Raw genomic sequence first — 115,343 nt, forward strand, 5'->3', positions numbered from 1 at the left:
GTGAATGGCTTCAATAATACGTTTGGTAGTTGATCTGCAAAGGTACCAGCCTTAACAGCGGTTGGTAGTGCGGCACCTGTTAAATAATCTCTGCCATTAATAGAGTTTGCCAAGCTATAATATACCTGGTTAGCATAAGTAGGTGCACTGTTACTTGTTTGCGCGTAAGAAGCACGGATTTTACCGAAATCTAACCCATCTATGTGAACAAGATCAGAGAAGATAAAGCTAGCTGATACTGACGGGGTAAAAATACCAGGTCCTACAGCTTTTGATATAGAGCTATAGTAATCATAACGACCGTTTGTGCTTAACACCAAGAAGTCTTTGATTGCGAAATCAGCGGTATAGTAGGCAGAATTAACTTGCAGGGATGATACACCGCCGTCTATATTACCACTATCCCTCGTATTTCCATTTGATAAATCATAAAAATAAGGGATGATCAGGTTATTCGCGTTAATATAAGTACCTAATGAGTTATTTTTACGAATGTTACCACCCACAGATAAATCAAGATTTAAAAAGTTCTTTACGATATCATGCTTTGCACCTAACAAAACGTCAGCGTTAAATTCAGTGATACTGCTGATTTGGGTTTGCATCGAACCATTAGAATTGCTTAGGTAAGCAGTACCGGTAGGGGTAATGGTTAAACGGTTGTCGTTTATTTTATCGTAACCAACACGGCCTTGGGCATATGCCCATGGAGTAATAGCATATCTTGCAGATATAGACGAGATTAAACGCTCTCTTTTTGTGTTAGTAACAAAATTGTATGCTGCAAAGTAAGGATTGGTAACATAAGGGTCATCTGTCCAACCCAACTCGTTGCCACTTGCGTTAGTGCCAGGAGCCAAAATGCTTTGTGCAATGTTTGGAGCCAAAAACTGTACGTTGTTTGGATTACCAGGGCCATCACTTAAGCCAGAGCGGTTTTTAGAGTTATCTAAGATGTAATTTGCAATTAGGTTAATGTCCAGGTTTTTAATTACAGTTTGCGAACCGTTGAAGTTGAATGTTTTACGATCTAAACCGCTATTTGGAGTAATAGCATGGTTGTTCAAATCAGACATTGATAAACGGAAAGCTCCGGTTTCATTGCCGCCGGTTAAGGCTACAGTATTAGTAAATGTGTTACCGGTTCTGTAAAATTTAGTATAATCGTCGCTTGTTTTTGAATAAGCATACTGTTTGCCATCAAATTGAATAGCTTGTGAGCCATCTAATTTACCACCCCAGGCAAAACGGGTTGAATTCAATGCATCATTGGCGTTAGCTGGTTTTACACCGCCTAAACCCTGGCCATATTGAGTCTGATAGTCTGTGTTATCATAAACTTTATCCATTTGGTAGTTGGTATTGTATTCAACACCGAACCCCGAATTCTTTTTACCAGATTTAGTTGTGATTAAAATAACACCATTTACGGCACGTGTACCGTACAAAGCAGATGCCGACTGACCCTTAAGTACCGTCATAGTTTCAATGTCGTCAGGGTTGATGTTTGAAATACCATCCCCAAAGTCAGCACCGCCCCATTCGCCAGATTGGCCTCTTTGGGTGTTGTCCATTGGTACACCATTGATGACAAATAATGGAGAACCTGCGCTTGCGCTAGTTACACCACGTAGTAAGATACGGGCAGAAGAACCAGGACCGCCATTTGTTCCACTGATACTTAAACCGGCAACACGGCCTTCCAGTGAATAAGCAACGTTAGTTTCTTTTGCCTTATCCAATGAAGCGCCGCCAACTGTAGTTACAGAATAACCTAATTTTTTCTGGTCTTTTTTGATACCCAAAGCTGTTACTACAACTTCGTTCAGGCTTTTAGCAGAAACGGTTAGTTTTACAGATAGCTCTGTTTTGCCGCCAACTGGCACTTCCTGGTTTTCATAACCTAAAAAAGAGAAAATAAGTACAGCGTTGGCTGGGGCATTGATAGAGAAGTTACCATTGGCATCTGTTATAGTGCCTGTGGTTGTTCCTTTAATCCTTACCGAAACGCCAGGTGCCGGTGTACCGTTTTCGTCAACTACTTTACCTTTTACAACCGCAGCATTTACAACTTCATTTTTTTGAGAGATAACGATCAGGTTGTTTTCAAGTTGGGTGTAGGTAAAGTCGGAGTTTGCCAAAAGCTTATTCAAAACCGACGTAACCTCTTCGTTTTGTACATTAAGCGTTATCTTTTTGGTTGATGGGATTTTACGCTCGCTGAAAACGAAGTGGTAGTTAGTCTGCTTTTGAATAGCAGAGATAACCTTACTAAAATCTGCCGATTTTATGTTAAACGTGACTTTTTGTTGCGAGTAGACATTTGCAATGGATTGCAGACTAAAGGCTACTACTAAAATAAATGTCAATTTCATTATTAATATGGACTTAAATAGCCAATAGTTATCTCTTACACCCTTTGGGTGTTTAAAATATTTCATACTTTTACTTAATTAAAGGTGACTTGATTAAATGGCAATGTTCTGTTCGAGAGAACATTGCATGATTAACTAACAGATCTTCATCTTCGCGGGAGTTACCTCTGGTAATTCCCGTTTTTTTTGTGGTATGTAAAGCTTTCTTTATGTCATAGGCTTATTTATTGTCTGTATTAGGTTAATAAATGTATACGGTTTCATTTTTGTACTTGTATGAAAATGGTTCGATCATTTGCAGTGCCTTTAAGGCTTGCAAAATGTTTTCTTTTTCAAAAACACCGGTAAAATGATAGTCTTTAGCATCTGTGTTTTTAAAGTTTATTTTGATGCCATACCAGCGCTCCATTTTGTTGGCAATTTCGGAAAAGTCCTCGTCCTTAAAAATCAGTCGGTTATTTACCCACGAGGTTTCAACCACAGTAGTGTCATTTGATTTTAAGTAAGTAAGGTTGGTAAGCGCGTAGCTTGTTTTTGCAGTATCGGGAGTTTGCGCCACCAAATTACGGTTAATGGTATGCCTTTTAAACGTAGTGCTTTTTAAAATAAGCTTTTCATTTGGTTTAAGGATAATCCTATCCGATGGCCTGTCGGCCAGGGTAACTTCAATGGAACCTCTGATAAGGGTGGTTTCGCTCGCAATATCGTTTTTATACGATTTCACGTTGAAGGCAGTACCAACAACCCTGATGCTCATTTTGCCCGCGTGTACTATAAAAGGATGCTGATGATCTTTGGCTACATCAAAAAAAGCTTCACCATTAAGGTAAACCTCTCGCGTAGGCCCTGTAAATGATGATGGATATTTTAAAGTAGTTTCGGAATTTAATGTTACTACAGTTCCGTCGCTTAAGTAAATTTTTGATTTTACGCGGCTTGAGGTCTTTTTCTGCTGAAAATCGGCTAACGCAAAGCTTTTTTGATTGTAAGCCTTTAAATAATAAGTAGCAGATAAACCAATCCCGATTATTAACAACGCTGCCAGGCTCCGTAAAAATATAATCATGCGGCGGGTTTTAAAACGCTCGCCGGTCGCCTCACTATCCTGTTGTTGTATTTCTGTTGCAGGTACCTCAATTTTAGATACGATGCGCTGAAACATCAGGTTGGTATTTGAATACAGTTCCTCGTTTTTTATCCAGTAGGTTTTAAAAAAAGTGTTTTGCTGCCTGCAAGCCTCATCGTTTGCAAGCAAAAAATTGAATTCCTCCAATTCTGCTGCATTCATCTCATCCGAGAGCTTTTTTGTTAACAGTTCAATAAACCTTTCGTTCACCATTTTTTCGCCTAAAGCGGGCTTGTTTTTAGATAGGACAATAGTTTTTTTAAAATTGCCTACAAGCTTTGAAAAAAAATTTAAAAAGAATTCCTATAACAACGAAAGCCCCATGATGTCATGGTCAGAAGATGCCCTCTCTGATGATTTAGATGCAAGTTGATGCGCCGAAAGAATGATGCTTAATTTCTTCATCGCCCTAAAAAGCTGAGTTTGTACCGTACGGGGCGATATGTTTAAAATTTCGGCCACTTCCTTATATTTCATGCCATCCTCTTTAATTAATTTAAAAATGATGCATGCCTGTTGAGGGAGAGATGCGATAGCCTTATCTAATAAAAAATGAAGTTCTTTGCGTTCTAATTCCTTTTCGGGATCAAAAGTATTTACAAATTCAACTTCGTCTGAAGCTTCTATCTGTACAAGGTGGATATTGGAGAATTTTTTTAGATAATTGAACGATTGATTTTTAACCGCTACAAATAAATAGGTTTCGGGATTGGCAACTTCGGTGAGGCTTTTACGTGATTCCCAACATTTGATAAATACATCAGATACGATGTCTTCTGCGGCTTCTTTCTGGCGTATGTAAAAAATACAAAACTTAATAAGCCGGGTGTTTAAATTATGAAACAATAATTCAAATGCTTTAATGTCATCATTAAAACAAACCTGATTCCATAAACCCGAAGTATCTGTTTTAGAAATTTTCAATAGTTTAATAGTTAAGTGTTGCACAAAACAATTATCGCGATGCAATGTAACAATTTGATAACAAAAACAAGCATTTATTTTAATTTCGACAACTTTTTAATCAGAAATTCATCTAACTCAAAATTTATTTACTTAGTGTGTAGGCAAATTGGCTCATAAAGTTGTCAATAAGGTGTTTAAAGGCCATTTTTAGAGTGTTTTAAAATGTTAAATTGACATTTTAACTCCATATCTGAAGTTAAATAAGATGATATGATAAGATATTAATACTTTTTTAACATTTTTGACCCTGAGTTCGCTATTGTATCTAATACACTAAGTAGGGCTATTGTTAATTTATTACTCATAAAAATACACTTAAAATATCCGGATTTTACCCGGTTTTTATTGGATATTATCAGAATTGTTTTTTTGGGCGTTTAAATCGGTTATTTTATAAAGAAACAAAAAATACATATATAAATGAAAAAACTGTTGGTTTTTATCTCTTTCCTTTTGCCCCTGGGCAATATCATGGCGCAGCAACATAATATGTCAAAAGATTATGTAGTGCCCGATGACTCGCTGGTGCAAAAAAATCTTCATAAATGGCAGGGGCTTAAGTTTGGACTTTTTATGCACTGGGGTACCTATAGTCAGTGGGGCGTGGTTGAAAGCTGGAGTATCTGTCCCGAAGATGAGGGGTGGACGCAGCGCCGCGGACCGTATGGCGCCGATTATAACGGATATAAAAAAGCCTATGAAAATTTACAAACAACCTTCAACCCAACTAAATTCAATCCCGAAAAATGGGTGGCAGCGGCCAAGTATGCCGGGATGAAATATGTAGTATTTACTACTAAACACCATGATGGCTTTAGCATGTTTGATACAAAACAAACAGATTATAAAGTAACCAGTACAAAAACACCTTTTTCAACTAACCCACGCAGTAATGTGGTCAAAGAAGTTTTTAGTGCTTTTAGCAAAGAAAATTTTATGATCGGGGCTTATTTTTCAAAGCCCGATTGGAATACGGAGTATTACTGGTGGCCTTATTTTCCGCCTAAAGACAGGAATGTGAACTACGACCCGGCTAAATACCCGGATCGCTGGCAAAAGTTTAAAGATTTTACCTTTAACCAAATCCAGGAATTAATGACCGATTATGGCAAAGTTGACATTTTATGGCTGGATGGCGGCTGGGTGCGGCCAAAAAACACAATTGATGCCGCTGTTGACTGGCAACGTACCATTCCGTATGATCAGGATATTGATATGGCGAAAATTGCCAAAGCTGCCAGGATTAAACAACCAGGCCTGATAGTTGTTGACCGTACCGTGGCGGGTCAATATGAAAATTATACCACGCCCGAGCAGCAGGTACCGGATGTACCCCTTGATCATCCCTGGGAAAGCTGTATTACCATGGGCAATTCCTGGAGCTATGTGCCGGGCGATCATTATAAATCGGCTAATGAGATTGTAACCCTATTGGTGAAAATTGTTTCACGTGGCGGCAACTTACTTATGAATATTGGCCCCGGCCCCGATGGCGACTGGGACCCAGCGGCTTACAGTCGCCTTAAACAAATTGGCGACTGGATGAAGATTAACGGTGAAGGTATTTATAGTTCGATGGCTATAGCGCCATACTCTGAGGGAAATACCTACTATACTAAAGCGGGTAATAGCGTTTACGCTTTTATACTGGCACCAAAAGACCAGGATGAAGTGGTACTGCCTGCAAAAATTGCTTTGCACCTGACAGGTAAAAGCAAAGTGAAAAAAATAAGCTTGTTGGGTGTTAACGCAAAAGTTAAATACACCCTGAATGAGGGTGTGGCAAATATAACTATACCTTCGTCTTTGCAAACGCAATCAGGATTAAAACAAGCAGCGGTATTTAAAATTCAATATTAACATTTACTACATCATATACTAAACTATAAAAAATGCCCTCAACTTTAATTTACAGGCCGGCAAAGCTAAAATTGTTTGTTACGCTGGCTCTGATCTTACCCTTTGTTAATATATACGCCCAAAGTAGCTACGAACTGAATTCCGGCTGGAAGTGTGCGCCTGTAAGCAGCGTAAAAGAAAGCGGAACAGTATTGTCTACTCCGGTATTTAGCACCACAGCCTGGATGCCGGCTACGGTACCGGGAACAGTATTGACCACGTTATTAAACAATCAAAAAGTGCCCGATCCATTTTGGGGCATGAACAACGAGCATATAGCCGATATTTATAAAACCGGTGCCGATTACTATACCTATTGGTTCACCAAAGATTTTAAAGAAACGCCGGCAACGGGCAGTAACCAGGTTTATCTTAATTTTAGGGGAATAAATTATAGTTGCGATATTTATTTGAACGGACATAAGCTGAACAGAACAATTCAGAAAGGGATGTTTTTGCGGTTTGACTACAATATAACGCCTTACCTCGCAAAAAACGGAGATAACCGCCTGGCGGTATTGGTGCACCCGCCCGATGTTGTTGGTAACCCAAATGGTGGCCAGGGCGGCGACGGTACAATTGCGCGTAACGTTGGTTTACAATACACTGCCGGATGGGATTGGATACAGCCGATGCGCGACAGGAATACCGGTATATGGGACAAGGTAACCATCCAAAAAACAGGAGCGGTACGTATTAATGACGAACACATTGTTACCCTGGTGCCAGGTGTAAGGCTTCCCGAAGGTGCGCAACAGCCTGCGGTTATTAAAGTAGCGGCCGAACTAAGCAACCCAACGCCGGCAGCGGTAAATGGCTCCTTAAGTTTTGAACTGGATGGTAAAGTCATCTCAAAAGCAGTTAGTTTGAAGCCAAACTCCACTACGAACGTGAGTTTTGTCGATTATAGCCTTCCAAATCCTAAACTCTGGTGGCCTAATGGTTACGGCGACCAGCATCTTTATAGTTTTAAGTTAAAGTTTACCGCGGCGGGTAAGGCTGTTTCAGATCAGCATCAACTTAATATAGGAGTACGGCAACTGACGAGTGAATATAACGAACATACCGGCAGCCGCCAGATTATGGTTAACGGCCAGAAAATTTTTATCAAGGGTGGTAACTGGGTAATATCTGACGCCATGCTGCGCCTTTCGGATACGCGTTATGATGCCGAAGTGCGTTTTCATCGTGATATGAACCTGAACCTGATAAGGGTATGGGGTGGTGCCATGATTGAGCGCCCTGAATTTTTTGAGGCCTGTGATAAATATGGTATCCTGGTTTTCCAGGACCTCTGGGGATCTGGCGATTGCAACGGCCGCTGGCAGGATCCCCAAAAGCTGGACGACCAATGGACGCGCCGCAAATATCCTGATGATCATGGCTTGTTCCTTCGTTCGGCAATTGACCAGATAAAAATGGTACGTAATTATGCCTCGTTGGCCATTTGGTGCGGCGGCAATGAGATAACACCACCCGAAGATATCCTGACTGCTTTGCGCGATACCATTTTACCAAAATTGGATAATACCCGCTGGTTTGTTGATTACTCCAACTCTGATAGCATGTCGCACAATGTATTGGGTGGTAACGGCGATGGGCCATACGGTATTCAGCCGCTGTCGGTATTTTGGGAGTTTAAAACATTTCCATTCAATTCCGAAGTTGGCTCGGTTGGCGTTGGCGATTATGAATCATTAAAACGTTTTATACCCTCGGCCAATATGGTTCCGCCGGTATACGACGAGGAGACCCACAAAACAAAAACAGACAGCGTTTGGGATTATCATAAATATATTGGCTATGATACCGCCATTAATAAATATGGCAAAGCCAAAAATGCTGCCGATTTTGCCATGAAAGCCCAACTGGTAAACTACGATCAGTATCGCGGCCTAGCTGAGGGCTTTACATCGCATATGTGGGATTGGTATACAGGTTTCATCATATGGAAAACCCAGAACCCATGGACAGCCATGCGCGGCCAGATGTATGACTATTACCTTGACCCCAATGCCTGCTTATATGGCTTGCATAACGGCAGCGCCCCATTCCACATCATGTACAATCCAATTAACGGAATGGTAATGGTGGCCAATAATACATTTAAAGCACGCCGTAGCATGATGATGGTAGTAAAAACCTATGATATGGAGGGTAAAGAAAATTTGCTTACCCAGGTTTTTGCTGATATAAATGCCACTACTGTTAAAAAGTATTTCTCTATAAAAGGCACGGTTGATAAGCTGGCCGCAAAGGAGGGCGTTTTTCTGTCGTTACAACTGCTGGATGAAAGCAAAAAAGTAATTACCGATAATACTTACTGGATTCCGGATAGCAAAGGAGGGTTTTCAGGTCTGCAAAAAATGAAAGCTGAAGAATTATCGGTTAAAGCAAAATATATAAAACCAGGCAGGGTAGAAGTTACGTTAGTTAACAAAGAGAACAGTGTGCTTGCTTTTTTTAACAGGATAGCGTTGGTAGATGCGGACAGCAAAACAAGGGTATTGCCGGCATTTTACAGTGATAATTATGTTACAGTGTTGCCTGGAGAGGAAAAAAAGTTAGTTATTGATTATAATGTACCTGCATTTAAGAAAAAGCTTGAGGTGAGCATTAACGGCTGGAATGCCTCAAATGTTCCGCAAACGATAAGTATAGACGAATAGAGACAAATATAAAAATCAGGCCGGCCGTCGTAACAACACTTTTCCTGCTAACAGGGATGACCGGTCTGACTTGACTGTTTTGTCTTTGAAAAAAAGCCGGCATCAAACCCCAAAAAGCCGGCCTCTGTTTAAAGAGAGCCGGCCTTACTATATATTAATTTAATAGGGAAGTTTTTAATGAACAGCGAAGGCTTTTACAAAGGTGCCCGTAGCATCAAATACAACTACATACTTGGTACTGTTGGAGGTGATTTCTACATCATATCCTTTAATGACACCGCTTACACTATGTGAAAAAGCTTTATCAAAAACATAACCGGGATAAGTGGTTGTTAAATAGGTTGTGATGGCAGCTGGCAGGTTTGCTGCGGTAACTGCAACGTGAGCGCCAACGTGTTTATCAATTTGTATGCGTTTTATTAACGTTCCTGTTGCCTTAATAATTGTTATAAAGAGGCCATTGTTTTTGCTTACTAATGCGTATGCGCTATCTGGCGTAATAGATGCATGCAATAAAGTATCTGTTGGATAAGTGGTTTTAAAGTAGCTGGTTACTGCAGCTGGTAAGGCAGTTAGTGCTATGGTATCACGGTGTTTGCCATCCCGGTTATCAAACGGCCCGCCACGGTGCCATCCCTGGCCCTTTAAATCATTACCGTCGCGTTGCTCAAGTGTACTTACAAATACACCGGCGGCAGTAAATTTAAGGCCAACCAGCGCACTGTTATATTTAATCACAACAATGTAGTTGATAACAGTTTTGGCACTATCGGTAATAGCATACGCCTTTTTAAACGTGTAGCCGCTGTAATTTGCTGTAAGGTAAATGCCTATGGCTGTTGGTAATGTGCTAAATGCTATTGAGTCTTTTTTGTCATGATGGCCAAAGCAGCCAACCATATAAACCGAGTCGGTTGTACCCGATGCCAGGCTAATGGCAATAGCGCCTGTTGATGCAATGGTAGAAGAAGTTGTAGTCGTGGTAGTAGTTGTTTTAGTGCCGCTTTCTTTTTGGCAAGAAGCCAAACCGAAGATAACGGCCAGCACCAACACCCATGAATAAGTAATTTTCGTTTTCATCTGGATTGATTTTGATTAATAAATGGTACCCGATATAGTTATCGGGATTGTTATTTAAAATTACCAGTGATGGATTTGACAGGCAACGATGTGTCGATAAAACGCAGTTATTTATCGACGAATGAATTTTGCTGTTAATTATTCTTTAACCCAATAATGCGACTTGCGTAATTTGTCAGATACTCGTTTTTTATAAAAAAGTCGAGGCTGAAAATGGTGCGGTAATCTTGTGTAGTATTAGGGTTTGCTACTTGCGTAAGATTACCCGTGCTTGATGTAACGTAGGTATAAGTAAAACCCTGGTTGGTTTTTAAAGTAACTGTTGTATTGGTTGGCAAAGAAACAGCGGCGACCGCAAGCTTGTCTTCGATAGTGCTCACCGACGGCGTACCTGTATCAAATAAAAATATAGCATCGATGGTTTTATTGTTATAAGTTAACGTTCCTTCGATGTATGGATTGTAACTATATTTTGGCAATAATGGGTGCATAATAAACCCGGCCGACGATAAGTCAGCACTGGTTAATCCAATAGTAAGCAAGTTGGAAACATACGTAGGCGTGCCCAGGAACGAGGTGCTGCTTAATGTTGCCAGTTTAAAACCGCTGGTTAAGCCGGTACCGTAAGAATAGGATTTTAACGGGCTCGATATATTGGTATTTGTGCTGCTTGTTCCTGTTCCTACCCCAAAAACGTCTGCCGAATGCGCGGGATATATGTTACCCTTGCTGTCTTTTATTTTGTAATATAAAAAAAATGGCACCCGTTTTAATTCCAGGCTTCCTAATGAATTACCAACGGTAACGTTGGCATAAGCTAAATTTCCGTATTCTATTGTGGTACCTGTTGCATCCCCAAAACTGATGGTCGATGTTTTTGAAGTTACGGTGATACCGCTTACCACAGTTGAGTCGCCTGTTACTGTGATACCCGCAGATGTTATCATCGATGCCGGCAAAATACCGTTAGCATCCAAAGTCATTCCCGGTGACCCGGTATCAAATATGGTTCCGTAGTTTACAGTTTGCGTGCCTATTTTTGTAATGGGAACTAATAACCTCTTATCAACGCCGCTGGCATATTCGTATAACCCAATTGTTACCGGCGTCGCGTTTACAACGGCATTTGTTTTATCTTTTTTGCAGGAACTAAAAGTTATAATTATTAAAAGACAGCCAATAAGCTGCATTTTTAAAAGTAAATATTTTATTTTCATTTATAATTTATATACGGTAATAGTGCGTTAACGGTTGGCTAATGATTTATACAACGAGATTACAAAACGCTTCAAAATCAATCAAAAGTATAATGCCGGCCCGACAAAAATTATAGTGAATCGATAAACGACCATATTGTACCGATTAATTACAACGGTTTAAACCATCGATGCTTGAAGCATCGGCAGGCTTAATAACCAGCGCGCGTTCAAAAAATGGCTTAGCCTCGGTTTTTTTTCCGGCCATCAACGTGCTCCAGCCCAGCATGTGGTTGCCATCATAATCAAAAGGGTAAAGGGTTACAACTACCCGAAAACACCTTACAGCGGAATCATATTGTTTACGGTTATAATAAATTACCCCTGCCCAATAGTTAGCTTGCGTGTTTTGCGGGTCTATTTTTAAAATAGCCAGGTATTGTTCAAGTACCTTATCCCAGCTTTGTAAAAACGACAGGGGTTTTACAAAGCCAAACTTAGGTTCAATAGCATCAGGTTTTATGCTGATGGCTTTTTGATAGTAAGCTTGCGAAGCTGTATAGTTTTTGTTTAGATAATGCAGCCAGCCTAAGCGGATATTTACCTCGTAACTATTGTCGCTCAGATAAGGGTAAATATCGTTTATAGCAGCCGTATAATTCTTATTCTGTTCATCTACATAGCTATTACGAAATGCTTTTTGCAGCACGGCGTTGGTTTGGGCCTGTAGCTGTACTGCAAATAATATTAAAAATACTGCTATAAACGTTTTTTTTAAAATTTCCATATTATACCTAACGTAACAGAATTCTGGTTATAGTTTACAGAGCGGTAAATATCCGTCTTCTTTTCATAAATATAGTTTAAATTCAACAGGGCGTGGGTGTTTAACTGGTAAAAAACGGTTTCCCCACATTTAAATTTTGTTGGGTCGATAGAATTATATACGTAAAGGCCATCAGCATCCAAATAATCGTCCTGGTTGCCAAAAGTTACCGATGTTTCAAGCCAGGTTTTGTTAAATGCTTTAAAGCCCAATGCCTGGTTGTATATAAAACTGTTGGTTCCGCTTAAGTTTAATACCGATGCCCTGCTTGTTGTATATAAATTAAGATTGCCCAACGGATAAAAATTTAGCCTGGTATTATATTGTTTTAATGTTTTGTTTATCAATCGGCCAAAATTAACATCTGCCTGTAAGTCAACAAAACGGCCGTTGTATTTTATTCCCAATAAACCTAAATTACTATTGTTTATGCTGCCCCGGTAAGTAGTGTAAATGTAATGATACGATCCAATAACGTTTACGTGCGGGCTAATACCAAATTGTGCCCTAACAAAATATTCTGTTTGCCTGTCTGTTTTGCCCGATAGATATTTGTCGGCATCCTTGTCGTCAAATAATGATCTGAATATGTTTTGACTGAAAAACATGAACGACTGGTCTAACTGCAAACGCCACGACAGGCGGTTACTTAACCCAACACGTTCAAAAAAGCCATTATCGCGCTGGCTATTGTTGGGCAGTTTTATGCCGCTTTCCAGTTCTGCATCTATCAATCCAAATGGAGAAAGTTTGAGCGCGCGCCTGGTTGCCGTATCCAGTTTACCGGCATTATACGATGCCCCAAGGTCGTTGTTTAAATAAGTATTGCAGTAATAAGCATACAGGCGCGCGGTAAAAATGGCCGAATCATTACTTAATACCTGGTCAAAGTGTTCGATAGCTGCCTTATAGTTTCCGGTTATCATGTAAGCATATCCAAGTTTAAAACGCAGGCCTGGGAAATCAACGCTATCCGCAATAGTTTTGTTGCCAAATACGATCATTTGTTTCCAATCGCCGGCATTGTACAGTTGTTCAGCAGTACTATCTGCCACGGCAAATCTATTATCCTGCGCTTTAGCGGCCAACGCAACAAATAAAGTAAAAATCAGTATTAGTTTTTTGTACCCCATTTTGCTGTAATGTTTTTACCATTTGAATTGATGCTGAAAGAAATCAGATTGCCATGATCTACATAAACGCTTAACTCAGCTTCCTCGTTTTTTTTACCTGCTATTTCAGTATGAATTTTAGACGTGATGCTTACTCCATTTTTATTAACCAGATTGTAGTTATTGTAATTAATATTAATAAACCCGTAAAATGGTGCAATAACGTCTTGCAGCCAAAGTGAAAACTTATTGACTGTTTCGCTAAGCGGTAATTTGTCGGTTATTGGCATCCCTTCGTTATTGCTAAAAACAACTTTGTATGCCGCCAGGTAAAAGTTATAAAGCAGCGATTTCTTACTACCGTAAAAACTGGTAAAATAAAACATAACGCCGTTGTTAATAAAATAAGCAACGGCACCTGTTGTTTTGCTATAAATGTATGATTGGCCCAACGCATCCTTAAAAACCTCCCAATCTTCGGCAATACCATTTTCCGATACAAGGCTTGCAATATATCCTGGTTGAAAATCAAATGCCTTTTTAATTGGGGTGTCAATTTCAGGATTGCCAACAAGCTCGCCTTCTGCAGGTATCGTATGGCTTATTAATCTGTTTTTATTTTCAGCCCGGCTAATATAGTGGGATATGGGATAACTCAACGTCCTCGACCCGATGTATGGCGTAGCTTGCACCTGAAAATGCAGATGTGGCTCGGGCGACCGCCCCGAATTGCCGCACAAACCAAGTAAATCGCCGGTTTTTACAACATCACCGGGCTTAACTTTTACTGAATTTTTTTTGAGGTGCGATACTTTGGAATAGAAGTCTGCTGCATGACGGATCACCACGGTGTTTCCCCAGTTTTCTTTAAGGTTTTCTTTGCCTATGGCGTTATCTTCTATATTGTTTACAACCTGTTCAACAACGCCGGGGCCGCAAGCCAAAACAGGTTTGTTAAAGCAATAAAAATGTTCGGGCAAGGTACCCGGATACTGAAATGTTTTATGCTCATCATCGCTGATCACAAAATCCAGCGCCTGGCCCCAGTCTCCTTTGTGTGTTATGTTGCCATTGTATCCCTGCGACACCGTCCAATACCCCATAAACGGCAGGTTCAGCTTGTAATATTTAAGATCGTTTAGCCGCTCCTCCTGGTTTAAAAACTGGTAAAGGTTCCTTTCCGGCGAATAGTGCTGGAAAACAACCAATTGTAATTTGCCGCTGGTATGTCGCAGCTTTAAAAAATATAAGAGGCTGATATTTACGATGCAAAATGGAAGCGAAAATACCGGCAAGGCGTGTACCGACATAAAACCTGTTAAGCCATTAATGATAAGAAAACTCATTGGAATGCTCAAAATTGCCAGCAAATAGGAGCGGAGGGAGGGGATTGTAAAAAAACTTCCAGTGGCTACTGCCGCCATCATGAAATTGGCTCCTAAATGATAATAGCTAATTCCCTCGGGGTAAGTATGCGTGAGCCCGTTGATGCCAATTGCGCATACAAAGCTGATGATGAGTAAGCTAAAAGCAATACGCGAATGAACAAGCATCCCTACACTGATAAGCATCCCCGCGATGATATTATGCTGAAATAGCACGGCACTTAATGAGCGGAAGAAAAGACTTACAAATTGCGGCAATTCCGTAGCCAGGTAACCCTCAATGCCTGCCATATGGTTGCCCGGGCCGGCATAAATCTCTTCTAACAGGTAGCTGTCTTTTTGTTGCAGGCCCATAGCGAAAATACTATTAGACGCCAGCAGCACCAGCCAAAACACAAGCACAAATGGCAGCGATAACATGGGCAACCCCTGCGTACCTAACCGCGTGGAGATAATGATTGTGGCAACGATTACAGCACAGCACGCAACAAAAAGCCATAGCAAAAACATAACATTTACATTGTAAAATGCGCCGAAGGCAATGCCTAACAAAAGGCAATTAAAACTATAAATACCCAGTTGCAGATTGTCTCCATCAAACTTTAGCAACCTGCATACTATTAACGAAAAAACAACACAGCCCAACCCCGCAAAGCCGGATACAGGATTGAAAAAAGAAACAAACAGCAAGATGATCCCTAATATCTGGTTCTGCGAAAAAAACAGTACCGAATAGGAACTAACTACCGATTTTATAAATGCTGTAATTTGCTTCACTTGCTGGCTTTTAAATGTTCGGGCATAAGCTCGGGCCCTTCTGTGTATTCAAGTGTTTCGTTGCTTCGGATAAGGTGTGTACGCTGTTGTTCATCTATTAAAACCACAGCAGGCCTAAGCGTAATAAACTGCATCCACTGCGTCATGTTGTAGGCGCCAACCTTGTGTACTACCACGTTATCTCCCGGGTTAAGCAAGGGCAGGTTAATGCTTTCCCTTATTATATCAATATTCATGCATAGCGGCCCGTAAACCACCATATTTTCTGTATGCGGCGCAAAGTCCTGGGCCGGGCTTATCTGGTGTTCATACCAAAACGAGGTGAATAAAATATTTACGCCAAAATTCATAATGGCAGCCCTTTTACCATTACTTAAGCGTTTATTGGCTATTACCGTGCCCAGCAGGTAACCGGCGTCGTCTATCAATAACCTGCCGCTTTCCAGTATAAGTAAAGGTAAATCGTCATTTGCAAAGCCGAAATTGAGCATTACCGATGTAATAGCCTCGGCAAAATCGTCAACGGAAGGCACCGTATCATTTCCGGGTAAATAGGCGCCTTTTAAAGTATTGGTTGATGGGAAACCACCACCCATATCAATATATTCTATTTTATGACCCAGTTGCGTTTGGCAGCGCATAGCCAAATCACATAATTTAGTTGCCGCAATGCCGTAGGCTGCTGTTGTAAGCATATAGGTGCCTATGTGGCAATGTAACCCGGCCAGCTGTAGCTTGCCCGAATCAATTACCTTTGATAAGGCTGTCCACGCTTCGCCGTTTTCATAATTAAAACCAAAACGGTCCCAAAGCGGGTATACGCCGGTATCCATATTTACGCGGATGGCAACGCGTGGCTTGTTGGCCAGGTTGTTGCTTAATGCGAGTAACTGGTTAAGCTCTTCAAAATGATCTATATGGATAAGCGAGTCGTTTTCAATAGCCAGTTGTAATTCGTCATTTGATTTGCCAGGCCCGTTAAAAATAATCTTGCTGCCCGGCACGCCGTTACCTAATGCTTTTTGATATTCAAAACCGGATACAACTTCGGCCCAGCTGCCTTCCTGGTGAAATACCTGGCAAACGGCATTCAGGTAATTGGTTTTATAACTCCATGCAAATTGCACCTTCGGGTAACGGGTACTAAAAGCGCGATAGGCCGAACGATAATTTTTACGGATCTGTTTTTCTGATAATACAAAAACCGGCGAACCGTATTGCTCAACCAAACTTTTAACAGAAACACCCTCGATGCTTTTAACAGGCTGTATGCCGGTGCGCGTGCCAAATTTGTTCATCACGCCGGCGTGCAGTTTTTTAATATATGGCTTTTCGTATTTCAGCTTTTCCATTGTAATCAAATTATAATTCGCCAAATACCGAGATGTGCTGAAAATCGCTGATATCGGCAATATGGTCCCATGAATACCGCACAAACAACTTACCGGCCTGGTAATCGGTGTATGGTAAAACATCATCGCCCAAAGCCATTTTTACCATAGCTTCGGGCTGGTTTTGGCCGGCACCGGCTGTTAAATAAATCCATGCCGGAAACCGCGGGTTAATTTCTAATATATATAAATGCCCCTCGGCATTGCTCATGATCTCCATTTCGTAACCACCTTTCCAGTTGGTTGCTTTAGCAAAATTGCCGGCCAGTTCAATCAGCTTATCTTCCTTGATGGTAACTCCGGCCCATGCTTTACCTTTATCGGTAATATATAGTTTCCGCATGGCCACTACGCTGGTATTGTTGCCTTTACCATCGCCCAGCGCAGCTATATTTATTTCGGTGCCGGTTATGTATTGCTGTGCTATTACCGGTACTCCCCACGTGGCATTAAGCTGATGAAAGGCTTTAAGGGCCTGGTCCATAGTATATACCACATAGGCATCATAAAATTTACCTTTTATTACCATCGGGAAGTTAAACTCATCAGCTGTTTTTTTCAGGTCGTCGGCATGATATATTTTATGATCGTCAGGAACGTAAAAACCGTTTTTTGTTCCAAAATCCTTTAAGTTCACCTTATCGCGCAGGGCCAGTTGTTGTTGCGATGGCAGTAAAGTAGCAATGCCCATTTGCTGTAACTGCGGCGCTACCTTTATAAAATTAAACAGCTCCGAATCAAAATTAGGAATAATAACATCCAGGTTTTCCTGCTGATGGATATACCCCAATCTTTCTAATAACGCACTGGTACCTTCTGTTGGGTAAGGTATTTGATAGGTTTTATTTACATGTTCCCGCAAATAAATCCCAGGCTCCAATGACTCATAGGATAGGCCGATAACTCTTAATCCTGCCCCAAAAGCTTCCCTTAATGAACGGATAACAGCCATCCCTGGCCCCGGGTTGTCATTAGCGTTAAGGCCGGTAACTGCAATGCATAAGTTACTGTACTTGTTTGGCATTATCGTTCAGTTTCAAGCAGGTTTGCTTCCTTTAGCTGTACCATCCAGTCTTCCCAGTCCAGATCCAGCTGGCGCTCACTTACGTTATATCTGTCCAGGATATCTTGCTTTATCTCACTTTCTGTTTTGCCACTTTTCATAGCCAATAACAGCAGTGCAGCGGTGGTATTTCCCGAAAAAGAATCGCCGGTTGCAGGGTTAAAAATAAACCCGTTTTCGCTGGTAGCTATGTTACTTTTAATTTTCATTTATAATTGCAGGTACGGTAAATAATAAAGGCTAAACTTAACAGGTTTAAGTGGGTTTTACAAAACTGATGTTTTTGGTTGATTGGGTTGGATTGAGTTGATTAGGTTTTAATACCTTAACTGATCTAATTCAGTCCAACCTAACAACTTATTCCAACTCACTTAACTCAATCAACTTACTCCAACTTATCCTAACTCAATCAACCAAACTACGACGCCATTAAATACTCCATTCTCGATGCCAGTAATTCCATATCCAATGGTTTTACAAATAAAGCATCGCATTTGTATGATTCCAGCTCGGCCTTTTTGCTTTTGAAAGCTGTAACCACAATTATGGGCACCTGCCTCAATTGCTCATCGTCCTTAAAATCCTGGCAAACTAACGCGCAATCCATATCCAGTAATAGATAATCTAAAATGATCAGATCTGGATGTATCACCTTCGCTTTATCATAAATGGCATTAGGATCATAAGTAAGGTGTACATCAAAATCGCCATAATACATAATATCATCAATTACAGATAACATTCTGCTGTTTTTATCTAAAATCAGGATCTTCTTTTTGCTGCCTGTAGTTTTCATCTGTTAGGGGATTAAATAAGTTTATAGTATAAAAATCGCCTTAATGCCGCTGTTTAAAAACAATGTGTCGGTTAATACCCCCAATGTGCCGATGAACCGGTTAAAAGGCAATCATTTAGACCAGTCTTTGATGAAATCGGCGTAATTAGTGCCTACCGGAAGTTCGATATTGCGCAATTTTACCTTGCGGTTGTATATCGACCTGATTTGAGCCTTTGCCACCACAAAACTTCGGTGGATGCGGATGAACTGGGTAGCCGGTATTTTTTCGATCATGCTTTTTAACGACATTAAGGTGAGTATAGGCTTTTCGGCACTGAGCAGGTGGATTTTAATATAATCCTGCATACTCTCTATGTATTCAATATCCCTTATGCCGATTTTTATCACCCGGTATTCCGAATGTACATAAATGTGTTCATCCTCGGCGGTATGGTCGGTATGCTTAAATTGGTAATAATCAATGGCTTTATGCACGGCTGCGCCAAAGCGGTTGCTGTTGATGGGTTTCAGCAAGTAATCCAACGCCTCCAATTCAAAACCTTCAAACGCAAATTTTTTATAGGCTGTGGTAAATATAATCATCGGCTTCTCGTCCAGTGAACGTACCAGGTCAACCCCGGTAATATCGGGCATATTAATATCCACAAACAGCACATCTACCGGGTTCCTTTTTAGGTACTCGGCACCCGAAATGGCGTCTTCAAAAGTATTTACCATCTTCAGGGATGGATAATTTGATACATATTTTTTGATGATCTCCAGCGCCAGCGGCTCATCATCAATGGCTACACATTTTAACTGCATAATGATATTTATTTAAAGCTAAAAGCTGAATGCATAAGGCAAAAAGCTTTTAGTGTCTTGTCAATGTAAAATGAGTGTTAGTCTTAAGCTCTAAGTTCTGAAAAGACAGATTTCGACTTGTGGCTTCCGACTATGTACTTATGACTTAAGCGTCAATTTCCAGCTCAACCCTAAACATTGCGGCTTCCTGGCTAATGTTTAGCCTGTGCCTGCCCGGGTAAATATGTTGTAACCGCTGCCTTGTATTGGTAATGCCGATGCCCTTGCGGCTGCTCGCAGGGCGGTTATCAAATATGGTATTCTCGCAGGTGAACAATATTTTATCCTCGGTTACTTTTATATTTATGCTGATTACCGAAGGTTCGTGTTTGCTTACGCCATATTTAAACACGTTTTCAATAAAGGTCATCAGTACTAACGGGGGTACTTTCTTTTGCGCCATATCGCCATTAAAGTTAAAATCCAACTTGGTTTTTTTTCCTAAGCGCAGCTTTTGCAAATCAATGTAATCGTTAATACAATCTATCTCGCTTTGCAGCAATACAAAGTCTTCGGTCACCTCATCTGTTACATAGCGCATTATGTTGGATAGTTTCATGATGCTTTCTGAGGTATGTTCACTATCCGTTACCGATAAGGCATAGATATTATTGAGCGTATTGAACAAAAAATGGGGATTGATTTGCGCCTTGAGGAAAGATAGCTCGGCATGGGTTTTCTCGGCTTCGGCCCTGATCACCATCTGTTCTGTAAGCTGCCATTTTTGCACCGTACTCATAGCTATGCCCAAGCCTATTACAATGATAAAAATGAACAGGCCTACCATATCTATATTGCCCGATTGATGGATTAAAATAATTTGGTTGGATGGTTTTTTCAGGCTTGGGTCTTGCATCCGTAAATCCTCATGAGGCAGTGGCCCGAACGGCAGATTTTTTGGGTTGGCGGTACCGCTGTCGGCGCCCGGTATCAGTTGTGGTCCGATAGGGGCCGCAGTGCTTTGTTTTTCTTTAACTAAGTTATGTAAAAGCAGGTTATCAAACGGTTGCAAAAAGTATACGCAGCCCGATAGTAGTAAAACGATAAGCCCGTAAACCACATATTTTTTATGGAAGACAAACCGTGGCACCAGGTACCAGGCATTGAAGTAAAACATAAAAATATAGGTAAGACAAAACAACCAATAATACGGTGATAGAATAACATTATATGTGCTGCTGCTGCTTTGCTGCGTACGGTTCATGAATAACAACGGGAAGCCAAAGAATACCAGCCAACCGGCTGCATGAATGAATATATTAGTGGCTTTTTTAGAAACGATCATCTGGTTAAAAAATTTATTAAATATAGCAGCCGTTGCAATGCCAATTACCGATCATGTTAAAATAGTTAAACTCAGTTGATCATTTGTTTTTCATCTGGGTGGTTCTGCAGGGTTAAATAAGCGCCCCGGAATTAACCACGGGGCGCTTGCAACCTTATGAAAAAAAACAGAACACAATAGCCGGGAGATGTCCCGATATCCCGGTTACTGGTTCAAAGGTGATAAATGGCAGGGCAAGGGGCAACCGTTTATCGGTGAACCGTGCTTTTGTATAGATGAATGATTAAAAAGGCGCTGACGAAATAGATAAGGCTTATATAAACACAAGCGGGGGAAGAAGCTCTTAAAGAAATATATTACTCTTTAAGCGCACTATCCCAATGCTCGGCTATTTTGCCGTTTTCTATACGCAGCATATCAAACCAGGTGGTAGTATATTTTTTGCCTTTTGCTTTCGGATCTGGGCGCTCATCTTTGAAACTAAGCACCACGATCCCGCGCCGACAACGCAGGATGTGAAAAACCAAACGGATGCCTTCACTGATATAGCCAATACGATAATACATTAAAATTCCGGTATTTACAGTTAGCCTTTTGTGTAGCCTGTTTACATATGCATATAAATTGCAAACTTTTTAACTATCTTTGTACTCTTAACTGCAATACTGCACACCGGCAAATTGCGAACTCAAAAATGGGGTCGACCGGAATTGACAGGATGGAGATAAGTAGGTAAGCATGCAGCGCGTTGGGTGAATTAGCGCTTTAATCTGAACGCTCAAACTTACAAATGGCGAAAATAACTACGCCTTAGCTGCCTAATTTAGAATTAGCATAGCTTTTGTCCCGCCGGTTCTGCGTTTCATTGGATCGGCATCAGGGGCATCGACAAATGAAACTGGCCTGCTTAGGGTGTGATAAGCAAGCGAGATAAAGCACCTACGGAACACGGTACAGGTAAGCGACTGACCTTCCTGTTCCCGACAATTAAACAGAAGCTAAGCATGTAGAAAGCTTACCTTATACCATGTTTGGACGAGGGTTCGAATCCCTCCGGCTCCACCAGCTAAAACGCCTGCCCCTGATAAGGGGTGGGCGTTTTACGTTAATACTAAATGATCATCCGGTACCGGGCTCAACCTGCTCCCGGCGGGTATGTCATGGCACTGTGCTCAGCAGCGTAAAAAAGACCAGGAGTGACCATTACAGGGTTAACATAACTTAACACATTTTAGGTTTAAGTTAACTTAATTTATTGATTATCAATAAGTTGAATTTTTGCATGGTTAACACATTTTAATTGCTAAAAATATTAGTAATTGTCAATTATTTTTGCTAACTTGCTATAAATTAAAAACATCATGACAAACACAAAAACAAGGCGCTCGGTAGCCCTAAGGGATACTGACGACAAAATTAACAGGCTCCTGGCTAAAGAAAAAATTACCGCGACAGATGTAATGTCCCTTAACGAGCAGGAACAACGACTTTTACAGAACAAGCTTTCCGAAATCCTGCAACAAGCACATGGCGCGGAACGGGACAGCTTCCTGGAAAAAATAGACCCCATCATGAGTGGAAATACAAAAAACGACATTTGGGAACGCAACCACATGCAGATAAGTAACGCCATTGCCAGTCATATGCGCGAGTATGGCGTTATGCCCACAAAAAACGATTTAGCACAGGAAACCGGCATCAGCCGCCAAACCGTTGCCAAGCATATTAAAGAATATAAAGAACACCCGGAATTTGCCGCCCAAATGGAGCAATTTAAATTTATGAGCCACAAGATATTGGCTAACGTATTTAAGCACGCCAGCGATGGCGATATGAAGGCGGCCAAGCTCTTTTTTGACATGGTAGGCGTCGCTAATAAACAGCCTGCCGCCAACGTTGTTACCGCTCAAAACAACTATATCCAGATAAACAATACCATCCTGAGCCAGGAAAATTTGAAAAGCCTGACCGCGGCACAATTACAGCAGATAGAGAATATCGTTACCAATAAACCGGTAGAACTGCCTGCGCTGGGCGTATAAATTTTTAAGGTATCCCTTTCTTCATTGCAGGTTTCCCTTATCCGGGCGCCTGGCCTTCCTTTTATTTGAAATTTAAGGATTCAGGCTGAAAAATTCTGTATTAATTGTATTGATCGAATAGTTTTTATGGATTATTGTGGTAAATGATACCCAATTTTGGCGTGGTGTTGTGTGGTGCTATGGCTGATTTGTGCTTACAATGTGATATTTTACAGGAGTCACAAGTGCGCCAACCCGCGGGCAACCGCGCAACACCTTGCGCCAAAAAAAGGGACAGAAGATGTGCCGGCAATGAAATTATCTTCCGGGTTTCACACAAGTAATTCAACCGCAGGCAGCCTCACAACACTTGCGCGAAGGCGGGGCTGGTGCGCTCAATCTTTAAAAATATCCTTAGCAATTACGGCTGTTTTTGAATCTTCTATGCGGACCGTCAGCGGTATTACTGATTTCATCATATTTTCCAGCTTGCGGATATTCCTTTTAATATTAACTTCTTTAGAAAACCAAACGCAAAAAAATATAAAGTTTTTGAAGTCGATGAAAGCGGCTACTTCAATTGCCGGGTAGTTTTCAACATTTGCAATTCTTATGACAGTTTTAGCATCATTCCGCTGAATTGAATCTTGATAGTTGATATAATTTACTTTTCGTCCGTCGCGAATACCATCTTCCTGCAATTTGAGTAAATTATCTAAAGTATCTGAACCCGACTTCTTATCCCAAAAGTTAATATATGCAAGCTCCCTTGCTTCTCCGGCTTCGTCAAATGTTAAGCCACGTTGGTATAGATAGCATATTGCGCCCGGGGTGCGCCTTGCGTCAACGATCCATCCGAAAGGTGCGACTATAATTGCACCGTTTTCGCCAGCCATTGGAATAGCCAGTTCACCATGAAATCGGTCTTTGAAATCTTCTAAGCTGTAAATATCGAGTTCAAGGTGTTGCGGGTTATTATAAGCCCGTTGCAATGCAGATTCAGTATAGCCTTTTTCAGAAATCATCAATCCTTTATCGGCTCCAATGTCATCTAACATACCTATGAACGATTCCACCTTTTTTATGTCAGCTTTCTTATTGTAATATTTGCAATCAACTGCAATTTTAATTTCTTTTCCACCGACAGTCTCTGTGATCATAATGTCAATTTGCCTGCTTCTTTTTGAATGCCGGCCTCGGATTTTTACGTCTTTAACTACTTGTGCATTAGGAAATGATAATTTACAAGCCCCAAATACTTCTTCTTCGTACTTACCCCAATCCATTTTTTTTCCTTTATCAATAACTCAAAGATGGATAATTTTTTGCTCGTCATATACGACAATTAATTCAGTGTCTGTTCAGCTTATAATTTGATATTTCTTTTGTAATTCATTTCAAATATTTATATCATAAGATTTGCAATTAATCTGTATTTGAAAGGTGGTGATTAAATCGGTGAGTAAGAATTTATATCCATGTAAAATATTGAATATCAAGCCGTAGTATGGGAGATTTAAATCCCTCCGGTTCCAGATCAAAGATCTGTTTTCTTACTGAAAATAGGCTTTTTTGTTTTTAAGCATTTTTTTTAGATAGTCAAACAACTGTCAAGAGCGAACTGGTTTTGGTCAGGTTTTACATAAATTTTTGTTAAATTATCGTAAAAAGATTACAACAGGTTACCCGCGGGCATCAAATAATAGGTATCGCCCACATATCAGTAATTTATCAACGATTATGATTGAATATATTAATAATAATCATAACTTTATCATGCTAAACCTCAACGCATGTCAACCAGCAAAACTCCACAGCAATCAGGACCTGTAACCGTCAGCAACATTACGGGTTCCTCGGTTATCCTTGGTAATAATAACAAGGTAATCGCAAATATCCATTTTATGCAATTCAAGGATAACATGGAAACGGCTGATCCCAAACTATGGGAAGAAGTAATCGCAAAAATGGATGAAATGCTGAAGGTAGTAAAAGGGATAGGAGATGAACACGAGGAGTTGCGTGACATCGATCTTATCCCGGCGGTCGGCAGCGCGAAGAAAGAAGCGGCGGCGATTGCGGCTGACCCGAGAAAGCCCAAGTCTTCCTTTATAGACAAGTTCAAGAATATTTGCGATCTGTCTGGCAAGGCGGTGGAGGTCGGTACTAAACTGGCACCATTCATTATGACCGTTGGGAAATTATTGGGTATCGCTTAAACTGTTTGCCTTATGATGCCATTTCCAGGATTGAATGATGTAAGGGTGCAGTGGTTGGCCATTCAGCGGGGCAACTATAAGATATATGGATTTCTCATCTATACGGGCTCCGATTACGCTATTGTCGAATTTCTCAAAGAAGGGATTATTGATTTGGACGTGCTTTCCGGAGAGGAATGTGCGATCTTTCTCATTGAGCCACCTTCCAAACGCTGGATCGACTATGTCAATAAACATAACCATCCCTGGAAACAATACTTAGACCAGTTGATCGTACTTCAATCCACAACGCTGGCTACTGAAGATGACAATGATGCCGAGGAACGCGGATCGGTTCCCGATAACGTCCAAATGCGCAATATCTTCAACTCTGTCGTCATTGTCGGCAATGGGAACGAAGTGAACGTCGAACAGCTCATGACACCCAACTATGAGGCGCTGTTCGACCGAAGCGAAGCTTACGAAGTGGCAGATCATTTCCGAATCCCCAGGAGCCAGTTGCCTTGCTTGGTCTTTTTCAAAAGCCTGGATGACCGGAATGTTTGGCCATTATCCTTGCGCATCTACCGTCAGCCATGGGAACTGACCGATTTTTTCAGAGACTTTTTCGAATCACCTGCTTTTAAAGCTTTACTTGCATGATATGGATTTTGAGCAACTGACCCCTGTCCTGATCGAAGGAAACGTTGGCGAAACGCTGGATCTTTCCGCATTGTCAATGCTGCCTGAAGCATTGCGCAATGATCAATTGGTGAGATGGCTCGTTAATTTCACACGGGAGAATACCGATAATTTTGGACGCCGCGACAATGAAAGACCGGAAGATTTTTTCGTTAAAGACCTGCTGAAGGACCTCGTCGCCGAAAATGTTAAATTCTATTATGCAGTCCTTTTTCATATCGGCCGGCGTTTAAAAGTCGCCGCGCTGGCTGATGAGACCATTATGTCTGCACTTGAGACCGGACAGCTCCGAGACACCGTAGCCAATAATCCGATGCTGTCTGGATATAATCCCCAGGTGGCGGCCGGGGTGCTGCGGGAAATGTTGCTGGATGCTAAAAAAGAACATGCCCGCGTAGCAGATCAGAACTACGGCCTTTGGTTGATCTGGCGAGAAGAGGTAGCTGATTTCGAATCGGCAGTCTTTGAGACGTCCAGACGCTACAATGAGCAGGAATACGACCGCTATGACCGAGACCCCAGATATGGGCGCGTACTGCAGGTGTTCGCTTTACCGGGCATGCTGTTAAAAGCCTCCTTCCGGAATAAGCAGTTGAATCAGCGGATGAGCGAGCTCGGTTTCAATGTCCAAGTCAGTGAGCCAAGCACAGACCTGATGCCTATGGCGCTGCTGCAACTCGCTGCCATGCCGGACAAGGAGCGGTACGGTATGATGGATTTGCTCCGCGAATACAATATCAGTAAAGGCCTGGATGTCGAAAGCCTGCGCAGGCAACGCGAACAACAGCTTTCGGCAAGTATGGAACATCTGCTCGTGCGTGAATTTGGAGATAAAGATCCATTTGAGGCATATACTGCGTTGGGCAAAACCGCGGATGAACATTTAGCGGCGCTTTACGCAAAATGCGAGTTACCTGGCGGCAACAGGTTCTTTTATGCCGAACGCTGGCTGAAAGGGCTTGTGAAAGATTTCTACTATTATTACGAAAACCAGAGTCCTAAATACAAACCAGCTTTTGATCAGGTCGACTTCGTCGCTTTTGCGCGTAGCGCTGATTCCAGTATCAAAAGAAGTTGGGTGCAGACCTATCTTCAGCCGAGTATCAGCACCAAAGCGACATTGCAAACCATTTTTGAATTGAACTGGATCGAACCCATGGTGATTGCGATACAATACCAAAACCAGCAGCAACTTAGCGGTTGGAATTTAGCCAGCGTGACCCAGGTTATTGAAATGACCGTGAAGCTTTTGAATGAACTTGGCTATGGGTTGTATACGCCTGCGGAGGAGCGGCTTGCCGCGTTATGGAAAGCCGCAGAGAAAGAAACCTATCGGATCAAGTGGTAGGCCCATTCAGCTTCTGGTCGGTGTTATCAGGCTGACCGAGAATTGCTTTAGATAGTAAAGTTTGATCCAATTTTTGGAGATTTTGTTGAAAATTGTCAAACTGTTTCACTTACAAACTGAAATCCCCCTTAGCGCAACTCTTGTGCAGCAGCCTGCGGGTTGATGACTTGTGACTTGTTTTACAAAACGTATCGCGAAGCAAAGGTCACCTATAGCTCAAAGCCCCATAGATAAGACCTGCGCCAAAATGAGATAACACCGACAACAGGCTAATAGCACCTCTATCGAGCTGTAAGCAAGGCGCAAAAAGCAAATATTTTTAGTATTACTCAGCTTTTGGTCGACGTTATCACCGCACCAGCCAAAGCATGTATTTTACATATGCTTTAGTTGCAAATCTGTATAATGCCGGGCTTCCGTAAGGCCAACCGGAATTGGTGCAGTGATAATACCGACCGCAGGCTAAAATGGGCTTTGCTACCGCTCTTCCATCCAGGAAAGGAACGCGGTCGATTTTTCTTTGTTGATCAGCAGCTTTTCCGGCGTTTCAACCATCAACCGGACATACAGCTTGCGCAGAAAATAATGCTCCACCTCTTTTATCGCTTTAAAGTTAACCAGGTATTGCCGGTTAATTCTAAAGAACTGCTTGGAGGAGACGGTATTGGTAATTTGATCAAGCGACTGGCTGATAGCATATTCCTGCCTGTCGAAACACATGATAGAGGTTGCATCATTCCGAATATAGAAAAAGGCAATATTGTCGGTATGCACAGTTGTATACTTCTGATTTTTGAAAACCAGGAAGCTGGTTTTGCCGGCCGGCGACCCTAATTTAGATAGTAGGTCGCTTAGGTCGGGCATTGCTTTTTGTTGAAAGAAGTTTTTAAGTGCATCTACTTTTCTGAAAGCTTCTGCTATATCATCCTTTGAAAAAGGTTTAAGCACATAATCAACCCCGTTGCGTTTAAATGCCTCTAATGAATATTCATCAAAAGCCGTGCAAAACACCACCGGGCACGTGATGTGGACGGACTTAAAGATTTCAAAAGATAAACCGTCGGCTAACTGGATATCCATAAAGATCAAATCGGGCTGCGGATTATTTGCCAGTGCTTCTATAGATCTTTCCACGCTTTGATACTGGCCGGTGATCCGGGCATCGGCGCGCAGGCCCAGTATAATATTCTCTAATGATTTAGCTGTTCTCAGCTCGTCTTCAATGATGATGATGTTCATAAATAAGTGGTAGTTTGACCTGGAAAAGTTTCCCGTCATTAACGATTGCTACTTGTTTTTCCAGCAGGTGATGGTAACGCTGCTGGACATTCCTTAAGCCTACGCCCGTCGAATTGTGATCGCCTGTTTTTAAACGTACCGGGTTTTCGATGATGATTTGATCGGCCTCCGCATATAGGCGGATATGCAGCGGTTTATCTGTCGATACAACATTGTGTTTGATGCAATTTTCTACCAAGAGTTGCAGGGTGAATGGTGGAATAAGCGTTTCTGATACCTGCTCATCTAATTCAATTTTAAAGGTAAAACCGCCCTCAAACCGGGCGCTCTGTAGAAATATGTAGGCTTTGACGATCTCCATTTCATCGGCAACTTTGATTAAATCGAGTTTTCGGCTTTCCAATGTGTAGCGGTAAAAATTAGAAAGCTTGAGTATAAAATCCACCGATTCACTATCACCGGCTTCCACCATCGCTTTCAGCGTGTTTAAGCTATTGAACAAAAAGTGCGGATTGACCTGTTGCTTTAACAATTCATATTGCGCCCCCAGGTTGTCGTTTTTCATGCGTTCCAGTTCCATATTGACATACTGGTTTTCATAGTTTTGCTGCAACAACTGCAGGAACATGTAGAAAACGAGGTTAATCAGGATACCGCGAACTTCTATCATTAGCATCACCGGCCCGAAGTTGATATGCGACAGGATAAGTTGTTGTATCCATGCCAACCCGAACATTACCCCAATACCGATCAACAAACTATTGACAAGCCTTGGATATGATATCTGCCGTTTGGGCGACCTTTCGGACTGATAAGAAAATATATAGATGTTCACGTACCACATTAACAGTGCAAAAGCCGAAGTAATACCTGCATTTACAGCCGCCTCTGTCAAATTAAAATGTTGCTGGGCGATCTGCGGTACAGATGATAACAGTCCGATGGTAATAGAACTGATCCAGATGACTGCTGCCGTTATTTTCAATTTTTGACTTTTCATGATAAGCGATGACCAAAGCTATGCAAAAAGCAGGAACACTTTGTTCAAATGCCTCCTGCTTTTCTTAACCAATGAATCGGTGTTAAACAGCCACATTAATTGTTACATTGATATTGCCCCGGGTGGCTTTGGAATAAGGGCAGGTATCATGAGCGGCTGTTACTACTGCTTTTGCTTGCCCGGCCGACAACCCGGGTAGGTTAACGTTTAAACGCGCCTGCAGCAAAAAGCCATTTTCATTAGTACCCAGGTCCACCTCGGCATCAACAGACGCGTCTTCGGGCAATATAAATTGTTGTTTTGCCGCATTGTGGCGCATAGCGCCTATGAAACAGGCAGACCAGCCGGCGGCAAACAATTGTTCCGGGTTGGTGCCAACGCCCTTGGTGCCAGGGGAACTCAGGTTAATATCCAGCCTGCCGTCTGTGCTTTTTGCAATTCCGTCTCTGCCACCTGATACGTGTACTTTCCCGGTATATAAAACTTTTTCAACTGTAATTACAGCGTTTTCTACAACTTGATGATTTTCCATTTTGATGATATTTATTTGAATTTGATATTAAAAAGTTTGTTTATTTAGCCAGGCCATCAGCTTCCACAATCGCGTCGGCAAAGGCCTGGGGAGCTTCCTGCGGCAGGTTGTGGCCAATACCACCCGCTAAAGTATGATGCGCATATTTTCCTGAAAATTTTGCGGCATATTGGGCCGGGGCTGGGTGCGCTGCGCCATTGGCATCACCTTCAAGCGTAACGGTAGGTACCGAAATTATTGGTGCTGTGGCTAATTTCGTTTCCAGGGCATCATATTTGGCTTCGCCTTTTTCCAGCCCCAAACGCCAGCGATAGTTAGAGATCACGATAGCCACATGATCCGGGTTGTTAAAAGCCGTAGCTGATCGTGCATAAGTGCTATCATTAAAGTGCCATTGCGGTGAGGCGGTTTGCCAGATTAAACGGTTGAATTCGTTTGTATTGGCTGTATAACCGGCACGGCCACGCTCGGTAGCAAAATAATATTGATACCACCAGGTTAACTCTGCTTTAGGTGCAAGCGGCGCTATGTTTGCCTGTTGGCTGCCTATCAGGTAACCACTTACAGATACCAGGGCTTTACACCTTTCAGGATATAAAGCGGCTATGATATCTGCGGTGCGGGCACCCCAGTCAAAGCCGCCTATAATTGCTTTAGGAATTTTTAAAGCATCCATGAATGCTACAATATCCTGCGCTAAGGCTGCTTGTTGTCCGTTCCTTGGTGTTTTTGCGGAAAGGAAACGGGTTAACCCATATCCTCTTAAGTAGGGAACAATAACGTGATATCCTTTTGCAGTTAGTATGGCTGATACCCCTGAATAACTGTTAATGTCATAAGGCCAGCCATGTAATAATATTACGGGGGTTCCGTTTGCTGGCCCGGCCTCGGCGTAACCTACGTTTAATACGCCAGCATTGATCTGTTTTATTTCGGTAAAGCAGGTGGGTAAAGTATTAGGGGTTGCTTGTTGCGCATCCGCAGTTGGTGTTACCACAAACAGGGTAACGATCAGGATTAATGCGGTAAACCCTGGAAATAAATAACGGCGGTTGTTAAGTTGATTTTTCATAATGCTCAGTTTTATTGTTTTCAAGCGATTTATTTGCTTTTCTTGAGAACAAAATTAGCTGAGCAGCGCCCCCCGGCGTGAGCAGTTCTGAGGCTAACCGGACGTTTTAGTACCCGAACCGGACAACGGTGCACTTAAAGGTTTCGATGGTCTTTCAGCTTCTGGTTGGTGTTATCACCGCACCAGCCAAAGCATGTATTTTACATATGCTTTAGTTGCAAATCTGTATAATATAGGCTTCCGTAAGGCCGACCGGAAGTGGTATGGTGATAATACCGACCACAGGCTAAAGCCTGGATGTTTTATTTGAGTAATAACCTAAGCTAAAATTGATTCTTAATCACTACCTGCCTAATCAAAGGTTTCATTATATTTGCTATCCAGGGTATCAGATAAAACGCCGCTCCCTAAAAAACACAAGCTTATATTTATGTCACAATCATTTACTGCAAAGGGTAAGGTATCTTCTTTTTTCTCGGTTTTAAAACAGGCAATAAAGGGTCAGGAAGTTGATTTGACCTCCATCAGCATAAAAAGGGCAATTGTTTTATTAGCTATCCCCATGATGCTGGAAATGGCCATGGAATCTGTTTTTGCACTGGTCGACCTTTATTTTGTAGGCCATTTAAAAAACAGCAGTCACGCTATTCAAACAGTGGGTTTAACCGAATCTGTTTTAACCGTAATATATTCGCTGGCCATAGGTTTAAGTATGGCTGCAACGGCAGTTGTTGCCCGCCGTATTGGCGAAAAAAATCCTGAAGCCGCATCAAAAGCCGGAATGCAAACCATCATTATAGCGGTACTTATTAATCTGGGCATAAGTATTTTTGGCTTTTTACATGCCCGGGGGCTGCTTTTGATTATGGGCGCTTCTGCAGAAACGGCAGATCATGGAACTCCATTCGTTCGCATTATGATGGGGGGTAGCATCATCATTGTATTGTTGTTTTTGATTAACGGGATTTTCAGAGGTGCCGGTAATGCCGCTATAGCCATGCGCAGCTTGTGGATTGCCAATATGGCAAACATTATTTTATGTCCTATTTTTATCAGGGGGCTTGGGCCAATTCCTGCTTTTGGATTAACAGGAGCAGCCATAGCCACCAGCATTGGCCGTGGTTTAGGCGTTACTTACCAGGTTTACAATTTATTTAATGGCAAAAATGCCTTAAAAATCCGCATAAGCTATTTTATACCCGATTGGCAACAGATTAAGGCGATTATAAAAATTGCTGCGCCGGGTATTTTACAATTTGTAATAGCCAGTTGCAGCTGGATATTTTTGGCACAATTGGTTGCCACAACAGGGGGAGACCATGGCTCTGCCGGTTATCAAACATCGCTCCGGCTGATGATGTTTTTCCTGCTGCCCGCCTGGGGTTTGAGCAATGCGGCCGCAACATTGGTTGGGCAAAATTTGGGGGCCGGGCATCTGGAGAGGGCAGAACAATCGGTATTTCAAACTATAAAATATACGGTTGTGTTTTTAGGCATCGTGAGCATCCTGTTTTTAACCTGCGGACATTTGTTTGCCTCATTTTTTACAGACGATGAAGAGGTTAAGAAGATAGCCACCCGCTCTTTGCAAATTTTAAGCGGGGGCTTTATTATTTATGGTGTTGGTATGGTTTTAACCAGCGCGTTTAATGGTGCCGGCGATACCTGGACACCAACAAAAATTAACGTTTTTACATTTTGGTTATTCCAAATTCCTTTCGCTTATTTAATGGCTAAGTATTTTGAAATGGGTCCAACGGGCGTTTTTGTAACCATCCCCATTTCTGAAATAGGATTGACCATAGCCGCTTACATATTATTTAAGCGTGGGAAATGGAAGAAAACGATGGTTTAGCATTTAACCTTTTAAATTTGAATAAGCGGTTTTTCTAAAAGGCGTGTTGCGCTTCATTAACTTAGGCTAAATCAGGTCTCTGCGTAATTCAATCGGCTTCATTGTAATAGTAATATGTTTATTTTAAAAATAAATAATTTATATTAGCCTTGAACATTAATCATTGTCACAATTATATATGCCTGAATTAGTCGAAGTTCTTGAGTTTTTAGATAACTCGGGAAGTGTAATGGTAAAGCGGGTTCCGGATAACGGACCTACAGAAATCAAATGGGGCGCGCAACTGACTGTACGCGAAACACAGGAAGCAATTTTTTTTAGGGATGGCCAGGTAGTAGACGTTTTTGCGGCGGGGCGTTATATGCTGGAAACGCGTAATTTTCCGGTGATTACAAAATGGGTTACGAGTTTTGCTTATGGCCCTAATTCACCGTTCCGCGCCGAGGTTTATTTCACCAATAAAAAACTATTTACCAATCTGAAATGGGGCACGCAAGAACCAATTTTGTTTGCTGACCGAGATCTGAAAATGGTACGCTTACGTGCTTTTGGTAATTACACCATCCAGATATCAGATTCCCGCGTGTTTGTAAATCAAATAGTAGGCACAATGGGCATGTACCAGGATGCTGATATTGCCGATTACTTAAAAAATATTATTGTATCTAAACTAACCGGGATACTTGGAAAACAAGCACAATCGGTTATGGATTTGCCCTCGGCTTATGATACCATTAACGAAAATGTAAAAGCAGCGCTAGAGCCCGACTTTCAGAATCTGGGTTTATCACTGCACAATTTTTACGTTGGCTCAATTTCCGTGCCCGAAGAAGTTCAGGAGATGATCGATCAACGATCGGGCATGTCGGCCCTGGGTAATATGGATGAGTTTATGAAATACAAAATGGCCATGTCGATTCAGGATGCTGCAAATAACGTCAACGGAATTGCAGGACAAACCGTAGGCGGTGGGGTTGGGCTGGGGATGGGTTTTATGATGCCGCAAATGGTTCAGCAGGCTATGGCGCCAACTATACAGCCAGGTACTTCGATGCCCGAACAGAAATCGCCTATCGAAAAACTCAAGGATCTTAAAAGCCTTTTGGATTTGGGGATTATTACCCAAGCTGAGTTTGATCAAAAGAAAGCACAATTGTTAAGTCTTATATAACCTTATCCACTTATGACGAATAGTCATCCATATGAATTGTTTGCTGCAGCCAGCCAACTGGTTCAGCAACAATTACTATTTGACGCCATGCGGCAATTCATGGACATTACCCGGCTTTATCCAGATCATGAACTGGCGGATGATGCCTTGTATAATGCCGGACTTTGTCATTTTCACATGAACTCCTTTAAGTCCGCCATTCTTATCTTTCGCGAACTCATTCAGAACTATCCGGATGCCACAATTTATCAGGATGATAATACCAGGGAATTCGGCCGTACGGCCGCTAAAGCTCATTATTCCATCATCAACTGCTACCTGGGATTGAACGAGGTCGAGGAAGCAAAAGCGGAATTGGCCATGCTCAGTAATTTTGAAGATGCATATGTTTTCTCTGCAATGAACGAAACTATCAGCTACAAAAACCTGGGCCTGATTGCGATACAAACATTTGAACAGCTTAAATAAATGGAACCGGCTACCACACAACCCGTCAGCGGCAGCAATGCCTGTAGTAATTGCGGCGCAAACCTCGAATACGATTTCACAACAAATACTAATAAATGCCCCTATTGCGGAAGCGCTTTTAAGACGAATAAATCAACTGAGCATTCAATAACCGGGCCGGCACCTGATGCGGGCTGCATTCGTTTCAGGAATGACCTTTCAAAATTCAGAGATGCGGTAATTAAGTTTCTCAGCAGCGGCGATAAAACGCCCGTCAACCTGTTATTCGAAGCGGAGTTCCTGCCCGTCGAGCAGATATATGTTCCGTTTTACCAGTTTAGTGGTACTTATACTGGTTATTATAACACGATTGATAATAACGGAAAAGTACTTAGTCAGAACACTCCGCTTAGTGGCAATTTTTCAGTTTCGGTTTACGGCGGTGAAAGTAAGGCGGAGGGAGAAAACATGGCGGTCTTTGTCAATCGTGTCGACAAAAAGCTAATAATTCCAGTTAATGCTATCCAAACAGACGGTATTAAATTAACTGATAGCCAACCGGAACAAAAAGCCTGGGATAATTTGGGCCAGTTACAAGCGGCTAACCAGGTTTATAGCGAACTTACTAGTACCGATCCGGCGCATAAACATCAACACTATTTAAAATATGACACTAAATCGGCCAGTAAATTTTATTACCCCGGCTGGCGGGCAGTATATTATTACCATGGGAATGACTACGCCATTTACATGGACGATGTGACCGGGGAACTAAACGGCAGGAGACCGGCTGATGCCAGTTTCGAACCTCCTCAACAATCGACTGTTTATAAAAAATATCTGTTAATCGGCTTAGGGCTTTGGTTTGGTGTCCTGGTTTTACGCGCTGCATTGACAGCATTTGCCGGAGATTATTTTGACTTCAAGAATCACTCTTTAAATAACATCATTTTTAGTGAGCCTGTAGGGTTTTATTGGTTGTTACGCGGTGCGTTTTTTCTGGGCTTGCTCCCGCTATTGATGGTAAAAGTACTGTATAAAAAGACTGTTGCAGACTATTATGCCGCGCTTGCCCGGGTACGGAGCGGTAACGTAGACCTTTTAGCATCAGGGAGGAAATCTATCAAATTTCGCCAAATACGTTAAAGTTCATGGATCCCCGGAAATTAAGTAAATGTAGTAATTGCGGTGCCGAACTGGAATCAGCAGCTAATACAACTATCAAATGTGCTTACTGCGGCAGCATATTTGAAACTGCGATAAGCGAGGTGTCGCCCTCCGCCACGCCGTTAAGCGAGGATGAAGAAGCCTTTCAGCCTGTTGAAACTTCACGGGCGAATCCTGGCGTTAGTCAAGAAAAAAATAGCAGTTCTGGAGCAATCATCATCACCATCTGCGTGTTGGTGTTAATAGGGCTGATAACCACAATCCATAATTACGCCATTGAAAATACCACTAACAATACAGCCGATTCGGTTGCTATTGACAGCGTTGCGTCGATCAATAAGGCAAAAAAAGACAGCGCCGGTGTAATAATTAGTAATGAGGCAAAGCAAGGTGCATCGTCGAAATCTGCAGTCAAAGAATTGTCTTCAATTGTAGTGGATGCCGCAACGTTCAGAAAACTTTATCGCAATGCGCGCAAAAAACATGATCGGTTTTCGGGCAATACATTTATCTATGATCAAAGCTCCCCACGTTATGTGAATATCAATGGCATATTCGCCTATATTAGTACGGAGGACAGTAGTTACACACTCCGGTTTACCACTCAATACACCTCAAAGGATTGGTTATTCATTAAAAATATGACTTTCAATGCCGGTGGCGAAAATTTTGATTACGCGCCTGATTTTAAAAGAGATAATGGCGACGGTGCAACATGGGAATGGAGCGACGAAGAAGTCCCTGAGGCAAACCTTTCCATGCTGGTAAGGATAGCCATTTCCAAAAAAGCAAAAGTTAGATACGATGGCGATAAATACTATGATGTTGTAAGGGTAACCCGCACGCAACAGGCAGCGCTAGAAAGGCAGCTTCAAATTTATAAAGGGCTACTTTTAGGCTACGATAGGCCGACCAAAAAATAAAACATAGCCATCGGCATCTGTTACTTCAAAACCGCGCAGCCCGTCGCTGTTGTTGTGGATAGGTTGCCGGAAGCTTATGCCGGCCAGGCTGAATTCTTCAAATAAAATATCAGGATCTTCGGTAGAAATGTATGCATCCCAGGCGGCCCATTCGTGTCGGGTAGGATTGGGGATGGGTTTTATGTCGGCTGTAATTGCCTTTAGCATTATGGAAACGGGGCCACGGCCCACCATGGCAAAAAACGGATCACCCTCGGGCCCCATGTACCGAACTTCAAACCCAAGTTTAGTTACATAGAAATCAATCGAATCGGTTACATCGGAAACAATAAAAAAAGGCGAAATAAAATTAAGCTTTGACATTATTTTACATTTCTACAATATGACAAACTGCCTCATCAGGACAGTTTATAACTCATCTGCGCTACAAAAACTTACTTACAGCCCCGTTATAATTACAACTTGCTTAAGGCCTCATTGATTAACGCTAACCCATTTTCCGAATAAGGCAATTTTAATGCGAACTGATGCCCGTGTCCGTCCATTTTTAATAATGATTTCCGAAGGATATTAATTATTTTCTCCGGTTCCTGCTCGTATTTTTTTCTGAATTCTTCATATTGTAATTGCAGGAATACCAGGCAAAGCGCATTTTCCATGGTCTGCACATCAGCATCAACCTTAATTCGTTTCTTCAGGATGATTTGTTTAACACGATCCGATGTTTCGTCGTCATAACCAGCATCTTTCATTAAACGGTCTGCAATGGCGGCATGGTGCAGGGCCAGGTCTTTACGCCATTTCAGGTATGGCTCACGTCCCTCCGGGTAATCTTCACGCGGAATTTCCCAACGCCCAATGTGCTGACTTCTGGATGCCAATAATAATTCTTCACCAGCGTCCGGAGCTAATTTTAAAACCCATTCATATAATTTAACAGCAAAAAAGTATTCTTGCGGCTCAGTTACACCTTCCCATGTAAAACTGCGTGGATCCTGCTTATTATAAGCATCAAAAAGCTCAAATGCCTTACTTAGTTTACTCATAGGTTGAAAATAAGTTAAATATTTATAATGCCATCATAGTTTTTTTAATTGGCACAAATTCCGGCAGCTTACTAATCCAAATTTAACTACTGAACCTAAATAGTCTTGCTTGAAATCACAAATATCCAATAGATTTGTTTGTTATCCATCTAACCAATAATCTTATGAGTACATCTACAGCAAATTTATTTGAAGCCAGGGCCAATGAGTTTAAAATGCTGCATCAAAGGGCTGGTATTTTTGTAGTTCCTAATCCCTGGGATGCGGGGTCGGCAATGATTTTGGAATCGTTGGGGTTCAAGGCGCTTGCTACAACAAGCGCCGGGCTTGCCTTCTCTTTGGGTAAGCCTGATGGGCATGCTTCCATTACACGGGAGGAGACGTTGCAGAATGTGAAAAATATCATTGCGGCAACCAGTTTGCCGGTATCTGCCGACCTGGAAAATGGCTATGGTGACGACCCTATGGTTTGTGCTGAAACGATTAACCTTGCTGCAAATATCGGTTTAGCAGGAGGCTCTATTGAAGATGCCACCGGGAATCCGGCCGATCCCATTTACCCGTTTGAATTGGCTGTTGAACGGGTGAAGGCTGCCGTACAAGCTGCCGGTGATAGCCCGTATCCGTTTACATTAACTGCCAGGGCCGAAAATTTGATATATGGCAGGCCCGATTTAAAAGATACCATTAAACGGCTTGTGGCCTTTGCCGATGCCGGAGCCGATGTGTTATTTGCACCCGGCCTTAAAACGCGCCAGGAAATTGAGGCAGTGGTTAAGGCTGTAGCGCCGCGCCCGGTTAATGTAGTTATGGGCCTTTCGGGCAGCGATTTTTCGTTGAATATGCTCGAAGATATTGGCGTGAAGCGTGTAAGTATTGGCTCATCGCTCATCCGGGCAGCTTACGGGGCGGTTTTTAGGGCGGCAGAAGAGATACTTCAAAACGGTACTTTTAGCTATGCAGACCATGCGAAGCCGTATGGTAATTTGAATAAGTTATTCGGAGGGCATTAAAAAATTCTAGTTTTACAACAAAACCCGGCTTACCGCCGGGTTTTGTTGTAAAACATTATCAAATAAATACTTACTGAAAATCACTAATTTTTAACGGCAAGCTGCTCCGTCGCCACTACTTTTCCGGGATACACCTTCAAAGCCTCCTCCAAACAAATCATGGCGCTTTTTAAGTCGTCGTTGTTAAGTACATAGGCCATGCGTACTTCATTTATCCCGGCGCCTGGGGTGCTGTAGAAACCCGTTGCGGGCGCCATCATTACAGTTTGATTGTTGTAACTGAAGGTCTCCAGCATCCATTGGCAAAACTTATCGGCATTGTCAATAGGGAGCTGTGCCACTACATAAAAAGCGCCTCCGGGATTGGGGCAATAAACCCCATCTATGTTATTTAATGCGGTTACCAGGGTGTTTCGCCTGCTGGTATACTCTTTATTTACAGCTTCAAAATATTCATCGGGCGTATCAACGGCTGCCTCGCCGGCAATTTGTTCAACCATGCCTGCACTCAAACGGGCCTGGGCAAATTTTAACGCCGCTGTGCGTAATGCTACGTTTTTAGTGATCAGGCAGCCTAAACGGGCGCCGCATGCGCTGTAACGTTTGCTTACGGTATCCATAACCACCACGTTATCATCCAACCCTTCTAAATGCATGGGCGAAATAAATTTACGGCCATCGTAGCAAAACTCGCGGTAAGCCTCGTCTGAAAACAAGTACAGATCGTATTTTAAACACAATGCCCTTAAAGCCTCCAATTCTTCCTGCGAATACAGGTACCCTGTTGGATTGTTAGGATTGCAAATGATAATAGCCTTGGTTTTATCAGTAATCAGCTTTTCAAATTCGCTGATAGGGGGCAGGGCAAATCCGTTATCAATGTATGATAAGATAGGTTTTACAACAATATCACTCTGGCTGGCAAAACCATTGTAATTGGCATAAAAAGGTTCAGGAATTATTACTTCATCACCTGAATCTAAACAGGCCATCATAGCTATGGTAATGGCTTCAGACCCGCCGGTGGTTACAATGATGTTATCCGGCGTAATATTGTAGCCTAATTTGTTATAGTACTGTGTAAGCTTTTTACGATAGCTCAAAGTACCCTCGGATGGGGTATAGGCCCAAACTTTAAAATCAATGTTTTTAATGGCATTTAACATGCCTTCAGGCGTTTGAATATCCGGTTGCCCAATATTTAAATGGTACACTTTTTTGCCGTCCAGCTTAGCCTGGTCAGCATAAGGTGTTAATTTACGAATAGGAGATGCGGGCATTCGCTGCCCTTTCTGAGATATTTTTGGCATGTGCAAAATTACAAAAAAATTATCCGGCTCTGAAAACAGTTGCCCTGGTTAAAATCCGGATTCATTATAATGATTGTCAAATGAATTTCAAAAAAAAACACCGCGTCGCGGTGTTCAATATTTTATTTAAGCCTCCCTTCCGGGGAGGGTTTGGCTGGAGTTTATTTACTTGAGGCCGGTTTGGCAATAACTTCACCTATAATATTTAAATATTTTTCGGGTGTAACCGCGTTTGATTTAACCACGATAGTTTTGTTAAAAGGGGCAGCCACTGCAGCGTTATAAGTGATTTTAATTAAACCTTTATCACCGCTTTTTACAGGGGTTTTGGTATAATCTGCAATAGTGCAACCGCAGGTTGGCCTTACTTCGGTAAGTATAAGTGGCTCTTTACCAATGTTTGTAAATTCAAAAACGGTAGTAACAGGTGTACCCTGGGGTACTTTCCCAAAGTCATGCTTCTCTTCGTTGAATTTAAACTCGGCCTTTTGGTTATCTTGTGCCGATGCAGTGAAGGCAAAACCCAAAACCACTGCGCAGATCATTAATATCTTTTTCATATACTATATTTGATTAATACAAATATAAAAGGTTTAACGTAATAACAAAACTATTAGCAATACTTCATGTTTTAAGTGTTACTATACCAAATACAAAATAGAATTTTATAATTTTACCGTCTAAACGAAATTTTATATGCCTGGAACTGCAATTCGTGCCACCAGTAAATTTGATACCGCAGAGCTTAGTTTTGATGATTTTAAAAAGATCGTTATTGAAGATTATCGTATTGGTTATGAGAGCAGACAAGCCAGTATTATAGGCCGCAAAGAGGTATTAACGGGCAAGGCCAAGTTTGGTATTTTTGGCGATGGCAAAGAGGTTGCACAACTGGCTATGGCCAAAGCCTTCCGCGCCGGCGATTGGCGCGCAGGCTATTACCGCGACCAAACTTTTATGTTTGCCACGGGCATGAGCAACCTGAGGGAATTTTTTGCCCAGCTTTATGCCCATCCTGATGTAGAAAAAGATCCTGCTTCGGCTGGCCGGCAAATGAATTGCCACTATGCCACCCGTTTTATCAATGCCGATGGCAGTTGGATAAACCAGGCCGATACGATGAATTGCTCATCGGATATATCAACCACAGGCGGTCATATGCCACGTTTGCTGGGTTTGGCTTATGCTTCAAAACTATACCGGCAAAATAAAGAATTAGAATATCTTAAACAGTTTTCGGTTAATGGCAACGAGGTTGCCTTTGGGAGTATTGGTAATGGTGCCACATCCGAAGGCGTTTTTTTTGAATGCTTCAACGCAGCGGGCGTGCTACAGGTGCCGATGGCCATATCCATCTGGGACGATGCCTATGCTATTTCGGTGCCGGCTAAGCTCCAAACTACCAAAGAAGATATTTCTGAAATATTAAAAGGTTTTCAGCGCGAAAATGGCTCAAATGGTTTCGAGATTTTTAAAGTAAAAGGTTGGGATTATATAGCACTTTGCGAAACCTACGCCCGTGCCATTACTTTATGCCGCGAAGAACATGTTCCGGTACTGATCCACGTTACCGAGATGACACAGCCACAAGGCCATTCAACGTCGGGTTCACACGAACGATATAAATCAAAAGATCGCCTGACCTGGGAGGATGAGCACGATTGTTTGCTAAAAATGCGCCAATGGATGATAGCTTCGGCCATCTCAACCGAACAAGAGCTGGATGAATTAGAAGCAGAGGCCAAAAAATATGTACGCGACTGCCAGCGCGAAGCAGCAGGGGAGTTAGTAACCCTGATAAATGCCGAACTGGAAGAAGCGGCCAAAATGATTGAACAATTTGCCGAAGGTGTTTCTGTTAAACAACAATTGACAGAAATAGTAGCCGAATTGCATAAAAGTTATGACGCCGGCCGCAAAGAAATTGTCTCTGCTGTAAGGAAAACTTTGAGGGCTACCGCTAAGGAGGACTCGGCTGAAAGGCAAATACTCGTAAACTGGTTAAATACTGAAAAGGAAAAAAATAACGAAAGATACAACACAAAGTTATTTTCAAATACACCACAATCACCTCTTTATGTGCCCGTTGTTCCTGCAACCTACAGTGATGATGCGCGCTCAATTGATGGCCGTGAAGTTTTAAACGCTTGTTTCGACGCCAATTTTGCAAGGGATAAAACCATTGTCGCATTCGGTGAAGACGTAGGCGCCATAGGAGATGTAAACCAGGGATTTGCCGGCCTGCAAAGCAAGTATGGCGATTTGCGGATAACTGATACCGGTATCCGTGAAACCTCCATTATTGGGCAGGGTATGGGGTTGGCTATGCGTGGCTTAAAGCCGATTGCCGAAATTCAATATCTTGATTACCTGATATATGCTATGACGGTTATCTGCGATGATATTGGTAGCCTGAGTTACCGTACTTTCGGCGGGCAAAAAGCGCCGTTAATTATACGCACCCGCGGGCACCGCCTGGAAGGTATCTGGCATTCGGGCTCACCATTAGGGATGATATTAGGCTCCATGCGCGGGTTTCATATCTGCGTGCCACGTAACATGACCCAGGCCGCAGGTATGTACAACACTTTGCTGCGCGGTGATGAACCAGCATTGGTTATCGAAAGCCTTAACGGCTATCGCCTGAAAGAAAAACTCCCTGCAAACGTTGGCGAGTTTACCGTTCCGCTGGGTAAGGCCGAGATTATGCGGGAGGGGGCCGATGTTACCGTGGTGTCATACGGCTCAACGTTGCGTATCGTTTTAGAGGCTGCCGAAGAGTTGGAAAAAATGGGTATTAACATTGAAGTTATCGACCCGCAAACTTTATATCCTTTTGATAAAGAGAACCTTTGTGGTGTTTCGTTGAAGAAAACAAATAAGCTGCTGGTTGTTGACGAGGATGTTCCGGGCGCAGCATCGGCCTATATTATTCAACAAATCGTTGAAGTCCAAAAAGGTTATTACTCGTTGGATAGCCAGCCGCGTACATTAACTGCGAAAGAGCACCGCCCGCCGTATGGTTCAGATGGCGATTACTTTAGCAAGCCATCTCTTGATGATATTGTTGAGGCTGTTTATGCCATTGTAAGTGAAGCAAACCCAGGCAAATTTCCGCCGATCTTTTAAGTATCAAGTAGTTAGTATCAAGTATCAAGATTTTTTAAAAGACGCTATGATATTTACTTGATACTAACTACCTGATACTATGTACTAAATTTAAAACCATGGATTCTAATTCTTTTGCTGCCGTTGCCAGCGTTATAAAAACTCGTCGTTCGGTTAAGCCAAATATGATGAACGGGCACAAGGCCCCAAATGGTCATGTTGCTGCCCTGCTTGAACTTGCTGATTGGGCGCCAACACACGGTTTTACCGAGCCGTGGCGCTTTATTGTATATGAAGATCCTACTAAGTTTTGCCAAATTCATGCTGACGTTTATAAGCAAGGAGTAAACGCCGAAGAATATAACGAAACAGTTTACAATAACCTGCAACATCAGGGCGATAAAGCTTCCCATGTTATTATCGCTATTATGGAGAGGGGTAACCTGCTAAAAATACCAGCTTTTGAGGAGGTGGCTGCAGTTTCCAGCGCTATTCAAAACATCCTGCTTGGCGCTACAGCCTTAAGTATGGCTTCATTCTGGAGTACAGGTGGTGCAATATTAAAACCGGGTTTTAAAGAATTTTTACAGTTGCGTGAAGAGGATCAGGTAATGGGCGTATTGTACCTCGGTTATGCCGATCAAAATCCCGAAGGAAAAAGAACCGTTCCCCTCGAAAATAAAGTTAAATGGATTAAATAAATAATCCTAACCTTTCCATTATTTCCACCGTATAAACTTGTATTAAAGTTTCTTTTATTGAAATAAAATTTCACAATAACTAAAAATATGTTAAAAATGATTTTTTAATTAGATTGAAATTTATACATTTGTAATTGTCCGGTTCCTAATACCGGTCAATTTATCAATTCTAAGCCTTCACTAATTTAACTTATTGATTAAAAATTAAACTCAACACAAGTATGAGGAAATGTTTTTGGGGCTTAATATTGGCGATTTTTTTATTTTCTGCAACGGTTATTAGCTGGAGATCGCCAAATGCTAACAAATCAAACGGAGGGGTAAATTCTGGTCTTGCTGCCAAGGAGTTATTTAATCAGTACGTCAATAGCCTTTATGTGGCTACAGGGTTGCAAGGATCGGGGTTGGCTTTTGATGTATTTGAAAAAGCCTTTACCGGTTATACCAATCTGAAATTATCACATAAAATACCAGAAAATAGCGCGGTGTTAACCATAGTCGATTTCAGTAAATCAAGTCGCGAAAAACGCATGTGGATTGTCAATTTATTTAGTAAACAACTGTTGTTAAATACCTGGGTAGCCCATGGGTCTGGAAGCGGAATGGAAATGGCCGAGCACTTTTCTGATCGTAACGATTCGCACCAAAGCAGTTTAGGTTTTTATCTTACCGATAATGTTTACATAGGCAAACATGGCCGGTCGTTGCATTTGGATGGATTGGATTCTGGTTTTAATGCCAGTGCCCGTTTTCGTGATATTGTTGTTCATGCAGCAAAATACGTAGGCCAAAGTGCTATTGACCAGCAGGGACGTTTAGGCCGTAGTTTCGGCTGCCCGGCTGTAGCACCCAACGTCGTTAATTTTGTGATCGACAACATCCAGGGTAAATCAGTGCTTTTTATCAATGGTAATGATGATACCTACACTTCAAAATATCTTGATGAAACAGCACTTTTAAACCAGGTAGCGGCCGATTCTACATCTTTTGATATAGCAAAGCTATAAAATATAGCCTATCCAATTATAAATCTGAATGCCCGGCCTAACCAAGCCGGGCATTTTTTTTATTTGCTCAGAAATTTTTTCAGGTGAGCATATAGCACAATGTCCAGTCCATATACATCTTGCCTAAATTGTAATGTGCCAGTTTCGTCAGCCCAACAGGTAACGTACGTGATATAAATAGGTGTTTTTTTAGGCAGCGCTATGCTGGTAGGGTCTGGATTGTCAGAAGCCATGTCTTTTGCAATGGTATCAAATTCTTCGCCCTCTCCAAAAAGGTTTTTTGCCAGCGCCTGTGGATCTCCAAGGCGCACACAACCATGGCTCACGGCCCGCATGGCTTTTCCGAATGCAGATTTTGCCGGGGTATCATGCAGGTAAACACTGCTTTTGTTTTTAAACAGGAATTTTATCTTTCCTAAAGAGTTATCCTCCCCGGGCCGCTGTTTAAAATCATAGTCCAGGTTGTCTTTGGTAACAGTACTCCAGTCAACATCTTCGGGGTTATCAATCAGGTTTCCGTCTTTGTAAACATCAATATTTTTGTTGGATAGGTAATACCTGTCTTTGGCGGCCTCTATTATAATTTCTTTGGTGGCTATGCTTCGTGGTATGTTCCATACGGGGTTTACATCAACGCTATGAATTAAGCTGCTCAACTGCGGCGTTTCACGCGCGAATGGTTTATCAATTGCACAAGTATCATCATATTTAATCAGGCTGTTTTGCGCACTCATATTTCGGCCCTGGCCAACACAAACTTTCATATTTAATACAGATTTGCCATTTTCAAAAACATCAAGCCTGTAATCCGGGATATTTACATATACATATTTGGGCTCATAAGGCTTGTTTCGCCAGCGCAAACGTTCCATATTAACCAACAGATACCGTTGGGCTTCTTCTTTTGATAAGCCATCAAACGTATCACCGTGCAGGTATGCATTTTGCAAGGCAATATACTGTGGGTCTTTAGGTTGGATGCTATCCAGGTACGCCCTTGTATCTGTGGCCATAAGCACAGCTTTCATCGATGTACTGTCTGGCCGTTTGGTTACGGTAAAATACCTCGAATAGATTTTTTTGGGATTAAGTAAGCCAAACTGCATGGCACTGGCATATTTTGTTAATGAACTGGTTGCCAGTAATTCCAATTTTGCCAGATCAGCATAAGCTTCATCTGTAGTTTTGATGCTGTTTACATCATGAAACTTAGCAATCATAGCTTTTAGTTTCGTGGTGCTAAATAGTTTTGGATCGATGCCATGGTCGGTTGCTTTGTCGTAAAAATCAGGTATGGCATCCAGGTCGCCGTTGGCAAGGTGGTCCATTACAAATACCGGCAGGTAATTATTTGCTTTGTAAAAGGCTTCAACCACAGGTTCGTTGGATAGTTTTAATTTTTCATTCTCCAGCTCTTTTTTAAACGCAACGACATATGCATCGTCATCAAAATCTTTGAAGACTTTGTTTTTAGTTATTTTGAAAAGATTATTGGCTATTTTGTCATGCTTTTCTTTGCAGCTTTGAAAAGTTAATAATAAAGCAAATGACGAAATAAGGATAAGGGAAATCGAAAGTTTATTTTTCGTGACGGGAGGCATATCTATAAAAATCTGTTAAATATAGCTTATTAATAGCAATAGCCATACCACAAAGGCTGCAAGTTTTTAATTAAATTTGAAATCAGACAATTTATCAGGAATATTTGACTAATCGCCTCAATAGGCCGCTTAATGAAAAGACAGTTATTAATTATAGCAGCAACTCTTCTGCCATTTGTGGCCGCTGCCCAGGGTTTTAAGCCGGTGAACAAAAATGCATCGCCCGAAGTGGTTAAATTACTATCCTTTTTATATCAAATAAAGGGCAGGCATGTCCTGTCTGGTCAGCAGAATTACAATAGCGATTTGAATACGTTTTCGGATAGTGCTTACGCCATTACCGGAAAATATCCTGCATTATGGGGTTCTGATTTTATGTTGTGGGGCGATAAAGACCTCGGGCAGAAGCTTGTATACGAAGCTCAAAAGAAATGGCATGATGGTTACCTGGTTACCATTATGTGGCACCAGGGCCGGCCAACCGATGATGCGCCATATGATTGGAAAACAAGTATACAGGGCAAACTTACCGATGCCGAATGGACAGAGCTAACTACACCAAATACGCCCTTGAATAAAAGATGGCTTGCCGATATAGATAAAAAAGCGGTTTATCTAAAACAGTTACGAGATTCGCATGTGCCGGTTTTGTGGCGACCTTACCACGAAATGAATGGCGTATGGTTTTGGTGGGGCGATAAAAAAGGTAAAAACGGGATCCAAAAACTTTGGAAAATGATGTACGACAGGTACACCAATTATCATAAGCTAAATAACCTGATTTGGGTATGGGGCGCAAACGGCTTGCGGGATATACCAAAAGATGAAGCGTACGATTATAAACTATATTACCCTGGTGCTGATTATGTTGATATCCTGGGTGCGGACGTTTATCACTTTGACTATGAGCAAAAGGATTACAACGAACTGCTAAGCCTGGCCAACGGTAAAATTATAGTGCTTGGCGAAACCGGCGAACTGCCCAGACCAGAGGTATTGGCAGCCCAACCCGAATGGGCCTGGTTTATGGTATGGACAAGCTGGCTATGGACGGATAATACCCATGAGCGGGTAAAGGAAATTTATAACCTGCCACAAACCCTTAACCACGATGAAGTTAAAGATATGCTACAAAAATAATGATTGATAAAATTAAACTACCTGAAGTTTGGCTACGCGGTCCATTAAATGGTATCCCGGCGTTGCTGCAGCCCGTGGCACATGCTTTATTACAGGCCAGGGAAGAATTGAACGAGCTAATGGCCGATTTTCCAGATCCATTGTTGTGGGATAAAGTTGCTGGCATGGCGTCGCCTGGTTTTCATTTACAGCACTTGGCAGGTGTGCTCGACAGGCTTTTTACCTATGCAAAAGGAGAGAGGCTCTCCGCAGATCAATTGACCTATTTAGCCGCGGAAGGTAAACCTCATGAAAACCTTTTTACTGCAGTATTAGTTGAGCGATTTGATTTACAGGTTGATGCAGCTTTGAAGCAATTGGCCGAAACCGACCAACTGATATTAACCGAAGTTAGGGGAGTGGGGCGCACACAAGTTCCATCAACCGTTATTGGCCTTTATATGCATGCTGCCGAACATACGATGCGCCATTTAGGGCAATTGCTGGTTACCGTTAAGATTTTGAAACAAAACTTATAAAACCCGCAATTCCCCGATCTACATAAATGTGGCCACTGCATCCTTAAGGCTTTTTGATGAATGGGTTACAACAGCACCTGTGTGCCTGTCTTCCGGATCAAACAGAAAGGTATCGATACCCAATGAAGCCGCCGCCTTTATTTCAGACTCAGGATCATCGCCGATGACCAGCAGCTCTTCCGGCTGATAGTTATTGTTGTTCATAATCATCGTGAAGATATCCTTTTTAGTTTCGGGCGATACCTGCGGATCGACAATATGAATCGCTTTAAAATCTCCCTCGATGCCCAACAACCTTATTTTACTCCATTGCAGTTTGGTAAAGCCCGTTGTTACCAGGTACTTATCTATCGGGGTTGCGCTGATGTGTTTATATTCCTCGTAGGGCTGCATCGGCAGCACATACTCAAGGTCTTTAAGTAAATCAAGGCCCTTATTTTTCGCCGCTTCGCTAAAGTTGAATTTTTTGGCAACCTGTTGGTAGGGGCTACGCTGCATTTCTGCCTTCACCTTTTCTATTTCTTCGGTCCCGATTTCTTCGGCCAGGCTGTCTACAAATTCAAACACCACGCTAAAAAGATTTTCAGAAATTGAACTAACCGGGTAAATGGTGTTATCCAGATCTAATATAATGGCCTTTTTCATAATATATTTTCTACAGCGTTCAAGGTGATCGGTTTGCTTGTTGTGCGTTTTCTCATGATGTAATATCCTACAGATACAAACAGGCATATGGCAGCAAATACCCACCATAAGCTATCAAAACCACCATAGGTAATAATTCGTGCGCCAACTGCAGGAGCAATAATTTGTGCAGCCGACCACGACATGCCATAAATAGCGGCATAGGAGCCCCGGTTACTATTGTTGGTCCGGCTTACCCAAAACGAGTTCATGAATGGCATAGCGATGATTTCGCCAAAAGTTATCATTACTACTATCAAAACGGCTATCCAGGCGTTATGCGGAAGTATGTTCAAAAAAACAAATGTAATGCCCGTTAACAGCACCCCAGCGCTGATATAAGTTAAAGGGTGCCTTTTGCCATCAAGTTTATGAACAAGTACCATTTCGACAGCTACAATCAAAATTCCGTTTAAGGCCATTAAAAAACCGATAAAACGCGGGCCGAGGTGCCATTGTATAGTATAAAACACCGGTTGGGTTATAAAAAACTCAAAGAAGCAGCAAGAGAAAAGTGTGTTTAAAATGATGAATATTAAAAACACACCATCGGTATGGGCCGCTGCCGATTTTGCTTCTTTCAACACATCTTTCACTGATTTCCTGATTTGCGAGCGGGGCATCAGTTTCAGCAAAAGTATGGCAGCCAAAATATTGGTGCAGCCGTCAACCCAAAACAGCAAGTGGTAATTAATTGAAGCTAAAAATCCGCCTAAACCACCTCCAACCGCCCAACCAAGGTTAACAGCCAGTCGGTTTAACGAATAGGATCGTGTTCTGGTGGTCTCATCAGCATAATGCGCAATTGCCGCCGAGTTTGCCGGCCTGAAAGATTCATTACAAATGCTGAGTACAAACGTAAGAATGCTGATACTGATAAAGGAATGCTGATAGCCTAAAATGATAAACTGGATGCCACCTAAAAGCAAGGCCCCAACCTGCACATCATAAAAACCTATTTTATCGGTTAGCTTCCCGCCTAAAAACGCTCCCCCAAACGCACCAATGCCAAAAAATGCCATTACCCAACCCGACTGGATTACCGTAAAGTGCAGTTTTTGGATGGTATAAACGCTCATAAACGGAACCACCATAGTACCGCTCCGGTTAATAAGCATTACCAGGCTCAGGTACCAGCTGTTTTTAGATAGTCCGTAATAAGCGTTTTTGTAGGATTGGATAACAGGAGTTAGCATGGTTAAACAAAGATAGCTTTTAAGGCTAAAAGCAGAAAGCCCAAAGCCCAACGGAATAAAAGCTTTCTGCCTTAGGCCTTCGGCTTTTAGCTTAACCTCGAATTGCGGTTACGCAACCAATGATCGGCCAAAACCAATGCGGCCATCGCCTCAACAATTGGTACCGCGCGTGGCACCACGCAAGGGTCATGGCGGCCTTTGCCCGATATTTCGGCAGCATTACCTTCGCCATCAATAGTGGCCTGGTTTTTCATGATGGTGGCAACCGGTTTAAAGGCTACTTTAAATTCGATAGGCATACCGTTGCTGATGCCGCCCTGGATACCGCCCGAGTAGTTGGTGATGGTTGCTATATCGCCTAAATGCGACTTTATAAAAATATCGTTATGCTCAGATCCCCGCATTTCGCTGCCGGCAAAGCCCGACCCAAATTCAAAGCCGTGTACGGCGTTGATGCTTAGCATGGCTTTACCTAAATCGGCATGTAGTTTGTCAAATACAGGGTCGCCTAAACCTACAGGGCAATTTTTTATGTAACAGCTCACTTTGCCGCCAACAGTATCACCGTCTTTGCGTACGCTGTCAATAAATTCTATCATTTCTTCGGCTGTTGCCGGGTCGGCACATCGCACGATGTTTTTCTCGCGCTCATCAATAAATTCCTGAACGTTTTTAATTTCCACATTTGGTGCATCTATTTTGCCAACGCTGCTTACATGGGCTGCAATCTCGATGCCCTGGGTTTTGAGCAATAGCTTAGCCAGGGCACCCGCGGCAACACGCGCCGCTGTTTCACGGGCCGAGGAACGGCCACCGCCACGGTGGTCGCGAATGCCATATTTGGTTTGGTAAGTATAATCGGCATGCGAGGGGCGGAACACATCCACATTATGGGTATAATCCTTTGATCGCTGATCTTCATTCGGGATCAGCATAGCAATGGGCGTGCCCGTGGTTTTTCCTTCAAATACGCCGGATAAAATCCGTACCGTATCTGCCTCTTTACGTTGTGTGGTAATCTTCGACTGACCTGGTTTGCGTTTATCCAGCTCGCCTTGTATATAATCGGTATCAACTACCAATTGTGCCGGGCAGCCATCTATTATTACCCCAATTGCCTCGCCATGTGATTCGCCAAAAGTGGTTATCCTGAATACTTGCCCGAATGAATTGCCTGCCATTGTTTTAGATGTTAGATGTTAGATATGAGATTTGAGAAAACTCAAATGTCAGAATTTAATTCTAATTAAACCGTCATTGCGAGGTACGAAGCAATCCCCTACATGCTAAGTCCCACATTGTTCGGGATTGCTTCGTACCTCGCAATGACGGGTGTGTTGTTTTTTTTCAGGGTTGCAAATTTCACTACGTCATTGCGAGCGTAGCGCGGCAATCTCGTCGGTTGCATGGTTGTCTTGCAAAGTTCGCGATTGCTTCGTGCCTCGCAATGACATATTTAGTGAATGGCCTAACCTTTTCCCTTTCACCTTTTCCCTTTAACCTTCTACCGCTTCCACAACAAACCCTTGCTTCTCCAAATCATCCCAAAATGCCGGATATGATTTGTCGACTACCGGGCCGTTTTCAAATTCCAGTTGAGGAACAACAAGGGCCAATGGTGCAAAAGCCATAGCCATACGGTGATCATGGTAGGTGTTGATGAACATACGCTCCGGGATAAACTTTTCGCTGCAATCCAGTTTATAAACCTGGCCTTTTTCACTGAGTTTAACCCCCATTTTGGCAAGCTCGGTTTGTAAAGCTAAAACCCTGTCGGTTTCTTTGATCTTCAGCGTTTCTAACCCGGTGAAAGTTGCTTCGTGACCTAATGCCGCGCATACTACAATTACTGTTTGTGCCAAATCAGGGCATTCTTTCATGTCGAAGATTTTGCGGCTTAAAGGTTTGGCCTCTTTTAGTAAATGTACACCGCCATCTTTAAATTGAGATGTGATACCAAAGTTGGCCATTATCTCGGTTATCACGCTGTCGCCCTGCAGGCTATATGCAGTTAAACCGGTCAGGAATATTTCTGCTTCATCGGCCAGGGCGGCAATAGCATACCAGTACGATGCCGCGCTCCAGTCTGGTTCAATGTATAATGATGTTGTGGCAAAATCCTGGTTGACTATGGTAATCACATTATCAGTCCAAGAGTGCTGGATACCGGCTGTTTGTAACATAGCCAATGTCATTTCTACATAAGGGCGCGACGTTAGTTCGCCTTCAATATGCAGTTCCAAACCAAGCGGCAACCGGGCTGCAATTAGCAAAAGTGCGGTAATGTACTGACTGCTGATGTTACCTTTGATACTGATTTGACGGCTTAGCTGCTCAAAACCACCTTTTAATTTAATAGGAGGGTAGCCATCTTGCTCTTCAAAACCTATATGGGCACCTAATTGCCTCAAGGCATCAACCAAAACACCTATCGGCCTTTCCTTCATGCGCTGGCTGCCGGTTAAAATCACCTCGTAATCCTGTATGGCATAATAAGCCGTTAAAAAACGCATCGCCGTACCGGCAGGGCCGATGTCTACGGTTTGTAGCCCATGGTCTATGGACGATGGACCATGGGCGCTACCATCTGCCAATACCTCTTGATTCTTCCTCAAGATGCCTGCTAACAACACAGAATCGGCTGAATCGGATACATTATCTACCTTAACCTTACCGTTGCTCAGCGCTTCGATAATGAGGGCGCGGTTACATTCACTTTTTGAACCGGTGAGGTTAACCGTGCCTTTTATATACTTATTACTTTTACTCAGGATGATGTTTTGCATCGTTTGGTTAGTCTTAAGTTCTAAGTCGATAGTCTGAAGTCAAAAGCCAATAGATTAAACCACTTTTGACTTTTGACTTTTAACTTTTGACTTAAAATTACGCGTGTGTTAGTTTTTCTGCTGCCTGGCCTGCTTCGCTGGCGTTCATGATGGCTGTTTGCCTGCTGATAGATTCGGCGTGTAAAAGCTCCAGTAATTTTTCGGTAAACTCGCTGCCTAATTTTAATGCTTTAGCGTAGTTAGTGCGTTTCTGCAGGATTTCGTCCCAACGGCCAACCTGTAAAATAGTAATGCCATTATCTTTTTTATGCTGACCGATTTTATCGGCAATCAACATACGCTCGGCAATTTTCTGGATAACTAAATCGTCAATTTTATCAATCTGGTTGCGCAATTCGTGCAGTTTATCGTTAACCTCGGCATTGCGTACTTCTGGTTTACGTAAAGCCAAATGATCGATGATGTCGGCAAGTGCAGCAGGGGTAACCTGTTGTTTAGCATCTGTCCAGGCTACGCTTGGATCGATGTGCGATTCGATCATTAAACCTTGCATATCCAAATCCAAAGCTTTTTGTGAAATGTAACCAATAAGGTCGCGGTTACCTGATATGTGGCTTGGATCGTTAATGATAGGCAATTCAGGGGCTAAAGTTTTTAATGCGATAGCGATATCCCACATTGGCTCGTTACGGAAAGCAGATTTTTCGTAAGATGAAAAACCGCGGTGGATAGCAGCAAGTTTAGTGATACCGGCGTTGTTGATACGCTCTAAAGCGCCAATCCATAAAGAAAGATCAGGGTTTACCGGGTTTTTAACCATTACCGGTACATCAACACCACGCAAAGCATCAGCAATTTCCTGTACAGTAAAAGGGTTTACTGTTGAACGTGCACCAACCCAAAGGATATCAACACCTGCTTTTAAAGCTTCTTCAACGTGTTTACCGGTAGCTACTTCAATAGCGGTTGGCAGGCCGGTTTCGGCTTTAGCGCGTTTTAACCACTCCAAACCAATTGAGCCAATACCTTCAAACTCTCCGGGGCGGGTACGTGGTTTCCAGATACCTGCACGTAAAGCAGAAATTTTACCGGTTTGGGCTAATAAATGAGCGGTTGCTACCAGCTGATCTTCAGTTTCGGCGCTGCAGGGGCCAGCAATTACCAATGGTTCTTTACCGGTCTTAATCCAGGTATGAAGCGGCTGTATGTTTAAATTTAGTTTCATTGTGTTTGTTATTTGTTCCGGCTGTTTGTTTTTTAAACCGGGGTTGTTTTATATTTTAATTTTTTGATTTCCTGTTGGGTCCGATGATCCTGGGATCATCTTTATTTGTTTAAACGTTGCGGCGGATGTTAATATATCGCCTGCCGCGATCAATTCTTTGGGGTTTGGGTGCTACTGATGGTTCGTCATCGTGTCTTTCATATTCGCCAAGTATGTTAAAATTTTGTGTGTATTTCAGTATCTGCCGGATAGCGCTATCGTAGTGTTTCTGCTCGTCCCACTCCACATCTACATAAAAATTATATTCGTTGCGCTTTCCAAGTATAGGCATTGATTGAATTTTGCTCATATTTAAACCTTCTTCGGCAAAAATGTTTAGCACTTTGGCCAAAGCCCCAACCTTATTGCTCACCTGGAAACAAAGCGACGCCTTATTGGCCGTTTTTTTATCCATGTTTTCATGATGGGTGAGGATTAAAAAGCGGGTAAAGTTTCTTTTGTTTGATTCGATGCGGCGTTCTAAAACATCCAGTCCATACAGTGTTGCAGCCAATGAATTAGCAATAGCTACTGTATCCGTTAATTGTTCATCGCGGATGCGTTTGGCACAGGCTGCGGTATCGCTGCTCTCCACAATTTTAAGATGCGGGTACTCGTCAAAAAAATCGACACATTGGCGCAGGGCAATAGGGTGCGAGGTTACGTATTTTACATCCTCAAACTTTACACCGGGCAAAGCCATCAGGTGTAATTGAATGGGCAGGTAAATTTCGCCTACAACAGGGAAGCCATAATCTAACAGTAAAGTGTAGTTGGGCAATATGCTGCCGGCAATGCTGTTTTCAATAGCCATTACCACATAATCGGCCTCGCGTTTTTTTAAACTTTCAAAAGTTTGTTTAAAAGAGTTGCACTCAATCATCTGAGCGTTTTCGCCAAAATAACGCAGGCCGGCTTCTTCGTGGAAGGAGGCGCGGATCCCCTGAATGGCAACTCTTGGTTTTTCTATTTTCATGACCCCTGTTAATGCAAAAAGTCCCGGCATTTTGTGCCGGGACTTTTTAAATTTTTATGTGTGTTTAGTACATATTAGTCCCGGCTCTTACTGGTAAAGTAAAAGTAGTAACCATAAAAATATGCACTGTTAAATTTCATTTGTTTTTTATTACGTTGTAAATGTACGGTAAAAAATGATTCTGTCAATAGAAAATTTTATTTTTTGATAAAAAAAGTAGGTGAACCAAATTTTATATTGTAAAAAATGATTTTACCTTCTTTTAAATAGACGACTGCTACTATAAATAACAGGTATACCTAACTTGCCCGAAAATTTCGACAAAAAATCGTAACTGCTAATCAATATATTGGGAATTATCAGGTAATCACCATTCCGAAATTTAACCTCGATTTTCTTATTAAAGTCAAGGCGAAAGCCGCGGCGGTCATTGTTTTCATAAATGACGATGTTTTCGATATTCAGTTTTTCATAGGCTAATATGTTTTGCGCATCTTTTCCAAAATAAAACAAATTGTTGCCCCTTGAAATTTGAAGGTACAAACTACGGTTTTGAATAGCGAGAAATACGGTGTAAAGTATAAAACCTCCGATGATTAAAATAAAAAAGCAGGGATAGAGTATAAATGGGGTGTCACTGGGAATGCTGGCTGCAAAGCTGATAAATAACCCAATATAGACCAATAACAATGCAATTAGCATAAATACCCGGGAAGGTTTTACTTTATATATAAAGTTATTGGTGATAAAATGAGGCTGGTTACCGATGTTGAAAAAGTGCTTCTCGAAAACGCTTAGATCAAGGGTTTTATTAAAAAAATCGGCAACAAGTTTTTCTGCAGCATCAATATCAGCAGCATGGTATTCATATAAATGATTATCCTTGTCAAGGTAATAAATACAAAATTTTCCGCCGAAATAAAGTCCCAGTTTTAGATAGTTAATATCATCATCCTGTATAGTCACCGATGGGCCGGTTAGTTGAATATCAGTTAAGGGGCGCTCCAAATCCCAGGGAAAGTCTTTTATCAGTTGAATTGTTTCATTCAAATTTCTTGGCTGCTCGTCAGAAAATTCGCCCTTTTCGTAAGTGTTATGTTGTAGTTTGGATATAAATTGAGGCATAGGTTATATAGGGTAATGCTTGTTTGCTTATACTTCAAATATAGCATCGATACCTATACGGTTTGCAATAAAATTAAGCGGTTTGTTTTTGCTCGATGAGGGGCGAAATATGCTGAATTTCATACTCCTGCTGCATTACCCTTGCAGTTTGTGTACTGCCATCGTGGCTCCAGCCCGGCGGGTTAAATAAATACCCCATTTTATTTTTAAAACCCGGCGCGTGTTTAACATCGTGTATCAACGCCTTCCATTCGTGAAATATAACATTTACCGGACCCATATCATCAGGTTGTTTGGTAATGCCGTATTTAACAGGCTCGGGCAAATCCTCGTCGCGGAAGGTGCCAAACATCCTGTCCCATAAAATTAATACCATGCCCATGTTTTTATCCAGGTAGGGGATGTTTGATGCATGGTGCACACGATGATGTGCAGGCGTTACAAAAATCCACCCGTACCATTTTGGCAGCGGAATTTTATATTGTGTATGTACCAGGTTGCCGTAAAACTGCGTAACCAGGTAGGCATATAAAATATCTAAAGCACTAAAGCCAAATAACGCCAGCGGCAAATAAAAAAATACCCTATACAACGGCTCAAACACCGTTGAACGGAAACCGGTAGTGAAGTTGAAATGTTCTGACGAATGGTGGGTTACGTGTATGGCCCAAAAAACGCGGCAATAATGGCCAATGTAATGCAGCAGCCAGTACAAAAAATCCTGTGCAACAATCAGTACAAACCAATACAGCCAAACATTATGGATTTGAAATAACCGATACCTGTAAGTAAAGCTCAGGATGATAAATGTGCTGCCTTTTACAATAAGGTTTGTTACAACAGCAAGCGAGGTAAGATAAATATTGGTAAAAGTATCGCGCGTTTCGTAGTAATGCCTGTCCTCCCAATAACTTAAACCCATTTCTACAAGGGTTAAAATAACTAAAAGGCAAAGTATTACAATGGCGCTTATTTCCGCTTTATCTAAATGGTGCATTTACAAATTAATATAATACAATAAACTCTCACAAAGTTCGGCTTCTGTGCAGATATTATCAATATTACATTGACCAATGTTGGTCAGCAGGGTGCAATTTATATTACCGCTCTGGTTCTTTTTATCCTTTTTCATATACTCGAACAACGTATTGAAGCTTGATTCGTGGATGGTATAACGCGGATAAAGGTTATTAAGTGTATCAGTTATCTCTTGCAGTTCTTCGGCAGGCAGGCCTGTTTTTTTATGCGCCAGGTAGGCCTCGCAAATCATGCCTATTGCAATGGCCTCGCCATGCGATAAATGATCTTCATCATTGATCAGTGAATAAGTTTCAACTGCATGGCCGATTGTGTGCCCAAAGTTTAAAGCCTTGCGGATCCCTTTTTCGTGCGGGTCTTCAATGGTGATCTTGTTTTTTATGGCTACAGACCGGTGTACCAGTTCGGCTGATGGCTTGCTCAGGTCGCTGGTTTTTAACTGGTTCCAGTAAGCGGCGTCCTGGATAAGCCCGTGTTTCAGCATTTCGGCCAGGCCCGATAGGATTTGTTTTGGAGGCAGGGTATCTAAAAAGCCCAATTCAATAAATACAGCTTTGGGTTGTGTAAAGGTACCTATGATGTTTTTAATGCTATCGATATCGATCCCGGTTTTACCGCCTACTGATGCATCTACCTGCGACAATAGGGTAGTAGGTACGTGTACAAAATCAATCCCGCGTTTAAATGTAGACGCGGCAAAGCCGCCCAGATCGCTGATAACGCCGCCGCCAAGGTTAATAAGCAGGCTTTTACGGTCGGCTCCAAAGTCTATCAGCATTTTCCATATGCCAATGCAAAAATCAATGTCCTTACTTTCTTCGCCTGCGTTTATCTCAATGATATCAAAGTTGTCCTGATCTTCTATTTTGCTTTTTACAAGGGGCAGGCAATGTTGGGCGGTATTTTCGTCGGTTAAAATAAAAAAACGCGAATAGTGGCCTTGTTTTACAAAATTGGCCAGTTCATCAATACTATTTTCAAAAAAAATGGGGTAATTATCGCTCTGAATGGTGTCCATAATTTAAATAACCATGATTTTATTTCCTCTGAATTCAACCAGGTCGCCTCGTTTTACTTTAAGGCGTTTGCGGTAATCAACCTGTCCGTTATAGCTTACTTCGCCCTCACTTACAACTATTTGCGCCTCGCCACCGGTTGGTACCAGGCCAGCTGCTTTTAGTAGTTGTATCATTGGGATAAAATCGCCGTTTAACTTAAATTCAATCATGGTGGGCAAAAATAAACTATTCATGGAATAATGAGTTATCATTTTTATAATTTTGCGGATGCTTTCTAACGAAACTAATAATACTTCCAAACACGGTAAGCCCTCTTTTGAAAATACAGAAATAGCTTTTCGTCATTCATCTAATGCTGATCTTAGTCGGGCTTACTGGTTATTCAGGATCATTAATGTTAATTTTTTGGTAAAGATAGGGCCGCCGGTCACCAACTTTGCCATCAAGATAGGACTGCCGATTAAGGGCATTATCAAGGCGACTATATTTAAACACTTTTGCGGCGGCGAAACCATTGCCGAATGTGATAATACCATCAAAAACCTATATAGTGGGGGGGTAGGTACTATTTTAGATTATTCGATAGAAGGCGAGGACGATGAAGCCGTTTTTGATAGTACCAGGGACGAGATCATCCGCACCATAGTACGGGCCTCAAAAGATAAAGCGATACCGTTAACCGTATTTAAAATAACGGGCGTTGGTCGTTTTGCTTTGTTAGAGAAGCTTGACGCCCGCCTGCCGCTTACGCCAGATGAAGAAAGCGAATGGCAAAGGGTGCAAAGCCGGGTATTGGCTATTTGCGATAAGGCCTACAAAAGCAACGTGCCTGTGATGATTGATGCCGAAGAAAGCTGGATACAGGAAACTATTGACCTGCTGGCTTTAACCATGATGACGCAGTTTAACACTAAACAGCCCATTGTTTATAACACTTACCAAATGTATCGCCATGATAAACTGGCATCGATATTAAACGATCATGAGATTGCCAAAGGCGAGGGTTTTATATTAGGAGCAAAAATTGTGCGCGGCGCTTACATGGAAAAAGAGCGTAAGCGTGCCCTTGAAATGGGTTACAATTCGCCAATTCAGCCCGACAAAAAATCCACCGACCTGGATTATGATTCGGCATTGGATTATTGTACCAGCCATATCAACGAAATAGCTTTTATAGCCGGTACGCACAACGAGGAAAGTTGCCGCCTGCTGGCCGAGCTTTTGGATAACAAGGGTATCGATCATAAACACCCGCACGTTTATTTTTCGCAGTTGCTGGGCATGAGCGATAACCTGAGCTTTAACCTGGCCGATGCGCAATATAATGTGGCCAAATACGTGCCCTATGGGCCAATAAAAGCAGTGCTGCCATACTTGTTCCGTCGCGCACAGGAAAATACCGCCATTGCGGGCCAAATGAGCCGAGAATTGAGTTTGATAGTGAAGGAACGGGCGCGAAGAAACGAGAACTGAGAATCAAGAATTAAGACAGAAAAATATGGGCCGCTAAAATTTAGCGGCTTTTTTTATGGCGTTATTTTTGGAGAGCGCTGTCCGATAGCGTTTGATTGTTGTAAGGGGAGGGGAACGATCTGTGGTTCACAAATATGATGGTTAATTACCACTAATAAAAAGACGTGATTTGCAGGAAAACAATAAAAAAATTTGCATTTTTATATCAGGCATTATCATATGCCACCCTAAATTATGAAAAATGCATTTGTAACAGGTTTAATCCTGGGTATCCTTAGTGGTACCTGGTTGTTCATCATGCGGTCATTTGGGTATAACAGTACCGGGAACCACGTAAGCCCGGTTGAGTATTTATCATTACTAATACCCTTTTGCGGTGTTTATTTTGGGGTGAAACGTTACCGTGAGGATGATAAGCAAGGCGAGATTGGTTTTTTTGACGCCTTATTTCAAAGCTTTAGGATTTTACTTATCGGTGGACTTTTTGCCTGTTTGGCAGGAATTGTTTACATTAACTATTTTGATATGGCGAGCAACCTTTTTGCTTTTTCGGGCAGGCTGTTTGGCGGGCTGGTAATTGGTATCTTAATTTGCTTAGGAGTGTCTGCCGCGTTGATGAATAAATCAAGCAAGTTAAACTAATAGGAGTGTGGCCGTCGCCGCCGACTTAAAGGTTATAAACCATCATCGATAGCTACGAATAATATAAAGTTTAAGAATATTTAACGTCAAATGTGCGCTAATGAATGGGTTATAATTTAACTCGAAATTTAATTAAAAAAAAGTTTTGCAACTTGATTTAAAATCCTACTTTTGCCAACCCAATCGGGAACGGGATGTAGCGTAGCCCGGTATCGCGCCACATTTGGGATGTGGAGGCCGCAGGTTCGAATCCTGCCATCCCGACGAAAGCGATACCAGTAAGTATCAAAAAGCCTTTAAATCTATGATTTAAGGGCTTTTTTGATTTACCACGATCGGTTTGGGCCTTGCCAGAAAGATTATTTCTTGATCTCATGTTTCCAGGGAATTTTTAATGATTTGTATTTTAGAGGGTTATATTTATATTGAATATTTTTAACAGGAAGGGTTGATTATTTGATTTTTAAATTTTACCTTCGCCAACCCAATCGGGAACGGGATGTAGCGTAGCCCGGTATCGCGCCACATTTGGGATGTGGAGGCCGCAGGTTCGAATCCTGCCATCCCGACGAAATGCGATACCAATTAAGTCGAAAGCCCCTTAAATCATATGATTTAAGGGGCTTTCGACTTAATACAACACCAGCAGGCTTATGGGTAGTTTATATTGCCCGTCACCAAGCCCTCTTTAATCCTGAAATTACAAGCCGGCTAAGAAGATTATATCGGTTTACAAGCTTACAGCAACTGCGTATTTGTTAAGCGTGCTCAATAGCATGCTTCAAAGCCGCGTTGTGCCTGTACCGGAATACAAATGGGAAAATAACAGCTATCACTAAAGCATAACCGGCAAAGCTAAGCCAGATACCATGCCAGTCTTTACTTTGGTCGGCATGTGTGAAGAATTTATCAATCACGATGCCACTTATACGGCTGCCAAAAAAAGCGCCAAAACCGTTTACCATCATCATAAATAAGCCCTGCGCGCTTCCGCGTATTTCTGGCGCTGCCTGGGTTTCTACAAATAGCGATCCCGATATATTAAAGAAATCAAATGCCATACCGTATACAATACATGATAAAACTATCATCCATAAGCCTCCGGCGGGATCGCCAAACGCAAATAAACCAAACCGTAAAACCCAGGCCAGCATGCTAAAAAGCATTACATACTTAATGCCGAATTTGCGCAGAAAGAAGGGGATAGCCAGAATAAACAATGTTTCGGAGATTTGCGATATGGACATAATAATAGCCGGATACTTAACAGCTATCGAATCTTTATAAACAGGTACTTTGGCGAAATCATGAATAAAGGTATCGCCATAAGCGTTGGTAAGCTGTAACGCAGCACCTAACAGCATGGAAAAGGTGAAAAAGATAACAAACTTGGGGTCTTTGAATAAAGCAAACGCATTTAATCCCAACGAGTTGGCAAATGATTTTTTTTCGGTTTTAGCCGATAGTGGCGGGCACTTGGGTAGGGTGAAAGAATATAAACCTAATACCAATGCTACCGCACCAGCTATGTAAAATTGATTCGCCGAAATTTCGCTATGAGTTAAACTTACTGTCCACAATGCTGCGATAAAACCTATAGTACCCCAAATTCTGATAGGTGGGAAATCTTTGACGACGTCGATGTTATTACTTTTTAATGCAGAGTATGATACAGTAATGGATAATGACAACGTAGGCATATAAAACATCATATTCAGCAAAATTACCCAAAAAAAAGCTGAAGGGTTGGTAACAAGGGGCAAGCTGAATAACGTTAGCGCACCCAGGATATGCATTATGCCATATAGCTTTTCTGCGTTAATAAACCTGTCTGATATAATGCCGGTGATTGCAGGCATAAAGATAGATGAAATGCCCATTGTTGAAAAAATAGCACCGAATTGTGCCCCCGACCAGTGTTTGTTTTGAAACCAATACGCGCCGATAGTAAGCAACCAAGCTCCCCACACAAAAAATTGCATAAAATTCATCAGTATTAAGCGGAACTTAATATTCATACGGTATTGGGTTTAAATAATTTTAGTCAGTGTTAAATTAAAAACGGGAAAGTAGCGAAATAAACGCAAATCAAAAAGCTAAGGGGGGTAGAATTTAGCAAAATGATCCTAAATGTTATGCTTTGTTAACGAGTTTACAAAAATGGGTTTATTTGATAGGGGGGATAATAGAATTTGAGAATTTCGGAGGTTTATTTACTAAATCCGAAATCGAAATTCTCAAACCCATAATCAGGAGGCTTTTCGTTTATTCAGTTCGTCGCGGATCTTGGCTGCCTTTTCGTACGATTCTTCGGCAAGAGCTTCCTGCAATTTTGTTTTTAGCTCGTCAACGCTTAACGAAGCAAAACCACTGCCTACTGTTGAGGTGTTAACCGTTTTTTCTTCCTGCGTTTCGTTGATATTTTCAAGGTAAACAAAGTCGTTGCCTTCAATTACTATTCCGGCTGTCGACAGGATAAATTCGTAAGTAAAAATAGGGCAGTCAAACCTAACCGCTATAGCAATAGCATCTGATGTACGGGCATCAATTTCAACCGGGCGTTTACCATCGCTGCAAATTAACTTGGAATAAAAAATACCATCAACCAGGTTGTATATGATAATCTCCTGCACCTCTATCTGGTACGCCTGCGCAAAACTTTTAAAAAGATCATGTGTAAGCGGGCGGCTCGGTGTCATCTTTTCTATTTCGATAGCTATAGCCTGTGCCTCAAAACTACCTATAATAATAGGCAGCCTGCGCCTGCCACTTACCTCGCCTAAAACTAAAGCATAAGCGCCGGATTGTGTTTGGCTGTATGACAAGCCTACAATATCCAGCTTAATTTTTTTCATGTTATTACCCATCGCACCTAATATTTACGCTGAAGCTTTATATTCTTTTACTGCCGCTATTAATTGTGGCACCACTTCAAAAGCATCGCCAACTATCCCGTAATCTGCCACTTTAAAAAACGGCGCTTCCGGGTCTTTATTGATAACCACTATTACCTTTGAAGAACTGATACCTGCCAGGTGCTGAATAGCACCTGAAATTCCTATCGCAATATACAAATTTGGACTGACAGCTATACCAGTTTGTCCAACATGTTCGCTATGTGGCCTCCAACCTGCGTCAGATACCGGTTTTGAACAAGCTGTAGCTGCGCCAAGCAAATTGGCCAGTTCCTCTATCATACCCCAGTTTTCGGGGCCTTTTAACCCACGTCCGGCAGATACAACTATTTCGGCATCAGGCAACGAAACTTTATCAGTAGCACGAACAATCTCTTTAATTATCGCCTTAAAATCCGATTCTTTGGTTGCTGCCGCAAAATCTTCCACTTGCGCGGTGTCGCCGGTTTCTACAACTTTATAAGAGTTTGGAATTAGGGCGATAACCTTATTTGCCGACGTTAACTCAACTATCGCGAAAGCCTTACCCGAAAAAGCTGTTTTTTTAACCCTGAATTTTCCATCATTTTGATCCGGAAGGGCCACAGCGCCATCGGCAACACCGGCTTCCAGTTTAACGCCTAAACGCGGCGCCAAACCACGGCCCGAAAAAGTGTTTGATAGTACTACAACATCGGCACCCTCTTTTTTTGCAGCTTCGGCTATGATAGAAGCGTAGGCTTGGTTTATGAAGTTTTTTAGCTTATCGCCCGATACATTAAGCACTTTTTTTGCGCCGTACTTGCCAAGGGAGGCTAATCCAGCAGCATCTACGTCGCCAACAGAGATGGCTATCAGATCGGTATTATTTTGATCGGCAATGGCTTTGGCATAGCTTACTGCTTCAAAAATTGATTTTTTGAATGTGCCGCCGGCATTTTCCGCATATATTAAAACTGACATATATAATGAGTTTCGTAAAAAACGATTTGAATTAAATTAGATAACGCGTGCTTCGGTATGTAAAAGATTAACCAGTTTGGCCACGTCATCTGCGGCTACCAATGTAACCTGTCCGCGCGGGGCCGGTGTTTCATAACTGATGATTTCCGAAAATGTTTTTACCTCAACAGGTTCAACCACAACTAAAGGTTTGGTACGTGCCGACATAATGCCGCGCATGTTCGGGATCCGGGGCTCGGCAACACCCTCGGCAGTTCCGGCAACAAAAGGGAACGGAATGGTTAAAATTTCTTTGCCGCCTTCTATTTCCCGCTCAACTGTCGCCTCATTATCTCCTGCATCCAGCTTTTTAATGATAGATACCGAGGGAATATCTAAAAGCTCGCCCAGCATCCCGGCAACTTTTGATCCGTTATAATCAATAGACTCGCGACCCGTCAGGATGAGGTCGAAAGCGTTAGTTTTTGCATATTGAGCAACCTGGTAAGCTACATACCATGCATCATGTGGCTTAGCGTTAATCCGTACCGCGTCGGTGGCACCAATGGCCAGCGCTTTGCGAATTGTGGCCTCGGTGCTTACTTCGCCAACATTGATAACTGTTACTGTGCCTTTACCGCCGTCGGTTAATTCGATAGCCCGTGAAAGTGCTATCTCGTCGTAAGGATTTAATATAAATTGAACACCGTTGGTATTAAATTGGGTGTTGTTATCAGTAAAAGTTATTTTTGTGGTGGTATCGGGAACGTTACTTATACATACCAAAATCTTCATAACAATAGGTTTTGGCAAATTTAACTAAAAAACATAGAGTTTAAAATGGAGTTGAGCAGATTAGATAAGCTATTGGAATTTATTAAAAATGAACCTAACGACGAGTTTTTAAAATATGCGCTCGCTACCGAATATCTACGTCTTAATCAGGTAGATAAGTCTCTTGAATATTATGAAGACCTGGTAAATAACCACCCCGGTTATACCGGCACCTATTACCACTTAGGTAAACTTTATGAGGCCCTGAACCGCAAAGATGATGCTATTGCCACCTACGAAAACGGCATGAAAATCACCAAAGCCAAGCGCGATAACCATGCATTTTCGGAACTGCAGGCTGTTTACCGGCAGGCAATGGGTATTGAGGAAGATGATGACGATTATTGATTTTGCCTATAGTTCATAGCAACTTCATTTTATTAAAAAAAACTATCATCAAATTAGCCCTGAATTAACAATCAACGATGTATAATATTTTGCTTGTAGCTGAAGGTTCATAGTTCATGGTAGCTTCATTGGATTTTAAATAACTATTGCCAAATTAGCCGTGAACTTACCATGAACAATGATCTATGAACCATGAACTAACACAATGACCAAACGCCATCTATTATTTCTTCGCGATGTTTTGATGTACACCTTTACGGCTTTTGGCGGGCCACAGGCCCATATAGCTGTTTTGCTGCGCGAATTTGTACAAAAGCGCCGTTATATTACCGAGGAGGAATTAATGGAACTGAACGCCTTATCGCAGGTATTGCCCGGCCCTTCATCAACTCAAACACTGGTAGGTATAGCCTGGAAAGTTGGCGGCCTACAATTAGCGCTGATAACTTTTTTTATCTGGATTTTGCCTTCGGCCACCATAATGGGGATGGCTGCTATCAGCTATAAAATGTTTGCCAACCAAGCTAAGTTTAACCATGTGGTAAGTTATGTACAGCCTGTAGCAGTGGGTATTGTTGCTTACGCTACTTACAGTTTTGCACAAAAGTTTTTGAAAACAAGGGTAAGCACCATGCTGGCTATTGGGTCGTTAATTGCCACGCTGATATTACAAAATGCCTATGCTTTTCCGCTGTTGATTCTGTTAGGGGGGATCCTGTCATCAGCGATGGAGACGCAGCCACAGGAAAACGAGCTTAGGGTAAAGCTTTATTCCAATGTAAACCCCAACAAGGTAGCTTACTTTATAGGTATATTGCTGTTTTTTGCAGCCCTCGGTGCTATCATTAATCAAACATCGCCATTCAGTTTACCTATCCGCCTCTTTGAGAACTTTTATCGCAACGGCATCCTCACATTTGGCGGCGGGCAGGTAATGGTACCTTTGCTTTATACCGAATTTGTTGAAGTGAAACGTTATCTCAGTAGTTCGGAGTTTCTGTCAGGCTATGCCTTGCAACAGGCGCTTCCTGGGCCCACGTTTTCGTTTACTTCTTTTTTAGGAGGAATTACTTTAGGTAACAAAGGGTATGGTATTGGTGGTCAGATTGTTGGCAGTTTGGTGGCAGTGATAGGCGTAAACACCCCCGGGCTAATTCTGATACTTTTTATCGTGCCTTTTTGGGAAGATCTTAAAAAAATAACACGTATCAAAAATTCGTTAAGCGGCATCAATGCAGTAGCTGTAGGCTTTATGGCAACAGCTTTTATCCTGCTGGTACGCCCATTCGGCGGCAACTGGGTGGCTTATTTGTTAATGGCTTGTACTTTTGTGCTATTGAAATTTACCAAAATTAAAGCACCGTTGATTATAGTTTTTGGGGTGATTTTAGGATTGATAGTTTAAACCTTTGGCGTGGTGCAGCTGAAAGCTGCAATCATTGATAACCACGAGCTGAAAGCTCGCGGCAGCTATCAAAAACAAATCCGAAATCGAACATCCCAAATCCGAAATTAAAATGGCGGCTCATCATCAATATCATCCATTCTCGACGGGCGGATTATAAAATTACTTTGCTTTTCAAAATCCTGCGATGGTGCAAGGCCGCTAAATGCGTTACCGGCAATAGGAGGGAAACTGTCCATGCCTTCTTCAAGGTTAGCAAATTTTACATATTTGCCTACAAATTTAAGCCTTACGGTGCCGGTTTCGCCGTTACGGTGTTTAGCGATAATAACCTCGCCTACACCCTGGGTTGGGTTACCGTCTTCGTCTTCAGTTAAGCCATAATATTCGGGGCGATAAAGGAACAATACCATATCCGCATCCTGCTCGATAGACCCCGACTCACGTAAATCTGATAGCATTGGCCTTTTAGCATTACCCGGCCTGGTTTCTACGGCACGGCTTAACTGCGATAGCGCGATAACCGGTACGTTTAATTCTTTGGCTACTGATTTAAGGGCGCGCGAGATACTACCAATTTCCTGCTCACGGTTACCACCGCCTTTGCCGTCTGATGATTTACCATGCATCAGCTGCAGGTAATCGATGATGATTAACTGGATGTCGTGCTGCGATTTCAGACGGCGGCATTTGGCCCTGAACTCAAATATATTTAACGCGGGGGTATCATCAATAATAAAAGTAGCTTTTTCCAGGCGGCCGATTTTTGAGTGGATCTGTTGCCATTCCCATTCTTCTAACGTTCCTTTACGGATCTTTTCCTGCTCAATTTCGGCCTCGCCTGCAATTAAACGATTTACTAACTGGACTGATGACATCTCGAGCGAGAACACTACAACAGGTTTGTCAAAATCAACCGCCGCGTTACGGGCACAGCTTAACACAAAGGCTGTTTTACCCATCGCGGGGCGGGCAGCTATAATTACCAGGTCGGATTTTTGCCAGCCCGAAGTCATACGGTCAAGCCCGGTAAACCCGGATGCCACGCCGGTTAAGCCATCTTTCTTATCTTTTAGCGATTCGATATCACGCAGGGCCTCCTGTACCAGGTCGTCCATTTTACGGGCGTCACGGCGTAAATTGCTTTGGGCTATCTCAAAAAGATTCTTCTCTGCTTTGTCAAGTAAATCAAGCACATCGCTGGTGTCTTCGTAAGCGCTGTTGATTGTTTCTGTAGAGATGCGGATCAGCTCGCGCTGGATATATTTTTGAATAATAATACGCGAGTGGAACTCGATATTGGCGGCAGATGCCACACGGCTGGTTAATTCGGTAATATAGTATGCCCCACCAATCATTTCCAGGTCGCCTTGTTTGCGTAACTGGGCGGTAACGGTAAGAATATCTATCGGTTGCGATTTTTCGAAAAGCTCCTTAATGGCAGCAAATATTTTCTGGTGATTGTCGCGGTAAAAAACTTCAGATTTTAGTACGTCGATAACAGATGACAGCGCATCTTTTTCCAGCATCAGCGCACCTAAAACTGCCTCCTCCAGGTCTGTAGCTTGCGGGGGTAACTTGCCCATTCCAGTATAGGGAGTTGGGTTGGTAATTCGGCTGCGGCGTTCGTTTGTATTAGGCTTGTACTGATTCTCGTTCTCAAAACTCATAAGGCAACAAAAATATACAAAAAATAGTTTACCGATGCTACTATTCCATCCACATAGTGTATTGAGGTTTTAAAGCAATCATTCTCAATTTAATAATTTATAGTGTTGAATGCTTTTGATATTAACACACAATTGTTAGTAAGATGTTAGTTTGGATATTAAATAGCTCATTGATAGTTACTTAAAACGGTGTTAATAAAGTTTGAAAATGTTAGTTGTAATGGTGTGAACCAAAATGTCAATTGAGTTCAATAACCGCTTAATCAATTAATATAGCTATTTTTGCCAAAATATACCATATCAAAAATGACATTTAATTCAAGACCTCAGCGCGAAAGTAACCAGATGGTGTTTGGCATCAGGGCTATCATGGAAGCCATCACTTCGGGCAAAGAGATTGAGGCATTATACATACAACGGGGTGCGGCCGGCGGCTTATCGCACGAACTAAAAGCCCTGCTTACCGAATATAATATTACAGCACAGCAAGTGCCTATTGAAAAGCTCAACAGGCTCACGGCCAAAAACCACCAGGGCGCTGTTGCTTTTATTTCGCCAATTGTTTATCAAAAAATAGAGAACATTATTCCTGATGTTTTTGAAAAAGGCGAGGTGCCGCTGATATTGGTTTTGGATTCTATTACCGATGTACGCAACATGGGTGCTATAGCGCGTACTGCTGAATGCGCAGGTGTACATGCCATAGTTATCCCAGCGAAAGGATCGGCTCAGATTAACCCCGATGCTATAAAAACCTCGGCCGGTGCACTGTATAAGATACCGGTTTGTCGCCATGATAATTTTATGCAAACTGTTAGGTTTTTGCAGGAATCGGGCCTGCAGCTGGTTTGTTGTACCGAAAAAACCAAAGAAGATATTTACGTGCCAGATTATACCGCCCCGACAGCCATCATCATGGGATCGGAAGAAGATGGCATCCGCAACGAGATCATCCGCATAGCGGATCACCTGGCTAAAATCCCGATGTTTGGCGAGATTGAATCGTTAAATGTATCGGTATCAACCGGGGTTATTTTGTATGAGGCGATAAGGCAGCGCGGGTTGATTAAGTGAATAGTTGTCGGTGATTTTTAACTGATCAACTCGATCAGCCACGCAGCAAAACATCAAATAAAGTTTGTTGCCAATTTGCCGCGCCGGTTGGCAACCGTAAACCGTCAGGCGAATAACTTGTATTCCATATCCGGAAGTTCTGTTTTGCTAATCTGCTGTACCGTCCGTTGGCCGCAACATAAATATTTCTTTAGAAGAATATCGGCTAAAAGTTATTTTCAGGGCTTACAATAATGGCATAATCGTTTTTTTGCATAGCCACCGTTTTAAGAATTTTAATTCGGTTTAGCAGGCATAAAAATGGATAATAATCTGTTATTTATCACTGAAATAAAACTAAATAATTACCGGGTGAATTTGATAACCATTTAAATAGTTTAAGCAGACAAAATGTTTTTCACTTAATAATCATATTTGTTTAAAATTTAAAAGTAAATCCCTCGTTTATTCATAAATTTTTGTTACTTTAAACTTTTAAATCGGACTTTAAGATTATTTAAGATAATGATAGAAACTAAGAAGTCGCTATTTGATAACCTTCAGAATTTTTTCGGATTCGACAACTTTAAGGGGGAGCAGGAAGCGATAATCACTAATATCCTGGCGGGTAACGATACTTTTGTTATTATGCCTACAGGTGGTGGTAAATCCATGTGTTATCAGTTGCCGGCGCTAATGAGCGATGGTACTGCAATTGTAATTTCGCCATTGATAGCCCTGATGAAAAACCAGGTAGATCAGTTAAGGGCCTTCGGAGGCTCGGATAGTATAGCTCATTTTTTAAATTCGTCGCTTACCAAAGCAGATATTGGCCGGGTTAAAGAGGATGTATTAGCTGGTAAAACCAAGCTATTGTATGTAGCTCCTGAGTCATTAACCAAACAAGAAAATATTGATTTTTTACGCCTTAACCAGGTATCATTTGTAGCCGTTGACGAAGCGCACTGTATCTCGGAGTGGGGACACGATTTTCGCCCCGAATACCGTAAGATACGGCAGGTGATCAGTAATATTGGGGATAATATTCCAATTATTGCGTTAACAGCTACGGCAACGCCAAAAGTTCAGCAGGATATTCAAAAAAACCTGCAAATGAACAATGCTACCATTTACAAATCATCATTTAACCGGTCGAACCTTTTTTACGAAGTACGTGCCAAGCGTAACGTGATTAAGGAGATTGTAAAGTTTGTAAAACAAAACCAGGGTAAATCGGGCATTATTTATTGCCTCAGTCGTAAAAAAGTTGAAGAGGTTGCCGAAGCCCTTAACCTGAACGGTGTTAAAGCTCTGCCATACCATGCCGGGTTAGATCCTAAGGTGCGCGCCGATACACAAGACAAATTCCTGATGGAAGATGTTGACGTTATTGTGGCTACCATTGCCTTTGGGATGGGTATTGACAAACCGGATGTGAGATATGTAATTCACCATGATGTGCCTAAGAGCATGGAAGGCTATTACCAGGAAACGGGTAGGGCAGGCCGCGATGGCGGCGAGGGCGTTTGCGTTGCTTTTTATTCTGAAAAGGATATCGACAAGCTGCAAAAGTTCATGAAGGATAAACCTGTTGCCGAACGCGAGATTGGTACACAGATATTGAAGGAAGTTATTGACTATTGCGAATCGTCGGTTTGCCGCCGTAAGCAGTTGCTGCATTACTTTGGCGAGAACTTTAACGAGGCCGGCTGTAATAATATGTGTGATAACTGTTGCGGCCATAAAGAACACTTTGACGGTGAAGAGCATTTACATAAAGCCCTGAGTTTGATTAAACACATTGGCGAGAAGTTTGACGATCATCACATCATCAGCATCCTGATGGGGGAGGAAAACGCGCAAATTAAAAACTACGAGCACGACACCCTTGAGTACTATGGATCGGGCAAGGAGCAGGGTAAAAACCTGTGGAATTCATTGCTGCGCCAGGCGTTGCTAAGCAATTATTTATCAAAAGATATCGACCAGTATGGTTTGCTTAGGTTAACCAAGCTTGGGAATTCGTTTATTGAGAACCCGCACAGCATCCGTTTTGTGATGAACCATGTGATAGAGGGGACAGATGACGATGATGAAGCAGACGGCCCTAAACAAGGCGGTGGCGCCCTGGATACCCAGTTGCTGCAAATGCTGAAAGACCTGCGTAAAAAGCTTGCCAAACAAAAAGGATTGCCTCCTTTTGTTATTTTCCAGGATCCATCACTGGAAGAAATGTGTACGCATTACCCTGTAAATACCGAAGAACTGAAACAAATTTCGGGGGTGGGTGCCGGTAAGGCTTTAAAGTTTGGTAAACCTTTTACCGATCTGATTCAGAAGTATGTAGACGATAATGATATTGACCGCCCTGTTGATATGGTGATTAAAAGTGCCGCCAACAAATCGGCCCTCAAAGTTTTCATTATTCAAAACATAGATCGTCATTTAAACCTGGATGACATTGCAGCCTCAAAAGGGCTTACGTACGAAGAGATATTGAAAGAAGTTGAAACCATAGTTAACTCGGGTACCAAACTTAACCTTAACTATTACATTGATGAGGTGATTGATGAGGATAAGCAGGAAGAGGTGTTTGATTACTTCCGCACCGCCGAAGCCGATTCGATAGACGATGCCCTTGCCGAATTAGGTAATGATGATTATACCCGTGAAGAGGTGCAGTTGATGAGGATTAAGTTCCTATCGGAAATGGGGAATTAATATAAAACGATATAGGAAAAAAAGGGAAGCAATCATTGTTTCCCTTTTTTATTGGCCAAAAATCTTAATTTTAATATTCAACTTTAAATCAATTGGCAAAGGCTTTAAAACTGATCGCAATAATTTTGATTTTTGGAATATTGACGATATTGACTCAAATAGGCGGGGTTGTGTACCTGTTGTCGTTTTTTACGCATGCTATTATTAAAAAGAAATTTGTCAACCGATACGCCATATTTGTTATAAAAACTACTACATTCCTTGTTCTTTATATTACATGCACATTTTTAATTGTACCTCCGTTGGCCAAATTATTGGGGCGGGTGCCTTTGCCGATGACAAGCACCAATAGCCTGCAACCGCTCAATATCTTGACATGTATTTTTAATCGTAACTATGTCCGGCCACAACTAAAAGATGTCGCTTTTAATGCCGGCAGGCAAATGAATGAAAGATATCCCGGTACGGTTATAAATTATTTGGATGCCAGTTTTCCGTTTATCAATAGGTTTCCGTTATTTCCTCACCTAAGCCACAATGATGGTAAAAAGCTTGACTTTGCCTTTTGTTATATCGACAGCAAAACGTCACAATCAACAAATTCAACGCCATCTCCTATAGGCTATGGAGTCAGCGAAATGCCACGACCAGATGAAATAAATACTGCGGCACTTTGCAGCCAGCAGGGATATTGGCAGTATAGTATGGTCATAAAAATTGTACCCCAAAAAAACAAAGCGAATTTTTTGTTTGACAGCATGCGTACCAAAAAACTTGTGGAAATACTTGCCTCAGAAAAATCAGTAGGTAAAATATTCATTGAACCTCATTTAAAGGCAAGATTGAACCTCACTACAAGTAAAATACGATTTCATGGTTGCAGGGCCGTTCGGCATGACGATCATATCCACGTTCAACTTATTTAAAGTCTAAATAATCTAGGTTCATATTACCATTAGCAACAATGTGAAGTTTTAGCACATGTACACCTTTGGTTAAAGTTATTGAGCCGATAGAGTTTGATCCGTTCCAATGATGCCATTGTCGCCAGGCAATAGTATCCTGGTTATTGTGGGTTGATGCTATTTTCATGGGGCCGGTAGCATCTTTACCATCAACATCTATAGAGATAGCACCATCGCCATTTGATGTATATAAAACGCCTATAGCATAAGTTCCTGATTTGGTTACTTTAACCGTATAGTTAATCCATTCGCCGGGTTGTGTCCAGCCAACATAAAACTTGTTCATGTCACGCGGCACCTTGTTGTACGGGTTATCGTCAATATGGTCATGAGCTTTGGTGTACGATATATCAACACCTTCTTTCATTCTGAACTCATTTAAAAAAGTTCCGTTGGCGGGGTTAAGCTTGCCGCTGCCGTTATTGGTGCTGTCGCTGTCATGATAGGCTACACCCTCGCCACCGGTATTATAAAATTCGCACTCCAGCCTGCCGGGCAGTTCCTGTATTTTATTTTGCCAGGGTTTGCCGGCACCAGTTTGCTTAAATGTAAAGGCATAGCAAAAAAACGCCATACCGAACAAGGACAACAGAATCGTTTTCATTTTTGAGGCTATAGTTGGTTGGCCTAAGGTACCAAAATCAACATAGATTTAACAACAACCGTTTTATTTCGCAATAATCATAAACTCTGTACGCCTGTTTTTGGCCTTGTTTTCATCGGTAGTATTTGGTGCAATGGGCTGGGTTTCGCCATAGCCTTTATAAACGAGGCGGGCAGCCGGTATGCCGTTGGTAACAAGATATTGGTAGACAGATTTTGCCCGGTTTTCTGATAGTGTTTGATTAAACTGAACCGCGCCAACGTTATCTGTATGGCCTGATATTTCGATATGAACAGTTGGGTTTACGTTTAAAAATTCAACCAGTTTTAACAGTTCTGCTTTTGAGTCGCTCTGCAGGTCGAATTTGTTTGTATCAAAGAAGATATTTTTCAGGATCACTTTATTGCCAACCTCTATTGGAGATAATAACGCTTTAATATGGAAAGGTTTCTGCTCTTTGTAACCAACCAGCGAGAAATTATCCGAATAAAACAAGTAGCCGCTTTTTGAAATATTCAACCCGTAATTTTTGCCCGATGTTATAGTAGCCAAAAAGTCGCCCTCGTTGGCACTACTGTAGTCCTGGTAAACTGGCGTGTTATTTTGCAGGTCAATAATCTCAACGGCGGCTTCCAGCGGCTCATGGGTTTTTATATCGTTTACATTGCCTTTTACATAAGTTACAATATGGGGCCTTAAGCTTGCGGGTAGTTCAAATGTATAAATATCATAGCCTCCAAAGCCATTAAGGTTATCTGAGGCAAAAAAAGCGTAGTTTCCGTAAGCTGTAAGTGTAAGGCCGTTTTCATCGCCATTGGTATTAATAGGATAGCCCAGGTTTTGAGGCTTTTGCCATTTGCCATCTTTGCCAAGCCTGCTTACAAATAAATCTTTGTTGCCTAAGCCCGGCCAGCCATTTGAGCAAAAATAAAAAGTACTGTCATCGGCATGAATAAACGGCGATTGTTCGTCATAGGAGGTATTGATATTGGGCCCCATATTTTCGGGCTCGCCCCAGCCTTTATCGGTCAGGGACGATTTCCATATATCGTAGCCGCCGTACCCTCCTTTTTTATTGCTTACAAAATACAGCGTACGCCCGTCGGCGCTTATTGATGGCTGCGATTCCCAGCCCGAGGTATTTATGGGCGGACTCAGGTCGAATGGTTTGCCCCAATCATCTCCTCGTTTTTGTGCAATATAAATATCACAACGGCCGTGGCCGTCGGGGCGATTACAGCCCGTAAAAAAAAGGTATTTACCATCCTGCGATATAGATTGCGCGCCCTCGTTGTATTGATCGGTGTTAATGCGGTTGCTCAGGTACGTGGCCGTATCCCATTTGCCGTTTACTTTAAGGCTTTTATAAAAGTCTTCGTTTTTATTTATTTTACGGGTAAAAATGAGCATGCTTTCATCCGCGGTTGCCACGGGCAGGTATTCATCATCGGTGGTATTGATATTGACGCCCATGTTAATGGGTTTAAATGGTACCGGATGTTGTAGAGCCTGTATGCTAAACTTTGTATCGGCTATTAGCTTTTGGGCCAATGCATTATTCTGGGGCGTTAAATCAGGATAGGTGAGGTATTTTTCCAGGTGCTGTTGTGCCTGTGTGTACTTAGCTTCAAAAATTTCCGTTTCGCCAATTCGCAGGTAAATGGAACGGTTAAATTCGGGATTTAACTGTATTACTTTAAGATATTCATCAATTGCCTGCTTATAAAGGTGCCGCATCTTCAATACATCCGCCAGCTGTGCATGGGCCTCAACAAACTTCGAATCTTCGGCGATAGCTTTTTGCAGGTTCTCAATGGCATCATCGTAATAATGCTCATCCAGGTTTTGACCGGCCTGGGCAAAATATTTTATTGCCTCACTGTTTTTGGTGGAATATTGCCTTTGCTGAGACCATCCAGCAACAGAAAAGAACAAAAACAGGGCGAAGACGATTACAACTCTCATCTGTAACAATACGATATATTTATATCGTAAGTTACAAATATTACGGGATATTCAGGTATTTATGCGTTTGCAACGAAATTTCCCATTGAGGATTATTCATCACATAGTCAACAATAAGCGGGGTCATTTCTTTTGATTTTGACCATTCGGGTTGTAAATACAGTTTACAATCGGGTGATACCATTTTGGCGTGATACTCGGCCCATTCAAAATCCGATTTGTTAAATACAATCACTTTTAATTCGTGGGCGTGCTCGGCAACCTGTTGCGTTGGCGCTTTGAACTTTTTTGGCGACAGGCAAATCCAATCCCAATCGCCTGATAGCCGGTATGCACCGGATGTTTCAATAAAAGTTTTTATACCCCGGTCATGCAATTGTGTGGTCAGATAATCAAGATTGTAAATAAGCGGCTCGCCACCGGTTACCACAACAGCCTTTGAAGGATGTATGGATGCATTGGCAACAATCTGATCGGCAGCGGTAAGCGGATGCAGTTCGGCGTCCCAGCTTTCCTTTACGTCACACCAATGGCAGCCAACATCACAGCCGCCAAGACGGATAAAATAAGCGGCTTTGCCGGTGTTGTATCCTTCGCCCTGTATTGTATAAAACTCTTCCATTAAAGGAAGCAGCGTGCCATCGTCTGGAATTTGGTGTGCCATAATATTTTGCAAAAGTACCTAAATAAGCCGAAAGCATGAAGCTGAATGGTAAACGCAGGGTAAAACGTTTATCCGTTTTGTACATCCGGCACGTCCGGCATATCGTTGTGAGCGGTTATTATTAAATAAACAATATTTAAGTACCTGTATCACTGCAATAATTGGTTTTGAATTGTAAATTAGCGTCATGAAATCATAATTAATCTATAAAACAATTGTTACCATGAAAAAACTATACGTTCCAATTATCTTTTTGGCTTTGTTATGTTTTAGCTCATGTGTTGACATTGAAGAGCATTATGACTTTAAAAGCGACGGCAGCTGCAACGTAGCGTATGGTTTTGACATGAGCAAAGCTGTTTCGGTGTTGGTAAACCTCGTATCCGATTCGTTGAAACAAACACCTCAGTTTAGTTTGATTAAGGATACTACGCTCAATTTTTACAGTGCTATGCCCGATAGTACCCAGCAAAAAATGAATGCCTCCGAAATTGAACTGGCAAAAAGCAGCGACCTTACCGTGCATATGAACCTGAAGAAAAGCATTATGAAAGTTGCTATTAATCATAAAGCCAAAGATGCTGCCGACCTTAAATATTACCTTCAAAACGTATCTAAAATAGCACTGAATAGTCAAATCAGCGGCCTATCAACAGGGGAAAAAAACAGTAAAACCCTTGATGCCAAACAAATGGTTGCAGGGCAGGACTATTACTCGTACGAGATTACGCCACACCGCTTTTACCGCATAGTTGATAAAATAAAATTTAACGCATTTTTAAAGAAAACAAAATCAACTTTTATGATGGCAAAAGCCATGTTGATAGATATGCCCTACAAGGTGGTGTTAAATTTTGCCAAACCGATAAAAAAACTCAATAACCCTAAAGCCGTACTCTCGGCCGACAGGCGAAGCATCACCCTGGTAACAAATATGGACGAGGTGATTAAAAATCCCTCGGTTATGAATTTGAAGATCGATTTTTAGCAAATGACCTGGTATAAAATCGCCGAAATAAAAAATACTCCTGAGCCATTCATCAAAAAAGTAAAAGCCGGAAATAGAAGCATTTGCCTGGTAGGCTTTGAGGGCAAGATTTACGCAACTGCAATTAACTGTCCGCATGCCGGGTTTGACCTAAGCCAGGGTTTGTGCGTTAAAGGAAAAATTGTTTGCCCTTATCATCGCTACACCTATAATCTAACCACCGGCAAGGGCGGGGAGGGGCAGAATGATTATTTGGAGACTTACCCTGTCGACATCAGGGGCGATGATATTTACGTTGGTATTAATTCTTTTTGGGATAAGGTGAAGCAAGCATTTAAGTGATAGGTTGATTAAGTTGGATTGTGTTGCTTATAATTGATGGAGTCGGTTTGCGCGATACTATGTATTACCAACAAACTGTGTGTACCACCTGATAATGAAACACCCAGATACACCCTGGTACGGGCTGAAACACCCTGGTACGGGGTGGTACAGTATGTCTATCTGATATTATTGCTGCTAACTTAATCTAACTTACTCACCCCAGTCAACTTACTCAACCTAATTATACACTTCTTTATTGGCCGAAGCTAAAGTGTTTTTCAGTAGTCCAATAATGGTCATTAAGCCAACACCACCAGGTACGGGAGTAATCCACGATGCTTTGGGCGCCACATTATCAAAATCAACATCGCCATAAAGTTTAAAGCCCGATTTGGTTAGGGCCGATGTTTCGCGGTTCATGCCTACATCAATAACTACAACGCCATCTTTTACCATATCGGCAGTGATGAAATTCTTTTTGCCGATGGCCACAATCAAAATATCTGCATCTAAGGTAAATTTTTTGATATCCGGTGTACGGCTATGGCAAATAGTTACGGTACAATTGCCGGGAGTAGTATTCCGCGCCATTAAGATACTCATAGGGGAGCCAACAATGTTACTGCGGCCAACTACTACGCAATGCTTACCAGCGGTTTCAATGCCATATTCTTTCAGCATTAATGTGATGCCATAAGGAGTAGCAGGAATAAATGATGGCAGGTTGCGCTGCATCCGGCCCAGATTTACCGGGTGAAATCCATCCACATCTTTCCTGTGGTCAATACGTTCTGTTACTTTTTCCGGATCGATGTGTTTTGGTAACGGGAGCTGCACAATAATGCCGTCTATATCGGCATCAGCATTTAGCTCTTCTACTTTCAAAAGCAGTTCATCTTCGGTAACATCGTCTTCAAAACGCACCAGGGTTGATTTAAAACCAACCTTTTCGCAATTTTTGATCTTACTGGCTACGTAAGTTTCGCTTCCGCCATCATGGCCAACTAATACTGCAACCAAATGTGGCTGCCTGCCGGTTTCATTTAATATTTTAGCTGCCGCTTCGGCAATTTCAACCTTAAGTTTTTCTGATACGTATTTTCCGTCGAGTAATTGCATTTTTATCGAAGATATGAGATATGAGATATGAGATATGAGAAAGGTTTAAGAGTTTTAATCTCAAATCTCATATCTAACATCTCAAATCTAAATTAATCTAATTTCAAAACCGCCATAAACGCCGATTGAGGTATCTCTACGTTACCTACCTGGCGCATGCGTTTTTTACCTTTTTTCTGTTTTTCCAGTAGTTTACGTTTACGCGAAATATCACCACCGTAACACTTGGCAGTAACATCTTTACGTAACGCCTTAACCGTTTCGCGGGCGATAATCTTGGCGCCAATAGAAGCCTGGATTATGATTTCAAATTGCTGGCGGGGTAAAAGTTCCTTCAGTTTTTCGCATATTTTTTTACCAAAATCATATGAATTACCCCTGAATATCAACGATGATAAGGCATCAACAGGCTCGGCATTTAAACGAATATCCAAACGTACAAGATCCGACTGGCGATAGCCTATCTGGTGATAGTCAAAAGATGCATAACCCTTTGATATCGTTTTTAGCTTATCATAAAAGTCAAATACAATCTCGCCCATTGGCATCTCAAAAACAAGCTCCACGCGGTCAGATGTTAAATATGACTGATTGGTAATACTGCCTCGTTTTTGGATACATAGAGACATTACCGGTCCAACAAATTCAGATTTGGTGATGATTGTGGCCTTAATATACGGCTCTTCAACAAAATCAATTTTACTTGGATCGGGCAAATCAGATGGGTTGTTTACTATAATGGGTTCCCCTTTGGTGGTATGGGCAATATACGATACGTTAGGTACGGTAGTAATTACCGTCATGTTAAACTCGCGCTCTAATCGCTCCTGGATAATCTCCATGTGCAGCATACCCAGGAAACCGCAACGGAAACCAAAGCCCAAAGCAGCCGACGATTCCGGTTCAAAAACCAGGGATGCATCGTTAAGCTGTAATTTAGCCATTGATTCACGTAGTTCTTCATAGTCCTCGGTATCAACCGGGTAAATGCCGGCAAACACCATTGGTTTCACCTCTTCAAAACCCTGGATACCAACTTCGCAAGGCCTATCAACATGTGTAATTGTATCACCTACTTTTACCTCTCGCGCCTCTTTAATACCCGATATAATGTAGCCTACGTCGCCGGTTTTTATGACATCTTTAGCAAGCGGGCGAAGTTTTAACGTACCCACCTCATCGGCCAGGTATTGTTTTTCCGTAGCAACAAATTTTACTTTTTCGCCTTTTCTAATCTCGCCGTTAACTACTTTAAAATAGGCAATGATACCGCGGAACGAGTTGAATACCGAATCGAAGATTAACGCCTGTAATGGCGCTTTAGGATCGCCAACCGGAGCGGGGACACGCTCTACTATAGCGCGCAGAATATCATGAACGCCCATGCCGGTTTTACCCGAAGCAGCAAGAATTTCTTCGCGCTTACATCCAATCAGGTCAACAATCTGGTCTTTAACCTCCTCGGGCATAGCGCCGGGAAGATCCATTTTATTAAGTACCGGGATAATTTCCAGGTCGTTTTCCAAAGCAAGGTACAAGTTGGATATGGTTTGTGCCTGGATACCTTGTGCCGCATCAACAATAAGCAAAGCGCCTTCGCAGGCAGCAATGGAACGTGATACCTCGTATGAGAAATCTACGTGGCCGGGGGTATCTATCAGGTTGAGCGTGTATTTTTGACCATCAAGTACATAATCCATTTGGATTGCATGACTTTTTATGGTAATACCCCGCTCGCGTTCCAAATCCATATCGTCAAGCAATTGCGCCTGCGATTCGCGTTGGGTTATAGTGTTAGTGTATTCTAATAACCTATCGGCAAGTGTGCTTTTGCCGTGGTCGATGTGCGCGATGATACAAAAATTACGAATATGCTCCATTGAACGGCAAAAATAGCTTTTTAGGATGATAAATTAGCAGGCTGTTTTTTATTTACAATTGTGTTGTTGCTGTATATCTTAAATATACTGTACAATATGCTATAGCAATTCAAATAAACAAGCCGTTAAATTAAAGCAGAAGTGAAAAAATATACCGTACCAAATGGTATTTTCACGGATACGCATGCGTCCGATAAATAACGCGAAAGGAATAAGCCAAAAAAGCGAAACAAAACTTAAATGTATTATGGCAAACAGGAATGCCGATATGTAAATCGCCTGCTCTTTATCAGCTACCTTTAACAATACTTGCAACAGATACCCCCTGAAACCCAGTTCTTCAAACAAAGCGGGTAATACAGCAGTGAAAAAAACGATCCAGAACGCTGCACCGTAACTGCCCGAAAAAAATGAATAAAAGTGCTCTTCTTTTGAAAATATGGTAACATTTAACCATCCCACCGCATAGTGCACCAAAAATGATCCCAACATAGCCAAGCCACAATACGCAGATAGCTTTTGTATCGAAAAGTCGGGCCACCTTAAAATTTGTTTAGTTTCGACCCAGTTGTAAGCAAAAAAGATAACAGCTGTGCCGGCAATAATTACTTCAATAACCAAACTCCATCCAAAGGTCTTAAAAATGTCGACAAAATTACCCAGCGAACATACAATGATGTATATGCTATAGAAAATGGCAGATTGTTGGAGTAAGCGCCATTTATTTGCGGACGTAACAATTTGGCCAGCCTGGGCAGAGCCACAATTGTTACAAAATCTTATTTGCGGCAAAATCAAAGCCCCGCATTTGATGCAGGGCTTTTTATCAGGTAATTCTTCAGCGTCTAAAAACAAAGGGTCAGGCTAAGTGGTTGTCTTTTTTTATTTTTTCGATGTCAATGGCCGATTTGATTCCTTTTATCAGGTATCCGATAATTGCTATTTTAAAAATGATACCCCTGGCAATATTAATCGGATCGTCAATAGCAAGCAAAATCTGAACAATTACGTAAAGGCTTAAACCCGAAATTAGACAAGCCAAAGGCTTTTTTGCACTGTAGGCACCTAATATTAAAAAAAGTACAGCTAAAATAAAAATAGGAATTACTATAGCAAGTACTTCAGGATCATCCTTACTGAGGAAAAAGTTAACGAAACCGCTAAGCACAAAAATACCTGCTAAGTAATATAATGACATGCCTGCATTTTTAAGCTTCTTATTAAGGTCGGCCAGATCAATATCATTGAAATTGTGTTGGGTTACAAAGTTCTTTTGCTCAAGCTCGGTGCCTTTTAAAGGATATCCGCAATTAGTGCAAAAAATATCATCGGTTTCGGCTTTTGATTGGCAATAGGTACAAAGCTCTGTTTGTATTACCGGTGTAGATACAGAATTTTCCATTTAGTTTAAATTGTGATTAAGGAGAGTCGAATATAATTATAGAAATTTAATTTTTTAATAATTATTGTAAAAAAGTATATTAGGATGCATAGCGTTGAAGATATTATCAAGGCCATTGAAACCTTTTTTGACACAAAGGTTTTGAGTGCTATGCCCTTAAGCGGCGGAAGCATTAATCGAGTTTACCGCCTGCAAACCGCTATGGAGCGTTTTGTACTTAAGGTTAACAATCGTTTTAATTTTCCCGGCATGTTTAACCTTGAAGCGCAAGGCCTGGAAACTATCTGTAGTACCCAAACCATAGCCGTACCAGAAGTTCTGCTACAAAGCGAGACGGATACGGAGAGCTATTTATTGATGGAATGGATAATACCCGGACATACCACGCAAAAGGCATCAGAGGCGTTGGGTGAGCAACTTGCCCAAATGCACAGGCATACATCACATAGTTTTGGCTTTTATACCGACAATTATATGGGCTCACTTCGGCAAAGCAATCAGTTGCATGAGCATTGGAGCGATTTTTTTATAGATGAGCGTTTAAAACCTATGGTAAGGATAGCTCAAACAAAACAGCTGCTTACAAATAATGATTTGCGTTTATTTGAATTATTGTATCAAAAACTGCCCGGTTTGTTTACCGAAGAAACTCCGGCGCTTGTTCACTGCGATTTATGGAGCGGTAATTACATGATAGACACTCATGAAAAGCCTTACCTGATTGATCCGGCAGTAAGTTATAGTAACCGGGAATTTGATATCGCTATGACCACGTTGTTTGGCGGTTTCGACAAAACTTTTTATGATGCTTACCACGCGGGCTATCCATTGCAAACAGGCTGGCAGCGGCGACTTAAACTATGGAACCTTTATCCCTTACTTGTTCATGTTAACCTTTTCGGAAGTGCTTATACCAGCCAGGTACGTGAGTGTTTAGCCAGCTTTGTTTAATTTACCTGGTTAGTACCCTCAACAAATACGGGGGTTTCGGTTACGTTAACAGTTAATTTACCGGCCACAGTTGCCACCTGGGTTTTTACCGCCGAAGCTAAGCCTGGTTTTAAATTGTAAATATTTGCTTTTGAGGTCCCCAAATTAAGGATGTAAGTACCTGAGCGCCCTTTCGAGTCGGGAATAGTCAATACATACATTGCTTTTTTACCATTTACATATTTGTCAACCAAGGGGTCGCTATTAATAGTCGATTTATAGGTGTAATGGCCCATTAATGTATTGGTTTGTAATATAAAATCGGCGGCAGGGCGGCGTTTACCGTTTTCTGACAGGCCGGCGGTGGCATACTGAACACTGCTAAATGGTTTATCATCCTGCAACTGGTAATAAAATACCCTTTTGATACTGTGCCTCATGTACAATAGCGATGTTCTTAATATCCAATCGCCTTGCGTATCCAGGGCTGATTTATTGCCGATGTAGGCGGCTTTCTGATAACTGTATAGATTGATATCATACCCCGACTCGGTAACCCACACTTCCGGTGGTTTGCTTAATGAATTAGATAGTTTTACAAACGAATCGGCAATTTGCCCCGCCATTGAAAGTTCGGGTGCAACGCCGGTTGTTGCGCGTTCATGCTTAAGTATGTCGCCATTATTGTTATAAAAATGGTAATTGATTATATCAAAACACAAGTTGATGCTGCCATCGGCACGGTAGCCCCGGTTAACTTTGCACCAGTTTATCATTCGTTGTACAAAGTTAACATCGCAGCTTGCAAGGCCGCCCATTACTACCTGCATAGCCGGATCGGCTGTTTTTACACCTGCATTGGGGCCGAGTTTTCCTTTATTGCCATCATAAAAGGCCGACATGTTGGCTGCATACTCTTCTGGGCTCTGCTGCGTGGCAGGGCCTTTCCACCATTTATCGCGTTCGTTATCACATTCCATATATTTGATAAGGCCCATCCCGATTTTAACAACATTCACCTCGTCATTATTCCAGCGCGGACGGCTATCAACTTTTACCAAAGCCTTATCTATAGCGGTGTTATATCCATATCTGGCGGCAAATTGGAATGCAGTTCGTGCCTGGTCGGCGTATGACGCCGGATCGCTTTTATCCAAACCGTATGGCGCGGGTACGTTTTCGTTGTCGCGCATCCCGGTAGGGTAGGTGGCTTCCATCCAGTTGGGGCAGTTTTTAAGATCGGCGAGTACTAAAATACCATCTTGTTTACAACGCGTATACATCAAATCGTAATCCCAGCTACCGTTGTTTGTGGGGTTATAGGTGTAGTTTCCCCTGGTATTTTCCAGCTTATTCCAGTTCATATAATGTCGTACCGAACTGAACGATTTAATGATAGCCATGTTGGCCTCGTAAATAGTATGGTGCTGGTTAATGTTTGCCGGGTCCTGTAAAAAATTCCATTCGTAGGCGTTAATGCCAAACATATTTTTTAAGGCAATAGCATTGGGCTTTGCAGAGTTATCGCTAAGTATAAGTTTACTTATCTTCACGCTGTCCCTTGTATCCGCTTTTTTATCTTTTTCGGCATGGCAGTTGCCAAAAAACGATGTAACAGTAACAATGAGCATCAGGTACTTGTAATGAAATAATATATTCATCGTTTTTGTCGATTTTTTGCCGATCAGCTACAAATTTAAGTTTAAATTAATCAGAGGACAGGGGAATTGAAGTGTTTACGACCTGTGTATCTTCAAAGTTGCATAGTTCAGCATTGTACCGGTATTTAAAAATGCAAATTATTGTTTATCAGAATATTAAAAACGCCTGGAGTGATGTTTTATCAATAGCGAAATAAATAAGGCCGAAAGATATTTCGGCCTTATTTATTTAAACAATTAAAATTAAGTGTTATTTAACTTTAACATAAGTTTCAATGATAACATGGTCTATTTTTAGGCTATCTATTTTTTCAATGCCGGTTTGTATAAGCGTATCACCTTTAAATTGAACGGTAAATTTAAAATCCCTGTTTTCCCAATCACGGGCATCACAATAGGCCAGGTGTTCGGCATAATCATTCCCGGCAAGGGTATAAGTACCGCTACCCGAACTATAAACAGGCTTGGCGGTTTTGCCGTGCGCCAAATCATGAGTAAAGAAGGCGAAATTAGTTGCATTAAAAATTTTGACCATTTCTTCATCTTTTGATGGGGTAGTTGTCACGGTATCGCCTTTTGTAATGGCTTTGCTGTTGATCAAATGCCAGGTGCCAATTAAAGGCTGATCTGGTTTTGGATCAGCTTTGGTCTCTTTTTGCTTACATGATGATAGTACAGCTGCGCAGATTAATACGGTATAATAAAGCTTCATAATAATGGTTGGTTTGCACAATATTACTATTAAATGCCGAACAAAAAAAGCAGCTTACATTACTGTTCGCTGCTCAAAAAACATTGTTTATTTTGTTATTCTCCACGTTTTAAGCCAAACTTCTCGATCTTACTGTACAGGTGGCTACGCTGAATATCAATATCATCGGCAGTTTTTGATACGTTCCAATTGTTTTTTTCCAACTTGAATTTAATGTATTCCCGCTCGGCAAAATCCTTATACTCCTGGAAGTTATTGAACTGGTCGAAATCTGTTTGTGGTGCTGCATGGCTATCTGCTACTGCCGCTACCGGCGCCGTTGGATTGGCAAATGCCCTTACATCATTGTCTGTAATGGTTTTATCGCTCAAAATAATCAAACGCTCAACCATGTTTCGCAACTCACGAATGTTTCCTGTCCATGGTAATGCTTTAAGGGCATCAAGGGCCGCGTCTGATATCTTTTTAACCGGCATACCGTATTCATTACATATCTCATCAAGAAAACTTTGGGTAAGCAATGGAATATCGTCCTTCCTGTCAACCAATGGAGGTACGTGGATTAATATAACGCTAAGACGATGGTAAAGGTCCATACGGAAGTTGCCGGCTTCAATCTCCTTGAGCAAGTCTTTATTAGTCGCTGCTACAACGCGTACATCAACATCAATTTCTTTTTCCCCGCCTACACGCGTAATCTTACTTTCCTGCAGGGCGCGCAATACCTTTGCCTGGGCAGATTGGCTCATGTCGCCTATTTCATCAAGGAAAAGCGTGCCACCGTTAGCCGATTCAAATTTGCCAATACGTTGTTTTATAGCCGACGTAAATGAGCCTTTCTCGTGCCCAAACAATTCGCTTTCAATTAATTCAGAGGGGATGGCGGCGCAGTTAACCTCAATAATGGGCGCATTTGAGCGGTGCGATTTTTCATGCAGCCAGCGGGCCACTAATTCTTTACCGCTGCCGTTTGCGCCGGTAACCAGTACGCGGGCGTCTGTTGGGGCAACACGATCAATAGTTTCTTTTATTTTAAGTATGGCCTGGGAATTACCTAATATAGGGCGAACCTTGGATACTTTCCGTTTTAATACTTTGGCTTCTACAACCAAACTTCCACGGTCGAGCGCGTTACGTACAGTTATAAGCAGGCGGTTTAAATCAGGTGGTTTCGATATAAAATCAAAGGCGCCTTTTTTGCTGGCTTCAACGGCAGTTTCAACGGTGCCGTGACCGCTTATCATGATGAACGGTAAATCGGGTTTCAGCGCCAAACCTTCGGTAAGCACTTCCATGCCATCCATCCGGTTCATTTTTATATCGCAAAGTACCAGGTCAAAATCTTTCTTTTCAATTAATTGCAGGCCGTCAATACCGTTATCTACGTCCTCAACCTCATAATCTTCATACTCCAGAATTTCCCGCAAAGTACTGCGTATTGCCCGTTCATCATCAATAATTAAAATTTTTGCCATGTTTTATATATGTAATAGGTTGTAATTGTTCTGTCGCTAATATATCGTTTTGTATAGAAAAACAAACACTTTTGCTTGTAAACAAAAATAACCCCTTCCTGTTTGCAGGAAAGGGTTATATAATTCAGCAGCAAACCTGTAAGCCGGGTTCTGTATTGCCCCTAAAGGCAACTTCTATCATTAATCTGGCCCTGCCATTGCTGACAGGTTTAAACAACCTACCCATCTTAACGTCGCCAACAAGTTGGCGAGCGGGAGCGAGCAGCCCCACTTTCAAGACCTATTTGGTTTTTCAACTCCTGAGGTTTACCGTCATCTCCGGTCGCCCGGAAAAGCCGTGAGCTCTTACCTCACGTTTTCACCCTTACCCCGGTTTGCACCGTGGCGGTATTTTCTCTGTGGCACTTTGCTGTCGCCGGCTGCCGGCGCCTTCCCGTTAGGAAGCAGGATGCTCTGTGTTGCCCGGACTTTCCTCCGCTAATAAATTAGCAGCGATAGAACGTTTTGCAGGCGTAAAGGTAGCAGTTTTAGTTCATAGTTGATGGTTCATAGTTCATAGTCTGACCAGGAATCTATTGTTTAGCTAACGTGCAGAGCCAATTATCTATTTACATTTCTCCAAATCGCCCTGCACTTGTTGCAGGTTTATAGTGCCTAATTTATTGCCGAATGAGTTGGTAACATAAGTAAGTACCTTGGCAATTTCAATGGGGGCAAGGCTATCAGCAGGCATTTCTCCATCAAAAGTTTTGTTATTGATATTAATTTGTCCCTTAAGCCCATTTTTAAGGAAGCAGGCCAAAGCGTTTTTGTTCTTTTTAAGATAGCCTGAATCTGTAAGCGGTGGTATCAGTGCCTGCAAACCCTCGCCTTTGGTGCCGTGGCAGTTTGCGCAGCGGGTAAGGTAAATGACGCTGCCACCAGAGTAATAGCGGTTAAATTCAAGCTGCCCATCGTTCTGGCATGAAAAAAAAATGACTATCAACAGTAATAAAATACCCCCTGTTACTTTGAATTTCATTTGGCTGCGGCTTGGTCTGGTTCGGCCTTTAGTATTTTGATGTCGGCTATCATTTTATCCACTTCTTTGGGGTCGGTACCTTCGTACGTTCCGCGGATGCGTTTTTGTTTGTCTATCAATATAAAAAAACCATCATGTATATATTGCCCGGCGGGATTTTTTTCCTGTACTGTTTGCAGGTAGCTTTTGGCTATAGTATAAGTGCTGCCTTTATCGCCATGCAAAAGCCACCAGTTGTTACCACTAAGCCCCATTTTATCGGCATAGCGCTTAAGTACCTGAACGGTATCATATTTAGGGTCGATGGTGTGTGATATGATCCGGAAATTATCGTCGGCCTTAAACTCCTTATAAACATTGAGCATGTTGCGGTGCATTACCGGGCAGATAGAAGGGCAGGTGGTAAAAAAGAAATCGGCCACATATATTTTACCATCGAGGCTTTTTTGTGTTATAGTATCGCCATACTGGTTTACAAATTTAAAATCGGGAATAGTGGCGTAGGCCGTATCCACAACCGATTTTCCATCCACCGTTTTAGTAACAGGCTCGCGGTTGCCTAAAATAGGCAGTTTGCTTTGTTTATTGTTACAGGCATTTAACACCGATAATACGATAACGCCCAAAATTAATTTGCGCATTTATTTTTTATTTGGAGTAAGATATTTGTCAGATTCGGTTATCGCATTGCTGATTTGAACGTCAATAGCCGCGATTTTCTTTTTTTGATCGCGCAGGTAGTCGATGATTTCCTGGTGCGATTTACCTTTGTTTTCCACGTCAAACTTGTGCATCCAATCGCTCATGGCGCCATCTGCGTCATCAACCAGCTTAAGGCAAACTTTTGCCGAATCGTTAATGTTAGCTACGTTTTTAACCAGGCTATCCAGCAACATTTTGTTTTTCATCAGGTGCTCGTCATTAGCCATTACCTTGTCGTGCACGGCAATAACGCTATCCAGTAGCAATTTTTCCTGTTTTTTATTGTCGGCACATCCCGATAAAATGGCAAGGCTTAATACAATCCCGATATACTTTTTCATGGTTGCGTTTTGTATTGGCAAATATTGTAAATAAAGCTATTAATGTTAACTATTTAGTTGCCTTAAATAATAAACATAGTCGGTAATGGGTAAAGCTTCGGTGCCGGTAAGTTTCAACTGCTGGCCGGCCTGGGCCCTGGTATGTGTGCCATGATTTATTACATGTGTAAGAATATCGCTTACAGAAGTTTGATTACTGCCCAATGCGTTTTGGTATATGATAACTCTGTTCAAATCGTCTTCGGTAATTCGTTCCAGGAAGCCAAGCCACTCTTCATTATATTCGTTTACCAGGTGGGTACAATGCTCAATGGTATACTCTTTGGGCCATAATTCGGCATTGGGATAAGGTTCCACATCATTTACCCTATCCAGCCAACGCCGTTCGGCAGCAAGCAAATGCGACATCAACTTTATAGGGCCCCTGGGATTGCCTGCTTCTGCAATTGCTTTTAATAAAGCATGGTTAGCGAAGTGGCCGTATTTGAACATTTTTATAAAATAGCTTTTCATATAACACGAATTTATAAACACGAATGTCTCGAATTGAATCGAATTTCACGAATTGAATGGACACGAATGTCTCCAATTGAGTTGAATTTCACTGATTAGGGTGGTTAACGCAGATAAAAAGTTGGTTAAATAATAAACTATGCCTTTATAGTTCGTGGAATTGGCCTTAATTCGGGATATTCGTGTTAGTGAAATTCGTGTTTAACAATTTGATAATACAGTTGTTACAATTATGTTATATCCCCATGGTACCTTTAGATAATTAAACAACAAGGTTATGAAATTTATCAATGTGTTTTCAAGGCTCATTAGTGGTATAAGGGAGTGGATGATGTTAAAAAGCATGAAATCATCCTTCATCCATTAATAATAAAACTTTATACCCCGGTTTCGTAAATAATATTGCAATTTTGGACCCTCGTAGTCCATTTAATGAAATTCACTCCACAGCATACTGCTCTGAACAGAGAACTTTTTGGTCCCGATTTTAATTGGGGCGTATCTACTGCTGCATTCCAGATTGAGGGTGCTCATGATGCCGATGGCAAGGGCGAATCTGTTTGGGACAATTTTACAACGAAAAAAGGTAAAATATTAAATGACGATCATGCCCGTACCGCCTGCGATTTTTACAACAGGTACCAGGAGGACATCGATCTTATTAAAAAATTAAATATTCCTAATTTCCGGTTCTCGATATCGTGGACACGTTTGTTACCCAATGGTACGGGTGCAGTTAACCAGGCTGGTATTGATTATTACAACCGCATTATTGATTATTGCCTCGAGCAAGGGGTAGAACCCTGGGTAACTATTTACCACTGGGATTTGCCATTAGTGCTTGAGCAAAAAGGAGGGTGGGCCAATCGTGATGTTATTACCTGGTTTAGTGAATTTACCACCTTATGTGCGCAAAACTTTGGCGACAGGGTAAAACATTGGATGGTAATGAACGAACCGGTGGTTTTTACAGGCGCCGGTTATTTTTTTGGTATCCATGCTCCGGGACGTAGTGGTATCAGGAGTTTTACATCGGTAATTCACCATGTTGTTTTAAGCATAGTTGCAGGGGCAAAAATATTGCGTAAACTGGTACCCAATTCGCAAATTGGCAACACATTTTCTTGTTCGCAGGTTGAGCCTTTAACCAATAAGCCGCGCGATGTGGCAGCAGCTGTTCGGGTTGATGCCCTGATAAACCGCCTTTTTATCGAGCCGCTTTTAGGAATGGGCTACCCGATTAAAGATTTACCCGCTTTAAAGGGAATACAAAAATACATTTTGCCGGGCGATGAGGACAACATGAAGTTTGATTTCGATTTTATCGGAGTGCAAAATTATACCCGCGAGATTGTTCAATATTCCTTTTTTACGCCTTACGTAAACGCACGCATTGTTAAAGCCGAAAACCGCAAGGTTGAATTAACAGCAATGCGCTGGGAAATTCATCCCCCGGCTATTTATCATATGATAAAAAAGTTTGCCGCTTATCCGCAAATAAAGAACATCATTATTACTGAAAACGGCTCGGCCTTTCCTGACGAGGTTACCGACGGCGAAGTAAACGATCCCAAGCGCCTCCAATACCTGCAGGATTATTTGAGCCAGGTTTTAAAAGCAAAAAATGAAGGCAGTAATGTTAACGGCTATTTTGTTTGGACACTTACCGATAATTTTGAATGGGCCGAAGGATATCACCCGCGGTTTGGTTTAGTCCACGTAGACCATACTACGCAAAAACGGATTATAAAGGCATCGGGTAAATGGTTCGCGGAGTTTTTAAAAAAGCCCGTTAAACACGAAGAGTTTACTTTGGAAGCGAGAAGTAGAATGTAGTACCGTGTTCGGTATCGCTTTGAAACCAAATACGCCCATTATGCTTTTCGATTATTTGCCGGCATATTGAAAGGCCCAGTCCAAATGATTTTTCACCCTCGGTACCAGGGCGCTTTGCATCTGTAAACATATTGAAAACCTGGCTTTTAAGTTTGTCTGGAATACCAATGCCATTATCTTTTACCGAAATTTGCACTTCCCGTTCAAAAACTTCAACCTTAACAAATATTGGCGCACCGGCCGGGCTGAATTTTATAGCATTGCTAATTAAATTACTTACTACCCGCCATATTTTTTCGCGGCTTATCATAAGTTCAAGGGGGCCGGGTAATAATTCAAGGCTGATGGTCTGGCTTTTCTCTGCAGCTTTAAAGCGTAGCAGTTCAACACTGTTGGTAAGCAGGCCGTTAATTTCAACTTGCTCAAGATTTAATCCTGTATTGGTCGAATTTGTTGCTTCCAATATCTCATTTATCAGTTCTAACGAGTTAAAGGAAGTTTCTTTGATCAGGTTGAGCATTTCTTTTTGCTCATCAGTATAATCATCTTCGCCCATTACAGAAGTTAGCGATGCTATACCGCCAATAGGGTTACGCAGGTCATGAGCTACTGTACGTAAAATTCTATCTTTCTCCTGGCTGTTTAATTTAAGTTCGTTCAACGCATGTTCAAGATGGGTGTTTTGTTCGTTTATCTGTTGGTTTAGCCTTCCAAGTGTTTGAATGTTCTTTTTTGATTTCTGCCAATTCAGGAACACCAGCGAAATGATCATAACCAGCATCACCACAAAAACTATGGTTACATTAAGATAAATATTTTGTTGCTGATTGTTCTTTTTAAGTTTGTCAAACTCATTATCCTTTTCAAGGCGCTTTATCTGCTCGGCTATGTCCGCTTCCTTAAGTGCCTTGTTTTTTTGATTGATGGAATCTTTTAACGCATCATACTGTATAAAATATTTAATCGCTTCGTCCGGCTTACTTTTTTTTACCAAATATTCCGACATCAAGTAATTCCAATCCGCCCTGGCATCCTGCTGGTGTAAATATTCAAACTGTTTTTTTATTACATTTAATATGTTTAGCAGCGAATCTGCCTGGTTTAGATTGTTGTACACGGCGGCCAGCTTTAACTCTGCATATTGCGCATCCTGGTTGTCGTTACCTTTCCGCAAATTAATACGGATGCTTTTTTTTAGCAAAGTTTTAGCCTGGCTATACTTTTTAAGGCCAATATACACATTGGCAAGGTTGCCGTAAATAACACCGCGGGCCACATCAAGCATTTCTCTTCGGTCGCGATATTGTATTTGGTGCTGGTCAATGTAGTCAAGTGCTTTGTTATAAAAAAAAAGAGCGCTATCGGTTAAGTTTACGGCACTATAGCTTAAGCCTATGTTATCCGTTAGTTCCTGCGTACGATAAAATGCACCGAAATTGCCAGCACACGCGGCGCTTTCTTTTGCACTGTTTTTAAAGTATGCTGCCGCCAGCCGGTAGTGTTCTTGTTTATACATGATCATACCCATCCGGTAGCTGTAGTCGCTCAAAACGCACTCATCTAAGTTATTGTTACCAATTATTTTGCCGTGATAAAAGTTTTCATATGCCTCGTTATACCTGTTTTGGTCAAATAAAACATCGCCTTTATAAAAATATGACTGCCCGTATTCGGTGGCATATTTTGACTTTTTATCAGGTGTGTTAAACAGGCTGAGCATGCTATCTGCATATAACAAGGAGGTGTTTTTATCGGCCTTTACAGAATAAAAGTAGTTGTAATTAAACCGGTAATAGCTATAAGTTTGAAGCAGGTTAAGGTTTTTTGAATGGCGGTACGCCGAATCCAGGTAGTGGATGGCTTCTTCTTTTTTGCCGCCATCGTTCATATTGCTTACCGAATCAAGTACCTTGTTAAACGCCGCCGACGACAAAAACGAATTTGCAGCCCGGTTGCAGGAAAAAATTATGATAACGAAGCAAATGAAAAGCAACCTCGTCAGCATGTTGATGTGAAGCCCGTTTCGGAATATGCTTTTATAGTTGAACATTAATTTTAATAACCAGGGAATTGGGGCTATGCGTTTTAAATACTTCCTAAACTTAAATAAAATATTTCAGCAGCACATTTTTAACGAGAATTTTGTCGTTCGCAGCGGCTGGTGTCTGCATATTGTGTTATAAAACTAAACCGCCGGGGCCTCAAAGGGCAGAAAAACGTAAAAAGTTGTGCCATCGGTTGGATTACTTTGCAACCAAATTTTTCCATTGTGCTTTTCTATAATTTGCTGGCATATGGAAAGGCCCAGGCCGAATGATTTCTCGCCGGCTGTGCCAATCCGCTTGGCATCGGTAAACATATTAAAAACCTGTTGTTTTAGCTTGTCGGGGATGCCTATCCCATTGTCGTTTACTGTTATCTCAACACCGCCTTCGTGATTTTTTAAGCCTACTGTTATACTGCCACCATCGTAGCTGAATTTAATAGCATTGGTGACCAGGTTGCTGATAACACGCCAAATTTTTTCCCGGCTTATAAATACCTGCGCCGGATTTTCGGGCATGTGAAGTTTTATAGACTGGTGTTTTTCGGCAGCTTTAAAACGCAATAATTCTACACTATTGGTTGTCAGTGCGTTAATATCAACCCATTCCTTCTTAATGGGCGCGGCGGCTGAATTAGTAGCTTCTAATATCTCGTTAATAAGGTCGAGCGAATTGTAAGAGGTATCTTTTATAAGGCTAAGCATTTCCAGCTGATCAGGCGTATAATCTTCGGTTACCATGACCGCCGAAAGTGACGCTATGCCACCAAGCGGGTTCCTGAGGTCATGTGCAACAGTTCTTAATATGCGGTCTTTTTCCCGGCTTCCGCGGTGCAGTTCATTAAGGGTATGCACCAGGTTTTCTTTTTGATAGTTTATTTGCTCATTTAACGTCTTTATAGCCAGCATATCCCTTTTTGATTGCTTCATGTTTCTGAAAATCAGGAATATAATTATTACCGCCATAACAGATAATAAAACAGCAATGTAAATGAATATTAGCTGTCGTTTATTGTTGTTTTTCAGGCTGTCTATCTCGCTTTGCTTGTCGTAATTGGCTTGCTGCGTTGTTACATCGGTACGCTTAAGTGAATTGGCCAGCTTTACTAATGAATCCTTTTGTGCCGAGTACTTTTTTAAATAAGTTAGTGCCGCAGTGTTATCATTATTTTGCTGGCTGTATTTACTCATTAAATAATTCCAACCGGCTTCTGCATCGTTATTAGGGAGGCTGTCTAATTGAGTGCGCAGATTTTTAAGTAGCAGGTAAAGATCCTTTTGCCGGTTTAATTTAAGGTACAGGCGTGCGAGCTTTATTTCAGTTAATTGAGCGTCTTTGTTATCATTACCCTTTTTAAAATTTATGGCGATGCTGCTTTTAAGCATCTGTTCGGCCAGTGTATAGTTGCCTGTTATCAAAGCCATATCCCCCTGGTTGCCATAAACCACCCCACGGGCAGTCTCCAGCATTCCGGCCAGGTTGTTAAATCTTGCATTATTGCTATCGATATATTCAAGTGTTTTTTTGAAGTACACAGATGCGCTATCTGCTTTTCCCGCGTTTTTATAACTTTCGCCAATATTATCCAGCAGCTCCTGTCGTTGATAAAATGCCCTGAAATCATCTTTATAAGCCCGGCTTTGGCTATAACTAAGCTTAAAAAAATTGGCCGCATCCAGGTAGTGCGCCTGTTTAAACATCACCATGCCCATCCGGTAGGTATATTCGGCCAGTATTTGATTGCTAATCAGCCTTTTGCCAATATAATATCCCTGATAAAAGCATTTATAAGCGTTGCTGAACTGCGAAAGGTCAAAATAAGCATCGCCGAGGGCGAAATTGGCCTCGGCATAATTAACCTGATATTGGCGTCGCGTTACGCTTTGTTTGGCCATAGCCAGCATACTGTCAGCATAAGCAAGAGCCTTTTTTGAGTTATGGGCAACTTTTCTTTCGTAAACAAAATGAAAACTATAAAAACGGAACCTATCATTTACAAAAGGATTTTTAAGCCTTTTAAAAGCGGAATCGAGATATCGCGTGCCGACAAGCTGCCGTTTTGTTAGCTGATGGTAGTTATTAATAGTGTCGTAAATGGCGTTAAACTGCTTTGAATAGTTACCGTCATCTTTATTGTTATAGTTACAAGCTCCAAAAAGTAAGGCACAAAAAAAAGCTATGCATAACATTAAATTATGCGAATAACTTTTACCGCAGAAAACAATAGGTTTAATCGAACACATTAACTGTATAGCAGCAACAAATATAGTGTTTGGAAAACGCCAATACTATATTTCGGAACTTAAATAATTGCTGCCTATACTATTTAAATGCATCAAGGCCAGTGATATCCATTCCTGTTATCAACAAGTGAATGTCATGTGTGCCTTCATAAGTAATTACCGATTCAAGGTTCATCATATGCCGCATAATAGGGTACTCGCCGGTGATGCCCATGCCACCCAGTATTTGCCGGGCTTCGCGGGCTATATTGATGGCGGTTTCTACACTGTTACGCTTGGCCATCGAAATTTGGGCAGCAGTAGCCCTGTTCTCATTTTTGAGCACACCTAAACGCCAAACCAATAACTGGGCTTTGGTTATCTCGGTTATCATCTCGGCCAATTTTTTTTGCTGTAGCTGAAATGCCGCTATTGGTTTCCCAAACTGAACACGCTCTTTCGAATATCTTAAAGCGGTATCATAACAATCCATAGCGGCACCAAGTGCACCCCAGGCAATACCGTAGCGTGCCTGGTTAAGGCAACCGAGCGGGCCTTTTAAACCGATGGCATTGGGCAATAAGTTTTCCTTTGGTACCTTAACATTATCAAAAACCAATTCGCCAGTAGCCGATGCTCTTAACGACCATTTGTTGTGCGTTGTAGGTGTAGTAAAGCCCTCCATACCGCGCTCCACTATTAATCCTCGTACTTTCTTATTCTCGTCGCGGGCCCAAACAACAGCAATATCGGCAAATGGAGCGTTGGAAATCCACATTTTGGCGCCATTCAGGATATAATGATCGCCGGCATCTTTTATATTGGTGGTCATCCCGCCAGGGTTTGATCCGTGATCGGGCTCGGTGAGCCCAAAACAGCCCATGATTTCGCCGGATGCTAAGCGGGGCAGGTATTTTTTACGTTGTTCTTCAGAGCCGTAGGCATAAATAGGGTACATTACCAATGAGCCTTGCACAGATGATGCCGACCGAATGCCCGAATCGCCACGCTCAATTTCCTGCATAATGATACCGTAAGCCATATAATCCAGCCCTGCACCGCCATACTCAACCGGGATTGTCGGGCCAAATGCGCCAATTTCGGCAAGGCCTTTTACCAGCTGCATCGGGAACTCTGCTTTTTGGGCATAATCTTCAATTATGGGGCTTAATTCCTTTTTTACCCAATCGCGTACCGACGAGCGGATAAGCTTATGTTCTTCGGTAAGCAATTCATCTAATTGATAATAATCGGGCGATTCGTACAGATCTGTTTTAGCCATAATGTTATACTTGGTGGGCAAATATATAGCATTTAAAGTGGACTTATTTAATTCAAAAATGCTGTTTTTAGATACTACAAGCCACTTTATATCAAAAACTATGTTTAGATAGTTTAAACATGGTTTTTGACGAAGTTATTTTTTTTGAAAAAAAATCAGGCATAAAAAAATATGCGTTTTATGTACCGGTTTTGCCACAAAACGTTTTAAAATCAATTGGTAAATAAAGCACAAAAAAGAGCTAAAAAACTGCACTTTTTAGTTAGTAATTTTCAATTTATATCAAGTTTTGTGCAAGTTTTTGACAAATAAATCAATTTTTAAACCAACAAAATCTGCTACTTTTGAACCATGACTACTATTGCCCTGCAGGGTGCAGAATTTTTTGCATACCATGGATTTTATCCCGAAGAACAAAAAATAGGCTGCCGTTTCCTGGTAGATATAACTGTTGATTTTATCCCCCAGAGTGAGCCGGCCGACGACGAGCTTAAACACACTGTTGATTACGAAAAGGTTTATTATATGGCCTGCGAGGAAATGAAACATTCGCGCAAACTGATAGAAACCGTAGCACAAGCTATCTTAGACAGAATAAAAAGAAAATACCCATACGTGGACAGCATTAGTGTGGAAATAAAAAAGTTAAACCCACCGTTGTTGGGTAAGGTAACACACTCGGCTGTTACTGTTAACTATAACAAGCAGTAAAATGGAATATAATAAAATAACACCATCGATATTAGATGCCATTATAGCTATTGTTGGCGCCGGCAACGTTATCAGCCGGCATGACGAGCTTGAAAAATATAGTCACGACGAAACGGAAGACCTGGTTTATTATCCGGAAGTGGTTGCCCGGCCACAAATGCCCGGGGAGGTTTCGGCATTAATGAAACTTTGTTATGACAACCTGATCCCTGTTACCCCGCGTGGTGCCGGTACTGGCTTAAGCGGCGGCGCCCTGGCTATTAAAGGCGGTTTGCTGATAGCGATGGAACGCTTTAATAAGGTGCTGGAGATTGATGAGGCTAATTTACAGGCCACGGTTGAGCCAGGTGTTATTACCGAAGAGTTTATGAACCAGGCTGCTGCTAAAGGCCTGCTTTACCCTGTTGACCCCGCAAGCAAAGGGAGTTGTTTTATTGGCGGCAACGTATCCCATGGTTCGGGCGGGCCAAGGGTGGTTAAGTATGGCACCATTCGCGAATATATATTGAACCTGCAGGTGGTTTTACCATCTGGGGAAATTATCTGGACAGGGGCAAATACCCTTAAATATGCGTCGGGGTATAATTTAACCCAGTTATTCATCGGGTCGGAAGGTACGCTGGGGATTATTACCAAAATTGTGGTGAAGCTGATTCCATTGCCTACGTTGGACGCCTTGATGCTGGCCTCATTTGCTACTAATGAAGCTGCCTGCGCAGCTGTTTCTGCCATATTTCGTGCAGGTATTGTACCATCGGCATTGGAGTTTATGGAGCGGAGAGGAGTGGAGTGGGTGAAAGAGCATGATGATATCGCGTTTGATTTACAAGATGATATCCAGGCTTTTTTGCTGATTGAAGTAGATGGTAATAACCAGGACGTGATTTTTGCCGACTGCGAAAAAATTAACGCGGTATTAGAAGCGTATGATTGCAAAGATGTGCTCTTTGCCGATTCATCGGCCCAAAAAGAGGAGCTTTGGCGGCTGCGCCGGACTATGGCTGTATCAGTAAAATCAAACTCGGTTTATAAAGAAGAAGATACCGTAGTGCCCCGCGCCGAACTGCCCCAGCTGATTAAAGGAATAAAAGAGATTGGTGTTAAATATGGCTTTAAATCAGTTTGTTATGGCCACGCGGGTGATGGAAATCTTCATGTAAATATTATTAAAGCCAACATGAGCGATGAGGACTGGAACAGCAAACTCAAATTCGGTATCAAGGAGATTTTTGAACTTACAGTAGGGTTGGGTGGTACCCTATCCGGTGAGCATGGCATCGGTTTGGTTCAAAAAGATTTTATGCCGATAAAGTACTCGGAGGTGCATTTTGCCCTTTGGCGCGGTATCAAGAGTATATTTGACCCGAAGGGGATTTTAAATCCGGGGAAGATATTTTAAATTTGAGAGTTTGAAGATTTGAAAATGGTAAAACCGAAGAAAAACTAATTTTCAAATTCTCAAATCTTCAAATTCTCAAATTATTTTTAAATTACTATCCCTGTGTTCAAATCAACTGTGTAAGCTGTGCCGTTGTAAGTTATTTTAACTTTCCAGTTTCCTAAAAACTCAACAGTTCCTGTATATTTATCGGTATTGTAAGATGCCGAACCGCCATCGTAAACATGCTCGCCGCTAAAATCGGCTGTACCCTCATATATATTGGGGCTTATTACATTAGGATCTGTGCCTGTATTGAATTTTACCCCCTTAAGAATGTAATTGGTTGAAAAGGAATTGTATTTAACCGTCTTGCTGCCGTTCAGCGGATAATCTGACGTTTTAAAACTTGATTTACCATTTAACGAAAATTGGGTATAAGCTAAATCGATACCATATACAGCAAAATGCTGGGTAGCCACCCTGGTAAAGCCAAAAGTTGGTGTTTTGCCAATAATTGTAGTGCTGTCGTCAAAGGTATAACCGCGTAGTAAGCTGGCGGTTTTACATAACGAAATGAATTTAATTTTATCAGTAAGCGTAGTTATGCTGTCTCCTCTGCTCAAATCGAAAGAAACAGTAGTATCCATCATTAGCCCGCATTCGCCAACATAAAAGGAGTTAACAGCAAGCTTACTATTCTTTTTATTTATATTACTGTAGGCGTTCAGGCCGTTTTGTATGTTCGCTCCACCGTTACTGCCACTTAGCGATTTATATAGGTTTATGGCAATCTGTGCGGCTATTTTGGAGTCAGTTTTTTTGTCAGCAGATGTGTTTTCTTTTTTACAAGCCGGGTAAACAATGCTCACAAATACGGATAAGATCAATAGGTTTTTAACGGTATATTTCATTTTTTATGTACTGATAAGGTTGTAAAGCGCCTTAAAGGTAGGTGTTTTAATTTGAGAATTTGAAGATTTGAGAATTTGAAAATGAATTCTTCTTCCAACCTGGCATTTTCAAATCTTCAAATTTTCAAATCTTCAAATTAATTCGTATTCAATATCAATCTCGGCTCATCATATGCAATCATGCTCCTGCGTTCATCCGGCGGGATAGAAACTGATTTATTGGCGGCGTAATCATAGCTGATGCAAACTGTTTTGCCGGTTGTTACAATTTCTTCGCCCTGCGGGGTTATTTTTACCAATACGTGCATCACATCAAAGCTGCTGTTGCCTATACGTATGGTGCGCACGTAGCAGGCTATTTTATCTTGAACGGTAATTTGTTTTAGGTAATTGATTTCTGAGCGACCTATAATAATACCGGCGTTATTCCAATCCCAACCTATGGCGTCTTTCCAATAGTTGGTCCTTGCTATTTCAAAGTAAGTTAAATATATGGCGTTGTTAACGTGTCCTAATGAATCAATATCCGAAAAACGGATAGGTATGTCAGTTTTAAATTTGTAATCGCTGAGTTTTTCGGCCATTTGTGTCATTTTGTCGGTAGTAAATCTTTATCAATGACAAATAGTCATATAGAATATTGATTTTCCCTGTTGGTATAACAGTTGATTAATACTTCACGAAGTTAACAAAAACAAAAACTTATAAATATACATATCATGACTTTAGTAAAATTTAACAACGGATTAAAAAACAACGCGAGAGGCCCATTCTTTAACGATGTATTCGATTCAATTTTAAACGATTCGTTCCTTGGCGATAAACTGGTAGCCCGCATACCTGCCGTAAACATCAGCGAAACTGAAAATGAGTTCCAGGTTGAATTGGCTGTACCAGGCTTAAAGAAAGAAGACTTGAAGATCAGTTTGGATAAAAACGTATTAACCGTAGCAGCTGAAAAGAAAACTGAAAACGTTGAGGAAGGTAAAAAATTCAGCAAACGCGAATACAGCTACAACTCATTCAGCAGGTCGTTTACCTTACCCGAAAGTGCTGATCATTCAAAAATCGAAGCAGACTATACCGATGGTATCCTGACTTTGACCATTACCAAAAAAGAAGAAGCTAAATTTCAATCAAGAGAAATAGCTGTAAAATAATTAAAGACTGTTTTCATAAAGTAGTTAGTTTGGTTTGAAGGCCGTTCCCGCAAGGGGCGGCCTTTTTTGGCTTGAAAAGCTGCTTAAATTGGTGTTAGTTTTAATATTTTATTGTATTTTACGCTGTGTGATAGTCGCTGCGTACCTGCAAACGCGTACATGAAAAAGACTCGTCACCGCGTTATGCAATAAATATATTTTCAACATGATTAAAAAGCTACTTACCATTCTTTTAATTTCAATTACCGGTTTATCCTATGCCCAAAACAAAATTGTAGTTTTCCAATCCGATTTTGGCGTAAAAGATGGCGCTGTCTCGGCCATGAAGGGCGTTGCTACCGGTGTTTCTGCCGATTTAAAACTTTATGATCTCACACACGAGATTCCTGCTTATAACATCTGGGAAGCATCATACCGTCTCTATCAAACTGTAAATTACTGGCCTGCAGGTACGGTATTTGTTTCGGTAGTGGATCCTGGGGTAGGTACCGCCCGTAAATCTGTTGTGCTCAAGACCAGAACGGGCCAATATATTGTTACGCCTGATAATGGCACATTAACGTTGATAGCTGAATCGCTGGGAATAGCCGAAATCAGGCAGATTGATGAGTCCCGCAATCGTCGTAAAGGGTCCGAAAAATCATACACTTTTCATGGCCGCGACGTATATGCCTACACCGCCGCACGCCTCGCGGCCGGTGTTATTACCTATGAGCAGGTAGGGCCCGAACTGCCTAAACAAGTGGTGAAAATTCCGTATCAAAAAGCAATATTGGAAGGCGGAACCCTGAAAGGTACCATTGATATCCTTGATATTCAATATGGCAACCTGTGGACAAATATAGGCGATGACTTGGTAAAACAACTGAACGTTAAAGTAGGAGATACCCTCCACCTGGTAATTTACCAAAATGGCGAAAAGAAATTTGAGGGTGATGCCCCATACAGCGATACCTTTGGCGAGGTAGCGAAAGGCAAGCCCCTGGCTTATATGAATAGCCTGATGCAATTATCTTTTGCCTTAAACCAGGGCAGTTTTGCCGACATTTATAAAATAGGCAGCGGAAGCGACTGGAGCGTGGTAGTGAGCAAGAAGTAGTAGTGAGTGGTCAGTTGTGAGTGGTGTGTTGGGCTCTCGAGTAGTTTTTTTCAATAAACACAAATGGCGTATCGAAAGATGCGCCATTTGTGTTTATTTCCACTGACCACTGACCACTGACCACTGACCACTGACCACTGACCACTGACCACTGACCACTGACCACTGACCACTGACCACTGACCACTGACCACTACGCCATCTCCCGGCTTCGCTTCATTTCTTCGGCCATTTTTATTCCTTGCTTTCTCACCTGTTCTGTTCGTACGTAACGTTTATCCGCGCCTAAATTGGGCTTGGTAATAAAATCATAAAACATTCGCGTCCAGGAGTGGGTCGAATCCAGGTGCTGGTAAAACTCTTTGGTAATTTTATAATACTTAGGCAAAAAACGGCCCGGTATGTTCATAATATCGTGGTGTTCATTATGGTAGCCTACATTAAAACAAACCCAGTTGAGCCAGCCATAGTACGAATTGGTTTCCTGTCCTTCTTCAAATATAAAATGCTCATGAATAAAATGCCCGGCTGCGGGATGCAGGCTGAATCCCCATAAGGTGGATAGGAAGAGGTAGATAATGGCAATTTTCCCTAAAAACACAAATATCAATACATCGGTAATAATCAGCGTAACGATGTTGGCCCATTCCCATTTGGTTGGCCTGGTATCAAATCCCCTTACCAAAAACAGGAAGAATATGTAAAAAAACAGCCAGATGAATTTCCGGATCCCCGATTTGCCTACCATTTTCACTTCCCAATGGCTCGGGAAATCATTATCAACATGCTCGATGCCCAGGTGGGAGTGATGCTTCATATGGTGTGTACGAAAGGCGATAGCGCCCGGCACCAAAACCGGGATATTGGCAAATATGGCCAGTGCCTTATTTTGTGCAGGCGTTTTCAGCATCAGGTTATGTGCCATTTCGTGTACGGCCATGGCCGACCAATGGTTCATCGTGCCGCCCACCACGTATGATAGCAGGATAATTTGCCACCAATATGTTCCAAACGAAGGAAACCATATACTAACACCCCATGCAAAACTAATTTGCCCTGACACAATAAAAAAGGTAAGCACTGCCGCCCAGGGATCGTAGCCCATTAATTGTTTTACTTCCGGGTGTTTTTTTAATACTTCTATCCGGCGCAAAAAATGTATATCCGGCGTTTCAATTGGTTCAAAAGGAGTATCGGTTTTCATGTTGATGTGTTTTAGGATTATTGCTAAATAACATAATCAGCTTTAAATTACTCCCGGTAGTTGTACGTATTTAGCTGCGTAGAATTACTTAAATATTAATAAAAACACTGCGATTAATCCGAAATAAACATTGGGGTAATATACAAGGCGTCTTAACTTAATAATACTTATCCAGGCAATTTCCCGTTCTAACTGGCAGTTAAGGATCATGCGCATGCCAAACAAATTGTCATTTAAATCCTTTTTTTAATAATGCCGTATGGGCATTAAAGCCATGTGGCAAATATTTTTTTATGTTTACCGAAAAATCAAAACCAACTATGAAGTTTTTAAAAGCCCCTTTATTTTTATCGCTTATTGCTTTAGTAGCCGTCACTTTTCCTGCTTGTAAAGCCAAGAAATTAGCCGAAAAACCTGCTCCTGTTGAAACCGAGAAAATGTACGCGCCGGCACCGAAGCCAACCCCGCCGCCTGCTGCTGCACCTGCGCCAACCCCGCCGCCTGCACCTGCTAAGCCAAATTATAATTTTACCAATATCCAGTTTGAATTTAATTCGGCAGTGTTAAAAACCGCGTCATACCAGGCGCTTGACCAGGCTGTTATAGAAATGAAGAAAGATCCATCGGCAAAATTCGTTTTAAATGGAAATTCATCTGCCGAAGGTACCGACGAACGTAATATGGAATTATCTGTTCAGCGTGCCAACTCGGTTAAAACCTACCTGGCAAATAGCGGCATCAGTGCAGATAACTTAACAGTTAAGGGCTATGGCGAAAGCAAACCCATTGCCGATAACACAACCGAAGAAGGCCGTGTTTTGAACCGCAGGGTGGAGATTAAGCTTGTGCAATAGTTCGAAGTCTTGAGTTCTAAGTCTGAAGTCTGAAATGTCATTTTTAACTTAAGACTTCAGAGTTAGGACTCAAGACTTAACACACGGGCAACCATTACGCGCCTGGTGCCGTAATGATAAAGTACTAAAATACTTTATCATTACGGCATTTTGAAACACGTTTTTAAGGGAATTCTTTCGCTGCTTAGCGTAACCGAAAAAAACAGGTTGTACAGGCTTATCCTGCTCGATCTGCTTATCAGCGTACTGGATATTGCCTTTTTAGGGGCATTGCTTATCATCATAGGGCTTTATACCTCGGGCACGCCTGTTCAACATCATTTATTACAGCTTAACTGGCTTAAACAGCAATCTATACTGCCAATCGGTTTATTTATGCTGCTGTATTGCGGCAAAAACTGGCTGGGCTACCTGATTACCCGATTTCAGCATCATTTTTTTTACGGAGTAGCGTCGCGATTGTCGAAAAGGAATATCCTTCACTACCTGAAAGATGATTATATCAAATTTATTAATGTCGATTCATCTGTACACATCCGCCAGGTAAGTCAGCAGCCTATCGAATTTAGCCATTACATCCTCAATAATGTACAGCAAATTATATCGCAAAGCCTGCTCATTTCATTTACCATCGGCGCTATATTGATTTACCAGCCATTGCTGTTTTTTTTATTGCTGCTGGTGCTGTTACCGCCCATAATTATCCTGGCGTATTTTATCAAACGGAAATCGAAACAGGTGCGCGAACAAACAAAAATAACGAGCGAAAAAAGTATCCAGTATCTACAGGAGTCGTTAGCCGGGTTTATAGAAGGAAACATTTATGATAAGCGCACTTTCCTGGCCGATAGGTACGCAGGTTACCAGGAGCAGCTTAATAACAATATTGCGGCCCAACAAACGTTGCAGGGGCTGCCTGCAAGATTGGTAGAGATTTTTGCCATTTTTGGTTTTTTTATCCTGGTGCTGGTTAACAAATGGGCGGCACGTGGGGCAGTGGTTGATGTGCTTACTATTGGCGTTTTTATTACAGCTGCCTACAAAATCATCCCCGGTATTATCAAAATCCTGAACAGTATGGGGCAAATAAAAACCTATGAATTTACCCTGAATGATTTACTTGCTGTAAAAGAACCCGACGCGTTGCAAAAAGCAGGCACACTTAATATTGTTGAACCCATTGGCTCTATCCGTTTTCACAACGTCTGTTTTAGTTATGTAGACCAACCGGTAGTGGCCGGCATTAGCTTCGATGTTTACGCAGGCGATTTTGTTGGCTTATCGGCAGCCTCGGGCAGTGGCAAAACAACCATCATTAATTTATTGCTTGGTTTTTTGACGCCTCAGTCGGGTTATATTTATATAGATGGGAAACAAACTGATACCCATAAAAGACAGCAGTACTGGAAAAAAATAGCTTATGTAAAACAACAGAACTATTTTATTCACGATACCATCCTTAAAAACATTACGCTTACTGATGATCAGGAATATGATACCGCGAAACTGGAGGAGGCCATATCCTTTTGCGGACTTGCCCCCTTGCTAGCCGGCTATCCCGAAGGCATAAATAAAATAGTGCGCGAAAATGGCAAAAACCTGAGCGGCGGACAAAGGCAACGCATAGCCCTGGCAAGGGCCTTGTACCACGATTTTGATGTGCTGATCATGGACGAACCGTTTGGCGAAATGGACCAACAGGCAGAGGAGGCTATACTTACCCAACTAAAGCAGTTAACAGCCCAGGGCAAGATCATATTTTTTATAACACACAACATTGCAAGCCTGAGCCATTGCAACAAAATAATCCCTTTAATAAATGAGTAAGCCTGAAGCATTGGTCATATTAACGCCGGGTTTCCCTGCCAACGTTAACGATACCATCTGGGTACCGCCTATGCAGGGTTTTGTCAGGACTTTAAAACAGCATAATCCAAACATGCATATCGTTGTTATCAGTTTTCAGTACCCTAATACAGCTTCAACATATAACTGGTGCGGAGTCGAAGTTATAGCCATTGCGGGCAGGGGCAGGGGGCAGGTATTCAGGTTAATAACCTGGCAACGGGTATGGCAAAACTTAAAAAAGCTTCATGCCAGTTACAAACTTATTGGTTTATTAAGCTTTTGGATGGGGGAGTGTTCCTTTATGGGCAACCGCTTTGCAAAAAAATACGGTTTGCCGCATTATGCATGGCTGCTCGGGCAGGATGCGAAAGCCGGTAATGATTATGTTAACAGGATAAAACCCGACGGCAGTTCAGTAATCGCGATATCAGATTTTGTGGCAAAAGAGTTCAGGTTAAATTATGGCATTCAACCGGCGCATGTTATCCCTACAGGTATCGATGTAACGCTTTTTGGCGCCGGTGCAGCCCATCGCGACATCGATATTATGGGTGCAGGTTCGCTTATTCCGCTTAAGCAATATGATCTTTTTGTAAAAGTGATCAAAAGCCTGGTTACCGAATTTCCGGGATTAAAAACGGTGATATGTGGCAACGGCCCCGAAATGGATAATTTGAAAAAACAAATAAGCAGGCTTGGGCTGGAGAATAACATCGAACTAAAAGGCGAGTTGCCACACCCGGAAGTATTGGCCATGATGCAACGTTCCAAAATATTTTTACATACATCACGCTATGAAGGTTACAGCACCGTTTTAAGCGAGGCTTTATACGCGGGCTGCCAGGTGTTGAGCCTGGTTAATGGAATGAATACAAGGCCATCTCAGCACCTCGTACCCGATAATGTCGAAGACTTACCGCTTATTATTAAAAAACTGTTAAACGATAAAGAATTAAAGCACGAACCTGTGCTAATTTACACCACCGAAACAATAGCGGCCCGCATTACCAGCTTATTTATCCATTAATTGATGACAAATATCAACCAGGTCGTCGGCTATGGTTTTAAAGCTTAGCCTTTGGGTAAAATGGCTTAAAACAGCTGCCGAGAGCTCTTGCAAATCTACCCCCTCAAGCCCCTTAAGGGTTTCGCCTAATGCCCCGGCATTCCCCGGTGGATATAAAAATCCATATTGGCCATTTAAGGTGATTTTTTTATACGATGGGATGGTGGTAACAACAGGGATGCAGCCGCAGGCCATAGCTTCTAACAAGGCGTAGCCGCTGCCTTCTTTATGACTGCCCGATATATAATAATCTGCTGCGCTAAACCAGTAAGGCAAGTCGGTATTAGCTACCTGACCCACTAAAGTGACCGAATTTGATAGCAGGGCAGAAGATGTTATTAACTGCTTTATATCATTTAACAGTGCATCGGTTTGGTAAATCATGTACAACTTTGCAGCGGGATTAACGTGCAGGTAATCATGAAAACCGTTCAAAACGGTTAAAGGGTCTTTATTTTTATTCAGGTGACCCACCCAAATGAAGTTTGCTTTACCGGCAATGCCGGTATGTTGTTTTGCCAGGGCTTTATCAATAGGTTTAAAAACGGTAGAAGCTTCTAATAATTCAAATATCCGGGCATCAGGTTTAATAATGTTCTTTTTTTTCCAGGCATCCGCATTGCCGGCCGAAGTGAAAAGGAAGGCATCTGTCATATTGCAGGCTATCTTTTGCAGCCGGCCTTTTAAGCCATCCGAGGGTAATTCGCCATGATGCTGTATAACCAGTTTGAACTTGTTGCCACAAAACAATTTTAAAAACATTACTTGTAAAGGGAATACCAGGCCTTGTACCAGCACAATATCAGGCTTTAATTTCCAGATAAGAACATGGGTTTTTATAGTGAGAGACCAGAACCTGTTGCGGCCTTTAAAAAAATAATAGGGTACGCCGTTCATTACAATATCCTGTTCAAATGTTGTATGCTTTACGAAAGCAAAATCAAGCCTGTCCTTAAGGTATATAGCAAAGGTGAGCGCCGGGGCATGGTTTTCTGTTACCTGCTGCGGGCGGGTATAATTTAGATGGGAATAATAAACAAGATCGATCAGCTTTATCAATTTCAGATAATTTGATGTTGTATAAAGGTAACCGGGAAAACAACACCTGGCAAATACGATTGAATGGAGGCCATCAACTCCCCGATATTTCCTTCGACATATTTATAGGACTCACCCACCTTTATCAAACTGAACGATTTTCCTTTTAATGCACCGGCCAGCACAGGCAACAGTTCCTGGTCAAACAACCTGATGTTCCCTTTCTGGATCACTATTTGGATGTTTGTTGGCCGTGTAGCAAAAAAGGCGTCATAACGGCCAGCGCCATGGTTTGCTTTCGCGATAACCAGGTCGGCCTGCCTGCTGGCAGCAATTTCGCCGGTATTAATTGCCCATGTTTTTGCTGCAGTTTTATTGAGCGATTGGTATAGTTCCTCGTCGGTAAGCATCCCTATGCTACGGGCCATACTAACGTGGTCCCACATATTCCAGTTACCTGTAAGGGTGGAATCTGACCCGAAAAGAATATCAGCAAACGCTTTTAGTTTATGTATATCTGCCGTTTTGTTCAATAGGTAAAAGTTCGATTCGGGGCACCAAACAATGGCCTTAAAATAAGGGGCCTGTTCTTTGCTCATAGCTACAGCGTGAACGCCAACCAAAGCACGTCCTAATTTATTCCAGCTAATCAGTTCATCTATTTCGCGGGTGGCCAGTTCATCTGTCCCTTCACCCGTATGGATAACTACCGGTAGTTTGCGTTTTAATGGATTGTTGAGCCTAAGCTTCCAAAATTTTTCGAGCGCTGCGGAGTGCAGGTCATGCGTTTCCTCAAATATGTTAATCAGGGCATTATCAACATGTACTTGTTGCCCGTGATTTACAACGGTAGTAACGCCGCACAGTAAATTTTTATAGATTCCCCAAAGTATACGCTGGTGTCGGGGGATATTGAGCACCGCAGCAATTTCGGCTTTAAACTCCTGGTGAATATGTGCTCCCCATTCAATATAGTTATTATAAATGTGATTGCCCAGTTGCGGGAAGAGGTCAAAATCAAGATGATCGTGCGAGTTAATCAGGCCGGGTAAAATGATGGAGTTTTCAAAATACAGCGATAGCTGATCATCGGCGTTTATCATCGATAAACTAACCTGATCAATCTTTTCGCCTTCAATTTTGATATCAACTGCCCGCCCGCCATCAGCCGGTTTTACATTCCTCAGTATCATTTACGCTCTTTTTAAATAAATGCCATAAATAACCGGGAAGCCAACGTATTTTTCGTAAACATGCAGGGCGTTGGCATCGGCGTAAAATTGTTTCATGGTTTCATCAATTTTTATTTCCTGCTGTGTTATCAGGTTAAAACCATCGTTTGATAGCGCTTGCTTTATGGTAAATATAGGATGTAAATAGTTACGCACTGCTATTAATGCATTACCATGTTTAAAGGTACGCTTACCGCCAAGTGCCAGCATATGCGGGTGAAAATCGGTGATGATGATTTCGCCACCCGGTTTAAGCAAACGGCACCAGGCATGCAGGGCTTCGTCTATATCTTCAATATGGGCAACGGTAAGTGTTGACACTATCATATCGAAAGAAGCATCCGGGATATCAGAAAATAAATTATCGGCAATTTTTAAGGTACTTGCCTTCGGATATTTTTCTTTTAATTTTTTTAACATTCCGGCCGATACATCAAAGCCTGTTAGCGCAGCCGGCTGTTTATTAAATATAGCGGGCCATTGCCTGCCGGTACCACAGCCTATATCAGCTATAAATTTGCCTTTCAGCTCCAATCCTTCCAACAGGCCTTTAAAAAGTTTTTCGTCAAGGTGCAGCATTAAGTTGCCCGGCTGCATATCGTGGTCAGAAGCCCACAGGTCGTAAGCCTCTATAACGCCTTTTTCGGTTACAGGGGGGGCTATTTTGCTTTTTATATAGTTTTTGGCGGTTGCCAGCATCGCGCGCGTTTTTATAACAATAACGGATACCGGGGCTTTAGGGTTGCCCCGCCCTTTTTATTTTGCCACAGGCAACCCCGGCAGTTTGGCTGTCGTAATATATGATGAATGGTTTAATTATCGATCTGGGTTGGCAGTGGTGGGAGTGAAGCCCGTCGCTGCTGTTTAACTGCGAATGCTACATGAATAAGATATTACTTTATAGCCCTAAAAGCACCGATGCCAGGCGTCGCGTACAAAACTATATTTTAAACTTAGCCCAATAACAATTGAACCCCGAAAGAAACGATATTGCCATAAACCAGAGTCCGATAGCTAATGATGCATTTGAGGCCATGTACGTTGCTGTGCGCGATAAAGAAGGCAGGCTGTATAGCGATAAACAAGTAACGCGCCTGCCGGATGTTGATTCCGGTCACCGGTATTATAAAGAATGGAAAATGAGAAAGCATTCTGCCGAACAGCTAATCGCTTTCCTTAAAAAACAACGGGGCCCATTGGATATCCTGGAGGTTGGTTGCGGCAATGGCTGGCTTTCGGCTAAACTTGCTAACATCCCCAAAGCTAAAGTAACCGGGATAGACCCTAACAGGATAGAGATTGAGCAGGCCAATAGGGTTTTTAAAAAAAGGAACCTTAAATTTATCCATGCCCCGTTCAGCGGCACTGCGTTTAACGAAGGAATTAAATTTGACGTGATTATTTTTGCCGCATCCATCCAATACTTTCCATCGCTTAAGGAAGTTATGAATAATGCATTTGGTTTGCTGACCTCCACCGGGCGGGTACATGTACTCGATACCCATTTTTATCATTCGGGTGAAGTTGAAACAGCAGCCGAAAGGAGTAAGGATTATTTTACATCAATAGGTTTTCCGGAAATGGCGCAGTATTATTTTCATCATCCTTTAAAACAGGTAATGCATCTTAAGCACAAGGTAATGTTTAATCCTACTGCGTTTTTTAATAAGATATTCAAAAAAAGTGTTTTTTACTGGATAAAAATAAAATCCTGACTAATGAACAGCCAAAGTGTATTACAAACTTTTAAGGGTAATGAAAATCAAAAGCAGCTTACCAAAGTAAAACTTGTTTGCTCGCTTAACCTGTCGCCATTAACCCGTCTATCTTAATTTTATGGACCAGCTAAATAATATATTGTTCACTCATTCCTACTTTTTACGGTTCGATCCCAAGCAATGGGCAATAGGGCAGCCGTACGCACCGCTGGGTACACTATATGCCGCATCCAATATGCGGATGCATGGTTATAACGTATCTTTTTTTGATAACATGTTTTCGTATACGGCGCATGATGTTGTGCCCGCCATAGCGCAAAATAAACCCGGTTTTTTTGTGATTTACGATGATGGGTTTAACTATCTCACCAAAATGTGCCTCACCAATATGCGCGAGGCCGCGTTTAAAATGTGCAAGCTGGCCAAAAAGTATGGTTGCACCGTAATTGTCTCCAGTTCCGACTCGACAGACCGTTATAAAGAATATTTGAACGAAGGCGCCGATTTTGTAATCATAGGCGAGGCTGAACAAACGCTGTTGGAACTTACCAACGCCATCAAAAGCGGTATTGAAGATATTGCGCAAATACAGGGACTTGCTTATATCAAAAATAACATCCCCTTTAAAACCATCGCAAGGCCGGTATTGAAAGATCTGGATACCTTGCCACTGCCCGCCTGGGATTTGATTGATATTACCCCTTACCGCGAAAGCTGGCTTAAACATGCGGGATATTTCTCGATGAACGTTGGTACTACCCGCGGCTGCCCTTTTAAATGCAACTGGTGCGCTAAACCGATTTATGGCAACCGCTATAATTCGCGCAGTGCCGAAAATGTGATTGCCGAGCTTAAGCTTTTAAAAACCATGTTCAACATGGACCATATTTGGTTTTGCGACGACATTTTTGGATTGAAACCCGGCTGGGTAAAACAGTTTGCCCAACTGGTAAAAAAGGAGGGGCTGAAGTTCAGGTACAAGCTCCAATCACGGGCAGATTTGTTGCTGGACGATGAAGATGTGGCTGCGCTGGCTGCATCCGGCTGCGAAAATGTATGGATAGGCGCCGAGAGCGGTTCGCAAAAGATACTGGACGCGATGGATAAAGGCACCAGTATTGAACAGATAGCGACAGCCACAAAACTGATGAAAAAGCATGGCATCAGGCCATCCTTCTTTATTCAGTTTGGCTACCCCGGCGAAACAAAAGATGATATCGCCCTTACTATCAATATGATCAATAACCTGTTGCCCCATGAAATCGGGATATCTGTATCGTACCCATTGCCAGGGACTTTATTTTATGAAAAAGTAAAAGCCGACCTGCGCCAAAAAACAAACTGGACAGACTCCGACGAGATGGCGCTGATGTTTAGCAACACGTTTAGCGCTGCGTATTATAAGCAGCTGCATCGCTACGTGCATCAAAATTACCATGCCCACCTGGCCAAAAACAGCCTGGTAAAACTCCTGAAAAATCCATTTAAACCCAGTTTAAAACGTATCAGGAAGGCCGCGTCGTTTATTTACCATGCCCCGGCAACTTTGATAGAAGGGTTTAAACTTCAAAAACTGGAAAACACCGTATGAGCCAAATCAGCTTTGTAAATAATGAAGCAAGCGCATCAGATGCCTTTAGCAGGCAATCTGCGGTATTTGACGAAATTTATTCGGGCAATACCATTATCAATTACAAAAGGGCAAGGGTAAGGGAACATGTACTTCAATATTTAAAACCGGAGGGCAGTATACTCGAATTGAACAGCGGGACAGGGGAGGATGCCATTTTTTTTGCCCAACAAGGGCATTATGTTCATGCTACAGATATATCAACAGGGATGCAACACGAGCTTCGGCAAAAAGCAATGCCCTATAAAAACCGTATAAGCACCGAAATTTGCTCATTTACCCAACTGGATCAATTAAAACAAAGAGGCCCGTATGATCATATATTTTCCAACTTTGGCGGCCTGAACTGTACCGGTGAGCTGGAAAAAGTTTTGTTATCATTCGATAGTCTTTTAAAACCCGGCGGTAAGGTAACGTTAGTTATCATATCGCCATTTTGCCTGTGGGAAACATTGCTTGTTTTTAAAGGACGGTTCAAAACCGCGTTCCGGCGATTTTTTAGCAGCAAAGGGAGATCTGCCCATATTGAAGGTGCTTACTTTAAGTGTTTTTATTATAAGCCATCATTCATTATCAATACTTTACAAAAGTCATTTAAAGTATTAGGTATTGAAGGCCTGTGTACAATAGTGCCACCATCATACATAGAGGGTTTTGCCGAAAAGCACCCTAAAGCATATAAATTCCTGAGCAGCAAAGAAGACCGGCTAAAAAGCGCCTGGCCCTGGAAGTATATCGGCGATTACTTTATTATTTCGCTGGAGAAAAACAGCACACACGAATTTCACGAATTTACATCGGTTTAATGTTAACCTTGTTAAAATATAAGGCATTGGTTATTAAATAGTTATATCCTATCGTATTTAAAATGTGTTAAGTTATGTTAACCTACTTTAAATGCGTTGCCCCTGCCTGCACAATTAGGCCCTAAACCAGAGAATTAACTATTTACTTTAGAGTTCTTGTCTATAATATCCATTCGGATAGCCGGAGAACCTGCCATGTTATTCGTGAAATTCGAAAAAATACGTGTGAATTCGTGTCTCTAAATTGGTGTTTATCCTACCTTTGCGGCCATATAATACGCCCATGGTAAAAAAAATCCTTCCTGGTTTATTGTTTAGTATTCTTTGGGCAACCGGGTCTGTCGCTGTAAAATTCGGAATCCGCTCGGCAGATGCACTAATATTGGCCAGCATCCGGTTTATTGCCACCGGCTTCATATTCGGTCCTTTTTTTGGCCTGGTCAGGAATGAACGTTTCTGGCCGCTAAAAAGCGAATGGAAAAGCATCGTCATTTACGGCTTTTTATGCACCACTTTAACTTTAGGTTCGTTTTTTGCCGCCCAGCGATACGCATCGGCCGGTATCAGTATGTTGTTTATAGCGGTTGCGCCTTTACTAATCGCCCTTTTTTCGTCAATAATTGTTAAACGGAAACTTACCAGGTTCGAAATTATTGGGATGCTGATTGCATTTACCGGCCTGGTGCTGGCTTCTGCAGCGGCGCTGCCTAATGCCAGTATAAAACCCCTTGGTATCATATTGCTGCTTATTTACATTTTTGCCTATGCATCAAGCAGCGTTTACTTCTCTACATTAACTATGCGCTTGCCTAATGTATCGTTCAATATTTGGCAGGTATTTGTCGGTGGTATAATTTTGCTGCCGTTTTGCCCGCTATTTGGGCAGCAACATGTACACCACATTAACGTCAACCTGTTTTTATCCCTTTTTTGGCTAATTGTGGTGCTCTCATTTATCGCCAACCAATTGTGGCTATACCTGGTTGGCCAGGATGCTGTAACCGCCGGGACCTGGCTTTATCTTACGCCTGTATTTGGGTACGGTTTTGGTTACCTTTTACTTGGCGAACAAATCTCGGTTTACGCTATAGCGGGAACTATTTTGGTGGTAACCGGGCTTGTGGTATCTAAAATTAAAGCTGTACAGCAGGTTTCAGAATAAACTATCTTTTCAATGGGCTACACTATGCTGGTTTTCGGCAAGCAATTGTATTATTTTATTTTGAAAGCGCCTAATCAGGTTCGACTGAAAATTTCCCGGATCGGGTTTGGCACAATGTTTACCGGTAACTATGGCCAGTAATACGCCATGATCATTAAGCTTCTTTTGCCTGGTTTTCTCACTCCACCTGCGCGATGTTATATTCATAAAGCCATCATCCAGTAAATCGCCCAGCTTATTGTTAAGTAAAAATTCAGCCAGGCTTTTTAACCAATTATTTTTTAGCGACTTAGCTGTTGATACCCGCATAATATGATTAGGCAGGTATTTGCGCGTCCAAACGTTGGCTGCAAAAAAATCAGCAAAAGTAGTGTCGCCCTGGATGGGTATCAGGGTAACTACTTCTGTAGCGGTATATATATTTTTTTCGGCTATTTCAAGCGCTTGTTCATCTACATAATAGTTCATGCAAAAGCAATGTTGCTTATTTACCAGGAAGGTTAGCTTCTTAAAAAAATGCATCAGGGTACGCGCTACCCAAAGGCGATTTGCCGCAGTAATTATAAACAGGTCGATATCTGATCGGTCGTCGGCATAATTTTTAGATAGTGAGCCCGAAATAGCGATACCCCGCACGTAAGGGAAATTAATAAGTAAGCTGCCAACCTTGCGTGCTGTATTAATCATTTCAATAGCCTTTTGGTTTCCTTTGTTACGGCGCTGCGCCAGGTATTGATCGTTTTTTAAACAGTAAAACTTATCAAAACGGTATACCATCCGGGTTTCTATCAAGCAGGTCATGGCGTCGTCAAAAGTCTTGCGTTCATATTTTACCTGCAAAAACAAACATATCTCTTCGCGCGTAAGCGGGTAATTAAACACATCAAAGTA

General features: G+C 41.9%; 104 protein-coding genes, 2 tRNA genes and 2 other RNA genes (2 of these 108 running past the window's edge). 42 read left to right on the forward strand and 66 right to left on the reverse strand.

Annotated elements, in window-relative coordinates:
• The 3 genes from BMX56_RS15800 to BMX56_RS15810 all read right to left on the reverse strand — a co-directional run.
• A protein-coding gene (locus tag BMX56_RS15800; protein ID WP_177183834.1) for a SusC/RagA family TonB-linked outer membrane protein crosses the window boundary here: on the reverse strand, positions 1-2,375 show its 5' portion. It extends 982 nt beyond the left edge of the window; only the first 2,375 of its 3,357 coding nucleotides appear in the window; its start codon is at positions 2,373-2,375; its stop codon lies beyond the left edge, outside the window.
• Between the two features lie 241 nt (positions 2,376-2,616).
• Positions 2,617-3,714, reverse strand: a complete 1,098-nt coding sequence (locus tag BMX56_RS15805) for a FecR family protein (protein ID WP_090649948.1) — start codon at positions 3,712-3,714, stop codon at positions 2,617-2,619.
• A gap of 90 nt (positions 3,715-3,804) precedes the next feature.
• Entirely contained in the window at positions 3,805-4,425 is a 621-nt protein-coding gene (locus BMX56_RS15810) for an RNA polymerase sigma-70 factor (protein ID WP_177183835.1), read from the reverse strand.
• A 462-nt stretch (positions 4,426-4,887) separates the two neighbouring features.
• Between BMX56_RS15810 and BMX56_RS15815 the strand changes: the two genes are divergently transcribed.
• A complete protein-coding gene (locus tag BMX56_RS15815; protein ID WP_090649953.1) occupies positions 4,888-6,327 on the forward strand; it encodes an alpha-L-fucosidase in 1,440 nt (479 codons plus the stop codon).
• 32 nt (positions 6,328-6,359) lie between these two features.
• Complete coding sequence (locus BMX56_RS15820) at positions 6,360-9,035, forward strand: glycoside hydrolase family 2 protein (RefSeq protein WP_090649956.1); 2,676 nt, start codon at positions 6,360-6,362, stop codon at positions 9,033-9,035.
• Positions 9,036-9,209: 174 nt separating this feature from the next.
• Here the strand turns inward: BMX56_RS15820 and BMX56_RS15825 are convergent, their stop codons facing one another.
• From BMX56_RS15825 to BMX56_RS15880, 12 genes are all read right to left on the reverse strand, one after another.
• On the reverse strand, positions 9,210-10,115 hold the full coding sequence (locus tag BMX56_RS15825) for a PepSY-like domain-containing protein (RefSeq protein ID WP_090649959.1): 906 nt from the start codon (positions 10,113-10,115) through the stop codon (positions 9,210-9,212).
• Positions 10,116-10,249: 134 nt separating this feature from the next.
• Complete coding sequence (locus BMX56_RS15830) at positions 10,250-11,332, reverse strand: hypothetical protein (protein ID WP_090649962.1); 1,083 nt, start codon at positions 11,330-11,332, stop codon at positions 10,250-10,252.
• Between the two features lie 145 nt (positions 11,333-11,477).
• Complete coding sequence (locus tag BMX56_RS15835; protein ID WP_090649966.1) at positions 11,478-12,098, reverse strand: tetratricopeptide repeat protein; 621 nt, start codon at positions 12,096-12,098, stop codon at positions 11,478-11,480.
• A complete protein-coding gene (locus BMX56_RS15840) occupies positions 12,086-13,270 on the reverse strand; it encodes a tetratricopeptide repeat protein (protein ID WP_090649969.1) in 1,185 nt (394 codons plus the stop codon). Before BMX56_RS15840 ends, BMX56_RS15835 begins: the two co-directional genes overlap by 13 nt.
• Positions 13,252-15,411, reverse strand: a complete 2,160-nt coding sequence (locus BMX56_RS15845) for an urea transporter (protein WP_090649971.1) — start codon at positions 15,409-15,411, stop codon at positions 13,252-13,254. Before BMX56_RS15845 ends, BMX56_RS15840 begins: the two co-directional genes overlap by 19 nt.
• Positions 15,408-16,763, reverse strand: a complete 1,356-nt coding sequence (locus BMX56_RS15850) for a type III PLP-dependent enzyme domain-containing protein (protein ID WP_090649975.1) — start codon at positions 16,761-16,763, stop codon at positions 15,408-15,410. Before BMX56_RS15850 ends, BMX56_RS15845 begins: the two co-directional genes overlap by 4 nt.
• Before the next feature lie 10 nt (positions 16,764-16,773).
• Positions 16,774-17,826 carry an ATP-grasp domain-containing protein gene (locus BMX56_RS15855; protein ID WP_090649978.1) on the reverse strand — a complete coding sequence of 351 codons (1,053 nt, stop codon included), beginning with the start codon at positions 17,824-17,826 and terminating at the stop codon, positions 16,774-16,776.
• Complete coding sequence (locus tag BMX56_RS15860; protein WP_090649980.1) at positions 17,826-18,074, reverse strand: PqqD family protein; 249 nt, start codon at positions 18,072-18,074, stop codon at positions 17,826-17,828. The genes BMX56_RS15855 and BMX56_RS15860 overlap by 1 nt, the downstream gene beginning before the upstream one ends.
• Before the next feature lie 209 nt (positions 18,075-18,283).
• Positions 18,284-18,661, reverse strand: a complete 378-nt coding sequence (locus tag BMX56_RS15865; protein WP_090649982.1) for a response regulator — start codon at positions 18,659-18,661, stop codon at positions 18,284-18,286.
• Between the two features lie 111 nt (positions 18,662-18,772).
• The gene (locus tag BMX56_RS15870; protein ID WP_090649985.1) at positions 18,773-19,468 is read right to left on the reverse strand and encodes a LytR/AlgR family response regulator transcription factor; all 696 of its coding nucleotides are present in this window, start codon (positions 19,466-19,468) and stop codon (positions 18,773-18,775) included.
• A 145-nt stretch (positions 19,469-19,613) separates the two neighbouring features.
• Complete coding sequence (locus BMX56_RS15875) at positions 19,614-20,792, reverse strand: sensor histidine kinase (RefSeq protein WP_090649988.1); 1,179 nt, start codon at positions 20,790-20,792, stop codon at positions 19,614-19,616.
• 356 nt (positions 20,793-21,148) lie between these two features.
• Positions 21,149-21,358 (reverse strand): hypothetical protein, encoded by a 210-nt coding sequence (locus BMX56_RS15880; protein WP_090649991.1) that lies wholly within the window; start codon positions 21,356-21,358, stop codon positions 21,149-21,151.
• 130 nt (positions 21,359-21,488) lie between these two features.
• Between BMX56_RS15880 and ssrA the strand changes: the two genes are divergently transcribed.
• Both ssrA and BMX56_RS15890 read left to right on the forward strand, forming a co-directional pair.
• Positions 21,489-21,857, forward strand: a transfer-messenger RNA (tmRNA) gene (gene ssrA / locus BMX56_RS15885).
• Between the two features lie 296 nt (positions 21,858-22,153).
• A complete protein-coding gene (locus BMX56_RS15890; RefSeq protein ID WP_090649993.1) occupies positions 22,154-22,834 on the forward strand; it encodes a hypothetical protein in 681 nt (226 codons plus the stop codon).
• Positions 22,835-23,208: 374 nt separating this feature from the next.
• Here the strand turns inward: BMX56_RS15890 and BMX56_RS15895 are convergent, their stop codons facing one another.
• The gene (locus tag BMX56_RS15895) at positions 23,209-24,099 is read right to left on the reverse strand and encodes a restriction endonuclease (protein ID WP_090649995.1); all 891 of its coding nucleotides are present in this window, start codon (positions 24,097-24,099) and stop codon (positions 23,209-23,211) included.
• 507 nt (positions 24,100-24,606) lie between these two features.
• On the opposite strand from BMX56_RS15895, the gene BMX56_RS15900 reads away from it, so the two are divergent.
• From BMX56_RS15900 to BMX56_RS15910, 3 genes are read left to right on the forward strand one after another with little or no spacing between them, the layout of a single operon-like run.
• A complete protein-coding gene (locus BMX56_RS15900; protein WP_090649997.1) occupies positions 24,607-25,032 on the forward strand; it encodes a hypothetical protein in 426 nt (141 codons plus the stop codon).
• Positions 25,033-25,044: 12 nt separating this feature from the next.
• The gene (locus tag BMX56_RS15905) at positions 25,045-25,674 is read left to right on the forward strand and encodes a hypothetical protein (protein ID WP_090650000.1); all 630 of its coding nucleotides are present in this window, start codon (positions 25,045-25,047) and stop codon (positions 25,672-25,674) included.
• 1 nt (position 25,675) lies between these two features.
• Entirely contained in the window at positions 25,676-27,061 is a 1,386-nt protein-coding gene (locus BMX56_RS15910; protein ID WP_090650002.1) for a hypothetical protein, read from the forward strand.
• Positions 27,062-27,538: 477 nt separating this feature from the next.
• On the opposite strand, the gene BMX56_RS15915 is transcribed toward BMX56_RS15910, so the two are convergent.
• The 4 genes from BMX56_RS15915 to BMX56_RS15930 all read right to left on the reverse strand — a co-directional run bounded on the left by BMX56_RS15915 (position 27,539) and on the right by BMX56_RS15930 (position 30,904).
• A complete protein-coding gene (locus BMX56_RS15915; protein WP_090650004.1) occupies positions 27,539-28,300 on the reverse strand; it encodes a LytR/AlgR family response regulator transcription factor in 762 nt (253 codons plus the stop codon).
• Positions 28,281-29,300: a sensor histidine kinase gene (locus BMX56_RS15920; RefSeq protein WP_090650007.1), complete on the reverse strand. Its 1,020-nt coding sequence runs from the start codon at positions 29,298-29,300 to the stop codon at positions 28,281-28,283. The genes BMX56_RS15915 and BMX56_RS15920 overlap by 20 nt, the downstream gene beginning before the upstream one ends.
• 82 nt (positions 29,301-29,382) lie before the next feature.
• The gene (locus BMX56_RS15925; protein ID WP_090650009.1) at positions 29,383-29,832 is read right to left on the reverse strand and encodes an organic hydroperoxide resistance protein; all 450 of its coding nucleotides are present in this window, start codon (positions 29,830-29,832) and stop codon (positions 29,383-29,385) included.
• A gap of 40 nt (positions 29,833-29,872) precedes the next feature.
• On the reverse strand, positions 29,873-30,904 hold the full coding sequence (locus tag BMX56_RS15930; RefSeq protein WP_090650442.1) for an alpha/beta fold hydrolase: 1,032 nt from the start codon (positions 30,902-30,904) through the stop codon (positions 29,873-29,875).
• 430 nt (positions 30,905-31,334) lie between these two features.
• Here BMX56_RS15930 and BMX56_RS15935 point away from each other — a divergent pair, with 430 nt between their 5' ends.
• The 5 genes from BMX56_RS15935 to BMX56_RS15955 all read left to right on the forward strand — a co-directional run bounded on the left by BMX56_RS15935 (position 31,335) and on the right by BMX56_RS15955 (position 36,467).
• Positions 31,335-32,759, forward strand: a complete 1,425-nt coding sequence (locus BMX56_RS15935) for an MATE family efflux transporter (RefSeq protein WP_090650446.1) — start codon at positions 31,335-31,337, stop codon at positions 32,757-32,759.
• A gap of 178 nt (positions 32,760-32,937) precedes the next feature.
• Positions 32,938-33,930, forward strand: coding sequence for an SPFH domain-containing protein (locus BMX56_RS15940; RefSeq protein ID WP_090650011.1), 993 nt, complete (start codon positions 32,938-32,940; stop codon positions 33,928-33,930).
• 12 nt (positions 33,931-33,942) lie between these two features.
• Positions 33,943-34,398: a tetratricopeptide repeat protein gene (locus BMX56_RS15945; protein ID WP_090650014.1), complete on the forward strand. Its 456-nt coding sequence runs from the start codon at positions 33,943-33,945 to the stop codon at positions 34,396-34,398.
• Positions 34,399-35,523, forward strand: a complete 1,125-nt coding sequence (locus BMX56_RS15950; RefSeq protein WP_090650016.1) for a TFIIB-type zinc ribbon-containing protein — start codon at positions 34,399-34,401, stop codon at positions 35,521-35,523. It abuts the gene before it with no gap.
• A 5-nt stretch (positions 35,524-35,528) separates the two neighbouring features.
• Positions 35,529-36,467, forward strand: a complete 939-nt coding sequence (locus BMX56_RS15955) for a TFIIB-type zinc ribbon-containing protein (protein ID WP_090650019.1) — start codon at positions 35,529-35,531, stop codon at positions 36,465-36,467.
• On the opposite strand, the gene BMX56_RS15960 is transcribed toward BMX56_RS15955, so the two are convergent.
• A complete protein-coding gene (locus BMX56_RS15960) occupies positions 36,438-36,830 on the reverse strand; it encodes a VOC family protein (protein ID WP_090650022.1) in 393 nt (130 codons plus the stop codon). The two genes, BMX56_RS15955 and BMX56_RS15960, sit on opposite strands and share 30 nt — an antisense overlap.
• A 92-nt stretch (positions 36,831-36,922) precedes the next feature.
• The gene (locus BMX56_RS15965; RefSeq protein ID WP_090650026.1) at positions 36,923-37,513 is read right to left on the reverse strand and encodes a DUF4202 domain-containing protein; all 591 of its coding nucleotides are present in this window, start codon (positions 37,511-37,513) and stop codon (positions 36,923-36,925) included.
• 164 nt (positions 37,514-37,677) lie between these two features.
• Here BMX56_RS15965 and BMX56_RS15970 point away from each other — a divergent pair, with 164 nt between their 5' ends.
• On the forward strand, positions 37,678-38,526 hold the full coding sequence (locus BMX56_RS15970) for an isocitrate lyase/PEP mutase family protein (protein WP_090650030.1): 849 nt from the start codon (positions 37,678-37,680) through the stop codon (positions 38,524-38,526).
• Positions 38,527-38,609: 83 nt separating this feature from the next.
• Here the strand turns inward: BMX56_RS15970 and BMX56_RS15975 are convergent, their stop codons facing one another.
• Both BMX56_RS15975 and BMX56_RS15980 read right to left on the reverse strand, forming a co-directional pair.
• Positions 38,610-39,836, reverse strand: a complete 1,227-nt coding sequence (locus BMX56_RS15975; RefSeq protein WP_090650032.1) for a pyridoxal phosphate-dependent aminotransferase — start codon at positions 39,834-39,836, stop codon at positions 38,610-38,612.
• 161 nt (positions 39,837-39,997) lie between these two features.
• Positions 39,998-40,396 carry a DUF1573 domain-containing protein gene (locus tag BMX56_RS15980; protein WP_090650036.1) on the reverse strand — a complete coding sequence of 133 codons (399 nt, stop codon included), beginning with the start codon at positions 40,394-40,396 and terminating at the stop codon, positions 39,998-40,000.
• Between the two features lie 136 nt (positions 40,397-40,532).
• Between BMX56_RS15980 and BMX56_RS15985 the strand changes: the two genes are divergently transcribed.
• The 3 genes from BMX56_RS15985 (at position 40,533) to BMX56_RS15995 (ending at position 44,652) form a co-directional block, all read left to right on the forward strand.
• Positions 40,533-42,965 (forward strand): thiamine pyrophosphate-dependent enzyme, encoded by a 2,433-nt coding sequence (locus BMX56_RS15985; RefSeq protein ID WP_090650040.1) that lies wholly within the window; start codon positions 40,533-40,535, stop codon positions 42,963-42,965.
• Between the two features lie 98 nt (positions 42,966-43,063).
• Complete coding sequence (locus BMX56_RS15990; RefSeq protein WP_090650043.1) at positions 43,064-43,645, forward strand: nitroreductase family protein; 582 nt, start codon at positions 43,064-43,066, stop codon at positions 43,643-43,645.
• 221 nt (positions 43,646-43,866) lie between these two features.
• Positions 43,867-44,652 (forward strand): murein L,D-transpeptidase catalytic domain family protein, encoded by a 786-nt coding sequence (locus BMX56_RS15995; RefSeq protein WP_090650046.1) that lies wholly within the window; start codon positions 43,867-43,869, stop codon positions 44,650-44,652.
• A 59-nt stretch (positions 44,653-44,711) separates the two neighbouring features.
• Here the strand turns inward: BMX56_RS15995 and BMX56_RS16000 are convergent, their stop codons facing one another.
• The gene (locus BMX56_RS16000) at positions 44,712-46,253 is read right to left on the reverse strand and encodes a L,D-transpeptidase family protein (protein WP_090650048.1); all 1,542 of its coding nucleotides are present in this window, start codon (positions 46,251-46,253) and stop codon (positions 44,712-44,714) included.
• A 132-nt stretch (positions 46,254-46,385) separates the two neighbouring features.
• Between BMX56_RS16000 and BMX56_RS16005 the strand changes: the two genes are divergently transcribed.
• The gene (locus BMX56_RS16005) at positions 46,386-47,393 is read left to right on the forward strand and encodes a glycosyl hydrolase (protein WP_090650051.1); all 1,008 of its coding nucleotides are present in this window, start codon (positions 46,386-46,388) and stop codon (positions 47,391-47,393) included.
• Positions 47,393-47,911 (forward strand): DinB family protein, encoded by a 519-nt coding sequence (locus BMX56_RS16010; protein ID WP_090650054.1) that lies wholly within the window; start codon positions 47,393-47,395, stop codon positions 47,909-47,911. The genes BMX56_RS16005 and BMX56_RS16010 overlap by 1 nt, the downstream gene beginning before the upstream one ends.
• Before the next feature lie 18 nt (positions 47,912-47,929).
• Here BMX56_RS16010 and BMX56_RS16015 read toward each other — a convergent pair whose 3' ends face one another.
• The 10 genes from BMX56_RS16015 to BMX56_RS16060 form a co-directional block, all read right to left on the reverse strand.
• Positions 47,930-48,556 (reverse strand): HAD family hydrolase, encoded by a 627-nt coding sequence (locus BMX56_RS16015; RefSeq protein WP_177183836.1) that lies wholly within the window; start codon positions 48,554-48,556, stop codon positions 47,930-47,932.
• On the reverse strand, positions 48,553-49,791 hold the full coding sequence (locus tag BMX56_RS16020) for an MFS transporter (RefSeq protein ID WP_090650058.1): 1,239 nt from the start codon (positions 49,789-49,791) through the stop codon (positions 48,553-48,555). The genes BMX56_RS16015 and BMX56_RS16020 overlap by 4 nt, the downstream gene beginning before the upstream one ends.
• An 86-nt stretch (positions 49,792-49,877) precedes the next feature.
• Entirely contained in the window at positions 49,878-50,972 is a 1,095-nt protein-coding gene (gene aroC, locus BMX56_RS16025; RefSeq protein WP_090650061.1) for a chorismate synthase, read from the reverse strand.
• A 315-nt stretch (positions 50,973-51,287) separates the two neighbouring features.
• Positions 51,288-52,577, reverse strand: coding sequence for a 3-phosphoshikimate 1-carboxyvinyltransferase (aroA, locus tag BMX56_RS16030; RefSeq protein ID WP_090650063.1), 1,290 nt, complete (start codon positions 52,575-52,577; stop codon positions 51,288-51,290).
• 97 nt (positions 52,578-52,674) lie between these two features.
• Complete coding sequence (locus tag BMX56_RS16035; protein WP_090650066.1) at positions 52,675-53,802, reverse strand: chorismate mutase; 1,128 nt, start codon at positions 53,800-53,802, stop codon at positions 52,675-52,677.
• A gap of 109 nt (positions 53,803-53,911) precedes the next feature.
• A complete protein-coding gene (locus BMX56_RS16040; RefSeq protein WP_090650068.1) occupies positions 53,912-54,817 on the reverse strand; it encodes a prephenate dehydratase in 906 nt (301 codons plus the stop codon).
• A gap of 252 nt (positions 54,818-55,069) precedes the next feature.
• The gene (locus tag BMX56_RS16045; RefSeq protein ID WP_090650070.1) at positions 55,070-55,942 is read right to left on the reverse strand and encodes a PH domain-containing protein; all 873 of its coding nucleotides are present in this window, start codon (positions 55,940-55,942) and stop codon (positions 55,070-55,072) included.
• A 73-nt stretch (positions 55,943-56,015) separates the two neighbouring features.
• Positions 56,016-56,939: a sterol desaturase family protein gene (locus BMX56_RS16050; RefSeq protein WP_090650073.1), complete on the reverse strand. Its 924-nt coding sequence runs from the start codon at positions 56,937-56,939 to the stop codon at positions 56,016-56,018.
• On the reverse strand, positions 56,940-57,998 hold the full coding sequence (gene aroB, locus BMX56_RS16055) for a 3-dehydroquinate synthase (protein ID WP_090650076.1): 1,059 nt from the start codon (positions 57,996-57,998) through the stop codon (positions 56,940-56,942).
• 3 nt (positions 57,999-58,001) lie between these two features.
• On the reverse strand, positions 58,002-58,208 hold the full coding sequence (locus BMX56_RS16060; protein ID WP_090650080.1) for an RNA-binding S4 domain-containing protein: 207 nt from the start codon (positions 58,206-58,208) through the stop codon (positions 58,002-58,004).
• Between the two features lie 58 nt (positions 58,209-58,266).
• On the opposite strand from BMX56_RS16060, the gene BMX56_RS16065 reads away from it, so the two are divergent.
• From BMX56_RS16065 to BMX56_RS16080, 4 genes are all read left to right on the forward strand, one after another.
• The gene (locus tag BMX56_RS16065) at positions 58,267-59,472 is read left to right on the forward strand and encodes a proline dehydrogenase family protein (protein WP_090650082.1); all 1,206 of its coding nucleotides are present in this window, start codon (positions 58,267-58,269) and stop codon (positions 59,470-59,472) included.
• 234 nt (positions 59,473-59,706) lie between these two features.
• On the forward strand, positions 59,707-60,114 hold the full coding sequence (locus tag BMX56_RS16070) for a DUF4199 domain-containing protein (protein ID WP_090650085.1): 408 nt from the start codon (positions 59,707-59,709) through the stop codon (positions 60,112-60,114).
• Between the two features lie 190 nt (positions 60,115-60,304).
• A tRNA-Pro gene (locus BMX56_RS16075) sits at positions 60,305-60,378 on the forward strand.
• 231 nt (positions 60,379-60,609) lie between these two features.
• Positions 60,610-60,683, forward strand: a tRNA-Pro gene (locus BMX56_RS16080).
• 189 nt (positions 60,684-60,872) lie between these two features.
• On the opposite strand, the gene BMX56_RS16085 is transcribed toward BMX56_RS16080, so the two are convergent.
• From BMX56_RS16085 to BMX56_RS16100, 4 genes are all read right to left on the reverse strand, one after another.
• Entirely contained in the window at positions 60,873-62,132 is a 1,260-nt protein-coding gene (locus tag BMX56_RS16085) for a nucleoside permease (RefSeq protein WP_090650088.1), read from the reverse strand.
• Positions 62,133-62,363: 231 nt separating this feature from the next.
• Positions 62,364-62,969, reverse strand: coding sequence for a bifunctional nuclease family protein (locus tag BMX56_RS16090; protein ID WP_090650448.1), 606 nt, complete (start codon positions 62,967-62,969; stop codon positions 62,364-62,366).
• Positions 62,970-62,993: 24 nt separating this feature from the next.
• Positions 62,994-63,971 carry an electron transfer flavoprotein subunit alpha/FixB family protein gene (locus BMX56_RS16095; RefSeq protein ID WP_090650090.1) on the reverse strand — a complete coding sequence of 326 codons (978 nt, stop codon included), beginning with the start codon at positions 63,969-63,971 and terminating at the stop codon, positions 62,994-62,996.
• Between the two features lie 36 nt (positions 63,972-64,007).
• Complete coding sequence (locus BMX56_RS16100) at positions 64,008-64,745, reverse strand: electron transfer flavoprotein subunit beta/FixA family protein (protein ID WP_090650094.1); 738 nt, start codon at positions 64,743-64,745, stop codon at positions 64,008-64,010.
• A gap of 45 nt (positions 64,746-64,790) precedes the next feature.
• On the opposite strand from BMX56_RS16100, the gene BMX56_RS16105 reads away from it, so the two are divergent.
• Entirely contained in the window at positions 64,791-65,132 is a 342-nt protein-coding gene (locus BMX56_RS16105) for a tetratricopeptide repeat protein (protein ID WP_090650097.1), read from the forward strand.
• 205 nt (positions 65,133-65,337) lie between these two features.
• Positions 65,338-66,537 carry a chromate efflux transporter gene (gene chrA / locus BMX56_RS16110; RefSeq protein ID WP_090650100.1) on the forward strand — a complete coding sequence of 400 codons (1,200 nt, stop codon included), beginning with the start codon at positions 65,338-65,340 and terminating at the stop codon, positions 66,535-66,537.
• 107 nt (positions 66,538-66,644) lie between these two features.
• On the opposite strand, the gene dnaB is transcribed toward chrA, so the two are convergent.
• On the reverse strand, positions 66,645-68,207 hold the full coding sequence (gene dnaB, locus BMX56_RS16115; protein WP_090650103.1) for a replicative DNA helicase: 1,563 nt from the start codon (positions 68,205-68,207) through the stop codon (positions 66,645-66,647).
• Between the two features lie 306 nt (positions 68,208-68,513).
• On the opposite strand from dnaB, the gene rlmB reads away from it, so the two are divergent.
• The 3 genes from rlmB to BMX56_RS30395 all read left to right on the forward strand — a co-directional run bounded on the left by rlmB (position 68,514) and on the right by BMX56_RS30395 (position 72,907).
• The gene (rlmB, locus tag BMX56_RS16120; protein ID WP_090650107.1) at positions 68,514-69,281 is read left to right on the forward strand and encodes a 23S rRNA (guanosine(2251)-2'-O)-methyltransferase RlmB; all 768 of its coding nucleotides are present in this window, start codon (positions 68,514-68,516) and stop codon (positions 69,279-69,281) included.
• A 507-nt stretch (positions 69,282-69,788) separates the two neighbouring features.
• Positions 69,789-71,981, forward strand: coding sequence for a DNA helicase RecQ (gene recQ, locus BMX56_RS16125; RefSeq protein ID WP_090650451.1), 2,193 nt, complete (start codon positions 69,789-69,791; stop codon positions 71,979-71,981).
• A gap of 479 nt (positions 71,982-72,460) precedes the next feature.
• Complete coding sequence (locus BMX56_RS30395; protein ID WP_218152432.1) at positions 72,461-72,907, forward strand: penicillin-insensitive murein endopeptidase; 447 nt, start codon at positions 72,461-72,463, stop codon at positions 72,905-72,907.
• On the opposite strand, the gene BMX56_RS16135 is transcribed toward BMX56_RS30395, so the two are convergent.
• From BMX56_RS16135 to BMX56_RS16145, 3 genes are all read right to left on the reverse strand, one after another.
• Positions 72,900-73,550, reverse strand: coding sequence for a carbohydrate-binding protein (locus BMX56_RS16135; RefSeq protein ID WP_218152433.1), 651 nt, complete (start codon positions 73,548-73,550; stop codon positions 72,900-72,902). The two genes, BMX56_RS30395 and BMX56_RS16135, sit on opposite strands and share 8 nt — an antisense overlap.
• Before the next feature lie 63 nt (positions 73,551-73,613).
• Positions 73,614-75,515 (reverse strand): OmpA family protein, encoded by a 1,902-nt coding sequence (locus tag BMX56_RS16140; RefSeq protein ID WP_090650113.1) that lies wholly within the window; start codon positions 75,513-75,515, stop codon positions 73,614-73,616.
• Positions 75,516-75,555: 40 nt separating this feature from the next.
• Positions 75,556-76,179: a 7-carboxy-7-deazaguanine synthase QueE gene (locus BMX56_RS16145; RefSeq protein ID WP_090650116.1), complete on the reverse strand. Its 624-nt coding sequence runs from the start codon at positions 76,177-76,179 to the stop codon at positions 75,556-75,558.
• 223 nt (positions 76,180-76,402) lie between these two features.
• Between BMX56_RS16145 and BMX56_RS16150 the strand changes: the two genes are divergently transcribed.
• On the forward strand, positions 76,403-77,167 hold the full coding sequence (locus BMX56_RS16150) for a hypothetical protein (protein ID WP_090650119.1): 765 nt from the start codon (positions 76,403-76,405) through the stop codon (positions 77,165-77,167).
• 3 nt (positions 77,168-77,170) lie between these two features.
• Positions 77,171-77,509, forward strand: a complete 339-nt coding sequence (locus BMX56_RS16155) for a Rieske (2Fe-2S) protein (RefSeq protein ID WP_090650121.1) — start codon at positions 77,171-77,173, stop codon at positions 77,507-77,509.
• A gap of 219 nt (positions 77,510-77,728) precedes the next feature.
• Here BMX56_RS16155 and BMX56_RS16160 read toward each other — a convergent pair whose 3' ends face one another.
• The 4 genes from BMX56_RS16160 to BMX56_RS16175 all read right to left on the reverse strand — a co-directional run bounded on the left by BMX56_RS16160 (position 77,729) and on the right by BMX56_RS16175 (position 81,892).
• Positions 77,729-78,610: a bifunctional 5,10-methylenetetrahydrofolate dehydrogenase/5,10-methenyltetrahydrofolate cyclohydrolase gene (locus BMX56_RS16160; RefSeq protein WP_090650124.1), complete on the reverse strand. Its 882-nt coding sequence runs from the start codon at positions 78,608-78,610 to the stop codon at positions 77,729-77,731.
• 92 nt (positions 78,611-78,702) lie between these two features.
• Positions 78,703-80,490, reverse strand: a complete 1,788-nt coding sequence (gene lepA, locus BMX56_RS16165) for a translation elongation factor 4 (RefSeq protein ID WP_090650127.1) — start codon at positions 80,488-80,490, stop codon at positions 78,703-78,705.
• Between the two features lie 99 nt (positions 80,491-80,589).
• Positions 80,590-81,345, reverse strand: coding sequence for a CPBP family intramembrane glutamic endopeptidase (locus BMX56_RS30400; protein ID WP_218152434.1), 756 nt, complete (start codon positions 81,343-81,345; stop codon positions 80,590-80,592).
• A 4-nt stretch (positions 81,346-81,349) separates the two neighbouring features.
• Positions 81,350-81,892 carry a zinc ribbon domain-containing protein gene (locus BMX56_RS16175; protein WP_090650129.1) on the reverse strand — a complete coding sequence of 181 codons (543 nt, stop codon included), beginning with the start codon at positions 81,890-81,892 and terminating at the stop codon, positions 81,350-81,352.
• Between the two features lie 84 nt (positions 81,893-81,976).
• Between BMX56_RS16175 and BMX56_RS16180 the strand changes: the two genes are divergently transcribed.
• Positions 81,977-82,843, forward strand: a complete 867-nt coding sequence (locus BMX56_RS16180; protein ID WP_090650132.1) for a fructosamine kinase family protein — start codon at positions 81,977-81,979, stop codon at positions 82,841-82,843.
• Here the strand turns inward: BMX56_RS16180 and BMX56_RS16185 are convergent.
• The 8 genes from BMX56_RS16185 to BMX56_RS16220 all read right to left on the reverse strand — a co-directional run bounded on the left by BMX56_RS16185 (position 82,840) and on the right by BMX56_RS16220 (position 89,247).
• Complete coding sequence (locus BMX56_RS16185) at positions 82,840-84,483, reverse strand: hypothetical protein (RefSeq protein ID WP_255369856.1); 1,644 nt, start codon at positions 84,481-84,483, stop codon at positions 82,840-82,842. The two genes, BMX56_RS16180 and BMX56_RS16185, sit on opposite strands and share 4 nt — an antisense overlap.
• Before the next feature lie 250 nt (positions 84,484-84,733).
• Entirely contained in the window at positions 84,734-85,195 is a 462-nt protein-coding gene (locus BMX56_RS16190) for a hypothetical protein (protein WP_090650135.1), read from the reverse strand.
• A 95-nt stretch (positions 85,196-85,290) separates the two neighbouring features.
• On the reverse strand, positions 85,291-86,670 hold the full coding sequence (locus tag BMX56_RS16195; RefSeq protein WP_090650138.1) for a sigma-54-dependent transcriptional regulator: 1,380 nt from the start codon (positions 86,668-86,670) through the stop codon (positions 85,291-85,293).
• A 123-nt stretch (positions 86,671-86,793) separates the two neighbouring features.
• An RNA gene (gene rnpB / locus BMX56_RS16200) (RNase P RNA component class A) lies at positions 86,794-87,181 on the reverse strand.
• A 93-nt stretch (positions 87,182-87,274) separates the two neighbouring features.
• Positions 87,275-87,691, reverse strand: a complete 417-nt coding sequence (locus BMX56_RS16205; protein ID WP_090650141.1) for a c-type cytochrome — start codon at positions 87,689-87,691, stop codon at positions 87,275-87,277.
• On the reverse strand, positions 87,688-88,332 hold the full coding sequence (locus tag BMX56_RS16210) for an SCO family protein (RefSeq protein ID WP_090650143.1): 645 nt from the start codon (positions 88,330-88,332) through the stop codon (positions 87,688-87,690). The genes BMX56_RS16205 and BMX56_RS16210 overlap by 4 nt, the downstream gene beginning before the upstream one ends.
• Entirely contained in the window at positions 88,333-88,734 is a 402-nt protein-coding gene (locus BMX56_RS16215; RefSeq protein ID WP_090650146.1) for a hypothetical protein, read from the reverse strand.
• A gap of 45 nt (positions 88,735-88,779) precedes the next feature.
• Positions 88,780-89,247 carry a DinB family protein gene (locus tag BMX56_RS16220; RefSeq protein ID WP_090650149.1) on the reverse strand — a complete coding sequence of 156 codons (468 nt, stop codon included), beginning with the start codon at positions 89,245-89,247 and terminating at the stop codon, positions 88,780-88,782.
• Between the two features lie 432 nt (positions 89,248-89,679).
• Between BMX56_RS16220 and BMX56_RS16225 the strand changes: the two genes are divergently transcribed.
• A complete protein-coding gene (locus tag BMX56_RS16225) occupies positions 89,680-91,083 on the forward strand; it encodes a GH1 family beta-glucosidase (RefSeq protein ID WP_090650152.1) in 1,404 nt (467 codons plus the stop codon).
• Here the strand turns inward: BMX56_RS16225 and BMX56_RS16230 are convergent.
• The 3 genes from BMX56_RS16230 to BMX56_RS16240 form a co-directional block, all read right to left on the reverse strand.
• Entirely contained in the window at positions 91,055-93,133 is a 2,079-nt protein-coding gene (locus BMX56_RS16230; RefSeq protein WP_090650155.1) for a tetratricopeptide repeat-containing sensor histidine kinase, read from the reverse strand. The genes BMX56_RS16225 and BMX56_RS16230 overlap by 29 nt on opposite strands.
• A gap of 135 nt (positions 93,134-93,268) precedes the next feature.
• Positions 93,269-95,317, reverse strand: a complete 2,049-nt coding sequence (locus BMX56_RS16235; protein ID WP_177183837.1) for a tetratricopeptide repeat-containing sensor histidine kinase — start codon at positions 95,315-95,317, stop codon at positions 93,269-93,271.
• Between the two features lie 133 nt (positions 95,318-95,450).
• Positions 95,451-96,632, reverse strand: a complete 1,182-nt coding sequence (locus tag BMX56_RS16240; RefSeq protein ID WP_090650161.1) for an acyl-CoA dehydrogenase family protein — start codon at positions 96,630-96,632, stop codon at positions 95,451-95,453.
• Positions 96,633-96,983: 351 nt separating this feature from the next.
• Here BMX56_RS16240 and folB point away from each other — a divergent pair, with 351 nt between their 5' ends.
• On the forward strand, positions 96,984-97,343 hold the full coding sequence (gene folB / locus BMX56_RS16245; RefSeq protein WP_090650164.1) for a dihydroneopterin aldolase: 360 nt from the start codon (positions 96,984-96,986) through the stop codon (positions 97,341-97,343).
• A gap of 1 nt (position 97,344) precedes the next feature.
• Positions 97,345-98,742 (forward strand): FAD-binding oxidoreductase, encoded by a 1,398-nt coding sequence (locus BMX56_RS16250; RefSeq protein ID WP_090650166.1) that lies wholly within the window; start codon positions 97,345-97,347, stop codon positions 98,740-98,742.
• 86 nt (positions 98,743-98,828) lie between these two features.
• Here BMX56_RS16250 and BMX56_RS16255 read toward each other — a convergent pair whose 3' ends face one another.
• Positions 98,829-99,635, reverse strand: a complete 807-nt coding sequence (locus tag BMX56_RS16255; protein WP_090650168.1) for a hypothetical protein — start codon at positions 99,633-99,635, stop codon at positions 98,829-98,831.
• A gap of 137 nt (positions 99,636-99,772) precedes the next feature.
• Positions 99,773-100,219 carry an acyl-CoA thioesterase gene (locus BMX56_RS16260; protein ID WP_090650463.1) on the reverse strand — a complete coding sequence of 149 codons (447 nt, stop codon included), beginning with the start codon at positions 100,217-100,219 and terminating at the stop codon, positions 99,773-99,775.
• A 135-nt stretch (positions 100,220-100,354) separates the two neighbouring features.
• On the opposite strand from BMX56_RS16260, the gene BMX56_RS16265 reads away from it, so the two are divergent.
• Positions 100,355-100,795, forward strand: coding sequence for an Hsp20/alpha crystallin family protein (locus tag BMX56_RS16265; protein WP_090650170.1), 441 nt, complete (start codon positions 100,355-100,357; stop codon positions 100,793-100,795).
• Between the two features lie 205 nt (positions 100,796-101,000).
• Positions 101,001-101,894 carry an SAM hydrolase/SAM-dependent halogenase family protein gene (locus tag BMX56_RS16270; RefSeq protein ID WP_090650172.1) on the forward strand — a complete coding sequence of 298 codons (894 nt, stop codon included), beginning with the start codon at positions 101,001-101,003 and terminating at the stop codon, positions 101,892-101,894.
• Between the two features lie 50 nt (positions 101,895-101,944).
• Here BMX56_RS16270 and BMX56_RS30685 read toward each other — a convergent pair whose 3' ends face one another.
• Together BMX56_RS30685 and BMX56_RS16280 are read right to left on the reverse strand one after the other, a co-directional pair.
• Positions 101,945-102,088 carry a hypothetical protein gene (locus BMX56_RS30685; protein ID WP_369829643.1) on the reverse strand — a complete coding sequence of 48 codons (144 nt, stop codon included), beginning with the start codon at positions 102,086-102,088 and terminating at the stop codon, positions 101,945-101,947.
• The gene (locus tag BMX56_RS16280) at positions 102,088-103,098 is read right to left on the reverse strand and encodes a fatty acid desaturase (RefSeq protein WP_090650175.1); all 1,011 of its coding nucleotides are present in this window, start codon (positions 103,096-103,098) and stop codon (positions 102,088-102,090) included. The genes BMX56_RS30685 and BMX56_RS16280 overlap by 1 nt, the downstream gene beginning before the upstream one ends.
• 320 nt (positions 103,099-103,418) lie before the next feature.
• On the opposite strand from BMX56_RS16280, the gene BMX56_RS16285 reads away from it, so the two are divergent.
• The 3 genes from BMX56_RS16285 (at position 103,419) to BMX56_RS16295 (ending at position 106,827) form a co-directional block, all read left to right on the forward strand.
• On the forward strand, positions 103,419-103,952 hold the full coding sequence (locus BMX56_RS16285) for an OmpA family protein (protein ID WP_090650465.1): 534 nt from the start codon (positions 103,419-103,421) through the stop codon (positions 103,950-103,952).
• 150 nt (positions 103,953-104,102) lie between these two features.
• Positions 104,103-105,779 carry an ATP-binding cassette domain-containing protein gene (locus BMX56_RS16290; RefSeq protein ID WP_090650176.1) on the forward strand — a complete coding sequence of 559 codons (1,677 nt, stop codon included), beginning with the start codon at positions 104,103-104,105 and terminating at the stop codon, positions 105,777-105,779.
• Positions 105,772-106,827 carry a glycosyltransferase family 1 protein gene (locus BMX56_RS16295; protein WP_090650178.1) on the forward strand — a complete coding sequence of 352 codons (1,056 nt, stop codon included), beginning with the start codon at positions 105,772-105,774 and terminating at the stop codon, positions 106,825-106,827. Before BMX56_RS16290 ends, BMX56_RS16295 begins: the two co-directional genes overlap by 8 nt.
• Here BMX56_RS16295 and BMX56_RS16300 read toward each other — a convergent pair.
• The 3 genes from BMX56_RS16300 to BMX56_RS16310 are packed head-to-tail and all read right to left on the reverse strand — an operon-like array spanning position 106,813 to position 109,835.
• A complete protein-coding gene (locus BMX56_RS16300) occupies positions 106,813-107,925 on the reverse strand; it encodes a glycosyltransferase family 4 protein (protein ID WP_090650180.1) in 1,113 nt (370 codons plus the stop codon). The two genes, BMX56_RS16295 and BMX56_RS16300, sit on opposite strands and share 15 nt — an antisense overlap.
• A gap of 2 nt (positions 107,926-107,927) precedes the next feature.
• Positions 107,928-109,097: an amidohydrolase family protein gene (locus tag BMX56_RS16305; protein ID WP_090650182.1), complete on the reverse strand. Its 1,170-nt coding sequence runs from the start codon at positions 109,095-109,097 to the stop codon at positions 107,928-107,930.
• Positions 109,098-109,835, reverse strand: coding sequence for a class I SAM-dependent methyltransferase (locus BMX56_RS16310; RefSeq protein WP_090650185.1), 738 nt, complete (start codon positions 109,833-109,835; stop codon positions 109,098-109,100). It abuts the gene before it with no gap.
• 269 nt (positions 109,836-110,104) lie between these two features.
• Between BMX56_RS16310 and BMX56_RS16315 the strand changes: the two genes are divergently transcribed.
• The 4 genes from BMX56_RS16315 to BMX56_RS16330 all read left to right on the forward strand — a co-directional run bounded on the left by BMX56_RS16315 (position 110,105) and on the right by BMX56_RS16330 (position 114,452).
• Positions 110,105-110,851 (forward strand): class I SAM-dependent methyltransferase, encoded by a 747-nt coding sequence (locus tag BMX56_RS16315; protein WP_090650187.1) that lies wholly within the window; start codon positions 110,105-110,107, stop codon positions 110,849-110,851.
• Between the two features lie 121 nt (positions 110,852-110,972).
• Positions 110,973-112,445, forward strand: a complete 1,473-nt coding sequence (locus tag BMX56_RS16320; protein WP_090650190.1) for a B12-binding domain-containing radical SAM protein — start codon at positions 110,973-110,975, stop codon at positions 112,443-112,445.
• A complete protein-coding gene (locus BMX56_RS16325) occupies positions 112,442-113,290 on the forward strand; it encodes a class I SAM-dependent methyltransferase (RefSeq protein WP_090650192.1) in 849 nt (282 codons plus the stop codon). The genes BMX56_RS16320 and BMX56_RS16325 overlap by 4 nt, the downstream gene beginning before the upstream one ends.
• 283 nt (positions 113,291-113,573) lie before the next feature.
• Positions 113,574-114,452 carry a DMT family transporter gene (locus BMX56_RS16330; RefSeq protein WP_090650195.1) on the forward strand — a complete coding sequence of 293 codons (879 nt, stop codon included), beginning with the start codon at positions 113,574-113,576 and terminating at the stop codon, positions 114,450-114,452.
• 9 nt (positions 114,453-114,461) lie between these two features.
• On the opposite strand, the gene BMX56_RS16335 is transcribed toward BMX56_RS16330, so the two are convergent.
• A protein-coding gene (locus tag BMX56_RS16335; RefSeq protein ID WP_090650197.1) for a hypothetical protein crosses the window boundary here: on the reverse strand, positions 114,462-115,343 show its 3' portion. It continues 81 nt past the right edge of the window; the window shows 882 of its 963 coding nt (coding positions 82-963); its start codon lies beyond the right edge, outside the window — the gene reads right to left on this strand; it ends in the stop codon at positions 114,462-114,464.

The organism is Mucilaginibacter sp. OK283 (assembly GCF_900110415.1).
GTDB lineage: Bacteria > Bacteroidota > Bacteroidia > Sphingobacteriales > Sphingobacteriaceae > Mucilaginibacter.

Bases quoted from the DNA above. Each gene is read 5' to 3' on its own strand.
- BMX56_RS15805 (WP_090649948.1), bottom strand. From the start codon at position 3,714: ATGGTGAACGAAAGGTTTATTGAACTGTTAACAAAAAAGCTCTCGGAT.
- BMX56_RS15815 (WP_090649953.1), top strand. From the start codon at position 4,888: ATGAAAAAACTGTTGGTTTTTATCTCTTTCCTTTTGCCCCTGGGCAAT.
- BMX56_RS15820 (WP_090649956.1), top strand. From the start codon at position 6,360: ATGCCCTCAACTTTAATTTACAGGCCGGCAAAGCTAAAATTGTTTGTT.
- BMX56_RS15825 (WP_090649959.1), bottom strand. From the start codon at position 10,115: ATGAAAACGAAAATTACTTATTCATGGGTGTTGGTGCTGGCCGTTATC.
- BMX56_RS15830 (WP_090649962.1), bottom strand. From the start codon at position 11,332: ATGAAAATAAAATATTTACTTTTAAAAATGCAGCTTATTGGCTGTCTT.
- BMX56_RS15835 (WP_090649966.1), bottom strand. From the start codon at position 12,098: ATGGAAATTTTAAAAAAAACGTTTATAGCAGTATTTTTAATATTATTT.
- BMX56_RS15840 (WP_090649969.1), bottom strand. From the start codon at position 13,270: ATGGGGTACAAAAAACTAATACTGATTTTTACTTTATTTGTTGCGTTG.
- BMX56_RS15850 (WP_090649975.1), bottom strand. From the start codon at position 16,763: ATGGAAAAGCTGAAATACGAAAAGCCATATATTAAAAAACTGCACGCC.
- BMX56_RS15855 (WP_090649978.1), bottom strand. From the start codon at position 17,826: ATGCCAAACAAGTACAGTAACTTATGCATTGCAGTTACCGGCCTTAAC.
- BMX56_RS15860 (WP_090649980.1), bottom strand. From the start codon at position 18,074: ATGAAAATTAAAAGTAACATAGCTACCAGCGAAAACGGGTTTATTTTT.
- BMX56_RS15865 (WP_090649982.1), bottom strand. From the start codon at position 18,661: ATGAAAACTACAGGCAGCAAAAAGAAGATCCTGATTTTAGATAAAAAC.
- BMX56_RS15870 (WP_090649985.1), bottom strand. From the start codon at position 19,468: ATGCAGTTAAAATGTGTAGCCATTGATGATGAGCCGCTGGCGCTGGAG.
- BMX56_RS15875 (WP_090649988.1), bottom strand. From the start codon at position 20,792: ATGATCGTTTCTAAAAAAGCCACTAATATATTCATTCATGCAGCCGGT.
- BMX56_RS15880 (WP_090649991.1), bottom strand. From the start codon at position 21,358: ATGTATTATCGTATTGGCTATATCAGTGAAGGCATCCGTTTGGTTTTT.
- BMX56_RS15890 (WP_090649993.1), top strand. From the start codon at position 22,154: ATGACAAACACAAAAACAAGGCGCTCGGTAGCCCTAAGGGATACTGAC.
- BMX56_RS15895 (WP_090649995.1), bottom strand. From the start codon at position 24,099: ATGGATTGGGGTAAGTACGAAGAAGAAGTATTTGGGGCTTGTAAATTA.
- BMX56_RS15900 (WP_090649997.1), top strand. From the start codon at position 24,607: ATGTCAACCAGCAAAACTCCACAGCAATCAGGACCTGTAACCGTCAGC.
- BMX56_RS15905 (WP_090650000.1), top strand. From the start codon at position 25,045: ATGATGCCATTTCCAGGATTGAATGATGTAAGGGTGCAGTGGTTGGCC.
- BMX56_RS15910 (WP_090650002.1), top strand. From the start codon at position 25,676: ATGGATTTTGAGCAACTGACCCCTGTCCTGATCGAAGGAAACGTTGGC.
- BMX56_RS15915 (WP_090650004.1), bottom strand. From the start codon at position 28,300: ATGAACATCATCATCATTGAAGACGAGCTGAGAACAGCTAAATCATTA.
- BMX56_RS15920 (WP_090650007.1), bottom strand. From the start codon at position 29,300: ATGAAAAGTCAAAAATTGAAAATAACGGCAGCAGTCATCTGGATCAGT.
- BMX56_RS15925 (WP_090650009.1), bottom strand. From the start codon at position 29,832: ATGGAAAATCATCAAGTTGTAGAAAACGCTGTAATTACAGTTGAAAAA.
- BMX56_RS15930 (WP_090650442.1), bottom strand. From the start codon at position 30,904: ATGAAAAATCAACTTAACAACCGCCGTTATTTATTTCCAGGGTTTACC.
- BMX56_RS15935 (WP_090650446.1), top strand. From the start codon at position 31,335: ATGTCACAATCATTTACTGCAAAGGGTAAGGTATCTTCTTTTTTCTCG.
- BMX56_RS15940 (WP_090650011.1), top strand. From the start codon at position 32,938: ATGCCTGAATTAGTCGAAGTTCTTGAGTTTTTAGATAACTCGGGAAGT.
- BMX56_RS15945 (WP_090650014.1), top strand. From the start codon at position 33,943: ATGACGAATAGTCATCCATATGAATTGTTTGCTGCAGCCAGCCAACTG.
- BMX56_RS15950 (WP_090650016.1), top strand. From the start codon at position 34,399: ATGGAACCGGCTACCACACAACCCGTCAGCGGCAGCAATGCCTGTAGT.
- BMX56_RS15955 (WP_090650019.1), top strand. From the start codon at position 35,529: ATGGATCCCCGGAAATTAAGTAAATGTAGTAATTGCGGTGCCGAACTG.
- BMX56_RS15960 (WP_090650022.1), bottom strand. From the start codon at position 36,830: ATGTCAAAGCTTAATTTTATTTCGCCTTTTTTTATTGTTTCCGATGTA.
- BMX56_RS15965 (WP_090650026.1), bottom strand. From the start codon at position 37,513: ATGAGTAAACTAAGTAAGGCATTTGAGCTTTTTGATGCTTATAATAAG.
- BMX56_RS15970 (WP_090650030.1), top strand. From the start codon at position 37,678: ATGAGTACATCTACAGCAAATTTATTTGAAGCCAGGGCCAATGAGTTT.
- BMX56_RS15975 (WP_090650032.1), bottom strand. From the start codon at position 39,836: ATGCCAAAAATATCTCAGAAAGGGCAGCGAATGCCCGCATCTCCTATT.
- BMX56_RS15980 (WP_090650036.1), bottom strand. From the start codon at position 40,396: ATGAAAAAGATATTAATGATCTGCGCAGTGGTTTTGGGTTTTGCCTTC.
- BMX56_RS15985 (WP_090650040.1), top strand. From the start codon at position 40,533: ATGCCTGGAACTGCAATTCGTGCCACCAGTAAATTTGATACCGCAGAG.
- BMX56_RS15990 (WP_090650043.1), top strand. From the start codon at position 43,064: ATGGATTCTAATTCTTTTGCTGCCGTTGCCAGCGTTATAAAAACTCGT.
- BMX56_RS15995 (WP_090650046.1), top strand. From the start codon at position 43,867: ATGAGGAAATGTTTTTGGGGCTTAATATTGGCGATTTTTTTATTTTCT.
- BMX56_RS16000 (WP_090650048.1), bottom strand. From the start codon at position 46,253: ATGCCTCCCGTCACGAAAAATAAACTTTCGATTTCCCTTATCCTTATT.
- BMX56_RS16005 (WP_090650051.1), top strand. From the start codon at position 46,386: ATGAAAAGACAGTTATTAATTATAGCAGCAACTCTTCTGCCATTTGTG.
- BMX56_RS16010 (WP_090650054.1), top strand. From the start codon at position 47,393: ATGATTGATAAAATTAAACTACCTGAAGTTTGGCTACGCGGTCCATTA.
- BMX56_RS16015 (WP_177183836.1), bottom strand. From the start codon at position 48,556: ATGAAAAAGGCCATTATATTAGATCTGGATAACACCATTTACCCGGTT.
- BMX56_RS16020 (WP_090650058.1), bottom strand. From the start codon at position 49,791: ATGCTAACTCCTGTTATCCAATCCTACAAAAACGCTTATTACGGACTA.
- aroC (WP_090650061.1), bottom strand. From the start codon at position 50,972: ATGGCAGGCAATTCATTCGGGCAAGTATTCAGGATAACCACTTTTGGC.
- aroA (WP_090650063.1), bottom strand. From the start codon at position 52,577: ATGCAAAACATCATCCTGAGTAAAAGTAATAAGTATATAAAAGGCACG.
- BMX56_RS16035 (WP_090650066.1), bottom strand. From the start codon at position 53,802: ATGAAACTAAATTTAAACATACAGCCGCTTCATACCTGGATTAAGACC.
- BMX56_RS16040 (WP_090650068.1), bottom strand. From the start codon at position 54,817: ATGAAAATAGAAAAACCAAGAGTTGCCATTCAGGGGATCCGCGCCTCC.
- BMX56_RS16045 (WP_090650070.1), bottom strand. From the start codon at position 55,942: ATGCCTCAATTTATATCCAAACTACAACATAACACTTACGAAAAGGGC.
- BMX56_RS16050 (WP_090650073.1), bottom strand. From the start codon at position 56,939: ATGCACCATTTAGATAAAGCGGAAATAAGCGCCATTGTAATACTTTGC.
- aroB (WP_090650076.1), bottom strand. From the start codon at position 57,998: ATGGACACCATTCAGAGCGATAATTACCCCATTTTTTTTGAAAATAGT.
- BMX56_RS16060 (WP_090650080.1), bottom strand. From the start codon at position 58,208: ATGATTGAATTTAAGTTAAACGGCGATTTTATCCCAATGATACAACTA.
- BMX56_RS16065 (WP_090650082.1), top strand. From the start codon at position 58,267: ATGCTTTCTAACGAAACTAATAATACTTCCAAACACGGTAAGCCCTCT.
- BMX56_RS16070 (WP_090650085.1), top strand. From the start codon at position 59,707: ATGAAAAATGCATTTGTAACAGGTTTAATCCTGGGTATCCTTAGTGGT.
- BMX56_RS16085 (WP_090650088.1), bottom strand. From the start codon at position 62,132: ATGAATATTAAGTTCCGCTTAATACTGATGAATTTTATGCAATTTTTT.
- BMX56_RS16090 (WP_090650448.1), bottom strand. From the start codon at position 62,969: ATGAAAAAAATTAAGCTGGATATTGTAGGCTTGTCATACAGCCAAACA.
- BMX56_RS16095 (WP_090650090.1), bottom strand. From the start codon at position 63,971: ATGTCAGTTTTAATATATGCGGAAAATGCCGGCGGCACATTCAAAAAA.
- BMX56_RS16100 (WP_090650094.1), bottom strand. From the start codon at position 64,745: ATGAAGATTTTGGTATGTATAAGTAACGTTCCCGATACCACCACAAAA.
- BMX56_RS16105 (WP_090650097.1), top strand. From the start codon at position 64,791: ATGGAGTTGAGCAGATTAGATAAGCTATTGGAATTTATTAAAAATGAA.
- chrA (WP_090650100.1), top strand. From the start codon at position 65,338: ATGACCAAACGCCATCTATTATTTCTTCGCGATGTTTTGATGTACACC.
- dnaB (WP_090650103.1), bottom strand. From the start codon at position 68,207: ATGAGTTTTGAGAACGAGAATCAGTACAAGCCTAATACAAACGAACGC.
- rlmB (WP_090650107.1), top strand. From the start codon at position 68,514: ATGACATTTAATTCAAGACCTCAGCGCGAAAGTAACCAGATGGTGTTT.
- BMX56_RS16135 (WP_218152433.1), bottom strand. From the start codon at position 73,550: ATGAAAACGATTCTGTTGTCCTTGTTCGGTATGGCGTTTTTTTGCTAT.
- BMX56_RS16140 (WP_090650113.1), bottom strand. From the start codon at position 75,515: ATGAGAGTTGTAATCGTCTTCGCCCTGTTTTTGTTCTTTTCTGTTGCT.
- BMX56_RS16145 (WP_090650116.1), bottom strand. From the start codon at position 76,179: ATGGCACACCAAATTCCAGACGATGGCACGCTGCTTCCTTTAATGGAA.
- BMX56_RS16150 (WP_090650119.1), top strand. From the start codon at position 76,403: ATGAAAAAACTATACGTTCCAATTATCTTTTTGGCTTTGTTATGTTTT.
- BMX56_RS16155 (WP_090650121.1), top strand. From the start codon at position 77,171: ATGACCTGGTATAAAATCGCCGAAATAAAAAATACTCCTGAGCCATTC.
- BMX56_RS16160 (WP_090650124.1), bottom strand. From the start codon at position 78,610: ATGCAATTACTCGACGGAAAATACGTATCAGAAAAACTTAAGGTTGAA.
- lepA (WP_090650127.1), bottom strand. From the start codon at position 80,490: ATGGAGCATATTCGTAATTTTTGTATCATCGCGCACATCGACCACGGC.
- BMX56_RS16175 (WP_090650129.1), bottom strand. From the start codon at position 81,892: ATGGAAAATTCTGTATCTACACCGGTAATACAAACAGAGCTTTGTACC.
- BMX56_RS16180 (WP_090650132.1), top strand. From the start codon at position 81,977: ATGCATAGCGTTGAAGATATTATCAAGGCCATTGAAACCTTTTTTGAC.
- BMX56_RS16185 (WP_255369856.1), bottom strand. From the start codon at position 84,483: ATGAATATATTATTTCATTACAAGTACCTGATGCTCATTGTTACTGTT.
- BMX56_RS16190 (WP_090650135.1), bottom strand. From the start codon at position 85,195: ATGAAGCTTTATTATACCGTATTAATCTGCGCAGCTGTACTATCATCA.
- BMX56_RS16195 (WP_090650138.1), bottom strand. From the start codon at position 86,670: ATGGCAAAAATTTTAATTATTGATGATGAACGGGCAATACGCAGTACT.
- BMX56_RS16205 (WP_090650141.1), bottom strand. From the start codon at position 87,691: ATGAAATTCAAAGTAACAGGGGGTATTTTATTACTGTTGATAGTCATT.
- BMX56_RS16210 (WP_090650143.1), bottom strand. From the start codon at position 88,332: ATGCGCAAATTAATTTTGGGCGTTATCGTATTATCGGTGTTAAATGCC.
- BMX56_RS16215 (WP_090650146.1), bottom strand. From the start codon at position 88,734: ATGAAAAAGTATATCGGGATTGTATTAAGCCTTGCCATTTTATCGGGA.
- BMX56_RS16220 (WP_090650149.1), bottom strand. From the start codon at position 89,247: ATGAAAAGCTATTTTATAAAAATGTTCAAATACGGCCACTTCGCTAAC.
- BMX56_RS16225 (WP_090650152.1), top strand. From the start codon at position 89,680: ATGAAATTCACTCCACAGCATACTGCTCTGAACAGAGAACTTTTTGGT.
- BMX56_RS16230 (WP_090650155.1), bottom strand. From the start codon at position 93,133: ATGTTCAACTATAAAAGCATATTCCGAAACGGGCTTCACATCAACATG.
- BMX56_RS16235 (WP_177183837.1), bottom strand. From the start codon at position 95,317: ATGTTATGCATAGCTTTTTTTTGTGCCTTACTTTTTGGAGCTTGTAAC.
- BMX56_RS16240 (WP_090650161.1), bottom strand. From the start codon at position 96,632: ATGGCTAAAACAGATCTGTACGAATCGCCCGATTATTATCAATTAGAT.
- folB (WP_090650164.1), top strand. From the start codon at position 96,984: ATGACTACTATTGCCCTGCAGGGTGCAGAATTTTTTGCATACCATGGA.
- BMX56_RS16250 (WP_090650166.1), top strand. From the start codon at position 97,345: ATGGAATATAATAAAATAACACCATCGATATTAGATGCCATTATAGCT.
- BMX56_RS16255 (WP_090650168.1), bottom strand. From the start codon at position 99,635: ATGAAATATACCGTTAAAAACCTATTGATCTTATCCGTATTTGTGAGC.
- BMX56_RS16260 (WP_090650463.1), bottom strand. From the start codon at position 100,219: ATGGCCGAAAAACTCAGCGATTACAAATTTAAAACTGACATACCTATC.
- BMX56_RS16265 (WP_090650170.1), top strand. From the start codon at position 100,355: ATGACTTTAGTAAAATTTAACAACGGATTAAAAAACAACGCGAGAGGC.
- BMX56_RS16270 (WP_090650172.1), top strand. From the start codon at position 101,001: ATGATTAAAAAGCTACTTACCATTCTTTTAATTTCAATTACCGGTTTA.
- BMX56_RS16280 (WP_090650175.1), bottom strand. From the start codon at position 103,098: ATGAAAACCGATACTCCTTTTGAACCAATTGAAACGCCGGATATACAT.
- BMX56_RS16285 (WP_090650465.1), top strand. From the start codon at position 103,419: ATGAAGTTTTTAAAAGCCCCTTTATTTTTATCGCTTATTGCTTTAGTA.
- BMX56_RS16295 (WP_090650178.1), top strand. From the start codon at position 105,772: ATGAGTAAGCCTGAAGCATTGGTCATATTAACGCCGGGTTTCCCTGCC.
- BMX56_RS16305 (WP_090650182.1), bottom strand. From the start codon at position 109,097: ATGATACTGAGGAATGTAAAACCGGCTGATGGCGGGCGGGCAGTTGAT.
- BMX56_RS16310 (WP_090650185.1), bottom strand. From the start codon at position 109,835: ATGCTGGCAACCGCCAAAAACTATATAAAAAGCAAAATAGCCCCCCCT.
- BMX56_RS16320 (WP_090650190.1), top strand. From the start codon at position 110,973: ATGGACCAGCTAAATAATATATTGTTCACTCATTCCTACTTTTTACGG.
- BMX56_RS16325 (WP_090650192.1), top strand. From the start codon at position 112,442: ATGAGCCAAATCAGCTTTGTAAATAATGAAGCAAGCGCATCAGATGCC.
- BMX56_RS16330 (WP_090650195.1), top strand. From the start codon at position 113,574: ATGGTAAAAAAAATCCTTCCTGGTTTATTGTTTAGTATTCTTTGGGCA.